Below are 115343 nucleotides of genomic sequence, written 5' to 3' on the forward strand. Positions count from 1 at the left end.
CCCCGCCAAGCAGGATGTCGGAACCCGCACCCCCCAACAGCACATCCGACGCACCAGTCCCGACAACCGTCCGAGCCGCAACCGGCAACGGCAAACCAGAACCATCATCATCATCATCGCCCGAGCCAGCGCCGTCGTCGTCATCGTCGTCGTCGTTGACGACGAGGGTCGGCGTACTGCCGCCGAAGGTGATGGAATGAGTGCCGTTCGAGAGCGTCGTAGTGCCGTTGCCGTTGTCGGTTTCCGCGTAGCCGGCGGGGTCGGCACCTGCCGGAATCTCGATCACGTCCTGGGGACGCAACGCGCCGACGATGGTGTCCTGACCGCCATTGCTGCGGAAGACAATGCGGTGGGCCGACGACAGGCTCGATATGTCGATGACATCGTTACCGTTCGACCCTTCGACGGTGATCGTCGAGTAGTTCAGGCTGGTCGCGTCGAAGTTGCCGATGACCTGGATCGTGTCGCCCTGGCTGGAGCCCTGGTCCGGACCGCCATTGTTGTTGTTGTTCGTTACATTCAACGTGTTGACGCTGATTTCTTCGATGTTGTCGAGTTCAGCAACGACGCTTTCGACACCACCGACCGTGCGGGTGATCACGATCTCCGTCGAAGTCAGGAAGGTCGTATTCAGGTTTGCTGCCAGGTTGGCGTTCTGCCCGGCGGTGACGGCATAGATGCGGAACAGCTCGGCGCCTGCGCTCCCCGACAGGATATAGGTGTCGCTGTCGGCGCCACCGTCGATGATGTCGCGGCCCTGCGTGCTGCCTTGATTGATGATGTCGTTGCCACCACCGGCGAAGATGATGTCGTTGCCACCACCGCCATTCAGCGTGTTTGCCGCGTTGTCACCGACCAGAATGTCGTTGCCGTTGCCGCCGTCGATCGATCCGGCGGTGTCGCGCACCACATCGACGTTTGCCGTATCGGTCCCTGTCCCGCGGTAGGTGAAGCTGCCGCCGTTATTGCCATTTCCGTTGCCCGTATCGGTGATCGTCACGCCGCCAGCGCCGAGGGTTGCCGTGAGGCTGCTTGTCTGCGTGATGGCCGAGATTGCCAGCGGGCTGTCGGGATCGATATCGTTGGCAAGCAGGGCCCAATTCGGGATCGTGAACGGGTTGCCGTTGGTCCAGTTCGTCACGATCCGATCGTTGTTTGCGATCATGGGGTCGTCCACCGCAACGACGTTGATCGTCGCTGTCGCCGCCTGGCTGTCGCGGATGCCATCATTCACTGTCACCTCGATGGTGCGCGCTGTCGTGGCCGGGGTGTCGGACGAGTTGGAGAAGCGGACGGAATCGATCGCGCGCTGGTAGTCGGCGGCACTCGCCTGACCGGTGAGTAGCAGGACGAATTCGCCGCTGATTACCGCCTGCGAGGCTGCGATGGCGGCCGGGCGGCCATTGGCGGTCGTCGCGGTCAGCGTATCTCCGTCGGCCATGTTCTTCAGTACGATGCGAGCCGATGCAATCATCTCGCTTGACGAAATGCCGGAGAGGCTCGAGATGCCGACCGCACCCTGATCTTCCGTGAAGGTGCCGCCCCAACCTGTCGAACCGTCATCGACCGGTGTGGTGTACTCAACGTTGACATTGTCGATCCGCACCGTCTCGTTGCTGTTGTTCACGCCACTGAAGACGAAACGGACGGCCGATGTCGCCGAGAAGGGACCGGTCAGCGCGAAGCTCGGGCCGCCATTGTTGGAAGCGCCCGTGATTGTCTCTAGCGTGGTGAACGTGATGCCATCGCTCGAGAACTGCACCTGCAGGGTCTCGCCGTTGTCCAGGCCGCTTTCTTCGTAATCGAAGCGCAGCGTCGCAGTGCCGGCGCCAACCATGGAAAGATCGACCGTCCGGGTGATCGTGGCTCCGGGTGGTGTCGAGCCCGTTCCGGTATCCTGCCGGAATTCGAGCTGGCCGCCATTGATGCGAATTTCGCCCGTGGTTGTCGCGTTGGCCGTACGGTCACCAGCCTCTGTCCATGGCGTGGTCCAGGCTGCTGATCCGTTGGAGTTGGCGTAATTCGCCGAACCGAACGCGTCACGGTAGTTTGCGCTGTCAAACGCATGCAGGTCGATGGAAGGGCCGCGAAGGTCCAGCACCCGATCGGCAAACTGAATGCGTTCGATGTTGAAGAGGCGGTCGGTCCCCTCGGATTCGAGGTTGCGGCCGGTTGCCGGGTCGATGATGCCGACGGTCGGGTTGACGTGGGCGACGGTTACGCTGCCGTCCGCGTTGTAGGTGACCTCGTAATTCTCGAAGTTGTCGTAATAGACAGCCGTGTCGATATCGCCTTCCTTGCCGCCGTCGAGGATCTCTCGGACGACCTGCAACTGGCTCGGTTTGATCTCGCCGGAGAACAGGCGGTTCTGGATTTGGGCGATCGAGTCGATGCTGAAGGCAGCCCATCCCTGGCCTTCACGCGGCGTGACGAGGATGCGTACGTTCAGCCACTTGTCGCCGTCGATGATGTCGTTGCCGCCCATGCCGCGGATTGTGTCCGAGCCGCCACCGCCAAGGATGATGTCCGAGCCGTCGGACGTATCCATGACCGCGATCTCTCTTGCTCCGGCGGGATTGATCGGAAGGCCATTGGCATCGAGATTGTGCGGATTGTAGAGGTCGAAGCGCGGGAGGTGGGCGACCAGTTCCCGCAGGCCTGCGATCCGGTCGACGTTCTTTTCGAGCAGCGCGTTGGAGAAGCTCTCGATCGGTGCGTCGGCATCGACCTGTGAGGCATTTCCGTTCGGGTCGTACCCGCCGATGACCACGTCGCGGCCGGTGAGGGTGTCGTTGCGGTCCCAGCCGGAAAGTCCTTCGACCAGATCATAGCGGTCGCGCAGGATGTTGTTCTGCTGGTTGACGAAGATGCTGATGTTCATGTTCGCATCAGCGTCGTAGTTGTTGTTCTTGAAMGTCGTCCAGTCGAAGCCGGCCATGCCGTTCGAACGGTTGATGCCGATACCCTGAACCATGATGTCGTCGCCGGATTCGGCGTCGAAGTCGGTATCGTTCTCGCCGGCGATCATCACGTCATGGCCGATGATGCGCGAATTGAAGAACAGTTCCGAGTTATCGCCGGTAAGCGTCGTCATGTTGCCCTGGGCTTCCATCCAGTCGTCGCCCTCGTTGCCGAGGATGGCGCCACCACCGCCGGTGGGCGCGCGGATGAAGTCGTTGCCCTGACCGCCCGAAAGCGTCTTCTGATCCTCGCCGCCGGCCAGCACGTCGTTGCCGTCACCACCGAAGATCAAATCCAGGCCCATGCCGCCATTGATGACGTCGTCGCCGCCTTCGCCCTTGATCACGTCGCTGGCGCCGATGTCGGTTCCGCTATCGGTGATGATATCGTCACCGTCGCCGCCGTGCAGATGGTCGACGCCGAAGCCACCCTCGATGCGGTCGTCGCCGCCTTCGCCCCAAATCGTGTCGTCGCCGGCGCCGCCGATCAGGGTTTCGCCGGCATTCGTACCGCCGAGCACCACGTGTTCCTCGCCGGTGAAGCGCAGATAGTTCGTGCCGCGAATGACGAGGGAGTCGGTGCCCGTGACTGCAGAGATCACGTCCGCCTCACGGGTCGGATCCGCATTGCCGAGCCCGTGGTTCCACTGTTTGGACTGATCCATCGTGATGACGTAGTCGGCCGTTTGGAAGGCCGAGCCGTTGATGTGAAGACCGCTGTCCTCGGTGTCGGTGTTGCGGCGGATGAGATCGGCGAAGCTGTCTGCCTCGAGTTCGTTGAGCAGGTTCTGCCCTTGCGTGCGGCTGAGATAATAGAAGCGATCGCCGTTCTGGAGATTCTGGATCTGCAGCTCGAAGACGAAGGTGAAGGTCGACCCCAGCATGCCACCGAAGGGCATCAGCGCCTCGGCAAGACCACCGATCCAGAAGTCCACCTTGTTGAGACCGGTTTCGCGCGTTGCCCATGTGCCGGTCGAATTCAGATAGTCGAGCCGCGCCTGGCGTTCCGTCGGTGTTTCGCCGGCAGCGCCGAAGACGAGGTCCCAGGCGGCGTCGCGCTTGGCTTCGGCCGTGGTGGCGGCGAGGATCGTTTCATGTGTGCCGTAGGCGGCGATGAAGTTGACGATTGAAAGCGGGTTCTTGATGTGTAGGGCGAAATCGGCCCAGCTCTCATAGGGCTTGAGGTAGCTGTCGTTCGTCTGTTCGTAGATCTGGCGCCGCGCTTCGTTGAGCGAGGGAATGCCGGTTTCGCGGGCACGGGCGATGTTGACCGTGGCCAGGTCGAGCGGCAGGCCGACGAGGTTGTTGCGCAGCGCGCTGGTCATGAACTCGTCGATCTCGTTGCCGACCTGCTGGGTCATGCCGCGGATGATGGCGCCGGAGGCAGCATGGGCATCGACACCCGCATTGTTGAAGGCCATCGGGTTGAGGAAGGCATCGATCAGGCCGATTTCCTCCGGCGTCGCCGTTCCCTGGGCACTGAGCTTCAGCATCTCGACGTTTTCGTTGAGCATCGAGTGGCCGAAGCGATAGACGACCTGGGCGAACTCCTCGAAAATCGCGCCGTCGATCTCAACGGAATGCGAGAACACGAAGGCATCAATCTGCGGGGCGACGGCGCGAACGAACTCTTCGAAGACAAGGTGCTGATAGACCATCTCCGTCGAGAAGCGTGCCGCCTGGAAGAGACGCTCGCCGTCCCATACGAGGCCAGCAGAACTGGTCGGGAACGTGGTCACGTCGACCAGCAGCCACTCGTTGAGCAGCGCGAGGTCCCCTTCGGCGAGCACCGTCGCCTTGATGGCGCTGACCTGACGGTTGTGTTCGCTGTGGAAGACGGAATGGGTCGCCGTCAGCGCGATGTTCTCGTTGCCGCGGCCGTCGCCGACGACGAAGTGGGCATCGAGCAGTTCGTCGTCATAGGTGACGTTGACGCCGAAGGCGTTCGGAAGGATCGGGTTGCCGGCAACGTCGTCTGCATCCGGGAGCACGGCGACCGGCGCCGTCGCCGGGTTTCGGTCGTGATCCACCGGTCCGCTCGGTACGGCGCTGTGAGCGATGTCATTGAGGAAGGCGCGGCCCGCGCTGAGGGCAGTCACGGCATCGATCGGGTCCGCAATGTTACCCTCGACAGGTCCCGTGGCGGTCATCATCAGCGGCAGGCCGTTGGGTCCGCGCACGAATTCGCCGTAGAGGTCCGTCACCAGGAGCGGCACGCTATGCACGTTCATGTCGCTCAGTTCGATGCCGAGCAGATCCCTTGCCTGGTTCTTGATGTCGGCCCAGGTCGGCGGTCCACCGGTAGCGCCTTGCAGCATTTCGCCGGTTGCCAGGGGCTTGCCTTCCACGAGCACATACTGGCGCAGGAAGACCTGGTGCGACGGATTGGACGTGTAGACCTGGTTGAGATCGATCCACGGCGTGGTTTCGTTGCGGTGATCGCGGATGTCGTCGGGCGTCCCGAGTTGCCCATCCGGGCCGGCCTCATTCGTTGCGCGGGTGAGGATCATGAAGTTGGTCGGGCTTCCCACGACGTAGAGCGGATCGTCCGGCTGCAGGGGGATGATGACGTTGCCGCTGCCTCCCTTCGAGGTCAGGTCCAGGCCGTGGTCGAAGAACTGACCGAAAATGGTCATGAACCCGTTGAACGAGGCCGTGTCGCCAAGGTCGGCGGCGATGTTCTTGATGAAGACGTTGTCGCCATCCATCGTCACACCGTGAGAGGAAAGCTCGTCGATGACGGCGGCATCGGCGGCCTCTGCTATCGCTTGAGCGGCTTCGGTTGCGCCGTCCCCAGTGAGGATTGCTTCGCGTGCCGCAACGGCTTCATTCAGGTTGGTCGTCGCTTCCGCCAGATCGCTTGCCGCAGCGCTCAACGTCGCGTCGACGCTCGCAAGCACAGCAGTGGCGCTTGCGGCAGCGCTTTGGGCGCCTTCCACAGCGCTTGTCAATGTTTGCTGTTCGGCAATGGCGTCCTGCAAGGCGGCGACAGCAGTCGCGTGCTCAGCCTGTGCGACCGTCAGCGCCGCCGAAGCATCCTCCAGGTTCTCGACCGACAGAGCGTAGGCGATCTGCGCGTCTTCTCGGGCATCAACAGCGGCGAGGTAGAGCGCGCTGTTCTGGGGCGTCGGAGCGTTCTGGAACGCCGTAAGGGCAGCGCTCTCTGCCTGCTGGGCCAATGCGAGATTGGCAAAGGCGATGTTGCGTGCATCCGTTGCGTCGGACACTGTCGACGCTGCAGCCTGGCTGGCTGCAAGTGCTGTGGCAGCCGCCGCCTGGGCACTTGCGACCGCAGGGGCATGTGCATCGCGCGCGGCGATCGCCGAGGCCAAGGCGGCATTGGCGCTTGCGAGTGCCTGCGTTGCTCCCGACTGTGAGGCCACGGCCGCATCATACGTCGCCTGTGCTGTCGCTTGCGCCGCCTGCGCATTGGCGACGACGACATCGGCGGCGGCCGCCGCCGCATCGGCATTCGCCTCCGCATTTGCCACGGCGGCATGCGCCGCGCGTGCCGCCGCCTGAAGGTCCATCACGGTGCGAACGATGCCGAGTGCTTCCGCGCCCTTGATATCAAGGGAAGCAAGCGCTGCAGCGATTGCCGCGGGGTTGTTCAAAGACTGGTCGGCAACGATGTTGGAGATCAACCGAGGCTGGCTGTCATAAACCGAACCAGTCGGATCGGCATAGCTGGTCTGCTGCCCGTTGCGGGGGTTGATCTCGGCCGGCGCATAGTTCGGTGTCAGCAGCCGCACCATCGTTTGATCCGATGAGCCGAGATGCGTCATGTTCGGCTGGAAGTTGTTGAACGAGCCGTCGACCGTGCGAAGGCCGTATGGAAGAAGCGGGTTGGAAACAAGCTCTGCAAGGGCAGCGCGCGGATCGGCGCCGCCGTCGATGGCTGCCGTGTGAGCCTCCGCGATCTTGATTTGCTTCAGGATGAAGTCGAGATCGTTCCGGTTGAGCTTTACCATTTTTCCCTCCATCGGCGCCATCGCGAAGCCGCGGCCGCCCGTTTCAAACAAAGTTCCACCGCCCGGCGGCGAGGCTGTCCCCTCGGCGCGCCGGTTGCTGTTTTCCGGATTGCCCGGTTCGTGAGCCACGGGYATTTCTGCTGATATTTGTATGGTGGACGCAGAAGCCCCGGAAAGAAACGGCGCAAGGTCGGACGAGATTGCCGACGAAGGGCGGAGCGCATTTCCGACTAGCGGAAGCGGCATTTGTGGCATTGGACCAATAGATAATCTGGACCTAGGTCCAGTTCTTCTTTGGACCCTGGATATTCACTGGGGAAGGTCTTTCAATTTGGCAGAATAATGCCATCATCTCCGCGGCGGCTCGGTTGGGACATTGCGTTTCCGCCACCAGCAATCCGAAAGGAAACCGCGCAGCGTGACTGAGCATTCACGGGGCATTTCGCAGGAGATCGCCGTGCCGGCGAAGCCGGCGGTCATGGTCCGTCGCCGCTTGCTGCCGCCGATGCGGGAATGGTTTGGTCGGCAGACCCTTTCCGTGCAGTTCCTGCTCGCAAGCAGCGTGTTGATCCTGCTGGTCGCCGGGGTCTCCGGCTACCTCATTTCTCGCGAGGTTTCCCAGAATGCAGCGGGCGATCGTGCCGCGGCGACGGCGCTCTTCATGCAAAGCATACTCGAGCCGGTCGGTAACGAGTTGGCCCAGGCGGGCGAGATTTCGCCGGATCGCCGGGCGCGCCTGGACCAGCTCTTTGCCGAGCCGCAATTCAAGGGCCGCTTTCCCTATTTCGAGTTGTGGTTGCCGGATGCGACGGTCGCCTATTCCACCTCCAAGGAGCTGATCGGCCGCCGGTTCAATCCGCCGCCGGGACTCGTTCAGGCGCTGCGCGGCGACGTCGCAGCCGATTACACGGATCTGACGGCAAGCGAGCACACGCTGCGAAGCCTCAATGCCCGCTATCTCGAAATCTATAGCCCCGTACGCCGGGCCGACACGGGGGAAGTCGTTGCCGTCGCGGAAATACACGAGGATACGGACATCCTGCATTGGGAGATCTTCAAGGTGCGCCTGATCGGCTGGACGGTGGTCGCGGGCGCCTCCACCCTGATCATGCTCGGCCTGTTCGGGATAGTGCATCGCGGCAGTGCGACGATCGAGCAGCAGCGACTGCGGCTGCAGCAGCGCGCCGAGGAAGCCGAGCGGGTCTCCGAGGAAATCCGTGTGCTGCGCGATCGCGCAAGGATTGCCTCTTTGCGCATGACGGATTTCAACGAGCGGCTTACGCGCGGAATTGGCGCCGATCTGCACGATGGTCCGGCGCAGTTGATCGGCTTTGCCGTCCTGCAGATGGAGCCGGTACGCCTGGCACGGTCCAAGGCCGAGCGCGACGAGGCCCTGGATGTGATCGGAGGGACGCTTGAAGAGACCTTGAAGGAAATCCGCCTGATCGCGCGGTCGTTGCTCTTGCCGGATATCGAACGCCTGGACCTTGATCAGGTTATCGCTCGGGCCACAAGACTTCATGAAGTGCGGACAGGAACCCAAGTCGGTGTCGAGGCTAGTGGCAGCAAGTTGACGTTGCCGCCGGTTATCAAGACCTGCGTCTACCGCTTCGTGCAGGAGGGACTGAACAACGCCTACCGCCACGCTGGCGGGCAGGGGCAGGCGGTCCGCTGTCGCGTCGACGGTGCGACCCTGGTGCTCAGCGTTTCCGATAGCGGCCGCCAGTCGGGCGACGGCCATTCTGCCGAAAAGTCGGGTGGCGGGGGCCTGGGTATCCACGGGCTGCAGCAGAGGGTCGAAAGCCTCGGCGGCACATTAAATTTCATCCAGCGGCAGAGCGGTGCGGAACTTAAGATGACGCTGGATCTCGGAGGAGGAATACTCGATGGGTGAACCCACGTCGGTTATCGTCGTCGATGATCACGCGCTCTTTCGAATGGGCGTATTGCAGGCACTCGGGTTGCAGAAACACTTTGCCGTGGTCGGCGAGGGCGCCTCGAAGGACGAAGCGCTCCGGCTCGTCGAAAAACTGCTGCCAGACGTGGCGCTGCTCGACATTTCCATGCCCGGCAACGGGATCGATGCAGCGCGCGAAATCTCCGCGCGATGGCCCGAGACGAAGGTCGTGATGCTGACGGTTTCGGAGGAGGACGATGATGTGCTGGAGGCGCTCGACGCTGGAGCGGCGGGCTATGTGCTGAAAGGCGCCCCTGCGCCCGACTTGATTGCGGCGATCGCGACCGTTGCCGAAGGGCAGGCTTATCTTTCGCCTGCGCTTGGCATGCGCCTCTTCGGCGTCATTCGCAATCGCACCGAAGGACACAGGGTGGAACGGCTGATCGACAAGCTGACGCCAAAGGAGGCAATTGTCTTCCGCTTGCTGGGGCGCGGTTGCACCAATCGGACGATTGCCGAGGAAATGGACGTGCAGGTCAAAACGGTGAAATTCCATGTCGGCCGCCTGCTCACGAAACTCGGTGCAAAGAACCGCGTCGAGGCGGCCCTCTTGGCACAGCGTCACTTGAAGCCTTCGCCAAACCGCAAGGCCTGAGGTAGGCAATGGCCGGCCAATGGGCGCGATCTCCCGGGGCAATTGGACGGCCGGACGGCCTTCCTGCCGCTTGGTCTTAGCAATGCTGGACGCAGGTGGCCTTAGGATTGTCCGCCCACCCTCGATGGGGAGGGAAACTTCTATCGGAGGGGCGAGGCGGCGCTCGCTGGCGTAGAACGGCGCAGCCGGTATCGAGCGTCGGCCCGCCGATCCATGCGAGGGTAGGGCGCTTTAGTTGATCCGTCCGCGATCGACCGTACCGTCCGGCAGAACGTCGAGGCGTTGGGCCGCCAGCACAACTTCCAGCCGGTTCCTCACGTCGAGTTTCTGCATCAGCAACGTCATGTAGTGCTTGACGGTCTTTTCGCTGATATCAAGACATCTGGCGATTTCGCGATTGGTGCTGCCGCGCATCAGATGGCGGACGATCTGCTCTTCGCGCAAGCTCAGACGCTGTTGCGCCTGCTTGCGTCGGCGCAGTTCTGCGGTCTTCATCGCCATGATGACTTTGGTGGCAAAGCCCGCGGTGATGAATGTGTCGCCATCGTAGACCGTGCGTATCGCCTGATGCAGATCACTGGCGGAACTGCCTTTGAGCACGTAGCCTGCGACGCCTTGGTTCAGCACCTGGATGGCCGTTTCGATGCTCGAATTCGCTGTGAAGACGATGATCCGTGTCCCCTGATATTTCTGTGCAATCACCTCTATGGCGGCAACTGTGTCGCCCGGCATACTCAGGTCGAGCACGAGGACATGGGGCGAATGTTCTTCGACGATCTTTAAAGCGTCGACCGCATTCTCGCCCTTGGCGACGATATTGAGGTCACTTTTCCCGGAGTATAAGCTGACCAGCCCTTCAAGTAATATTGGGTGGTCGTCGACAAATGCGACTGAAATACACATAATTTTTGCTCTCCGACGGCAATTTGTAAATTACCAACCCTACGATGCAGAGAGACGACTTCCATGCGATCGATATATTGGTCGTGCATGCTGTATGGAATTCTGAAATATAAATTCGTACTCAAAGTATTGATATCGAATACATTCAACGTACAGGCGCAAGCGAAGTCGAGTTTCTTCTTGAGGGTGCCCTCCGGCGCGCCCGATACGCCGACAATTCGATGGGAGCGCCGCTTATCGGTGCCCCCTAAATTATAGTAGTGCAATAGAGGTCTGTTTTAAAGTGCACGCTTAAGAAACGGTTAATTTGCGGGTTCCATCTGGAGATGCCGCTGCCGCCTCCTGTTAGACCGTGAACCACCAAAAATATGGACGTACCTGCCATCTATGGCACTCCGCGTGCTATCTGACGCGGAAGAGGTCGCTGCCGTGTTTGCATTTGCTGCTTGCTCAAGAGGCGGGTACTCGCGCGCAAACGGGAGCGCCACGGGTCGGGCGCGCACCCCGCAAACACCTGATCGGCCTCCATCCGAGGCTACCAGTGTCACGGGCCGTTTTAAACTCGGTGCGCACCTGTGGGTGGGGAGAGGAGCGCAGGTTCAGTCCTTGAAGCCGATCGCTTTCTTGACACCCGACTTGAATAGCTTTTCGGCCCGAGAAATCGGGAGCCGCTCAATAAATATCTCGGAGTAGTCGTAGTGCGTCGCTCCGAAACGCTCCTTGAAATGTGAAAGGGATGCCGAATTGCCGCTCTCGCCCAGGTGATAGTAACGACAGCCTGTCCGACACGCGTCTTCTATCGAGAGTTTTTGGAGCAGATCGTTGGCGCGAGACGTTCCCAATGCAACTCGGTCGATTGCGCCCCGGGCGTCATTCACGTTTTTTCCCATCAAAACGAGGGATGCCGCGACCGGTTGCCCATTCACCCATGCTGCCCAGACCTTGGAGTTCGCACCGAGCGCCTCCTGGATTTGATAGAGCTTTTTGATGGGATCTCGCCTGCCAAAGCGGAACTTCGCTAGCCAGAGCGGTTCGTTTTGCTGTTCAGCCCACCGCTTGACGGACCTCTCAAGCAAGTTGTGAAGGAGGGGGATTAGTTCGCCGTTGCTGCTGCTTTTTACGATGACGGCCTCTCGCTCGGCTTTGCGAATACTGACCCTTGTCGCTTTGGTGAAGAGCTTGCCATAGACGTGGTCGAACCCTTCCTTCAGATCGATCACATGGGCACGGCGCGGTTTCATCATCAGACCCAGGCCGTGCGCCGCTTCGGACCACCGTTTACCCTGCAAAGGGTTCGGCCTGACCCGAATGCTGAGGAAACGCAATGCCATGAGGTCCTTCAGTACCTCCCTGAGGTGGCGGATGGCTGTGTTGTCGCAGCACACCGCCCCTCCCATTCCGCAACCATCGGGGTAAGAACCTGCAACAAGGTCCACCGGACCTATGGCCGTCGTGGTTACGAGCGGAACTATAACCTGGCAACCGTCTTCGAATACGTAGTAGCGGCTGATATCTTTGAACTTGCCCTCAGCGCAAATCGCATTGTTCCACTCCGGCGATTGATAGGGCATCGCCTCGTGGTCACGCGTCATCAATTGCTTCCAGGCGTCACGCGGCGCAGGGCTGGTGACCCGGTAGCAAATAGTTGACGTAATCCGATCATCAGGAGTGTATTGCATGGCCCTACACAAGAAAATTGGACTCTTAAGATCGAGAAATTCAAATAATTCAAATATCTGATGCGAGGTCTGACGTAGAGGAACGGCCAGCGAATAAACTAACAGCCCGGAAGTCTTTGCGGTTGGGTAAACTTAGGCATTATATATATTACGCATGTTTTAATTTATGAAAAGCCCCCCCCTGCCCATAATCTCGCCGGCGTTGTGTCTTCTCACGGGTGGCGAACGCCTACGGACATCAGTGGCTTGACTGCACCACCGCGAGAATAAAGGATTGACCTGACGTGTAACGAGTTTCGGTCACCTGGCGGCCAGCAGCGGCGCCGCCCGTTTCCATTGGCTCGTGTGTGTGCTCTTGCTTTGCATTGTGTTTGGACAACTCTAGCCGGGACGAAATGTCATGAGTGGAAACGGCTTCGAAACGATCTTGGTGACCGGCGGAGCCGGGTTCATTGGTGCGCATCTCGTGCGACGATTGTTGGAAACTGGTCGTCAGGTTGTGGTCCTAGACGATCTAAGCTCAGGGAAACCGGATAACGTACCCCCGGCCGCCACCTTCATCAAAGGCTCTGTTCTGGATCGGGAGGCCGTTCGTGAGGCGCTTGCCCTGGTTGATGCCTGTATCCACTTGGCGGCGGTCGCTTCGGTCGAAAGGTGCAACCAGCAACTAACGTCTTCTCATGCAATCAACATAACAGGGTTCTTAAACCTCGTTGAGGCAATTGCGAATTCCGGTACCAAGCAGCCGCTTGTCTATGCCTCTTCGGCCGCCGTCTATGGGGCCAGCCAAAGCCTGCCGCTTTCTGAAGAGGGAAGGTGCGTTCCTCTGTCACCATACGGTGCCGACAAACTCTCATGCGAGTTGCACGCCCGCGCTGCCTATGAAGTCTACGGCATTTCGACGACAGGCCTTCGTTTCTTCAACGTCTTCGGGCCGGGCCAGGATCCGCGGTCGCCCTATTCTGGGGTGATCACCAAGTTTGCGCAAAGGCTGAGCAGAGACGAAAATATCGTGATCTATGGCGACGGCACGCAGACACGCGATTTCGTTTACGTCGCAGATGTGGTTGAAGCGCTTATCCGCTCGGTGGAGCGCCCTCCCGCTGGTGCCCGGGTCTTGAACGTTTGCAGTGGTGTAGAGACGTCGATTAATGATCTCGCACGAATAATGATCGAAGAGACGAAATCTGGTTGCGGTATCGACTACGTCGACGGCCTGCTCGGCGAAGTTAGGCGATCCCAAGGGTGCGTGCGGGCATTTCAAGAAGCGCTCGACTATCGATGCCGAACGGATCTTCGCGTTGGATTGGCACAGTTCCTGGCGCCGGATCGGCGATAGCTTGCCGTGACGTCACGGCGATCGCAGCGCCCACCATTGAACCGAACGCCAGTAGACTGGCCGGCTGTGACCGGGACCTATCCGGCCGGCGGCTAGTGATACCGATTACCAAGGGCACTACCATCGGCCGTCGCGGGCAGGAGCCGAAAAATTTTCGCATTCGCGGATGCCCGCACCAGCTTGAAACGAGACGACATAAGTAAATCTTGCTCGATGCGATCGAAGTCACCCGGCCGCATTTGCCCGTTGGCCTCCAGGGAGGCCTTCTGGCTGCGCGTCAAAATTACATAGGCGTCGCGCCAGCGTGGATTGTCCATCCAGCGCAAAAAGACACTGGACGGGTTGGCGACGACTTCTTTTCGAGTGGCTTCGGATTCCAGTGCGATCGCCAAATAGTAGAAGTTTTCGTAGTTCATGAACTGCGAGGGGTAGCTACGCGAGCCCTCGATGAGGAGTGTATCTTCCGGAGCCGAACGGTAGAGCCATTCAGCCACCGCGACCTCATCCTGCGCGAAGCGGTACTCGCGATCCTTGCCGTTGTTCGCAAACAGGAAGCCGATGGTTGAAAGCAATAAAATAGCGGCAAGTGGTGCAAAGACATAAGCCGGGGCCCCCGCCCGCACTGACGGAAAGAACGCCGTGGCGGCGAAGAAGGCGAGGAAGGGCGATGCGAAGAGATAAACACGGAAAATCGACTCTCCGCCATACGCCACGGCGATAAGCGGCATTGGTGAGAGCAGGAGTGCCGCGGCAGTGAGGTCCCAGTGACCATTCAGCAGCCGGCGCAATCCGCCCAGGAGCGCAAAGACAATGACACCTGCCGACAGCGCGCGCCCGAACAGGACGACCCAAGCGCGATCGGCACTCACGTCAGCCACGTTCGCCAGCTTGCTCGTTGCTTCAGCAAGGGTGCCCATGCTGGCCAATTCGCTCAATATCTGTTCGTAGACGAAAGGGGCCGCGGGCCAGAGAAGCCACAACACTTCAGTGATGATTGCAAAGATCAGATAGGCGGGCGAAAGCCATCCGAGCACGGTTAAAGCTGCCGCGGCAAGGATAATCATGAGAGGCGTCAACTGATGGGTGACCACGATGACCGAAATAAGTGTCATGGCGAGCAGGGCCGAAAGCGCACGGGTTAACCAGCCACCCGTCCAAGACGGCAGGCCGCCGGGCAATGCGGGCGGGCCAAGCACATTCAGAAAACGAGGTCTTCGCGCCGCCCATGTTGTTTCGCTTTTGCGCAGTGGGCCGAGAAACAGACCGATGAGAATGAGGTAGCAAAGAAATGTGACGCCCTGGGGCGAGAAGTAATCCTGGCCGACCCAGTTGGCTGCGACGAATAGCCAGCAGGCTGTCAGTTGAAGGCGGCGGTCGGCCGATAGTCTTTTGACCACTTGCAGGAACGCTCCGACAAGGCCGAGCGTCAGGACAGGTGGGGTAAAACTTACAATTGGTGCGAGATCGACTGATCTCAGGCCGAAGCGGTCGGCAAGCCAAGCTGTTGCCGCGAAAAGCCCGGGCCAATTGTGATAGGCTGCAAGAAATGACGCATTTCGGTCAACGGCGTCATAACGTTGTATGTAATCGATAACGCCCAGATGCTTCCAGGCCCAGGAATAACGCAACGTTCCGTACACGATCGGCGGCGTACCGTGCAGGATAATAACCAGCGTGACCAGATAGAGAATAGGCAACGGGCCGCGCGTTCGTCCCCCGCAAACCAACCAGGCAAAACCGGCTGCAAGCAACGTTAGTGAAAGAAAAAAGCTTCGTGGCAGAACCGATACCAACCCGATGTCGGTCATGCGGTCGGGGTCTATCGCAGGCAGCGACACTGCCCAGAGAAGGAGCGTCGCGGAGAGTATAGCGGTAAGGGCCACATCATATCGCCCGGCAGGCCGCCGCGATACTGCTTCCACTCCTGTGTTGGAGGCAATGTCTTCGACGTTAGCAAGGACGGCCATACTTTTAGCCCTTCCTTGCGGCGACGGAGGCTGGTTCGGAGCTCGCCACACTTGGGCGGCCCCTTTGTCGCCGGAGGCAGCCGATCGCAAGCGCGTGCGGTGCCGCAGTCACTTTTCCGCCATACCAGGCCAAGACGAGGTCGATGTTGACTGCGAGCCACAACGATTTGTCAGCAAAGCAGGCTGATTTGGTGAGATTGGTTGCAATATGATGCCACCAGGCCAGCCCGCACAATGCGCGCAAGACCGCTGGGTCCGAGAGGGCACCGTAGCTCTCCTCCAGTGCGGCATTCAACGGCGCCATTCCAGTCATTTCATCGGACGACAGCAGCGGTGTTTCCAAAACCCGGCGGACGACAAATCCCAGATCCTCGCCGCTGCGCGCTGCGCGTGCCGTCAGCAACAAGAACATGGCATCAAGGCCTGGAGGGGTGTCCTGGGTGGCGGTCTCCCAGTCAATGACTGCGCTCAGGCGAATATCTGCATCACCTGGCCCGCTTGTAAAAAGCAAGTTTCCAGGAGCGAAGTCACCGTGCCCGAGGCCGAGAGACAGGGAGCGGCCGTGCCAGAACTGATATTGCTGTTGTCGGAAAATGGCGAGCGCATCAGCGCGCGCGGGCTCGCCCAGTAAAGGTGAGCGCGACGCGCGTACGGTTTCGGCTCCAAAATCGAGCCAGCGTTCTAGCCAATCGTCGTTGATAATCCGCTTTGCCGCAGTACGCGAGTGCATGACGTGGATGGCGTTTATCGACTGGGCGAGAGCCGGGATGTACTGTTCGGATTTGGCAAAAATCGAACGTCCGTCTTCGCCCGGCAGGGCGCGTTCTGCGAGCTTGGCTCCCGATGAATCAATGGAACTCGCAACGATTGTGGATACCGCGAAATCAAGTTGAGCAAGTGCGGGGTTGGAGGCTAACTCCTGGCTCCTTTTGATGTGTCGAGTGACCGCTCTATGTCCCTCTGGTGAGGTCGACGCCTTGAAGACAAGGAGTTCCGCGGGCGGGCGGGCCGTACGGAACATGCCTGTCCGCACATCGCTCTCCCGGTAGAATTCTTGCACCGTTTGCGGATCCGGCATTTCGAGCCCGGTCGCAGCACAAAAGCTTGCAATCGATGCCTGAAGCGGCGGCGAGGAATGGCGTCGAGGTCGGAGATTGCTCCACAGCCGCGCCAGCGATGACAGCAAGCGCAATGTGAGATCAATCCTGCCGGCTGGCCCGAGCCGGTGCGAAAGGTCAGCCAACAGGCCCGCAGCGGTGATGCTATGGGCAACAAGCCACGCAGTTGCCATCCCGACCGCGCCATGGATGACGACAAGCGGAGTGCCAAGGCCAAGCACAATGGCCAATGTTACCACTTGAGCTAGCGCGACGACCTGCGTTCGACCTGTCGCACGGGCGACGGCAAGCATAAGCGTCACAAGGCTCCAAGGCAGGCATGAGATGGCAAGCAGCCGCAGCAGCGTAGAGTTTGCTGCCGAAACTTCCATGCCAAGCACGGACAGGAGCAGCGGTGCAGCAAGAATGAGCACAAACACAACACCCGCCAACGGTGCAACGGTATAAATTAGTGCATCGACCGCGAGCCGATGCAACTTCGTCTTGTCGAATGCGATCTCTGCCAAGAGGGAGATGCCCATCGAACGACTGATGAGATAGACCCCGTAAACGATCTCCCAGCAAATATAATAGACCGCCAGATTGGCCGAGCCGCCATAGTGCAGGACCACGAGTGGCGCTGTTCCCATCGCCGTCATCGAAGCGAGGGTCCCCAGATAGTCCCAACCAAAATAGCGGGTGAGTGCTCGGCGGTCAGCTCTCTCGGTGTCACCATTGATGCGGTGTTGGGGAAGAAAGCGAAAAAAAATCAGCCAATTGATGCCGGCCAACAGGAGCGGAAGCGGCAATACCCACGCCGCGTAGAGCCCCGCGCCTAAGATGGAGGAACCCGCAAAAAGCGTCAGCAGCAGCAGCTTGGCAACAGCGAACACCGCGTTTTCAAAGGGGACAACTGTCGCACGACGCAAGCCGGCCAGTACACTGTCTTGGAGGGCAAAGAGCGTCCAGGCGACCGTTGCGACCACGAAGGCTGCAGCCGCGATGGGTTGCTCGCTCAGGAAACCCAGCTCCGGGGTGAGGCGGGAGATGAACATAATGGCGAGCGTGGAAAGAAGGGCCGCCGCTGCTGCGGCCAATGTATAGGCCCAAAGCACTAGCCGAACAGCGCCATTCTGCCCGGTGGCAGGCAGGTAGCGGTTCAAAAAATTGCCCATGTTGAGCTGTGAAATGTTCCCAAGCGCCAGCATGGTAGAGATAAGCGCGGCGCCGAGTCCCACTTGCTCGGGGGTATAAAAGCGTGATGCCAGCCCCCAGAAAACGAGTCCAAGTGCCGATGTGAGCCCGGCGCTCGCGACCAGCGCGTAACCGTTTTTCAAAAGCGACGAGTGGGCGAGGGCCGCTATCGCCGGGTACGCACGTGAAATTCGCGACATGAAGTTAGCTGTGTTGTGGTCCTTGCGTTGCAACATCAGCCGTCGTCCCGTTGCCAGATTCGTACGTAGTCGATGAGGTATTGCGAGGGGAACTTCGTAGACTTGGGCGGGGTGCCTGCCCACTCACCCCCAACTGCCAAGTTTAGGAGCAGATACATCTCTTCGCTGGATATCGCTGCGGCGTCGGTTTGGCGCCAAACCTCCTTGCCGTCGAGGTACCAGATGATCTTATCCGGGTCCCAGGTGAGGCTGTAGATGTGCCAACCCGCCGACAAGTCTGCCGTCTCGACATCCTTTCCGACGCTTTTCTTCTCCGAGGCTGCGTCGATGTAATGATAGTGCATCCGCAGCGTGGAGGCAGAATCTCCAAGAACCTCCATGAGGTCAATCTCCGGTCGGGATTCTCGGCTCTCAGGCAGGAGCCATATCGCAGCCCAGAACCCCTTACCCGCTGGGACTTTCGCTTTGACCTCGACGTGCCCATAGCGAAACCGCACGCGCGATGGCCGAGGCAATTCGTCGTAGTCACGCCCTGTGGTGACGATGCCGGAGGTGTAATCGAATGTGCGCCCTTCAATTCCCTTGGCCTTTTGTCGTCGGGCAGTCAGGCGGAGATGGCCGTCGGAAAGCGAGACGTTTTCGGGCCGGTACCATTGCAGTTCGCCATTGCCGAGATTAGTGCAGCCGTCCTTGTTCCACCAATAACAAGTCGTCCACTTGTCCCGGTCAAGCTGGTGGCCGTCGAAATCATCCCCGAACACGAGTCGCCATGAGCCCTTTTCGGCGATCGGAACTGGCTCGTCGGCGCGCGCCGCCGAAAACGGCAGAAAGATGGACAGAAAGATGCCGGCGATGGCGACCGATCGGCTAAGACGCATCACGAAACCCTACCACGCGTTTAACGGTACTTCGGGCGAAGCTATCGATCCTTGCGAGCGGAACGCGCTCATATCGATACTCTGCATAGGGAATGGCGATTGCACCGAAGCGAGACTTAAATTGTGCGAGAGAGGCAGAATTCCCCGTTTCACCCATATGATAATGCGTACTGCCGAGCCGGCAGGCCTCTTCAATGGCCGTGGCCTGAAGCAGATACGTGGCGCGGCTTTCGCCTGCGAGCCCCTCGTCGATCGCGCCGCGCGTATAATGTGCTTGATGATGCATGAGCACCAATATTGCAGCAACGGGGCGGCCCCCAAGCCGGGCGACGTAGAGGCGAAAGCCCTCGCCCAGGTTGGCAGCCATCGTAGCGAATTTCGAGCGAGGATCGCGGCGCAGCCCACGGAAGCGAGCAAGTGCAGCCGGTTCATGCTGTTTGCGTGCCCAGCGCACGAAGGACAGTTCGAGCAGGCCATGGAATTCGTCGATCAATCGATCACTGTTGCCAGCTTCCACCTCCACGCCATATTTTTGCGCACGTCTGATGTTGGTTCCTGCGTTGGACCGGAACCGCGCAGTTACTGCTTCAAAGCCGCCGGTCAGATCGACGACATGCGCCAGGCGAGGAATGGATGCCCAGCCCGGTCGCATTGCCTCTGCCCAAACGTGCGCTTTGAGAGGGTTTGGCCGGACCTTTACTCCGACATAGGGCAATGTCTCCAGATGAGCGAGTACGGAGYGTAACTTGTCAGGCGAGATCTCCTCATCCGATAGCAGCCCGCCAAACCCCCAGGCCGGCGGCGGCGACCAAGCGTAGCGCAAAGAAGCGACACCCCTGGTAAACAGAGGCAGCACGGCATGACTGCCGTCGGCGAAATGGAAGTCCTGCGGGTTACACCGGTAGTTGCCGGCGGCTGCGACTGCCTGTCCCCATCGCGGGGATTGGCTGGGGACTGCCGCCTGGTCGTGTTGATAGAGATTGAGCCACATGGCATCTGAAGCCGGCCCACTGGAATGAATGAGGTGTCCAAAGGCGTTTGGACCGATCGGTTGCGTCAATGCCGTCTCCGAAATCATACTGTCGATCCAGCACTTCCTTCTGGTCCATTATCGATAGCTTTCGCAAGCATAGGACGATTAAGCAGGAAATGAAATGCCCCAGATTGATCTGTCGGGGGGCGTGCAATCTCACAATTTTGTGCTTTACTGGGCGCGAAAAAGTGAAGTGGCAGGCTATGCGTGGAGCCCGCGAATGCCTCACCGATTGCGAAGATACCTATTCGAAACGGTATGCAAACTCAAAAGTATGAGCTTGCGCAGGGCTCGTCTGCTGATCGTTGGGGCCGTATGGATGGCCGCTGTCTTGCCAGCGGCAGCCCAGTCTGTGGTTCTGGACACGGACGGGATATCGTTGCCTCATCTGGGGAGCGTGCTTCAACAGGCTTACCAACTGCCGCTACTGATTGACGCAGAATCCACACCGTCCAAACGCCAAGAGGCGCTGGCAATCGAGAAAGCGCGGTTGCGAGGTGTGATCGCGGATTTCGGCTACTTAGATGGAGATATCGTTGAAGAGCATCAGGCTGGAAAAATAGTTCTTCGGCCGAAGCTTGGTGATCTCTACAGGGTGACATCCGTCGAATTGAAGGGAATCCGGCAGTCGGAACTGGAACGTGAAGTCGTAGATAGACTGGCCGCGATCATCGAAGAGCTCGTCGGGCAGCCCTCGACGACTTTTGTTGCTGAGACATTCACGCGGCGCATTCTCCAAGCTGTCAGTGCGGAGGATTTCGCGCTTGCACAGAGTTACAAAATGGAGTGGGTCCGCAAGGGCACGGGCATGGTGTCCGCCGTCATTGGCGTTGATTTGGGTCCCCGCACTCGTTTCGGGTCCGTCCAATTCAGCGGTGCGCTGCGCATGCAGTCCGAACTCCAGCGCCTCGTTCCTTTTCGGCCGGGCGAGCGATACAGTGCCTCACGCGTCGAAGAATTGCGCCGCAACCTTGAAGCTCTTCAGACGGTGAAGTCAGTAAACATCGCCATCGGAAAAGACCAAGACGGACTGCTCCCGATTGATGTTCGGATCCGTGAAGCGCCTGCAAATCTCGAAGCGCTCCGTCATACAGACCCAATCGACGTTGGAAGTGGCCTCGTCGCGATGGCGGGTCTTCTTTTGGTACAGGTCGGAACGCACGCTGGCATTGTCCGATCTCGCCTGCGCCCATTAATTTGGGTCACGACCGCTTCCTTGTTTGTATTCGCCCTTCTTGCCACCCTGCGGCTCGCAAGCTTTCTCGCTTGAGGGGCGTGCCTTACACAGTCTCTAGCGGTCGCCTTTGGGTGACGGAATAAGGGTTCCAACAATCAGTGGCCCCGTGATCGGTTGGCGTTGACTGGCGGCTTCGGCGAGAACAGCGTCGATTTCTTCCTTGAGCGCGTGACCTTTGGCGACGAGGGCCGCCTCGGTCTGGATTAGTTCAGATTTATCGCCAACCGATGTCGCGATGGCGCGCCGCACCTCTTTCACCTGAGCAGTGAGCGCGTTCCACTCTGTCATCAGTTTCATCCACCGCTGAACGGGGTCCGTTTTGGGAGCCTTTGCGGTATGTTCTTCCGATTGCATCGGCATCGCTTGCCTTTGATTTGCGTCGTAATCTCAACATACTGCTTCAGTCAGTATACTACGCGATTCCCTCTTCCTACGCCATCGATCTTGCAGCTGTGGTTGGTCACAAAGAACCATCACGCATTCGGAGTGATGCGATTTCGATCAGTTGGATGGGAGGCGATCTCCTCGTCGCGAACACGATACATCCATTCCGTCGCGTCCAAACCGCACGATTGAGGTCACGAGAACGTGTGTAGAAAGTCTGGATCTCCACGCTTCTTGCGTGGGGCGTTCGCTCCCATGAATCGCCTGAAATCCTCTGTATCTAAGCTATCCTTGATATTGTCATTTATGTTTCTGTTTGCGGAAACTTGATCGCTTTCAAGAAGAAAGCGAAGGGCACGAATATAAAGTCTCCGGAGAATTTACGGCTCTCACCAGGATTGTTTGCCAGAAATTTTCCGAAATCGGCAAATTCCGCGTGATATACCTTGATATAATTCTGAAACAAAAGGCTCGTTTGAAGTAAATATTCGAATACATCAATAATAATAACGACTTACTTCGAAAGCTGGCCATCTTCAAGAAAAGCATGTGATGGTTTACAAAGTTAGAATATTGTAATAAAGCTGAACGCGTACAAGTAATTCAAGCTTTTCCCTTCCGCGGTCATATACATGACTGGGGATCCATATTTTTTTGCTTTCATTTTTTTGAGTGGAGGAATTTGAAGCGAAATGGGCGAACAATTTCACGAGTCATTAAGAGCAGCCCTCCGCCCGTCCGCTATGGACAAGGCCATTTTAGTGCCGAGGGTTAGTGTTATCGTCCCAACAGTAAATGAGGCGCTGAACCTTCCACACGTATTGCCACGTATTCCCGCCTGGATCGACGAAGTAATTCTTGTCGACGGCAATTCCTCCGACGGAACGGTCGCGATTGCGCGAGAGCTTATGCCCGACATCGTCGTGATCGAGCAAGCGCGCCTTGGAAAAGGTGTTGCGCTTGCCGCTGGTTTCGCGGCGGCCCGTGGAGACATCCTTATTACCCTCGACGCCGATGGCTCGGCGGACCCGGAAGAGATGACTGGTTTCGTGGGCGCGCTGCTTGCCGGAGCCGATTTCGTCAAGGGATCGCGTTTCCTGCAGGGCGGCGACACGCGTGATATGGAATGGTATCGACGCCTCGGGAATTGGGGCTTGTTGCAATTGGTGCGCCTGCGTTTCGGCGGTCGCTACAGTGATCTTTGCTACGGGTATAACGCCTTTTGGCGTGACGTGTTGCCTCATTTGCGTGTCGAGTCCGCTACAGGTTTCGAAATCGAAACGCAGATGAACATCCGCGCACTGCAAGCCGGTCTCGCGATTGCGGAACTCCCAAGCCGCGAATATGCGCGCATCCATGGTGTCAGCAATTTACGCACAATACCCGATGGGTGGCGCGTGCTGAAAACAATCGCTCGGCTGGGCCTCAGCGAGCGCAGCCGTGCTGGCGAAGCCGTCCGAAACCGTACACAGCGGGCAGGTTGAGGCCCGTTATGAATTCGATTGCGGTTGTGATCTGCGCTTATTCCGATGAGCGCCGCCTCCAACTTGGCGACGCTATCACCTCGATACTCGATCAGACACGGCAAGCCGATCGGCTTGTCATCGTCATCGACCACAACGACGACTTGTTGTGTGCGATGCGGACTTCTTACCCTGATATCGAGGTAATCGCCAATGATGGGGCGCGCGGCCTTTCGGGTGCGCGAAACACCGGTGTGCTCGCCGCTTTCCCGAGCGATGTCGTTGCATTTCTTGACGACGACGCCATTGCTGAGGCTGACTGGCTGGAACGGCTTACGGCACATTATGCTGATCCGAAGGTAATCGGTGTCGGCGGCAAGGTATTGCCACTTTGGCAAGTCGGGCGACCACGGTGGTTCCCGGAAGAATTCCTGTGGGTCGTTGGTTGCAGTTATGATGGCTTGCCGACAAGGCTAAGCTTGGTCCGCAACCCGATCGGCTGCAATATGTCGTTTCGGCGGAGCGTTTTCGATGTCGCTGGCGGCTTTCTTGAGGGGCTCGGTCGCAGCGGACAGGATGCCGCCGGATGCGAAGAAACCGAATTGTGTATTCGCGCGTGCCGGCATCTCCCCGACGCTCTGATCCTTTATGATCCCCAAGCGGTTGTTCACCATCACGTCACCGCAGAAAGAACGCGGTGGGACTACTTCCGAAAGCGATGCCAGGCCGAGGGACGCTCGAAAAATGCGGTGGTCGGCACTGAAGGAGCGGGCGCGGAACTTGGCACCGAGCGTGCCTATGTCACCCGGACATTGCCGGCAGGCGTCCTGCGCGGCGTGAGTGATATGGTGACCCGGCTTGATCCCTTTGGACCGGCCAGAGCTTTCGCCATTGCTGCGGGGCTCATGTTTACGACAGCAGCGTATCTCGGGGCAAAATTCTCCAGACGAGTGAACCCGTTCCACCCCATCAAGATCGTCAGCGTAGACCATACAAAACCCGTTCCGGCGATCGATCTCCGGCGGCCGAGTGAAGGGCCATATGGCGGTATCTTCTGTTTGGTTCGCTCCGGGGCAGATCCGCTCAGGATTGTCGAGCTTCAGCATTCTGGCCCCATCATTGAACCCGCTGACCTACTATCGCGTATAGGTACCGTGCGCTCTTTGCCGGCGACCGCGGCCGGTCCTGCCCCCGTGCGCGAAAAAGTGGCTGTTGTGATAGCAACACGCGACCGTGCTGAAAGCTTGGATCGCTGCCTCGCGTCTCTTTTTAATCAAACCCGTGCACCCGACGAGGTGCATGTCGTAGACAACGCACCGGCATCGACGGCAACGGTGGATCTGATTTCGGCGCGGTACCGGGGGCGGGTGCATTATGTGCTTGAGCCGACCCCGGGGCTCGGCCGAGCGCACAATACCGGCCTGCGTTATGTGTCGAGTGACATCGTCCTCTTCACCGATGACGACGTTGTACTCGACCAGCATTGGGTCGAAGCGATGGCCGGGCCGATGGAGGAGGACAAAGCAGTCGGTTGCGTGACCGGCTTGATCCTGCCGGCCGAACTCGAAACCCGGGCGCAAGTCTGGACGGAACGGCACGGTGGTTTCGGCAAGGGCTTTCAGCGCCGCGTCTATGATTTGGAGGCGAACCGGCCAAAAGGCATGCTTTTTCCCTTCACGGCCGGCCAGTTCGGCTCCGGTGCGAACATGGCTTTCCGAGCCAGTGCGTTGCGTCGAGTTGGTGGTTTCGATGCGGCGCTTGGTGCTGGAACGCTGGCGCGGGGTGGCGATGACCTCGCCGCATTCTTCGCGATCATAAGCGGCGGTTTCCAGCTGGTATACCAACCACGGGGCATCGTCTGGCATTACCATCGCCGCGGCGAAGAAGGCATGCGCCGCCAGGCCTTTTGTTACGGCATGGGGCTCGGTGCCTACCTGACGAAGATCATTGTCGACGAACCGCGTCGGGCTTTCCGACTTGCCAAGGCATTTCCGGCGGGCATCCTCCACATGGCGGGGCCAACCTCGCAGAAGACAGCTCGGTTACCCAGTGATTATCCGCTGCGGCTGATTTGGATGGAGCGTCTCGGCATCCTCGCAGGAATTCCGGGCTACTTTAGAAGTCTCGCGAAGCGCAGGCGCGACGACCGGCCGCGCAGCGGCCTCGACGCAAGGCGACCAGCCCAAAAAGAGGTGTGATATGCAATCTATCCCGATTTTGGTCTATCACAGTGTCGGTCGTGATTGTGCCCCGGCATATCGACGCTGGCTGGTGACCGAGCGGGAGTTGGACGCGCATCTACGTGCCTTGTCGCAGCGCGGCTACCGCTCGATTACGGTTGCCGACCTCGCGCTATTGCGAAGCCGCGGACAATTGGTGCCTCCGCGCACCTGCTTGATCACCTTCGACGATGGTCTTCGGGATTTTTCCGAAGCCGCACTGCCTGTTCTGGCCGCCCGCAAATTCGCCGCTACCCTCTACGTTGCGACTGGATTTGTAGGGAAGACCGCTCGATGGCTTTCAGATCTTGGCGAGGGAAATCGTCCGATGCTCGACTGGGGCGCGTTGCGTGATCTGCAACGCGCAGGAGTCGAGATTGGCGCGCATTCTGTGAGCCATCCGGAACTTGACACGCTTTCGAGGGCAAAAGCTACAACGGAGCTTCGAGATAGCAAAAAAGCCCTGGAAGACGGTTTGGGTGCTCCCGTCACCACATTTGCCTACCCCCACGGTTACGCGTCAAGCGAAACGCGCCGGATTGCGCAAGAGGCCGGATACCTTGCGGCTTGCCGCGTTCGCCATGCGCTGAGTAGCCAGACGGAAGATCTCTTTGCGCTGTCTCGGATCGTTGTCACCAGCGAGGTAACACCGGACGCGCTCATGGATCTGATCGAGATGCCGCAACTGCCCGTCGCGCCACCGGTCGATAGGCTCATTGCCACCGGATGGCGCGCAGCAAGACGCATGCGTGCCTTGCACCGGTCGGTGTTTCCACGACGCCAGGTGGCCGGGTCAGAAAGTGGGGGGTGATGCGTTCAGCGGGATGGATCGGCCTTGTCGCGGTTGGCTTCCTTTGGGCGGGGTCGGCGTCTGCCACTACGCCACAAACCTCCGCAAATCGCCCTAATTCGCAAACCGACCTGCCTGACGGAGACCAGGTTTTCCAGCCCAACCTCGGTCGAGCACTCTCACAACTGGCGGATCTCTACCTCGCACGCCGCATCGACGGCGCGACCGTCGACCGGTTGCTCGTGGAGTATGAAGACTTGCTGCGCAACGCCGGGCCCGATGCGATCGTAGCCGTGTCGCAGCCGAAAACCGGAGGTGCGGTTGTCAATGATGTGCCCGACGGCGCCCGCGTCCTCAAGCTCTACTCACGGGCGGCAGCCTATGGGTATCGGGGTGCGCTGATCGGCCTGGGAGATCTCTACAGTCGTGGCGAACTCGTGGCGCATGACCCCACAAAGGCATTCGCCGCGTACACCAAGGCGGCAAATCAAGGGGTCGTCGCTGGGCAGTTGCGGGTCGCGGAGTTGTTGATCCGCGGTGAAGGCACGCAACGCGACGTGGCGGCAGGAGCGGCAAACTTGCGCTCGGTCGGTGGATCCGACAATCCAGGCGTCCTCGAGCAACTGGCTGATCTTTGTCTATCCGGGCGCGTTCCGGAGCAGGGGGAGATCGCCGTTGCCGCGCTTCGTAAGGCCGCAGCTCTTGGCTCGACAAGTGCGCAGGTCAGGCTGGGAGACCTCTATTATTCCGGAACGGTCTTGGCGACTGACTACGCCGCGGCGGTCGTTCATTACCGCCTGGCTGCTGAACAAGGGAATGTGGAAGCGAAGGTCCGGCTTGCAGAAATGCAGGCACGCGGTCAAGGCATGTCACGCAATGTGAAGCAAGCGATCGGTGAACTGCAGGCTCTGGCCGATCTCGGTGCGCCAATCGCCGACCTCTCGCTTGGAAGTTTTTATCTGAAAGGCGATGTCATTCCGGCGGATTGGCACCGCGCGGTGGAATATTACCGTCAGGCCGCCGCCCACGGCAGCGCGACGGCGCTGATGCAGCTTGGCGATCTGTACGCGGATCAAGCGGCGGTGAGTGGTGACTATGGTCCAGCTGTTGCAAGTTACCGCCAGGCTGCGGCGACCGGGAATGTCGGTGCAAGAGTGCGGCTTGCAGAGATGAAGGCGAGAGGGCGCGGCGTGTCGCGGGACCTCGCCGCTGCGACGACAGAGCTGATCTCGCTTGCCAGTACAGGAGAAGCTGCTGCCTCTTTGGCTCTCGGTGACCTCTATGGGGACGGTCGGGCACTCGCGATCGAGCCCGCTAAGGCGCTAATCTACTATCGTCAGGCCGCCGCTCAAGGCAGCGTAACGGCATTGCTAAGGCTCGGCGAATTTCATTCGGAAGGCGAATTGTCACGGCCTGAATATGGGCGGGCGCTCGAATACTATCGTGCAGCAATCGAGAGGGGTAGTGCCAGCGCAAAAGTGCGGTTGGCCGAAATGCAGGCGAAGGGCCGTGGCGTGGCACAGGACGTTGCCTCTGCCAAGGCCGAACTGGAAGGCTTGGCGGCGCAGGGCGAGGGGGAGGCGTCACTTATTCTGGGCGATCTCTACGCGCGAGGGGAGGTCATGCCGGTAGATGCTGCCCAAGCCTGGCTCCATTATCGGCGCGCTGCCGATCAGGGGAGTGTTCCGGCGCTGACACGGCTTGGGGATCTCTACTCCTCGAATGACACGTCCAAGCCTGACTACACGCTCGCGCAGGATTATTACCGCCGTGCCGTTGGCAGGGGCAGCGCAAATGCGCAGGTGCGGCTTGCGGAAATGGAGGCTCACGGACAGGGAACCGTTCAAAACGTAACATTGGCAACCCGCACGTTGATCTCACTCGCTGAACGAGGGGAACCGGCCGCGGCCCTCACCTTGGGGAACCTCTATTACGGCGGAGAGGTCGTGCGGGCTGATCCGGCACGCGCGATCGGCTATTACCAGCAAGCTGCCGCGCTCGGAAGCACAACGGCTTTGGTTCGGCTGGGCGATATTTACGCCGCCCAGGGCGCACTGACGGGCGACTACGGGACTGCAATCGTAAGCTATGAACAGGCGGCCAGGGGCAATGCCGGCGCGAAGGTGCGCCTTTTGGAAATGAAGGCAAGGGGACGCGGTACAGCACAGGACATATCCACCGCGAAGGCCGAATTGGATGCTTTGGCCGCGGCGGGGGAGGCTGGTGCCTCTCTGGCTCTCGGCAATCTCTATAGCGACGGACAGGCGATACCGGCCGAGCCGGCGCAGGCTGTGACTTACTTTCAAAGGGCTGTTGCACAGGGCAGTGTGTCGGCGCTTCTTCGGCTCGGCGAGTTCTATTCCGACGGTGAGCGGTCCGCTGCCGACTACGGGCGCGCGATGGAGTTCTTTCGCAAGGCCGCAGAGACTGGAAACGTCGGCGCAAAGGTGCGGGTCGCTGAAATGAAGGCGCGTGGGCGCGGAGTCCCCCAGGACATCGCCTCCGCTAAGACAGATCTCGAACAACTTGCGGCGGGGGGTGATGCAGATGCGTCATTGGCCCTTGGCGATCTCTACGGCAGAGGCGAGGTCGTTGCCGTCGATCCGCACAAAGCCCTGTACTGGTATCAGCAGGCCGCAGATGTGGGCAGCGTAACCGCCTTGTTGCGGCTTGGTGACTTATACTCCCAAGGGCAGCCAACGATGGTCAACTATGGGCTTGCGCAGGAGTTTTACCGTCAGGCGGTCGGCCGGGGGAGCGTGAACGCCAAGATCCGGCTCGCTGAAATGCAGGCGCGAGGGCAGGGCGTTGCCGGCGATGTTGCGACCGCGACGCGGGAGCTTGCCGAGCTTGCGCAGCGGGGCGAGACTGCGGCCGCTCTCGCGTTGGGTGATCTTTACGGCAGGGGAGAGGCCGTATCTGCGGATCCAACACAAGGTCTGCAATACTATCGGCAGGCGGCCACGCAGGGGAGCATGACGGCGTATCTGCGACTGGGAGACGTCTATTCTGCCGGCAGGACATCGACAACGGACTATGCCGCAGCGCTCGATCACTATCGGCGGGCTGCCAGCCGGGGAAATTCAGTGGCAAAGGTCCGGCTCGCGGAAATGAAGGCGCGAGGACAGGGCGTGGCCCAGGATGTCGCTTCTGCGACAAGTGAGTTGACCGTCCTGGCAGACGGAGGAGAAAAGGCCGCAGCAGTTGCATTGGGCGAGCTTTATAGCAACGGCCAGGTCGTCTCTGCCGATCCGACCCGCGCGGCCGGTTATTATCGCCAGGCCGCGGAGCTTGGCAGCGTCGAGGCAAAAGTCCGGCTCGCGGAGATGAAGGCAAGAGGACAGGGCGTCGCGCAAAATGTGACCGCTGCCACCGCAGAACTTGCGGCACTTGCCAAGGGAGGAGAAGCCAGCGCGTCCCTCACCCTTGGTGATCTCTATGCCGAAGGAAAGATCGTACCGTCCGATCCACCTGTTGCTCTGAATTACTATCGGCAGGCGGTCTCACAGGGGAGCTCAACCGCGCATCTTCGGTTGGGCAATCTCTACTCCGCCGGCGGTCTGTTCGCGACGGACTACGCCGAAGCGTTCGAACAATATCGTCAGGCGGCAGAGCGGGGTAGCAACGAGGCAAAGATCCGGCTTGCAGAAATGACAGCGCGGGGCCAAGGCGCGACCCAGGACGTCGTGTCGGCGACGCGTGCGTTGACGGCGCTTGCCGACAGTGGCGACACGGCCGCAGCGATCTCGCTGGGGGATCTTTACGGTACGGGAGAGGTGGTGCCGTCTGATCCGGTAAGAGCGCTGCATTATTATCGGCAGGCGGCCGACGAAGGCAGCGTTAGCGCGTTGCTGCGACTGGGCGGATACTATTCCGAAAGTGAATCGCCAGTGGCGGATTTTGCCTTGGCGCAAAACTATTATCGCCAGGCTGCCGGGCAGGGGAACGCTGAGGCCGTAGTCCGGCTGGCAGAAATGAAGGCCCGTGGACAGGGCGTGTCTCGAGACGTGACGTCGGCGACACAAGAGTTGGCTGCTCTGGCAGAACAGGGGGAAGCGGCGGCTGCCCTTTCCCTGGGTGAATTCTACCGCAAGGGGGAGGTGGTACAGGCCGACCCGGTGCGCACAGTCGATTATTATCAGCAGGCGGCCGGCCGAGGCAGCCTGACGGCGCTGCTACGGCTCGGCGAGCTCTACTCCATGAGCGAGACGACCATGACCGACTACGCCCGCGCGCGGGACTTTTACCGCCAGGCCGCAGGCCAGGGTAGCGTGGAGGCGAAGGTCCGGCTTGCGGAAATGAAGGCGCGCGGTCTTGGCGTCACTCAAGACCTCGCATCCGCTCAAGCCGAACTCAAGAGCCTTGCTGCGACCGGCCGACAGGAGGCTTCGCTGGCGTTGGGTGATCTCTACAGCGACGGCAAGGTCGTCCCGGCTGATCCTGCCCAGGCATTAGAGTATTTCCGCCAGGCAGCGTCTCAGGGCAGCACGACGGCGAATGTTCGAATGGGGGATCTCTATTTCGCCGGCAAAGGGGTGGCGACAGACTTTGCGACTGCCTTCGACCACTATCGCCGTGCAGCCGAGCGCGGGAATTTGGAGGCAAAGGTAAGGCTCGCGGAAATGCGGGCGCAGGGTAAAGGGATCCCACAGGATATCTCCGCTGCGAAGATTGAGCTCGACAACCTTGCCACCCGCGGTGGGGCAGAGGCGTCGCTCGCCGTCGGCGATCTTTACAGCAAGGGCGAATCCGTGCCGGCGGACCGCGCCCGAGCCGCGGACTATTACCGACAAGCGGCAGCGCAAGGCAACGTCGCGGCGCTGCTGCGGCTCGGCGACTTCTATTCGGAAAGCCAGGCGGCCACGACAGACTTCACGCTCGCACAAAGCTATTATCGTCGCGCTGCAGAACAGGGGAATGTCGCGGCAAAGATACGGCTCGCAGAAATGCAGGCCAGAGGGCAAGGCGGTGAGCAGAACGCGGACGCCGCCAAGTCCGAGTTGGCCGCGCTTGCTGACCGAGGTGAAGCGAGCGCTGCGCTCGCCCTTGGCGATCTCTATGGAAGCGCAGGCGCAATCCCCGTCGATGCGAACCAGGCAATCCGCTACTACGAACAGGCAGCAAAACAGGGGAGTTTGACTGCACTGCTGCGGCTCGGCGATGCCTATCGAGCGCACGAACCAACCAAGGCGTTCGCCGCCTATAGCGCAGCCGCAAAGCAGGGCAGTCTGGACGGGAGCCTGCGGGTTGCGGAGCTGACGATCCGTGGCGAGGGGACAGCGCAGGATGTTTCGCAAGGCGTTGCGAATTTGCGCTTGCTCGCAAAAACTGACAGCCCGAGCGTGCTTGAAGCACTGGCCGACCTCTGCCTGTCCGGTCGCGTGCCAATGCAGCCGGAACTTGGCGTTGCAGCCTTGGAGCGTGCGGCAAATGTCGGTTCTGTCGATGCGCATGTGCGGCTTGGCGATCTATACGCCGCCGGTGACGCGGTGGCACTCAACTATTCGCTTGCGCTCGAGCACTATCGGCAGGCGGCGGGGCAAGGGAGTCTTGAGGCGAAGGTACGGCTTGCGGAGATGAAGGCGCTCGGTCGCGGCATGGCCCCGGACGCCGGGTCTGCTACGGGCGAATTGGCGATGCTCGCCGCGCAAGGTGAAGCAGGCGCCGCTTACTCGCTGGGAGACCTTTATACCAAGGGCCAAACGGTGCCCGTTGATCCTGGGCGCGCGCGACAATACTACCAACAAGCTGCCGGGCAAGGCAGCGTGCGAGCCATGTTGCGGCTTGGCGACGGCTATCGGGCGGAAGATCCGGCCAAGGCGTTCGCGTCCTACGGCGCAGCTGCGGATCAGGGCAACATGGAGGGTCGGCTACGCGTCGCCGAACTGACGATACGGGGCGAAGGAACGGAACGCGACGTCTCCGGCGGGATGGGGGAACTGCGTGCGCTCGGGACCAGTGCAAGTCCGGATATTCTGGTCGCACTCGCCGAGCTGTACCTTTCCGGTCGCATACCCTTGCAGCCGAGCCTCGCTGTGGCGGCGCTCGAAAAGGCAACGCAGTTCGGATCCATTCGAGCGCATTTGCGCCTTGGCGATCTTTATGTCGAGGGGCAGGACGTGAAAGCGGACTACGGCATTGCGCTCGAGCATTATCGTCAGGCGACGGAACAGGGCGATGTCGACGCCAAGATACGTCTCGCCGAGATGCAGGCACGAGGCCAAGGCATGAACAAGGACGTCGCTTCGGCAGTCCATGCGTTGACAGCACTGGCAGCAGACGGGTCGGCGTCAGCCTTGCTTTCGCTCGGTGATCTTTACGGCGGGGGGCAAGTAACCGCGCTCGATCCGAAGTTGGCCCTGACATACTATCAGGACGCCGCGTCGAAGGGCAGCGTCTCAGCAATGCTCAGGCTCGGTGACGCTTATAACAGCGGTCGTCTCGCTGCGCGCAACGTAAAGGAAGCTGAGAGATACTACAAAATGGCTTTCGAAACGGGGAACCCGGGTGCCGCCTTAGCACTGGGTCGCTTCAATGCGTCGACGAAGACCGGAAAGGCCGCTGCGGCAGGCGTCGTTCTGTTGCGACGTTCCGTTGACGAGAACGTGGTCGGTGCATCATCAGCCGTCGCCGAGGCTCTCTTCTACGGGCAGGGCGCGGCTCGCAGCAGCAAGGAGGCCGTTTCGGTCCTGCAGAAGGCTGCGAAAGAGGGTGATCGGATTGCAGCGATCGATTTGATCGAGGCATATCGCGACGGAAAGCGCGACGGTCGGACGCAACTTGTACGCAAGGATAGCGCCAAAGCGAAGTCGACCTTGGCCGCTTCGGTAGACCTGCTTTCCGGTCCGGAGATGAGCATTCAGACCTTCCTTTTGGACGCCTCGACAGCAAAAGCAGGGGCGTTCGAGGCCCTCAGCAACAGGTTCACAGCCCTCACCCAACCGGAACGGCAGCGGGTTGTGCGTGACTTGTCGAGGACGAACCCTCAGCTTTTTGCCTATGTGATCGAGGTACGGCTGCGCCAAAGCGGCGTGCGTGTCGGGCCACTTGACGGGCGGTTGAACGGGGCGGCCCAAGCGGCATTGGTGCGGCAATGCCGCACACTCCTCCCAGCGCGCCAATGCAATCAAGGTGTCTCGACGCCGCGGGTCGTCGAGACACTTGCTCAGATGTTCTGAAGCAACTTTGCAGGTACGGTTTGCGGGCCCTTCCGCAACGTCTCGGCCGCAACTGACACAGGCATAGTGTGGCTTATGGCGGCTGACGCCGCCCTAAGGACCCTGCAGCAGAAGATTTTCTTTAAGGAGGATCTCGATGCGGATCCTCTCTTGCGAAGCCAGGAGCTCGCGGTGGTCGGCACGGGCGCGCATGATGCGCAGCGCGCTTCGCACCGCATGGCCGGGATCCTGGGCGATCAGGGCGTCGATGCGTTCGTCCATCAGCGCCCGCTCGCTGAAGGGCGTGCGTTCGTGGGCAACGACGGTGAGTTGACGCGAACCCTGCGCATTTCCGACCGCCGTCAATGGCGCCCGCGCCTCGGAACTTAGGACGTAGACGGCGAGGGTGTCCGGATTGTGCTCCAGCGTCCGGTGAATGATCAGTTCGGCGCGCTTCTCGTCGGCATAGGTTTCGAGTGAGGGCAGGCATTGGAGATGCGGGAACTGCGCGTTGATGATGCTGTCGAAGCCGAGGCGGCGCTGAATGCTGTCGAGCGCCATCATGGTTTCCGCCACGACCATGATCTTGCCGGACCGGTTGCCGATGAAGCGGCCTGCGATTTTGCCGGCCGTGGCGCCTGCCGCAAAATTGTCGATGCCGACATAGTCGGCGCTTTCCAGCCGTTCCTGGCCGGACAGGAACTGCACGACCCTTACGCCCCGCTCCACGAGCCGCACCAGCGCGTCGCGCACCTGCGGCGATTCCGGTGCCATCACCGCGACGCCATCGACGGCTTCGTGGTCGATGAGGCTCAGATACKTTGCGACGTGGTGCGGATCTGTCATCGGTATCTGCACGGCTTCCACCTCGGTGGAATCGGCGCGTAGCGCATCGCGTGCCTCGGTGACACGCCCGATGAGCTCGCTCAGATATTGGTCACCCGAGACGGGAAGGACGAAGCGAAACCGGTAGGTCTTGTTGCGCGCCAGTGCAACGGCGGCCGGATTCCTGACGAAACCGATGCGCTCAATGGCGTCGTTGACCTTGCGAAAAGCCTTCTTGCTGACATTCGGGCGGTCGTTCAGCACACGGTCGACGGTGGCCAGGCTTACGCCGGCGGCCTCTGCCAGGTCTTTCGCGGTAGGACGCATTCTATCGCTTCTCTTTGCTCTCGATCCTTCAGGGCGATTCCTCCAACAAAAGCAATCGAAAAGCAAGAATTGATGTGCGCACCTCAAAATTTGCTTGCATTGAGGTGCGCACCTCAATATGAATCATGCTGTGGCCACCTGAGGAGTGCGTGAGGCCACGAAGCGGTACGCGGAAGCCGAACCCGTGCGGGAACGTCGCTTCGCAGCTGCTATTCGCCACAGGCGTTTTCAGCTTCCGATGGAGGTCGGAAGGAACGGGGAGGAGGCCCCAGCTATGGAACTTCGTCATTTCAAATCACTGGCCGCATTTGGTGCGTTGCTCGCTGCAAGTGCCGCAAATACCGGCCACGCAAGCGCAGCCGAGCTGACCCTCTGCTGGGCGGCCTGGGATCCGGCAAACGCTCTTGTCGAACTCAGCAAGGACTTCGAGGCCAAGAGCGGCATCAAGATGAAATATGAGTTCGTGCCGTGGCCGAACTTCGCTGACCGCATGCTCAACGAGCTGAACTCCGGCGGCAAACTGTGCGACCTGATGATCGGCGACAGCCAGTGGATCGGCGGCGCCGCGGAAAACGGTCAATACGTCAAGCTCAACGATTTCTTCGACAAGGAAGGGATCAAGATGAGTGACTTCATCCCGGCAACCGTGGTCGGTTATGYCGAATGGCCGAAGAACTCGCCGAACTACTGGGCGCTGCCGGCGTTTGGCGACGTCGTCGGCTGGAGCTACCGCAAGGACTGGTTCGCCCGCCCCGAGCTGCAGGCCGAGTTCAAGGGCAAATATGGCCGCGACCTCGCTGTGCCGAAGACCTTTGCCGAACTCAAGGACATTGCCGAATTCTTCCAGAAGCGGGAGATTGACGGAAAGACGGTCTACGGCGCCGCGATCTATACCGAGCGCGGGTCCGAAGGCATCACCATGGGTGCGATGGACGTGCTCTACAGCTTCGGCTTCGAGTATCAGAACCCGAACAAGCCCTACGAGCTCGAGGGATATGTGAATTCCGCCAAGGCTGTGCAGGGCCTGGAGTTCTATAAGACGCTCTACGACTGCTGCACACCGCCCGGGCATTCCGACGCTTACATGTCCGAGGACATCGACGCCTATAAATCCGGCCAGGTCGCGCTGCACATGAACTTCGCCTTTACCTGGCCTGGCATCAATGCCGACGCCAATGTCGGTGGCGACAAGTCTGGCTATTTCCCGAACCCGGCCGGTCCTGATGGTGTCGCCTTTGCACAGCTCGGCGGCCAGGGTATCTCCGTGGTCGCAGCGTCCGAAAAGCAGGACGATGCGCTCGCCTACATCAAGTGGTTCGCCCAACCGGAAATCCAGCAGAAATGGTGGCAGATGGGCGGCTATTCGGCGCTGCGCAAGGTGGTCGAAGATCCGGGCTTTGCAACGAGCCAGCCCTATGCCCAGACCTTCCTGGACTCCATGGCGATCGTGAAGGACTTCTGGGCCGAGCCCTCCTATGCCTCGCTGCTTCAGGCGACGCAGAAGCGCTTCCACGACTATGTGGTTGCCGGCCAGGGCTCTGCCCAGGATGCGCTCGACGGTCTTGCCAAGGATTGGACGCAGATCTTCGACGACGAAGGCAAGTACTGACGCCATCAAGGCCGTGGCTGCGCACCTCCCAGCGCGCCATGGCGCGACACGGAGCCGGGGATTTTCCCCGGTTCTGTCGCCGCCCACTGCATGTTTCCTCCAATCGTTGCCGCTTGAAGGACAAAACATGCAGCAATTGAAAGTGTTGCAGCGACCTTCGTGCGTTCAACGAGAAGCCCGGCGCTGCAGTCAACTGAGGGAATACCAATGCTGAAATCCACAGTGGACCGGGTCGCCGGAGCGACGCCGCATGCCATTGCCAAACGGGTGCGAGGTCTGTCGGATCGCTCGTTGGCCTGGTTGTTCGTGGCTCCTTCGATCGTCCTGCTTCTTGCGGTCAACATCTTCCCGCTGATCTGGACGGTCCGGCTGAGTTTTACGAACTTTCGGGTCAATCGGCCCAATGCCGAAGTCGAATTCGTCGGGCTCAAGAATTACCTGAGCATCCTGTCCGACAAGGACATCTGGTTGACAATGCAGGCGACGGCCCACTTCCTGATCTGGACGATCGTCCTTCAGGTGCTGATCGGCTTTTCTCTCGCCTATCTGATCAACAAGAAGTTCCGTGGCAACGATCTATGGACGACGATCATCGTGCTGCCGATGATGCTGAGCCCGGCGGTCGTCGGCAATTTCTGGACCTTTCTCTATCAACCGCAGATCGGTCTCTTCAACTACGCGGTCGGCTTTCTCACTGGTGCCGATCCGTCGAGCTTTTCGATGATCGGCGACGTATCGCTTGCGCCCTGGGCAATCGTCATCGTCGATACCTGGATGTGGACGCCCTTCGTGATGTTGATCTGCCTTGCGGGGCTGCGCTCCATTCCGAGCAGCATTTATGAGGCGGCCGAATGCGATCGCGCCAGCAAATGGCGGCAATTCTGGACGATCACCATTCCGCTGGTGCTGCCGTTCCTGATGCTCGCCGTGCTTTTCCGCGGCATCGAGAATTTCAAGATGTTCGACCTGGTGGTGCAGTTGACCGGTGGGGGGCCGGGATCGATCACCGAGCTCACCTCGATCAACCTGAAACGCGAGGCCTTCGAGAAGTGGCGCACCGGCTACGCCTCTGCCTATGCCGTCATCCTCTTCGTCACCGTCTTCGGCTTGGCGTCGATCTACGTCAAAGCCCTGAACAAGGTCAAACAACGATGAGCTATTCCGTAACCGAGCCGTCGCGACGGCAAAAATGGTGCGCCGGGATCCTGGTCGTTGGCTACGCCCTGATCACGATCCTGCCGCTTGTCTGGATCATCGCGACGAGCTTCAAGTCACCGTCCGACGCGATCGCCTATCCGCCGAAGACCTTCTTTACGCCGACGGTGGAGGGCTATGTCAACGTCTTCACGACGCGCACGCGGCTCACCGAGGAGCAATTGAAGGCGGTCGGCGAGCCGCAGACCTGGTATGACAAGCTGGTTCGCAAGGATGGCCTGGTCATCTCCGGTCCGTCTCGGTTTGCCGAGCGGTTCACCAACTCGGTGATCATCGGCTTCGGCTCGACGGTGCTCTGCATCGTGCTCGGCACGGCCGCCGCCTACGCCTTCTCGCGTTTCAAGGTTCCACTGAAGGACGATCTGCTGTTCTTCATCCTCTCGACGCGCATGATGCCGCCGATCGCCGTTGCCATCCCGATCTTCCTGATGTTCCGGTCCTTGGGCCTGAACGATACCCATGCGGGCATGATCTTGCTCTATACCGCCGTCAACCTGTCGCTGTCGGTCTGGCTGCTCAAGGGCTTCATCGATGAGATCCCGGTCGAATATGAGGAGGCGGCTCTGATCGATGGCTACACCCGCTTCCAGGCGTTCTACAAGGTGGTGTTGCCGCAAGCGGCGACCGGCATCGCCTCCACGGCGATCTTCTGCCTGATCTTTGCCTGGAACGAGTACGCCTTCGCGGTGCTTCTGACCTCGGGCAATGCCCAGACGGCGCCGCCTTTCATCCCGACCATCATCGGGGTCAGCGGCCAGGATTGGCCGGCCGTTGCCGCCGGAGCAACCCTGTTCCTCGTCCCGGTCATGGTCTTCACCATTCTTCTGCGCAAACACCTGCTGCGCGGCATCACCTTCGGAGCCGTACGCAAATGACAAGATTTTTCAACGGATTGCTGCATTTGCGTCGCGGCGCCTGGGAAATGCTGGCGTCGGCGCTGATTGCTGCGGGCGTCTTCATGCTCATGCAGCCCTTCGCGCTCGTCCTCTACTCCTGGTCCTTCGTCATAACCTTGCTGGGCACGGTGATGTTCATCATCGTCAGCCATTTTCCGGAGTAAGCCGATGGCGCAGATCAGAATTCAGAGCGTGCGCAAGGAGTTCGGCGCCTTTACCGCGGTGCGCTCTTCGAGCTTTACCATCGAGGATGGCGAGTTCTTCATGCTGCTCGGCCCATCCGGCTGCGGCAAGACGACGACCTTGCGCATGATGGCGGGCCTGGAACTGCCGACCAGCGGCGAGATCTTCATCGACGGTGAAGAGGTCGGGATGAAACCCGCCAGTAAGCGCGACATCGCCTTCGTCTTCCAGATGTTCGCGCTCTATCCGCATATGAATGTGCGCAAGAACATCTCCTATCCGCTGGTGAGCCAAGGCTTGCGCGGCGAGGAGGTCAGGTCGCGCGTCGCCGAAGTCGCCCGCATTCTCAAGATCGAGAACATTCTCGACAAGCCCGTCGGCGGGCTCTCGGGCGGCGACCGGCAGCGCGTCGCGCTCGGGCGCGCGATCGTGCGGCGTCCGAAGGCCTTCTTCATGGACGAACCGCTGGGCGCGCTCGACGCCGAATTCCGCGAGCACATGGCCGAAGAGTTGCGGGCGCTGCATGATCGCATGGGCGCGACCACCGTCTATGTGACCCACGACCAGCTCGAAGCCATGCAGATGGGCGACAAGATTGTCGTCATGAACCACGGCGTCGTCGAACAGTTCGGCAAGCCGCAGCAGATCTACGACTGGCCCGCGACGAAATTCGTGGCTCAGTTCATCGGCTCGCCGCCGATGAACTTCCTCGACTTCGAAGGGATGATCGGTGTCGGCGGCGGTTCCATCGATCTCGGCGGCATCGAGGTCAAGGTGCCAACGTCACGGGAAGGCCGCGCCGGAAGGTTGACGCTCGGCGTTCGCCCGGAGCACGTGAAGTTCGTCAGCGATGGCGCCTACCGGGGACGGGTGAGTGCGGTCGAATACCTCGGGACCACGCAGATCGTAACGCTCGCAACGAGCCACGGCGAACTGAAGGCGCGCATTCCATCGGGTCACGGGGTTAAGGATGGCGAGCAGGTGGGCCTCGAGTTCGACGCGAGGACGCTTTCGATTTTCGACGCGGAGACCGGCAAGGTGCTGCTATCCGACGGCAATGAAGGAGTGCTCAGACATGGCTGAAGTCGTCCTGGAAAACGTGACGAAGTCGTTTGCCGGCACAGTCGCTCTCGACAATGTCTCATTGACTGTACCCGACGGCTCCTTTGTCGTGCTGCTCGGGCCGACCGGTGCCGGAAAGACGACGGCGCTGAGAATGGTTTCGGGCCTCGACACGCCCGATCGCGGCGAAGTCTACATCGATGGACAGCCGATGCGTGGGCTGGCGCCCGCCGAACGCAACGTTGCCATGGTCTTCCAGCAGTATTCGCTCTATCCACATCTCACCGTTCGTCAGAATCTGGAGTTTCCGCTGAAGTCTCCCTTGCTGAAGACGCCGAGGGACGAGATCGACCGGAAGGTGAGGGAAGTTGCCGAGGTTCTGCAGATCGCGCACAAGCTCGACAACAAGGCGACTGCGCTGTCAGGCGGGGAGATGCAGCGTGTTTCCATCGGCCGTGCCCTCGTTCGTGAGCCGCAGATCTTCCTCATGGACGAGCCGCTGAGTTCGCTCGACGCCAAGCTCAGGGCCGACCTTCGCATCGAGCTCAAGCGCATTCAGGCAAGGTCCGGGGCAACGCTGCTCTATGTCACCCACGATCAGATCGAGGCGATGACGATGGCGACCCATGTCGGCGTGCTGAATGAGGGCAGGCTCGTGCAATTCGGCTCGCCGCGCGAAGTCTATGAGCGGCCTGTCAGCGTCTATGCCGCCACGCGCCTCGGACAACCTCGGATCAACGTGCTTCCGGCCGATATTTTCGCCGGCGCCCCCTCGGGCGCAGCAAGCATAGGTCTCCGGCCGGAGCACATCCGCCAGGGCGAAGGGGAGGAGGCGCTGGTCAAGCGCGTCGAGCATCTCGGCGATCAGACACGTCTGCACCTGACCTTCAGGAAACACGACCTCATCACAGTCACGGACGCCCACACGCCGCTTAAGGGCGGCGAAACGATCAAGATTCAACCTTCGAAGCCGCTCTACTTCGACGCGGCAGGCATGCGTTTGGCTTAAGGAGCTCGAAATGGCGCAATTCATCAACAAGCGGGAAGATGTCGTGACGGAAGCGATCGACGGCGTTCTGGCTCTGTCCGGCGGCGCGCTCACCCGCCTTGACGGCTATCCGCATATCCGGGTCGTGCTGCGCACCGACTGGGATAAGTCCAAGGTCGCGATCGTCTCCGGCGGCGGATCCGGCCATGAGCCTGCCCATGTCGGTTTTGTCGGGCGCGGCATGCTGACGGCCGCCGTCTGCGGCGATGTCTTCGCCTCGCCGAGCGTCGACGCCGTGCTGGCCGGTATCCTTGCCGTGACCGGTCCCGCCGGCTGCCTGCTCGTCGTCAAGAACTATACCGGCGACCGGCTGAACTTTGGCCTTGCTGCCGAGCGCGCCCGCGCCTTCGGCTTGAAGGTGAGCATGGTGATCGTCGGTGACGACATCGCGCTTCCCGACCTGCCTCAGGCCCGCGGTGTTGCCGGTACCCTGTTCGTGCACAAGATCGCCGGTGCACTCGCCGAACGCGGCGCCGACCTCGAAACGGTGACCGCTGCCGCCAAGAAGGTGATTGCCGGCACGCACAGCATCGGCATGTCGCTGGACACCTGCCGCGTTCCGGGCTCGCCAAAGGAAGAACGGATTCCGGAAGGCAAGGCGGAGCTTGGCCTCGGCATTCACGGCGAGGCCGGTGTGGAACAGATCGACTTTTCCGGCGCCCGCGCGTCGGTGGCGACCATGGCGGAGCGACTGGCGGCCGTTATGGGCGAAGGCCAGCATGTCGCCCTGATCAACAATCTCGGCGGCACCTCGGTTCTTGAAATGTCTGTGCTTGCCCACGACCTCATCCACTTGCCGCTCGGAAAAAAGATCACCCATACGATTGGCCCGGCGCCGCTGATGACGTCGCTCGACATGCAAGGCTTCTCGGTCTCGGTCTTTGCGGCTGACCAGGCGGAACTGGAACTTCTGAAGGCGCCGGTGACGATCGCCGCCTGGCCGGGCGTCTCAGAGGTCCGGCCGGTCGCCGTCGCTGCCTTGCCGGATGGGCTGACGCCAATCACGCCGATGGCATCCGAACACCGGGCGACGCGCGCGTTCCTGATCGATTGCTGCAAGGTGCTGATCGCCGCCGAGCAGGATCTCAATGCCCTCGACGCAAAGTCCGGCGATGGCGATACCGGCTCGACGCTCGCCGGTGCCGCCCGGGCGCTGATCAATGCCATCGATCGACTGCCGCTTTCGGATCACACTCAGCTCCTGCGGGCGATCGGCCAGGAGCTCAGCCAGACCATGGGTGGTTCCTCCGGCGTGCTGCTTGCCATTTTCTTCGCAGCCGCCGGCGACGGAGCATCCAGCGGGCTACCGATGCGCGAGGCGCTTCGCACCGGGCTTGCGCGCATGCAGGAGATCGGTGGCGCCAAGATCGGCGACCGCACGATGATCGATGCGCTGTCTCCGGCGCTCGATGCGCTCGAAGACAGCGTGGTCGCGGCAGCAGCGGCGGCGCGATCGGGGGCGAACTTCACCTCGACCTTGACGCGCGCAAAGGCCGGCCGTGCGGCCTACATCAATGCAAAGCAGCTTGAAGGCCATGTCGATCCGGGCGCCGAGGCCGTCGCCCGACTGTTCGAACATCTGGCCGCCTAGGCTGCTATCACCCTGCGAAGGCGCCGCCGAACCTGGTGTTCGGCGGCGAAAACGCTCACGCAGGTCGTCCGTTCGTGACGGCACAGTGCCGGAAGCCTGTCCGGGGACATCTCCTCGGATGCGGAAGACGCGCTCATGCCAAGCCTCGTCGCGCAACCGCACGGCTGACAGTAACAGGGGTATGTGCCGGCCATCCGAATGTCCATCAAAGGCAGCTCGGTTCCCTCGGCGGCAATTTCCGTTTCGACAGCGCGTGAACGGACGAGGGTAACTTCGCGCCACCATAGGCATCCCCGCAAGGCCGGGGGCAGGCTATTGCAAAGATCCGGATATTTTTGCCTGCCTCTTGCCAACACGAAATTTCTCATGGTAACGTTCCCACAGAATTCAATGAGGCCCGGGAGAGGCGTCGTTGAACTTCGGGAGGAAGTCCATGAACAACGCGACCGGTCGAAGGGCGACCATCATAGACGTTGCCAAACGCGCAGGCGTTTCGAAGAGCACCGTCGCGCGTGTTCTGGGCGGTTCCGCCAATATTTCCGAGGAAGCGCGCGATCGCGTGCTGAAGGCCGTCGCCGCAACGGGCTACGAGCCAAATCAGCTTGCTGTCGGCATGCGCTCCGGCCGTAGCGGCCTGCTCGGGATCGTCATTCCTGACATTACCAACCCTTTCTGGGCCGAAGTTGCCCGCGGCGCGCAGGATCGTGCGGCAAAGGACGACATTTCGCTTCTGATCTTCTCGTCCGATTGGGACGCGCACAAGGAGGCGACTCATCTGCGCGCCCTGCGCCGCGCCCGCGTCGACGGCGCGATCATCAATCCCGTCGCGGACAATTTCGACGATCTCGACCGTTTCGGCATGCCCTTCGTTTTCATCGGTTCGAGCGCTGAGCGTTTCCCCGATACCTTGAGCGTCGGTTCCGACATTGCGCAGGCGGTTCGGCTCGGCATGGATATTCTCGCCGAGCGCGGTCACCCGGCGCCGGCCTTGATGCTCGGGCCGAGGTCGCGCCTGGCGCGCGCTCGCTTCCTGCGTTCCGTCCACGAGCACTGCATCGCCCGCGATGTCGATCCCGAAGTCCTGCTCGTCGAAGAGTCCGACTATACGGTCGAGGGCGGGCATAGCGCGATGGCCCGCCTGCTTACGAAACCCTGGAAAGGAAACCGCGCCGTGTTCGTTGCAAACGACCTCATGGCGCTTGGAGCGATGATCGCCGTTCGCGAAGCGGGGCTGCGGTGCCCTGAGGATATCTCGATCCTTGGCTTCGACGGCATTCCGGCCGGGGCCTTTTCGTGGCCGGGTCTGACGACCATCGAGAAACCCGGCCGGCAGATCGGCATTCGCGCGGTCGAATGTCTGATCGACCAGATCGCCGGTGGACGCCAGCGCGAACGGATCTATCTGCCGTGCCGATTGGTGGAGCGCGGCTCTGTTGCCGATGTTTCCGGGGCGGCATCCGTGCGCATGGCGGCAGGGAGGTAAGTAATGGCGGTAAGCAACGAACTTGTGGTGAACGCAACAATTTCACGAAATGGGAACGTTCCCAAAATTCGACGCCAAAGCCTGTCGAAAAGCGTGCGGCAATGGTGGCCCTATTACCTGATGATGGCGCCCGGCCTGATCTTCTTCGTGATCTTTCATTACTTTCCGATCTGGGAAGCCAAGATCGCCTTCGAGCAGCTGCGCATCATCCCGCCGAACATCTGGGTTGGCATCAAGCATTTCCAGACGCTCTTCTCATCGCCGATCTTCTGGCAGGTTCTGGCGAACACTCTGATCATCTCGACGATGAAAATCGTCTTCTTCTTTCCGATCCCGATCATCGTCGCGCTTTTGCTCAACGAGATCCGGGGAGGCGCCTTTCGCAAATTCATTCAGTCGGCGATCTACCTGCCGCACTTCCTGTCCTGGGTCGTCATCGCCGGCGTGTTCATTGCCGTGCTCTCGCCAAGCGACGGCGCGGTCAACGATATCATCGGTTTCTTCGGCCTGCAGCCGGTCTCCTTCATGACCGATACCGGCTCGATCCGCTGGATACTGGTCTTCTCCGAGATCTGGCGCTCGGCCGGCTGGGACAGCCTGCTTTATCTGGCCGCGATCATCGCCATCGACCAGGAACTTTATGACGCGGCCGAGATCGACGGTGCCAACCGCTGGCAGAAGATCCGTTACGTCACCATTCCGGGCATCGTGCCGACCATTGCGACACTCTTCATCCTGAATGCCGGCATGTTCCTGAATGCCGACCTCAATCAGGTGATCAACTTCTCCAACGACGTCGTGCGCAGCAAGATCGATATCATCGACACCTATGTCTATCGCATCGGCCTGCAGACGGGCGAATACTCGCTCGCAACGGCCGCGGGTCTCTTCAAGGCCCTGCTCGGCATGCTGATGATCGTCGCTGCACACCTTCTCTCGAAACGTCTTACTGGCAAGGGGGTATGGTGATGGCCGCCCACAACGTCCGCAGAACGCCGCTCGAGCGGCTCGAATATGCGATCATCGTCTCGACGCTGCTGTTCCTCGTCGTGCTGACGGTCCAGCCGCTCCTCAACCTGCTCGCCATCTCGTTTTCGGATCCGGGCAAGGTAGCTGGGATGAGCGGCCTGACTGTCGTCCCGAATGGCTTCTCGACCGAAGTCTGGAACCTGCTGATCAACAACTCCGCCGTTCAGCGTGGTCTCTTCAACTCGATCTTCATCACGCTGGTCAGCACCTTCCTCGGTGTCGTGCTGACGGCGCTGATGGCCTGGGCGCTTTCGCGTCCCGGTCTGCCCGGCCGGCGCATCATCTTCGTCTTCGTGCTGGTCACGATCGTCTTCGAGCCCGGCATCATCCCCGACTATTTCATCAACAAGCGCCTCGGTCTGCTCGACAGCTACTGGTCGCTGATCCTCTTCAAGGTCGTCAACGCCTGGTACCTGGTCATTCTGGTGCGCTTCTTCGAGGAAGTGCCGAAGGAACTGATCGAAGCCTCTGAACTCGACGGTGCCAATCCCTTCCAGATCTTCTGGTACGTGGCGCTGCCCCTCGCCAAGTCGGCGCTGGCGACCATCGCGCTCTTTTATTTCGTCTTCCACTGGAACGAGTTTTTCCGGGCGATGATCTATCTCAACGACCAGTCGAAGTGGCCGCTGCAGGTCGTTCTCCGCCAGTTCGTGGTCGAAGGCGACAAGCTCGCCATGGTCGGGGTCGTCGACAGCAACAACTATACCGGCGCGAGCCAGATCAACATTCGCGCGCTGAAGGCAGGCATGATCCTGCTGACCATCGCGCCGATCCTCGCGATTTACCCACTCATCCTGAAGTTCTTCACCAAGGGCACCATGAGCGGTGCGCTGAAGGGCTGACGATGCAGAACCGAAACATAAAGGCCAAAGCATATTGGGAGGAACAAACATGCTTGGAAAACTGATCCTTGGCGCAACCACCGCCGTCGCTCTGATGGCGAGCGTCGCGATGCCCGCCTTCGCTGACCCGGTGACGATCCGCGTCGTCTCGAAGGACCTCACGACGAGCAATCCAGACGATGTGAAGCTCATGAAAGCCTATGAGGAGGCGCTGAAAGCCAAGGGCACCGACATCCACATCCAGGTCATCGACCTGCCGTCCTCGGGCTACGCCGACAAGCTGAGCGCCATGCTTCTGTCCGGCGATATCCCGGATCTCATCTATTTCCAGGGCGGTGATGCCAAGATGGCCGAGCAGGGCGTGCTCGAGGACTGGAACAACTGGCTGCCGAAGACGACCTATCTGAAGGATGCGCTCTTCCCGCACAATGTCGAGCGGCTGAAGAACTATCCCTATCTTCTCTATGTCTACCCGCCGCGTATGCCGCAGCCGGTCATCCGCACGGATTGGCTCGAAAAGTCGGGCGTCGCGGCACCCAAGACGACCGACGATTACGTTGCCCTTTTCAAGGCGATCAAGGACGGTGACCTCGACGGCAACGGCAAGGCCGACAGCTACGGCGTCACAACTGCCGACAATACCCAGGAGCTCGACGCCATCTTCAACCAGGCCTTCGGCGTGACCGGAACCTGGTTGAAGAACGATGCTGGCGAATGGATCCATGCCCGAGTCTCGGCAGCGGAAAAGGCGAAGGTCGCCTTCTATGCGTCGCTGCGCGAGCAGGGGCTCTATGATCCGGAGTTCATCACCACCAAATGGGACGTCAAGGAAGACAAGTTCTATTCCGGTCGTGCCGGCGTGATCTTCGGTTCTTCCGCGGAAGTCATCGACATCTATGGCGGCAAGATGCGCCAGGCCCATCCTGACGTGACGCTGAGCCTGCTTTCGCCGCCCAAGGGTCCGGCCGGCCAAGGCCTGATGGCGCTCGACGTCTCCAAGGAAGCGCGTGGTCTCGCGATCGCGACGACCTCCGAACACAAGGAAGAGGTGGTCAAGCTGCTCGATTTCATCGCCAGCCCCGAGGGCCAGGCGATCGAACGGCTCGGCTTCGAAGGTGAGCAGTACACCAAGGACGGCGAGACCATCAAGCCGACCGACAAGCTCGCAACCTGGTACGCCCGCTTCCTCGTTGCCGCCAACTGGCAGCCGCCGGTGCAGTGGCTGAGCGAGGCTGCGCAGCAATCGCTTAAGACGATCTCAGCCGACTTCAAGCCAGACAATGCCTTCGTCTGGCCTGCCGAATACGCCACCGACATCGACGCCACGGAAAACGTCTACCGGGCCTGGGTCTACAAGTTCGTCTCCGGCGAAGCCAAGATGGACCAGTGGGACCAGTTCGTTTCCGAATGGAACGCTGCCGGCGGCGAGAAAATGACCGAATATGCAAGGACGGTTCTCAATGACAAATGATGCTGCAGCGCTCTCCCTCAAGGGACGGGTTCGGGCGCTTCTCTTTGGCGTCGCTTACGGCGACGCCATCGGGGCGCCGGTCGAAAAACTCTCCGCCGCGGAAATTCGCGAGCGCTATGGCCGGGTGGCGTCGCTCGATACCGAGTGGCACCGCATGAAGCAGAGCGAAGCGGCCCGCAACGGACGTGTGCGTGGTGGCGGCATCGTCACCGACGATACGCTGATGACACTCTGCGTCATGTCGATCTATGACGACGTGAAGCGTCATCTCGATGCCTGGGACATGGCGTCGGGCATGGTGCGCGAGATTGCCTGGACGCCACGCTGGGTGCCCGAATTGCAGCGCGAAACGATGCTGATCGAGCGCCTGTTCTACCCGGAGAAGTGGATCTTCCAGCGCCATCAGCTTTCGGGCTGCGACCCGCGCCAGGGCGGCGTCGGCAACATGGTGAACTGTGGTGCTGCGATGTACATCGCGCCGATCGGTGTTGCCAATGCCTGCGATCCGAAGGCTGCCTATGATGAGGCAATCGCCTTTGCCTCCGGCCATCAGCAGAGTTTCGGCCTGGAGGCTGCCGGCGTATTGGCAGCAGCAGTCGCTGCCGCATTCGTACCGGGGACCACGCTCGATACCGTCATCGAAGAAACGCTGGCCGTCGCCAAGGACGGAACGCGCGATGCGATCGCTGCTATCGTCGAGGCGGCGCGCTCATTGAAGGGCGCGGATCATGCGACTGTCGTCGCCGAATTCCATCGGATCATCGCGCGCTATTCGCCCATGGGCGACAACGTGCAGCACACGCCGCAGAAGGCAGGCATCGCCACCGACGCCTACCAGCCGTCGCGCCTCCATTCGATCGAGGAGTTGCCGCTGGCGCTCGGCTTCGCCGTCGTCAACGACGGCGATTTCTACAAGACGATCGTCGACGGCATCAATTCGGGCCGCGACACGGACTCCATCGGCGTCATGGCGGGTGCGATCCTTGGCGCAATGTACGGCGAAAGCATCATAGACCGGGCGATGGCCTCCCAGCTCGACCGCGTCAACAGGCTCGATCTCTTCCGATCGGCCGATGCCTTTGCCGCAACGGTGACCGCAATCCAGGCGGCGGACCGCACACGCGAAACAGCGCGGGCGCAGGCGCGCGCGGGGCTCTTTCCCGCTCCCGAACTCACCCAGGTTTCCAGTCTCTAGAATTCGAAAGTATCCGATGCTCAGCACCACAGAAATCTTCGAGCGTATCTATTCCGGTTTCATCGGCAAGGCGATCGGCGTGCGCTTGGGCGCACCCGTCGAGCCGACGATCTGGAGCTATGAACGCATCCGGGACACCTATGGCGAGGTGACGGAATATCTGCGCGATTTCAAGAATTTCGCAGCGGATGATGACACCAACGGCCCGGTCTATTTCATCCGGGCGCTGCGCGATTACGGCCTCGGCGCGACGGCCGAAGAGGTCGGCAAGACATGGCTGAACTACGCGGCCGAGGAACACGGCATGTACTGGTGGGGCGGCTTCGGCAACTCGACCGAGCATACTGCCTACCAGAACCTTCGCGCCGGCATCCCGGCGCCGCAGTCTGGCTCGATCGCCCAGAACGGCACGACGGTTGCCGAACAGATCGGCGGACAGATCTTCATCGACAGCTGGGGTTGGGTGCATCCGGCCGACCCGAAGAAGGCGGCCGAAGCCTCCGCGCGTGCGGCAAGTGTCGCCCATGACGGCGAGGGCCTGCATGGCGCCCGCTTCTGTGCCGCGGCCATCGCCCAGGCCTTCGTTGCCAGGAGCATCGAGGACGTGATCGAGACGGGTCTTGCGACAATCCCGGCCGACTCGCTCTATGCCAAGGTCTCGCGCGCGGTGCTGCGTTTCTATGACAGCAACCCCAATGACTGGCGCGCTTGCCGCGACATGCTGACGGTGGATTGGGGCTATGACCGCTATCCCGGCGTCTGCCACATCATTCCGAATGCCGGCGTGCTCGTCATGAGCCTGATCTACGGTCAGGGCGATCTGCCGCGCACCGTCGAGATTGCCACCATGGCCGGCTGGGATACGGACTGCAACGCCGGCAATGCCGGTGCGATCGTCGGCACTTTGCAGCAGGTGCGCCCAAGCTGGGACAAGTACCGCAAGCCGATCAACGATTTTGTCGTCGCCTCCGGCGTAACCGGTTCGATCAACGTCGTCGACATTCCCTCCTTTGCGCGCGAACTGACCGTGCTGGCGCTCCGTCTGGAGGGACGCGAAGTTCCAGCACACTGGGTCGAGGATTTCGAGCGACGCGGTGTGCGCTTTGATTTCGATGCTCCGGGCGCTACCCATGGCTTCCGCACCGAGCCGTTCAACCAGATCGCCGTCAAGGCATCGGCGGAGCGCCATACGGACAATGCCAAGGGATCGCTGGAAATCCTGCTCGACCGGCTCGAACGCGGGCATGGCGGACGCATCTTCTGGAAGCCCTTCTATCGCCGCTCCGACTTCGACGACGAGCGCTACCGCCCGATGTTCACCCCGCTTGCCGATGACGGCCAGACAGTGAAGTTCAAACTCTGGCTCGACCCGTGGAACGGCGACGGCAATTTGCGCGTGGCACCCTATGTTCGCCGCGCCATGAGCGGCACCATTCAAGAAACCGGCGCCTGGCACGTGCCTTCGGCGAGCGGCTGGCAGGACTATGAGTTTACCATCCCCGATGGCAATGGCGAGGCGGTCGACGAAGTCGGCATCCTGGTCGAGTACTTCGGTCGCCTGAAGTTCCTCGGCCGGCTGTTCCTTGCGGACTTCTCTGTGTCCGGCAAGGGCCGCGTCGTTATCGATCCGGCGAAAGAAGCGCACGAATGGGGCGGCATTACCCGCTTCACCTGGAACCGCGGTCATTGGAGCCTGCAGCAGGGCCGCATCCATGCCCATACGGCAACCAACGCGGATGCCTGGACGGGCAACGCCTATCTCCGCGACGTCAGCGTCAAGGCCGAGCTTCAGCCGCACTCGGGTGCCTCGCACCTGGTGGTGGCGCGCGCTCAAGGCACGAGCCGCTTCTATGCGGCCGGCTTTGAGAACGGCGAAGCCGTGATCCTGCTCGAAGACCACGGCACGAAGGTCCTCGCGCGCAGCCCTTTCCGTATCGAATACGGTCGGAGCTATGCGGTCGATCTCACGGTTGAGGGCGGCAAGCTGACGCTCTCCATTGACGGCGAGCGGGTGCTTCAGGCGGACGATGCGACGCTGCGCTACGGCATGGCCGGCCTGCGCATGGCGTCTGCCGGGCGTATGTCGATCGGTCGGCTCGAGGTCGCCGAGCGCTAACGGCGCGAGGCGGAAAGAAAGGGAGGAAACATGTCCGAGATAGAGCTCAGAAGCGTCGGCAAGAGCTACGGCAGCGTGGCCGTGCTCAACGACATCTCGCTGGAAATGGGTGATGGCGAATTCGTCGTGCTCGTCGGCCCTTCGGGCTGCGGCAAGTCCACGCTGTTGCGGATGATCGCCGGGCTGGAGGATATTTCAGCCGGCGAGATCACCATCGGTGGCAAGGTCGTCAACGACATGCCGGCGAAAGAGCGTGACATCGCCATGGTCTTCCAGTCCTACGCGCTCTATCCGCACATGAAGGTCGCGGAAAACATGAGCTTCGCGCTGAAGCTCGCCGGCGCGCCGAAGGCGGAGATCCAGAAGCGCGTGACCGACGCGGCAGAAATCCTCGGTCTCGAAAAACTACTGGACCGCCTGCCGCGGGAACTCTCCGGCGGCCAGCGCCAGCGTGTTGCCATGGGTCGCGCCATCGTGCGCGACCCGCGCGCCTTCCTCTTCGACGAGCCGCTTTCGAACCTCGATGCCAAGCTGCGCGTGAAGATGCGTAGCGAAATCAAGAAGCTGCACCAGCGACTGCGCCGGACGATGGTCTACGTCACCCATGACCAGACCGAGGCCATGACCATGGCCGACAAGATCGTCGTAATGAACGGCGGCAAGATCGAGCAGGCCGGCGCCCCGCTGGAACTCTACAACGATCCCGCCAATCTCTTCGTCGCCGGCTTCATCGGCTCGCCGGAGATCAACCTCATCGAGGCGATTGCCGAGGGCGAGAAGGGCCTGACCCGCGGCGGTGTGTCCCTGCCGCTCGGCCGGCAGTTGCAGGCGGGCAAGCGGGTTGTCTGCGGCATCCGCCCGCAGCACATCACGCTCGGTACATCGGGCGTGCCGGGCCGCATCAGCCTCGTCGAGCCAACCGGCGAGGACCAGGAGATCGTCGTCGATATGGGCGGCCAGGATATCTCGGTCGTCGTTCACGGCGGCAAGCTGCTTACGGCTGGCCAGGACGTGACGCTGACGATCGATGCCGACAAGGTTCTGCTCTTCGACAAGGAATCCGGGGAGCGTATCAGATGAGCGGGTTTGCCAAGCGCCAGTTCGACGCCTCTGCCAAGGGGCCGCTTGTTGGTACACGTGTTCTGGATCTCTCACGCCTTGTCGCCGGCAACATGCTGTCGCTGCAGCTCGCCGATGCGGGGGCAGACGTCATCAAAATCGAACCGCCGGCCGGTGATCCGCTTCGGGACTGGAAGGACGACGGCCACTCGCTCTATTGGAAGACCTACAGCCGCAACAAGCGCTCCGTCGTTCTGAACCTGAGGCAAGAGGCGGCGATGACGGCGCTCTGGGCGCTGATCGATACGGCCGATGTCTTCATCGAAAATTTTCGGCCGGGAACGCTGGAGCGCATGGGGCTCTCGCCGGAAGCTCTGCATGCCCGCAACCCCAACCTGATCATCGTGCGCATCTCGGGTTTCGGCCAGACAGGTCCCTATGCGCAGTTCCCCGGCTTCGGCACGATCGTCGAAGGCATGAGCGGATTTGCCTATCGCACCGGGTTCCCCGACCGCGAGCCCGTGCTGCCGCCGCTGGCGCTCGCCGACATGATCGCCGGCGTATACGGCAGTTCGGCCACTGTGACGGCGCTGCTCGCACGCGATCGCGGCTACGCAAAAGGGCAGGTGGTCGACCTTTCGCTGCTGGAGCCCATGTTTTCCGTACTCGGCCCCGAGGCGGCGATCTACCAGACGACCGGCAAGATCAAGGAGCGAGTCGGGAGTGCCTCCAACACGGCCGCCCCGCGCAACGTCTACCGCTGCCGCGACGGCAAATACGTGGCGCTATCAGGCTCGACGCCCCAGGTCGCAAGGCGGATCTTCGAGATCATCGGCCGCGCAGACATGAATCAGGATCCGCGCTTCGCAACCAACTCCGAACGCGTCCGAAACCGGAACCTGGTCGACGAGGCCGTGGGCGGCTGGTTTGCCTGCCATGATCATGACGAGGCGTTGAAGATCATGCGCGATGCCGGTGCGACGGTTGGGCCGATCTACAACATTGCAGATGCTGCGTCCGACCCGCATTTCGCCGAACGCGAGATCATCGTCGATGTGGAGGATGCCGAGTTCGGCAGCTTGCCGATGCACAACATCGTACCGCGGCTTTCCGAGACGCCGGGCGTCTGGCGCAGGCCCGCGCCCACGCTTGGAGAGCACACGGCTGAAGTTCTTGCTGAAGCCGGGCTGGATGCAGGCGCAATCGACCTCGTTCTGGCAGGAGAGGCGGCATGAGACTGCGGTCTCTTCTCTATGTGCCTGCGTCGTCCGAACGCTTCATCGCCAAGGCCCATGAGCGGGGTGCCGACGCGATTGTGCTCGATCTCGAAGATTCCGTCGCCTACAGTGAAAAGCAGGCAGCACGCGCAGGACTTCCGCAGTCCGTACCCCTGGTGGGACGAGGTGGCGCCAAGGTGTTCGTGCGCATCAATGCCGAGCCGGAGCTGCAGAGGGCGGATGCCGAGGCCGCTTGCCGCGCCGGTGCCTTCGGCCTGTTCATTGCCAAGACAAGTTCGCCGGAGCATTTGGGCAAGCTCGCAGAACACCTGGAAGCGACCGAGCGCGAACTCGGGCGTGACCCGCTCGCCTTCGTCGTATTGTTGGAGGATGCCGGCGCGGTGTTGGACGCAAGACCGATTGCCGCCTGCAAGCGCGTGCTGGGCCTCGTGGCCGGCGGCGAGGATATCGCCACCAGCATGGGGGCCGAGCCGCTGCCCGAGGTTCTGCGTCTGCCGAAGTTGCTCGTGCATCTTGCGGCCAAGGCGGAGGGCAAGTTGTCGTTCGGGACACTGACGACCGTCGCAGACTATCAGCAGCGCAACGCCCTTGAAGCCGCCGCCCGCGAAGCGAGCCGCCACGGCTTTGATGGCGCAACCTGCATTCATCCCTCTGCCGTGCCGATGATGAATGCCGCATTCTCGCCGAGTGAAGAAAAGGTCGCCTGGGCGCGTGCCGTGCTCGACGCGGCGGCAGGTGCTGCGGCCGAGGGTAAGGGCGCCTTCCTGGTCGGTGACCGGATGGTGGATGCGCCGATTATCGAACGCGCCCGTCGCATCTTGCAGAAGATCGATTAGTCAGCTGGCGAAGATCRCCCTCTCATTCGGATCGCGACGCGAGAGGCCGGCGTTTCGTACGCCACAAGGTGGTCGCGCATCGCCAGCGTAATGTTGCGGCAACGAAACCCGAATACCCGCGTCCTTGCGAAATTGCCGGTGACGCTCTGCGTCCCGGTTCAGCCGGGATAGTGGGAGCCCTTCATGCAGGATGTCGTGCGCCGAACGACCGTAAGCCACGTCGCGGTCATATCAAAGCGAGTGGGGTCGTGGCCTGTTCTTCTGGCCGTCGCGGTCCTCTTCGTTTCATCGTCGGCGATGGCAGAGGAATGGCCGGAAATTTGTGCCGGCGCGAAGGGCTCCGAACGCAGCGTTGCGATAACCTTCGACGACCTCCCGTTCGTTGGCGCCGGTGAGGCTGGAGCAGGAGACCTCGCGAACACCGCAAGTGAGGCGAACGCCGCAATCCTTGAGGGACTGGAGAAATTCCGGTCGCCGGCGACCGGATTTGTGGTCGAGAAGCGCGTGGATGCCTTGGGCGACAAGGGTCTGGAACTGTTGGCGCTCTGGAACGGTGGGCGACTGGAACTCGGCAATCACACCTTCAGCCACGCCGATAGCAACGACCTCGGCATTGACGACTTCCGGTGCGAGGCGATCAAGGGCGAGGCACCTATTGCGCCGCTCGCACGGAAGGCTGGTCGTTCGCTGCGCTTCTTCAGGTTTCCCTACAATCACGTCGGCGACACGCCGGAGCGGCGCGTCGCCTTTGAGACGCTGCTAAGGGAGCGCGGCTACCAATTGGCTGCCTCGACAATCGATACTTCGGACTACATCTTTGATGCCGCCTATGAACGCGCCTTGGCGGAAGGCAAAGGCGCCGTGAGACGGAAGATCGAGGATGCCTATGTCGATTATAGCCGCGAAGAGATCGCTTATTATGCGGCGCTGAACAAGACGGTTCTCGGATGTGAACCTCCGGCGATCATGCTTCTTCACGTCAACCGTATCAATGCCGCCGTGATTGAGCGGTTGCTCGCGATCTTTGAAGGAGAAGGATACCGCTTCGTCTCTCTGGATGAGGCGCAGATGCATCCTGCCTATGAGAGATCTCCCGATTTCGCCACGAAATATGGTCCCATGTGGGGCTATCGGTGGGCCAGGGAACGCGGCATCAAGGTGGATGGCAGCAAGGAGCAGGAGCCACCGGCCTGGGTGTCAAGCTACACGGAAAGCGGCGAAACACCCTAGCCGGCGGCTGCTCAGGATTACATGGCGTCCTTATTCTTCATGGCGTTCTCCATGTGGGTCTTGCACTTCGTCGTATCCTTTGCCGCCATGGCTTCCTTGGCCATGGCCAGCTCCTTGGTGGCCATCGCCTTCTTGGTTGCGTCGGTAATGGAGCTCACATCCGTTTCCAGTTTTGTCATGCCGGCCTGATCGCAGGCCATGTCCGTCTGGGCCATGGCGGCGCCGGTGAGTGAAGTGGCCATGACGGCCGCAATCAGAAGTCTATTGAACATTGCATCTGTCTCCTGTTTCGGGGGGTATTTCGCGCCCCAAACCAGCGGGCGAAAACTACGTTCCCTTGAAGGCAGCAAATGCCGCCGGCGCCTTGCATTTCAGCGTCTCGGGCGGAACCAAACCGATCTCCCAACGTTACTCGTTTGCAAGGGGAGGCACAGGATGAAACATGCCGATATCCGAACAGTCGACAACTCCCAGGCCAGGCATATCTGGGACGTTTCGGACTATTGCCGGCGCACCGGCATTCACAAGACCGAAGAGCAGCGCCTGATCAAGGTGCTCGGCAGATACGCGACGAGCCATGAGCTTCAGATGAACATCGTGCGCGCTCAGACGCGTATACGCTGATTGCTCGACACAGGCTCACGGCATACCACGGTCGAACCGCCCGTTCGGGCGGCTGCATTCTCTCATCTATTCGTTCGCAAGCCTGACGTCTCAGCTTTTCGTCGGCGGGGCTTAGTCTACGAACTTGACGATCACGCCGGGTTTGACCATCCCCGCCAATTCCTCCGCGTCCCAGTTCGTCAAGCGAACGCATCCGTGCGATCCGGATTTGTCGATCATCGATGGCTCCGGGGTACCATGGATACCGTAGGTTGGCTTCGATAAATCGATCCAGATGCTGCCGACAGGGCCGTTCGGGCCGCCGGGCACGGTCAGGATCTTGCGGTTGTCGCCCTGCCGGAAGTTGATCTTCGGATTGTAGACATAGGGAGGCATGCGAGCGACCCCCTTGATCTTGTGCGTTCCGGAGGGCGAGGGGGTCTCCCGGCTCCCGATCGTGGCCGGATAGGCGGCGATCAGGTTGCCGTCACCGGCGAAGGCCATGAGTTGACCGGAGCGCCGATGGACTTCGATGCGTTTGACCGCGCCCTGACTTGGCGCCCCGGGGATCACGACGGACACCGTGTCGCCAACCGAAAACGTCGAGGCGGCATTGAGCGCCTTGAGGAGATCGATGTCCATGTGAAAGCGCTCGGCGAGCTTCTCCGCGACACTCGTAAATCCGAGCTGGTCCATTTTCGCCTGCTCGGAATAGTCTTCGGGGATCGTGGCGACGAGCCCCTTGGTGTCGGCTTCGGAAACGAGGTAGGGCTGCACCACGGGCGCCTCGTCCATAAGGCGGGTGATGACATCGGGGTCGAGTTTGCCGTCTGCTGGTAGACCCTGCATGGTCTCGAAGGCAGCAACCGCCTTGCGAACGTTCTCACCGTCAAAGCCGTCTATCACGCCCGGTGATGCACCCGCGCGGTCCAGGAGAACTTGAAGCCGAACGATGGCGGGATCGGGTTGGTCCGAAGCGCCCGTCTTCGGCGCCAATGAAGTGGGTGAGATCGATGCAGTGTTGATCGCATCTGGCTGAAGGACTTGGGCCGAGGCGGTACCGGCGGGAAACAGCATCAACAGTACTGCCGGCAGGGTCACGTTTTTCATGACCACTCAATGGCCTGTGCGCCGGATTTGTTCCCGCCTGTCCACACGCCGCGGTCAGCCGGGTCCATATCCCGGTAAGCCGAGGCGATTTCGATTGGTCCAATAACAACTTAACGCGCCGGCCCGATGGTCGGCGCGGAAACACTTCGCCCCGCAAATCGCAAGTCTCACGCTCCCAGCGATGGTATGGAGCTAGTTGAGTACACGCATCGGCGCGCCGCGCCGGGGGAAGGACGTCGCCTCGGAACGCGCTCGCTCCAGTAACATGGCGTTTTCAAACAGGGTGCCCTCGTCGCAGATGCCACCACGAAGCTGATCGTTCAGATAGCGAACCAGCCGTCCTGCACGCAGACTGTTCGGCGGGATGTTCTGCCACAGGCAGACGCGGTCGAATGTTCGCTGGAGCATTTCAAGCTCGGTTGAATTCCATTGGCCGTTGATATCATTGACTGCCCGCTGCATTGAAACCTCCCTGGAGGCCGCGATTTCCGGCCCATCTTCCAGTTGACGCTCTCAGTCTCGCGCGGGACATAGCCGATATTGGCTTCGACCCGCGAACCTTCTTGGGGGAGACAGGCTTCAATCGCCCGACTCCCATGCAGTCATTCCCAGCCGTCGGCTCTGGGGCGACGACCGGCCGGTCAATCTATACCTCTTCATGGAATTAAGCCAGTGACGCTGGGTTGCTCCTCTTAAAGCTCCTGCGTTGAATGTTCTCGTGACGGAGCAGCAAGAAAGCGTGCCTTGGGTCGATGCCTCATCGATGTTGCCGGGGGCTGACGAATACCGCGTATACATTTCCGGCGTCGCGTTGCTGGAATATGGAACCAAGCTTAGACTGACCCGTGACGGAGTTGCCCAATAGAGTTCGGCATAGCGATCGAACATCGAAGCAGGCGCGGCCGCAGTGCCATGTTAACTGAAGGTGCCGGAGATTAGGCGGCACCAGTGTTCTCCGGCAATGCCGTTGAAGAAGCCTTGTCCTTCCCGGCATACCTGGACGATTGCCGGATCACGAGAGTGGAGTACAGCTGAGTAGACGTGGACAAACGCAATCCGGCGTCCGAGCATGGCTTCCATCAGTGCCGGCTGCGTCCGGCCCCTCAGACCCGGAAGGTTGCGCTTGGCGGCGTGATCGACCAGGCAGTCGATAACCGGTCCGGCCTGGCCCGGCAGCGCCAGCACCTGCAGAACCCGCCCGATTTCTCCGGCTCTAGCGTAATAGGCGAAGGCGCCGACGAGTGTGCCGGTGCGCGCCGTGACCAGCGCGTAGACAAGCGTGCCGTGCTCGGGCTTCTGCTCCGCATCGCCGAGAATGTTGTCGAGCTGCCCTTCAGCCCAGTCGGGGCGCAGCGGGAACTGTCCGATGAAGCGATCGACCACGGCGGCAAAGCCGTTGCGATCGGTTTCCTGAGCGGTGAAACCGGCCTGGCTTGCGCCGGCGGCAGACACGGCGGACCAGCGTTGTTCGCCCGGCGCCATCCGCTTGCGGTAGGCGCCGTCAACGGCTCGCGCAATGGGGGCTGCAAGACGCGCCGGCTTGATGCAGTTCGACGCAACACTCAGGCTGAAGGACGCGGGCTGGATGACGCGCACCCAATCGAGACTGTATTGCGGCAGGACGACACCCCGAAGGCGCGTCCACATCTGGGCCGAAACGTCGCTTGCGGTCTCGCTGAAGGAGAGATCCTGCGGGCCGGCGAGAAAGGCCTTGAGGATGCGCGCTCCGGCCAAGGGATCGTTCTCGTGATCCTCGACCATCAGCGAGCCACAGATGGCTGCCCGCAGCCGACGGCCATTCAGGACCATGGGCAGGACGTTGACGCCGACGAAACCGGAGATGGCGCCCTTGTCGTTCACGTGCACGAGCGGGCGTATCTCGGGGTCGCAGCCGGGGGCGTCGAGGTAGAGCTGCTGCATGTAATCGGCAAGTGCCGGCGGTGGTCGGCCCAGGTCGTTACGGAACACCCGCTGGAACATGCCGGCAATCGCGGGAATGTCCGCACGTTCAAGCGAACGGATTTCGCTCATCTTCACTCGCTTCTGACCGCAAAAAGAAAACGTATGAAATATAAGCCGGCTCGCTACCGGCCCCACCGCATATCGGTTTGGGAAAGTAAGCTATTGACCCGAATTAGACGTTGTCGCCCTGCAAACAAGCTTTCTGGAAGCAAAAGCGATAGATATTCTCAGTTGTTGGGACGGTGACACCCTGAGTCAGCGGCATGGCTCCATGGCAGTTGCCTTCGTTGTTATTGCTCCTGCGCGTACAGGTTCACGTGCTCCATCGATGCATTCGCGAGGCCATTTGGTGCCACGGCGTAAATTGGCTCCTAAGTCACCCTACCCGAGGGACCGCAACCGCGGCGCTGGGTGACGTTATAGTTGCATTAGAATATTCTGAGATTTGAGTGCGCGCCAAGTAGGTAAGACCTTTGCCAAGTCCCATAGGACTAAGGTCCGATTTGAGAAATGCGGACCCAGGAAAGAATGCACGGCACAACGGGCTGCGGCAAGCCCTCTGGTCCATGGACCTCCAGAATGGGAGGTCAATCACGACCGAAGACTGAAAGACGTCCACCAAGCGGTCATTCTTTTAGGCAGGCCGCACCGGGATTGCGTGTGTTCCGGGGCGGCCATGTCACTTGAACCACCACCTACCAGGTTTGACGACCATACCAATTATCGACCTCAGTGCGGGCGCGGTCCTTTTCGATCCCATAGAGTTCCTGGATTCGGCCTTCGAGCTGCTCCCGGTTGCCGGCGATCTGGTCAAGATCGTCGTCGGTGAGCCTGCCCCATTGCTCCTTGATCTTGCCTTTGACCTGCTTCCAATTTCCTTCGATACGGTTCCAGTCCATTCAAGGATCCTCCTCAATCTTGAGACACCACCCCAACTCGCAGAGGCCGAATTGGTTCTCTCCAGGTCCTCGCGCTGTCCGAAATCTCCGGAACATTAGGAAAGCATAATGGTTTGGGCGCCAGTGCCGATGAACAAGTTGGAGAGTTCCAATGACCAATATCCTTATCAAAAGTGCCCTGGCCTTGAGCCTTGGTGCCATGGGCATCCCGGCCTTCGCCCAGACAGAACAACCCGCTCAGGGGCAGGCCGCCGAACAGCCAGCCCAAGGTCAGTCGAGCAAATGTCCCGTTGGTACGGAATGCCCAAAGGGCGGCGGGGAACAGAGCCAACAGCCTAAGATGCAGGGGAAGACACAGCAAGGTCAGACAACCGAGCAGCAAAAGACTGATCGAAAGAAAGCCGGCGCCGAGAGCCAAACCCAGGAACAAAGGGGTGCGGCACAGCAGAACGATGCGAGCCAAAGCCAGAAATCGGGCAACGAGCAGCCCGTCAAACAGGGGGAAGCCACGCAGTCTGGTCAAAGCAAGTCCAAGTCGTCTGGCCAAGGACAGAGCGCCAAGTCCACGACCAACGTGACTGTCGAACAAAAGACCGAGATCACTGAGGTCATCAAGAAGGAAAAGGTCCGGCCTATCGATGTCGATTTCGATGTCTCGGTCGGTGTCGTCGTGCCCCGGGCCACCAAGGTCAAGCTGCAACCGCTGCCGGGCCGCATTGTCAGGATTGTCCCGGCTTACGAAGGCTACCTGTTCTTCGTGCTGGCGGATGGCCGGATCGTCATCGTCGACCCGTCATCGCTGGAAGTTGTCGTGATCCTCGCCTGATCATGCAAGAAACGGGCCGACGGGTTGCCAAGCGGCCCGTTGCTATGGCCCGCATTGGCAGCCAGCCATTGTTGGGGGGCAGAGGTTTTTGGGTTCGCTCCTAAGAAATTCGGCCGCCCTACGCCAGTCGATAGAAGATCGCAGTTCGCACTGATGCGCCCGAGCTCCATGAAAGTAGGCGCCGAACTCCCATGCAGCGGAACAATTGGGAGTTTGGGACGTAGTAGCTGGGCCAGGCAATACGAACCCGCAAAGAATGCCCGGCCGGAAGCGAGCAGAACCGATGCCGTCACGCCTATTTGATGAGGACGCTGTCGCCGACGATGTCCTTCGGGCGCGTTTCGCAGCGATGGTGGAATCGTCTTTCGATGCTATCGTCAGCAAGGATCTGGACGGCACGGTCCGCACCTGGAACGTGACGGCGGAGCGGCTCTTCGGCTACTTGGCCGACGAGATGATGGGGCAGTCCATCCTCACGATCATCCCGCCGCATCTTCACGAAGAAGAGATGAGACTGCTCGACCGCCTCAGGCGGGGAGAGCGGATCGAGCCGTTCGAAACGGTGCGTCAACGCAAGGACGGAAGCTACGTTACCGTTTCGCTGACGGTTTCGCCTATTCGAAACGGTGCAGGCAAGATCGTCGGGGCGTCGATGGTTGCACGCGACATCACGTCGACCAAAGAAAAGGAACGCCGCATTCGCCTTCTCCTGCGCGAAGTCAATCACCGGGTCAGAAACCAGTACGCCATCATCCTTGCAATGATCCGGCAGAGCCGCAGCGAAGCTTCCAATGCCGCCACGTTCCAGAAGCGTATTGAGGAGCGCATCTGGGCCCTGGCGGCCTCTCACGATCTGATTGCCTCTGCCGACTGGAAAGGCGCCGATCTTGGAGATCTCGTGGAAACGCAGATGGCGCCGTTTCACCCGGGCGACATTTGCCAGGTCGAAGGGCCCTCTCTGGCGCTGGTGCCGGTCGCAATCGAGAACCTCGGAATGGCGATCCACGAGCTGGCGCTGAATTCGTTGCGCGGTGGCGTGCTGAAAGAGCGAGCCGGCGCGATCTCCGTGCGATGGACCCTTGCCGAACGCGGACCGATCCGCGGCTTCTCGATTACCTGGGAAGAGCGCGTGCTGCCGGGGGGCGAAGGCCCGAGCATTCCGCAATCCGGGTTCGGCGCGGTGGTGCTGAGGCGTAGCGCCGCGCAGGCGCTGAGCTCGACGGTCGACGTCGCCTGCGGCGATGGAATGCTACGGTGGCGGCTGGCAGGACCGGCTGATCGCTTCCTGGAGCCCTACCATGCGGCCGCCGCACCGGCGGCGACCGAGGTGCCATAGCACGCTGGGGTTCTCGCAATCACCCCGCCATGTCTTGCCGGTGCGCTTTCATGTATCTGTCGAGGTCGCTGCGGGCCGGCCCGATGCGCGCGAAGATCTCCCGCGCGTCCAGCGGCGTCAGACCATACATCGCGATAAATTCCGCAAGATCGTAGTGCCCGTGATAGACGGCCTCCGACGGATTGATGATCCGGGCGCGCCCTCGTTTGGCAGGTGCGCGCGGTTTGTTCCCGTAGGAAGCGGGCTGGTGCTGTGCCATCTCGATCTCCTGATGCCGTGTAGTGTTGGTGTTTCCTCCGCAGGCCACGCCGATCCGCGGGGTACTGCGTAAGCGTGCCCAAGTGCTCGAAGCCGCTTTTTGTTCCCTGTCGGAAACGCTGCCAGTGAGCTTGGACTGATATCCATCCCCAGCGAGCGCGGCGCGACCAAGCGATTGCAAGCACGCGGCTGCAGCTCGTTGAGATCAATCGATTTTGCCCATCAAGGCCGTGCCGAGACTGCCCATGGCGAATGAGGCGCCAAAGGCGAAAACCTGCATGACAAGAGCGAGAGGCTCGATTGCGCCGCTGTGGCCCAGGATCTCGGGATTTTGAGTCGCAATCGCCAGAGCGGTGAATGCTCCCAGCAGAAAGCCGGACGACAGATGCCAAATGAGAAACCGCAATAGCGTGGGCATTTCCACCTCCAAGGAAGAGCGGTGGTGCCTTCGGCAACGGGCCTGTTGCGTTCGGCTGCTCAGTGGGAGCCGATCGCTTCGCGGTTCACGCGCTCCTCAAGCATCACCAGGTAGGATTGCAGACGAAGAAGCTTCTGACGCTTGTCGGCAACGAGCGCCTTGATCACCTTCGCGCGGTTCACGCCGGGCGCTGCGCCAACGACTTCACGCGCATCCGCAAGGATGTCGTCGATCTCGTGCTCGAGTTCTCTCGTCATTTGCCGCAACGTTTCCAATTGGCCTTCGAGCGGATGATTGTCCGCAGCAGAATTGGCATGAGGCGGGTTGTATGGATCATCGCGCGCTGGCGTTTCCTTGCGCATCACCGTGCACTCCTTCGGCAGCCGAACCGGCTAGCGCACCATTGGTTCCCGGTATTTTCTTCGCCGGGCCAGCGCGCAGCCGGCATGCTGCATTTGGGCTTCGTTGTTTATCCGGCCATCAGCTTGAGAGCCTCCGGATCGCGGACGCCCGATCGAAACAGTTCGATGATGCGCGCCGCAAGGGTTTCCGCCCGCGTGTCCGCGGGCGAGATGTTCTTCTCCCTCAAAAGTTGATTGAGCACGTTCTGCAGCATCGCCATTTCCTGCGGGCGTATGGCTGCGCTTCTATCTTGCCCGTTGGTGTGCATAGGTTTCTCCTGGAGAAAAGCTTCCTCCAACCCGCACTCCGTGACTTTGTTCCACCCCGGATCACAGTATCGAAGGGCAGAGAGGGCGGTTGCATGGTTCGTCGGCAGTCAGGCGATGCCGCATCCCGGTCGTGAGGGCTATGCCGTGTGCTTCCATTGCGGGCGACGTTGAGCCAGCCACCGGTTGGTCGGAGAAGCGCCAAGGAGGGGATGCTCGAGGAGGACGTCTCGGCTCTATCGAGGCGTCTTTGGCCCGTGTCTTTTCAGAAACCGGGCAAGCTCAGCTTCGTCAGCGCGAAGGCCGTTCGGCGCCTTTGCGTTGCGGCTGCCACGCGGAATTGCTCCGCCCGGTTTGGAAAGGGCGAGAATGGCCGGATGGACATAGCTCTTGCGGCAAACGGCGGGGGTATTGTGGAGGACGTCCGCAGCCGCCTTGCACATTTGCTTGACTGTCGGGCGCAGGCCTTCCTGCAGCGCGTCTCGCGCGACCGCGAAGGCGGCGACGCTTCCTGCCCAGGTTCTGAAGGTCTTGGCGGAAATCGGCGCGCCGGAAACATCGGCAAGGTAGCGATTGAAGCGGCCGGACTCGATCGGCTGGGTCTTGCCGTCAGGCCCCACCGACACGAAGAGCTGGCGTCCGGGAAGCTCGGCAATCTCTTCCAGCATCCGTTGCAGTCGGGGATTGCGCAGCCGCCTGCGGATCCGCTGCCCGCCCTTGCCCTTGAAGTTCAGTTCGATGCGGTCGTCGCGGATGCTGAGATGTCGTTTGAGAAGCGTGGCGGCGCCGTAGCTGCCGTTCTGTTCGACGTAGCTCGAATTGCCGATGCGAAGCGGCGCCTGGTCCAGCAGGGCAGCCAGCGTCGCAAGAATTGTGGTCGGTTCGTCGATCGGCCCGTTCATGTGTCTGCGCACGGTTCGGCGCATCCGTGGCAGCACTTTGGCAAAGGCTTGGAGCTGCTCGAACTTGGCGAGGCTTCGCAGGTTCTGCCACGCCTCGTGATAGCGATATTGCTTTCGCCCGCGCGCATCGTAGCCGGTCGCCTGGAGGTGGCCGTTCTTGTTCATGCAGATCCAGACACGCTCATAGGCTGGCGGCAATCCAAGCGCTTCGATGCGGGCGATGATCCGAGAATCTTTCAAGGTGGCGCCGTTTGGACGGCGATAGCAAAAACCACCTTCTACACGCCACCGGCTGTAGCCCGGCTCCCGGTCTGAAACGTAGACAAGGTCGGGCTCTGCCGGTGACGCGCTCTGGCCTCTTTCCAATCAGATCCGCCCCATCAACAAGAGGACCAACAGTACGACGACCAGAACGCCCACGAGACCGGATGGCCCGTAGCCCCAATTCGAAGAATGGGGCCATGCGGGAATTGCGCCGACCAGCAGCAGGATCAGGATGATCAGCAGTACGGTTGCAAGCATCTTACTGTCCTTCCGCTATTCGCGTTTTTGAGCTGACGATCACTGCAGGATCTCGATGACCTCGCGGGTCTGCGGATTGATCAGCACTCTCCGGTCGTTGAGAACCACGTAGCCGTAAGTAGGTTGATCCGGGATCGTGTGGACCTCGACGGTATCTGGAAGGCGCGTTCCCACGACAATGTCGCCCTGATAGACGACGGAAGGACCGCTCTGTTCAAGGACATACGTTTTGACTTCACCGGGCACGACGACGGTTGTCTGCGCCACAGCGATACCGCCGAAGGACAGGCCCGCGAAAACACTTGCCAGGATGATTTTCTTCATGATCAAGCCTCCTAACTTGTGGGGGCCCAACCGATGATCGCGAGAATGGTTCCGAAATGCCGCATCGAGCGGCTGATCGCGTGGTAGAGACACCGACCTTTGCCACATCCGTGGAGCCATAGCGGCAGCGCGGTGATCATTTATCAGAGGTTCCGGCTTGGCTGCCTATCGGGCGGAAATGTCTCGCTTTTCGGAACTTTGGTCATGGGTTCTATTCGACGGATTGCGCGCAAACCTCTCAGCTTTGTCGGAACTCGCGGTCGTTCCTCAGAGTTTACTTATCGAACAGGAGGAACAATGGTGAAAACGATCGAGACCAATGTCGTCGGCGGTGCCGAACGCGATTTCGAGTGTCAGTTGGCAATGAGCGATCAGTTCCGGATCCTGACGGAGTTTGCCGAGCATGCCGGTTGGTCCTGGGACGAAATAGCCGTGGCCTTGCTCGAATTGACCGATGAGTATGTCGCGGCCATGCGCACGCCCTTGCGACCCGCCATGGCATGCACGAAATTCGCTCCGAAAAGCAATACGCGGCACTGAGTTCGACATACTTGCTTGCACCGGAGCTTTCAGAACGGCACGTGCTAACGGTAATCGCGTCGCGACCGAGCGGCGCCCTTGGATGGAAGGGCTGGCGACCAGCGCATAGTACTTAGGTACGATGACTGATACCTATTTCAAAGCAGCCGACACCCGCGGCGTACTTCCTTTTTCATCCGCAACACCCCAATTTGATCGTATTCCGCAGCCGCCCTTTGTAGTAGTCTCTAATATATTGATTGCTGTAGTGTAAGCGTGTTTTGCGACGATTTTTAGCGGAGAGCCTCCGTCAAGTTAATGCGTCGGTAAGCTCTCCAAGTATTAACCGAAGTAGTTTTCAAGGCCTGGTAGCGCAACCCTGAGGGAATTATCGCCGCGCATGGCTTGAATATTTACGGGTCGGGGAGCAATGTAATTATGATCTTAAAAAAATCGAATGGAAAGCAATTATCTAACGATACCGTGCACTTGTCCGGCGAACATTTCGAAACTGCCGGGGTGCGCCAAGAGGCATCAGCACAGCAGGAACACTTGCTGGTTATCATCGACGGTCGTGCGCTTGACCGGCAATGCTTGGCACAAAGCATTGTCGCCCACAAGGCGGAGATTCGTGTGCTGGCCCTTGGATCAATCGAGGAATGGCGGCAGCGACACAGTCATTGGCCTAAACTGTCTGCGATCCTCTTGAATATCGGCGGCAGAAAGGCATCTGAACCGACCGTCGCCGAAGAAATTCGCAGATTGTCGTCGGAATTCGAGCCGGCGCCGGTTATCGTCCTGGCAGACACGGACGAGCTTGGCCAAATCATGAAGGCGCTTGAATGTGGCGCGAAGGGCTACATCCCTTCCTCCGTCAGCGTTGATGTGTGCATAGAGGCTGTCTACCTTGCCTTGGCCGGCGGCATCTTCGTGCCGGCCAGCAGTGTATTCGCCATGCGTCAGTTGCTGGAGACAAGCAATACGGCCGCGCGGCCGCTTGCCGGCATGTTCACGGCCCGCCAGGCGGAAGTGGTTGAAGCTCTGCGACGTGGAAAGGCCAACAAGATCATCGCGTATGAACTCAACCTGCGTGAAAGCACCGTCAAGGTTCATATCCGCAACATCATGAAGAAGATCAAGGCGACGAACAGAACAGAAGTCGCCTACAAGATAAACGATCTCTTCCCCGGTGATCCTTCGGCAGACGGCTCCAGCCAACGACAGCGCTGAAGAGATGTGTGGTGGGGTGTCAAGCTTCGCAGGAGACCAAAAGCGAAAGTCTATGGTCTCTTGCGTTTAGAGTTGCCGTAAAGCGGTTCCGGAAGCACATCGCTTGCATAAGCAAAGGCTTCCGTCTATTGTAGGCGTATAGGTAATTCTGCGTATGCGCGTAAGGATACGATGGTATCCGACCGGCGCTGAATGCGAAAAACGCACTGGAAATGCAGGCAATACTCACCTGCAGTGCGGCAGCATACTAAAAATTTCCTTTCAATATCATTCTTAGATCAGTCTGGCTCACGCCCTGCCGTGAGCCGTCGGCGGTTGCGAAAATCTGGCGCCTGCAGGCGATCTCATCCCGCAAGCAATACCCGCCCAAAGCATCCTGCTTGATAGAACCGTGCGCTTTTGTCGACCGAGCGTCCCTTGCTTCAAATCTCACTTCTCCTGCTGATCGCGTCGATCTGGTTTCCGGGCGCCACACGGATTGCCGGGACGGACGGTTCGCTGTCGTTCTTGCTGGCGCTGTTTTGCGCAGTCGTCGGCGTGGCATCTTATGGTGAGCTCGGAAAACGTATTCACCGCACCGAAGCGACCTTGGCGACCGCATTGCTCATCACCGCCGCCTTGATCATCATTCTGTCCCTTCTGTCGATGCTGCATGCCGACAATCCGATGCGGGCCATGCGGGCGATCTTTGCGCAGATCTTCGGGTTTGCCACGATCCCGGCGATCGCGGCCATGTCGACCAGGCCGAATGGACAGGTTTTGATCGACCGGCTGGTGACGGCGATGATCGTCATGAGTGTCGCAACGGCCTGCCTCGTTGTCGTTGGCCTCGGCGGGGCTAAGTTTGCGGACCGGGCGGAAGGTTATTTCAAGCATTCAAATCAGTTGGGGATCGCGCTTTCGGCCGGGCTGCCGCTTGTGGCCGCGCGATTGGTCGCGACCCGCAAACATCGAGTGCTGCTTGCCGGCTGCATGATCGCGGTTCTTCTCGGTCTGGTGAAATCAGGCTCCAAGACCAATTTTGTCGTCGGCGTCGCTGGGCTCGGACTGTTCTTTGCCTTGTATGCGATCTACCTCGCGGTCAGAAGGCAGCGGCCATTGACGGTGATTGCCGGCGTGATCGCAGCACCACTGGTGCTGCAGACGGCGCTCATCATTCTGCAATCTCTCAATCCGCGGGCATACCGGCTGTTGATGACCCAGATGTCCGGTGGCGAGGCCCATTCCATGGTATCGCGCGAGCGGCTTTGGACCATCTCGATCAACCTCGGTCTCGCACATCCGTTCACAGGCGTCGGCGCAGGACAGCCGATCGGCGATATCGCGCCCCATAGCCACAACCTGTTCATCGAATATTTTCGCACCCTCGGCGTGCCCGGCGTCGGACTGATCACCGTCATGGTATTGGTCGTTGCGATATTCCTTGTCAGTGCCGTGGTTCCCACTTTGATGGGACACGGCAGAAGCAGGTACGCGACCAACACCAATGTCATGTTGCTCGGGTCGGCGGTCTGTGTCTGGAACTATCTGGTCGCGAACCAGATGAGCGACTCTTTTGGCCCCTCGACCGCGCCATTCTTCTGGATCCCGCTGGCGCTGCTGGTTGCCTATCGCAGCATGCAGCGATCGCTGGCGCCAGAGCCTGAACCGAGCCGCGTGATTTACGCCGGGGCCATGCCGCCCGCGGTGCGGACGTTGGAGATATGAGGGCGACCGCCGTGGATCCGGAAAGCGTCGGTGGGTACCCGCTGCCGTCGGGAATTCGTTTCATCGAGTTCTTCGGCCTTCCCGGTATCGGGAAGACCACGGCGTCCCGCCTCCTGGCGGAACGGTTGCGATGCACCGGTGCCGTCGTCGACGAAAAGAGAGTGACATGGGAAGACAAGGCGCTCGTTGCACGGCAGTTCAGTCGCATGAACCTCGTTCTGCCAAGACTGCGCAACAGTGACTTTCGCTCGATGGCCACGCGCATGGCAAAGTTCGTTGCCGAAGACGGACAGGAGGCGCCTGTCGATATCATGCGCTGGACCTGGTGCCTCTGGTCGGTTGCCGCCTACGTGGCCGAGGAGCGCTCGAAGGGGGCCAATGTCACGGTCCTTGACCAGGGACTGCTGCAGGGGTTCTGGTCGGTTTTGCTGAGGAGCCGTCATAGAGGCACCTCCGAGCATTGGCTGGATGTCATGGCCGCCATCGGGCTCGACGACATTGTCTTTGTCGACTTGCGCGGTGACATCGATCTTGCCCGAAATCGCATTCGAAGCCGGGACGATCGCGCTTCTCGCCTTCAGCGTGAAACGCCGACGGGCGAGGGGGCTCTCTGGAGCAAGGCGGAGCGCGCCTATTGCACGATTGCCGCCGACCTTTGGAGGCTACAGAACGCATCACACACCCTGCCCATGCTCGCGGTCGTGGATATGACCGCCTCGGTATCGCCCGAGGAGGTAGCGGACAAGACGCTGCAAGCCGTGCTTTTGGCCTATGAGCGCAGGCACAATTCCATCGAACCGAGGAACCACTGACCGTGAAAATCAATCGCCGGTCCTTCATGCGCCTTGCTGGCGCCGGTCCCGCCCTTGTGTTGTTGGCCGGGTCAGGGGCCACAAGTGAACGGCGGGCTTTAGTCAATGAAGACGATCTGGAAGGTACGCGGATCGTGCTGAGCGGCGAATACGGCTATGCACAGAAGACCATTCGCGACCTCCCGCCCGAAACCACGGTCGATGCCACACGGGCGCTCTTCACTGTTGCCAACAGCCGAAACACCGCTCCGAATGCAGTCCTCGGCTGCGACATCGGTATGCGGCCGGTCAATCCCTATCCGATCGTTCTTCGCAATTGCCCCAGCGTTCATTTCGTCGGCGGGCGCATCAATGGTGAAGTGCCGCTTCAGTCGGACTGGGCGAACACCTACTGCAACAGTGCCGGCCTGCTCGTCAAAGAGGGAACGACGCGGCCAACAATCGAAGGTGTGCGGGCGCGCCGGTGCTGGGATGGCATCCGTCTCACCGACCAAGCGAACGGCTTCCTCCTCAAAGGCTGCTGGCTCAGCGAGATCCGGGACGATGCGGTGGAGGATGACTACCTGCTCGGGGGCACCATCGAGGATTGCCTGTTCGATGGCTGCTTTTCGGGAATAAGTCTCGACCCTGCTTCGAATGATCGTGACGGGAGCGACCAAGTCGTTGCGATTGACCGCTCCTTGATCCGGATGCAGGCCTTCCTGGCCAAGGGTGACATTACGCACCAATCCCCCGTCAAAGCCTCGGACGTCTCTCCGAAGCTGAAAATCACGGATACGGTTTTCGCCTTCTCGTCCGCGCAGATGCGGGGATTCCGGCGGCTGGAACGCACCTGGCAAAGGATGTTCGAAAGCCACGGCAACACGCTTCTGTGGCTTCCTGATGATCCGATCCCGCCGGAGCTGCCGCTTCCGCCCCAAAGCTTTTCTCTGCTGACCGGCAAGGATGCCCGCGACTACTGGAACAAGGCGCGCGGACAGTGGATCAGCGCCCACCAGGACATTCCCCGCTTTGCCGATGACGAGCTGTGACGGATGCAGTCCGCATGCCCGAGATGCGCCAGATCGAGCGCGAGAAAAGCGCACTTGAGACCTTCAACGCATTGAACCGACCGAAGGTGAAAGCCATGAAAGCAAGACAAGTCGAGCTGCTGTGCACTCTGGGTCCCGCATCCCTCAATGACAGGGTGATCCATTGGTTGGAGCGGACAGGCACTTCGCTGCTGCGCCTCAATCTTTCACACACGAAGGTTGAGGACATCGAGCGGATCATTGGCTACATCAAGCAGCGGACATCTGTGCCGCTTTGCCTGGATACGGAAGGCGCCCAGGTGCGCACCGGCCCATTTGCCGACGGCAAGGTGATGGTGCGAGAAAATCGGTTCCTGACGGCGCATGCCCGGCCGGTTACGGGAAACCAGTCCGCCATCAGTCTCTACCCGGCCTATATCGTCAACAAGCTCGAAGTCGGCGATTTCGTCAGCATCGATTTCAATGCGGTCCTGTCCCAGGTTGTCGAGAAGCGCGACGACGAAGTCGTCCTTCGGGTTTTGAACGGTGGGGAGATCGGGCAGAACAAGGCGGTAACGGTCCAGCGGACGATCGAGATGCCGCCGCTCACCGACAAGGACATCGCCGCGATCGCCATCGGTCGCCGGATGGGAATTCGCCACTTTGCGCTGTCCTTCGCTCACCGCGCCTCTGACGTCGACGTGGTCCGCGCCCATGCCGGCAGCGACGCGACGATCATTTCTAAGATCGAGTGCCTCAGTGGACTGCGCCATCTGGCGGCCATCGCCGAAAAATCTCAAGCCATCCTCATCGACCGCGGCGACCTCTCCCGCGAAGTTCCGATCGAGCAGATCCCGGCAATCCAGAAGATGATCATCAGCCAGGCAAAGGCGCATGGCGCGAAAGCCTATGTCGCAACGAACCTGCTGGAATCGATGACCAGTGCGCCGACACCCACCCGCGCCGAAGTCAACGACATCTACAACACGCTGGCGGATGGAGCCGATGGCCTCGTACTGGCGGCCGAGACCGCGATCGGTCAGTATCCGGTCAATTGCGCGCGGATGGTGGCAAAGGTTGCCCAGCAATTCCTGCGGAACACGAACAATGGCGGCCGTCCCATCCGCGTGCGCCCATCCGCCCTGATGCCGGGTGTCGAGCCGCATGGCGGGCGCCTCGTCTGTCAGGCGCCGGGCCCGGCCGAAATCCCCGACATCAAGCTTTTGCCGACGATCACGGTCCCAGACGAAGAATTGACCGACGTCGAGCAGATTTGCCGCGGCACTTTCTCGCCGCTTCGCGGCTTCATGGACAGGGCTAGCCTGGAGAGCGTTCTGGAAGAAAAGCGTCTGCCCAGCGGGCCGGTCTGGACAATGCCGGTTCTCCTCGCCGTGCCGAAAGAGACGGCCATCCGCTACGCCATGGGCGACCGGGTCCTCCTGACCGCGCAAGGAGGCGCGCCGCATTCGGTACTCGATGTATCCGAAACCTTCGAATTCCAGCCCGAGGTGCTGGCACGCAAATGGTTCGGCACGGAGTCCCGCGAGCATCCCGGTGTTGCACGCGTGCTGGCGCGCGGCGGTCATTTCCTCGCGGGCCATGTCACGCTCGTGCAGCCGTTGCTGTTGCCCTGCAGGCGATATGACCTCACCCCTTCGCAATTGCGGACGGTTTTTGCCCACAAGGGCTGGACGCGGGTCGTCGCATTCCACAGCCGCAATCTCGTCCATCGCGGTCACGAGAGGATTCAGCTGGAGGCCCTGGAACGGACTTATGCCGACGGCTTGCTGGTGAACCCGATCGTCGGGCATACCAAGCGCGGCGATTTTCTGCCGCACGTGATCCTCGACGGCTATCAGGCGATGCTGGACTACGGCATCTACCCGGCCGGAAAGGTGGTGCTGGCGAGCTTCATCACCTATCCGCGATTTGCCGGTCCCCGTGAGGCGGTGTTCACCGCGATATGCCGCAAGAACATGGGTTGCAGCCATATAATTGTCGGGCGCGATCATTCCGGCGTCGGTGACTTCTACGGCGTCAATGCCGGCCGCGAACTCTTCGGCGAGCTCGGCGACATCGGCATCGAGCCGATCTTCTTTGATGCCGTCGGCTACGACACCCAGTCCGAACGCTATGTCGACCTGAGCGCCTGCGGAACGGCCAGCCCGATCAGCGGGACGGAAATCCGACGCGCCCTCAGGGCCGGCGAAGCGTTGCCGAACTGGATGATGCGCTCCGAGGTACAAGACGTCGTTCGGGCCGAGTTGATGATGAAACGTGCACTGTTCCAGGAATAGGGCAAGACAGGGGAGGACAGACCATGCAGGGAAGGACACATCTACAGTCCGAAACGCGCCACCATCGTGTTTCGATACCGGCTGGAACGGTACTGTGGCTGCTTGGCCCCACGTCGGCGGGCAAGACGACGCTTGCGACGCGCGTCGTCGCCGATCTGAGGACGGCAGGGATTCCCGCCATCGTCTTCGATGGTGACGAAGTCCGGGGCTTCTTCGGCACGCAGCTTGGCTTTGGTCCGGAAAGCCGGCTGCAAGTCGTTTCCATTCTCGCGCATCTGGCGAACAAGGCGGCGGAGGCCGGCCTTCATGTGGTCGTCGCCGCACTGACAGCCGGCGAGGATGCGCGTGCCTATGTGCGCAAGAACGTCATAAACCTGACGACCGGTTACGTTGCCTGCTCGATCCAGGGCTGCGCGGAAAGAGACCCGAAGGGGCTTTACGGCAAGGCTATACGCGGCGAGATCGATACCCTCATCGGCTACAACAGCACCTACCGGCCACCGGCAAACCCCGACTTCATCCTTGACACGGAACTCTATTCGCTTGACGAACTCGCAGCCCGTGTCGTTGCCACCTACACCCGGATTGACGGACGTGCGTAACATCCGTAGCCGCACGGGTCGCTGCCCGGTCTCGCCGATTTTCGAGGCTGCGTCATGAGCGATTCCGAAACCGCCCGGTTCTTCCTCTCGCTGGTACTGCTGCTCATTGCAGCGCTGGCCGGCGGTCAGTTGTTCGAACGGTTGAAGATGCCGCGGGTCATCGGCGAGATTGCCGGCGGCATCGTCCTTGGCCCATCGGTGCTCGGCGCGATTTCGCCCGGGGCACATCAGTCGCTGTTTGCTGCCTTCCCGGCGCAGGCCGCCCTCTTGACGGCCTTCTATTGGTTCGGCCTCGTCCTTTTGATGTTCACGGCGGGCTTCAAGGTTCAGGCAGAAGGCGGTGGGGCTGCGGGCCGCATCGTGCTGGCGCTGGTGGTCGGTGCGCTAATGATCCCGTTCGCGCTCGGTTATGCGAGTGCCTCGTTTTTTGCCGGCACCCAGCTTGGCGATCCCTTCGCGTTCAAACTGGTGATGGGGATCGCCGCCGCCGTCACGTCGATCCCGGTCATCTCGCGCTTGTTTCTCGATCTGGGCCTGATGGGGACACCCTTCGCGCGCAACGTTATCGGTGCGGCGACGATACAGGATCTCATCCTCTGGACGATCCTTGCCGTCGCCACCGCTGTCCAGCATGGCGAGGCGGCAAGTGCTGCCGGCATCGGCCGCGTGGTCGCCATCACGCTCGGCTTCGTGCTCGCCTCACTGTTTTTCGCGCCCACAGTCGTCAGGGCGCTCCGGCGATGGATCATCGGCAAATTCAGCGAGGCGCCCTTCACCGGCTACACCATGCTGCTGTGTCTGATCTTCGTCGCCGGGGCGAGCCTTTTGAACGTGAACATCGTTTTCGCAGCGCTCGTTGCCGGTCTCGTCATGGCGCGGTTTCCCTCGCGGCATCTCGCTCCCGTCAAACAGCACATCGCCGATATCGCGATCTGGTTCTTTGTGCCGATCTACTTCGCGCTCGTGGGTCAACGGCTCAATCTCGCACAGGAGTTCGATGCCGGGCTGACAGTTCTGTTCATCGGCATGACGACGTCCATCAAGCTTGTAAGTTGTACTCTGGCCGCAAGAGCTGCCGATTGCGACTGGGCGAGGGCGCTCGATTACGGCATCTCCATGAACACGCGCGGCGGGCCGGGCATCGTGCTCGCCAGCGTGGCGCTCGCGGCTGGCATCATCGACGGCCGCATGTTCACGGCCCTTGTACTTGCCTCGATCCTGACCTCGTTCGCCACAGGCCTGTGGCTGCGTTGGCGGCTCGTGCGCAATCCCAAGGTCTTTGCCGGATTGGCCGGAACGCCGGCCGAGTGAGAGTGCGCGGCCGCCGGCGCCGCGGAGTAGGGAGGGGTACAAGGCGATGGGAGCATATTTGGGAATGCGCGGCGACGGTGCGTCCCCGCGTTTCGTCACTCAGGCACGACTTGTGCGGATCAGGGGACAGAATGTTCTGTTCAGTGCGTCGCAGCACGCGATCTTTACCCTGAACGATACGGCCGCTGACATCTGGCGCCTGTTGGAGCAGGGAAAGCAGGCGGAAGCCGGCGCGCGTGGCAACATCAACGCCCGGGATGTGCATGGACAAGTCGAAGCGGCGATAAAGGATTGGCAGCGCCTGGGCTTGATCCGGCCGCGCATCTCACCGCTCGACAGTTCCGCGCAAGGGCATGTCAGCCAGATGCTGAGCGTTGCCGGGCGCCGTATCCGAATCCTCTATCCGGTCGCTCACGCCTTTCCGACGATGGCTATCTTCAGGCATCTCGAGGCCGGGGAGGGCACTCCCGACATCGTGTTCCAGTTGGTGGAGCAAGGTGACCGGCTCCACTTGTTTCGCAACGGCGACTGGCTGCTGGCGTCGGCTCCGGACGAAATGGCGACAATATTGAAAGGGGAAATGCTGAGCGATATCCTCGGCTCCGGCACCTACGAACTGGCCCTTCACGCGGCCGCGCTCTTGAAAAATGAGCGCCTTGTCCTTCTCTGCGGCGACCCGGGAGCGGGCAAGACGACCTTGACGCTGGCGTTGGCCCATGCCGGATTCGGCTTCGCATCGGATGACGTCACACTGCTGAAAGCCGACGGGCGCTGTGTCGGTCTTCCGTTCGCGCCGGCCGTCAAATCGGGCGCATGGCCCTTACTCGCGGAGCGCTTCCCCGACCTCGATGCAACGCCGATCTTCCGTCGTCCGGACAAACGTCGCGTGCGCTACCCCGTACCAAGGACGGCCAACTCGGCGACCGCAAGACCGTGGCCGGTAGGCTCTGTCGTCCTCCTCCATCGGGATCGCGCCGCGAAGCCGAGCCTGGACAAGATCGACCCGGTGGATGTTCTGCGGGGCCTGCTTGGTGGGGCGTTTGCGCCTGGTGGTGAGTTGGGCGACACCAGTTTCGATGTGCTGGCTGGCGTCATAGGCTCGGTGAAGGCGTACCGTCTGACCTATTGCGACCTGGGTGAGGCGGTCACGCTGATTGAGCGGGCATGCGCATGAAGTCCGCCGCGAACCCACTCGACGCCCTGATCGCGGGGCTGCGCGGTCGCGTCGCTGACCGCCCGGACTGGCCGGCGGTGATGGCGCTGGCGAACCAGACCTTGCTCACGCCTGCCCTGTTTGCATCACTCGAACAGGCCGGTGCCATCGAGCACGTTCCGGATGATGTACGGGAGTACCTCCACTTCATTCGCGACTGCAATCGAGAACGCAACATGCGCCTGCGGTCGCAACTGAACGAAGCCGTCGCCGCCCTGAACGCTATTGGCGTCGCTCCGGTCCTCTTGAAGGGGGCGGTTCCGTTGTTTCTTTCCCAGACCGTCCCGGACCGAATAACCAGCGACATCGACCTGGCTGTTGCAGCGCGCGACGAGCCGTTGGCTCAAGTCTGTCTGGAAGAGCTTGGCTATGTCTGCCTCTCCGACGGTCGCGGCATGGTTCGCGACCAGGACGTGGGGGTGCTGGAGCTGCGACCGTATCGGGCGGATGGCTTTGGACGCCCGAAGCTCGTGCAGCAGGGTGAACTCCTGGTGAAAATCCCTTCTCCACAGTCGCGTGCCCTGCACTGGATCGTGCACGACCTCCTCAAGGAAGGGGATTACTGGCGCGGAAGGATAGACCTCAGGCATATGTATGACCTGGCGCAACTGGCCGAAAGCGAACCCGTCGACTGGGCTGCGCTTCGTGGGGCGCTTCAGGGCAAAAGCGCACGCAATGCCATCGAGACGCAGTTGTTGACCCTGAACCGCTTCTTCGGGACGAGCATTCCGCGTGGCTTTGGCGAGAGCCCGACGATCAGGTTCCAACATTGGAGGCGTGTCTTTGCCTCAAGTCATCCAATCCTCGGTGCGCCCTTGCGCCTGGCCGGCAACCTGTCCTGGGGCGCAAGGCGGTTTTCACGCGTCCACGACCTGGCCCGACGGGATCCAATCCATCTGGCCCGCAGAATAACGACGGTTCTCCTGAACAAAGATCTTCGCTCGAAGATTTAAAGTATTTATACGCCTAAATCGTCAATTGAATTCCAATCTACGAAATGATAATATATTCAAATAGTCAAAGTCCGCGCAAAAAAGGAAGTGTCATGTCGATAGATACTCAAAAAGGCGTAGACAAATCGCCAGAAAGACTTAATACGGAAGCGGAAGCGCGCCGGAGTTTTCTCATGAAGGCGGGGAAATTTGCTGCCGTGACCCCTCCGGCCATTACATTGTTGCTTGGCACCAGCCTGAGTTCGCGCGCCATTGCCAAATCCAGTGGATCTCACCCGAAATACAACCCGAAGCCGGGAAATGGGTGGGGCGACAAGAACCACGTTCACTACGGACCGCCGGGGCAGCTGAAGAAATTCGTGAACCTGGAGCTCGATTTTTGGAAACACAAAAAATGATGCCCAATGAGAGAGGGCGTCCGCTCTAGGACGCAGGCAATTCGTTCGAAGCCGGCAGAAATGCCGGCTTCTTGCTTTTCAAGGTTCGGAAAAAACAAAGCCGGCGCCCTGTCTGTCAGGGCACCGGCTTTTCTTCATCATTGCTTGGGTAAGCAGCAGGCGAGGGCAGTTCATTCAGACAAGCAGGCCCGCGCGGACGAAGTTGTCGTCGTGGAGCTGTTCGGCACGCACGCCGAACAATGTCAGGTGGTCCGTACTGCTGAGGTTGGCGACCACGTTCGCGCCTTGGTTCGCTGCCACCTGGCGGAACTCGCTGGCGCTGTCGATGCCGAACGCCCGCAGATCGAGGAGATCGCCCGTTGCAGCGCCGGCGCGGAAGTTCAGGATCGTGTCGTTACCGTCGCCGACCTGGAAAACGAACAGATTGTTGTTCTTGCCGCCGACCAGCGTATCGTTGCCGCGTCCGCCTGTCAGCGTTGCATTGCTTCCGAGTCCCCAGAGATAGTCGGCGCCCGTGGTGCCGTTCAGCACATAGCCGCCATTGGCGATGGTCGGGACACGGCCCGCCGGCGTTGCGATGAAGAAGGAGTCCGTGAGGGAACTGGTCGTGGTCGTCCCGTTGAAACTGGTGACGGTGTAGAACTCGATCAGCATGCCCTGATCGGTGATCGTCACAAGGCTGGCGCCGACATTGGGGACATCGCGGCCTGCGCCGCCGAGACCGGTTGTCGTGTACGGGAGCTGCAGCCCGTCTCCGTTATCGTCCCGGTTTTCTCGGTAGTAGTTGTGTTCGTGGCCGGCAAAGACTGCATTTACGCCCCAGGGCTCGAAGGGCCAGCGCATTGTGCTCGTGCTACCGCTCGGATTGTAGGCCGTGTGGTGGAAATAGGCGATGTTGAAGCTCGCATTGGATGCATCGAGCGTGGTGTGCATCCATTGGGCCTGAGCCGAGGTCGCATTGCGGCCGTCAGTTTCCTCCTTGTTGCTGTTGAGCGCAAAGAAGTGCACCGGGCCGATCTGGAAGTCGTAATACCGCTCGTTGTCCGGAAGCGTGAAGTAGTTCAGGTAATTGGTGAAATTGTTCTCGTTGTATTCGTGGTTGCCAAGCACGGGGAAGAATCGATTGATGGCACTTCCAGTCCCATAGGCGCCTTGGTAATTGCCGATGTAGTCGTGGTACTGCTGGCCGATGGCTCCGTCCATTGTCTGGGGTGCATAGACGTTGTCGCCGACGGTGAGGGCAAAATCGACATTCCAGCCATGAATGAGCGCGGCGACGGCCTTCTCGCCATTGAGGCTGGTGTCGCCGAAATCGCCGAACACCGCGAAGCGATAAAGCGTCTGCGGTCCAGCTTGGGCCGCAACACTGACGGTATAGTCGTGTGACGCCGTGCTTCCATCGGATGATGTTGCCGTCACATGAAGGGCGATCGACGGTTCGGTCTGGGCATTGAGGGTGCCCGTAGCCGAGCGGGTGATGACGCCGTTGTTATCGATCGCAAATCGATTGTCGTTGAGACTGTAGGTGATCGTCGAGCCGGCGTCGGGATCTCTCGCCGAAGCGGTGATGCCGACCCGGGTACCCGCGGCCGCGCTCTGGACGATCCGGTTGTTGGCCGTATCGGTGTCGGCCGGATCGTTGAAGGCGACCGGCTCGGGGCTATTGAGAATGCCGAGGGTGTAGGTCTGGGTGGCTGTGCTGCGGTCGGACGAGGTTGCCGTCACTGTCAGCGTGATCGAATTCTGGGTTTCGAAGTCGAGGGTCCCGGTGCCGGAGCGGGTGATGACCCCGTTCGAGCCGATGGAGAAGCGTGGGTCGTCGATGCTGTAGGTGACGGTGGAGCCGGCGTCAGGATCCGTGGCCGAAGCGGTTATGCCGATGGCTGTTCCGGCGGCAGCCAGCTCGGCGATCTGGTTAGCGGCGGGATCGGCATCCGGCGGTGTGTTGAAGGCGACCGGTGCACTCGCCGGCGGCACGTAGTACTCGATATGCAGAAGCGGAGCCGCCGCTGCGTTGCTGTCAAAGGCCCTTGCGGTGCGTGTGCCGGTGCCGGTGACAAGAAGCACCATATCGTTAAGTGCTGCCCAGCCGCCACGATCCACGATTTCCTGGACGATCGCCTTCAGGTCCGGCGTGCGCTGTGCAAGGCCGGCCTCACCGCGTACCGTCCAGTCCGCCGGCGCCCAGGCGACCGATGCGTCCGTTGTCACGCGGGACGAAACATTGAACTGAGCAGTTGTGAAGGCAGCCGCATCGTCCACATCCTGCCCGCGGATCATCAGCGATACTGTCCCCGTGCTCACCTGGTCCACGGTAAACTGGATGTAGGCATTGGTGATGATCGCGCCCTTGGGAATGTCGATGCCGGTGAAGCGCATGCCGACGGTCTGGACCTTGGCGCCATCGACAGTCAGTTCCAGGTCGCTACTCGTGGCAGAGACCGAGCCCGAGGCAGCCTCTTCGACATCGTCGAGGCTAGCGATGACCCGCTTCTCGAAGATCAAGCTGTTGGTGGCGGGTGGACTGGTGATGATCGTGTAGTCGTGGGTGGCGGTGCTGCCATCGGACGAAGTTGCCGTGACGCGCAGCGTGATCGTCGGTTCATTCTGGGCATTGAGCGTGCCGATCGCAGAACGCGTGATGACGCCGTTGCCGTCGATGGCGAAACGCGGATCGTTGACGCCATAGGTCACCGTCGAGCCCGCATCCGGATCGCGCGCCGAAGCGGTAATTCCGACCCTGGTGCCGGCGGCAGCATTTTGAGCAATCCTGTCGGCGGTTGTGTCACTGTCGGCCGGACTGCCGAAGGCGACCGGTTCCTGGCTGTTGAGAATATTGACCGTGAAGATCTGGTTTGCCTTGCTCAGATCCGTGGATGTGGCCGTCACCGTCAGGGTGATCGAGGTCTGTGTTTCGAAATCCAGTGTGCCAACGCCCGATCGCGTGATGACACCGTTTGTGTCAATGGCAAAGCGTACATCGTTGATGCTGTAGGTGACGGTGTCTCCGGGGGTGGGATCGGACGCAGAAGCCGTGATACCGATCGCCGTGCCGGCTGCCGCAAGCTCGGCGATCTGGTTGGCGGCGGGATTGGTGTCCGCCGGCGTATTGAAGACGACCGGCTCGCCGGTGGTCGGTAGGCTGTATTCGATGTGCAGCAGCGGGGCTGCCGTCGGGCTACCATCATAGGCTCGCGCTGTGCGCGTACCGCTGCCGCTGATCAGGAACACCATGCCGTTGAGCGCCGCCCAACCGTCGCGGCTGACGATCTCCTGAATGATCGCGCTGAGATCGGGCGTGCGTTGTGCCGCGCCGGCCGCTCCGCGCGTCGCCCAATCCGCAGGGGTCCAGGCAACGGATGCGTCGGTTGTCGGCCGCGAGGTGACGTTGAACTTTGCGGTGGTGAAAGCCGCCGAGTCGTCCGCGTCCTGGCCGCGAATGAGCAGCGAGATCGTCCCCACGCTCACCTCATCGACGGTGAACTGGATATAGGCATTGGTGATGATGGCGCCCTTGGGGATGTCGATCCCGGCGAAGCGGATCCCGACGGTCTGGCCGACGCCGCCATCAATGGTCAGCTCGAGATCGCTGCTGTTCAAGGACATCGAGCCGGTCGAACGTTCCTCCGCGTCGTCTGCGCTCGAGGCGACCCTCGTCTCGAATGGTGGAGCGACTGTGAGCGCCGCGACTGCGGCATTATTCGGCGCGGCCGCGCTGCTTTCGGCCACGCGCGCCGTTGGTTCCGCTACGGATATGCCGGGCTGCCGGAGCCCGCTGGTCTGCGAGTTGTTGTCGAGCCTGTCAGCATTTGAGGACCTTTGGACGCCGGACGAACCTTGATCGTCATTGGCCGCAACGACGGAAGAGCGATCGGCGCGGGTCAGCGAAGAAGAAGCGCCCCAGCTCCCGTCCAGATCGAAAAGCGATCGCGGCAGCGCCGCTTTCAAATGAATGAATCCGATCGGGACCGCCGCAAGCTCGTCAAAGGTGTAATTGCCGTTGACGTCGAAACCCAGCGCGAAGTCGATCGCGAGCAGTTTGGGGTCGTCCAGGCCGGACGGAATGCGGGACAGTTTGGCCATGTCCAATCTCCTTTCCACGGCTTGCGGACAGCAGGAGCCCACCGCGCGGGCCGGTGCTTCTACGTCCGTCGGGGGTCGGTTTCGGGAGCCGGTCGGTAACAGGATACAACCGACGAAACGGCCCCGTTGGCCGGGGCCATTTCGTCGGCCGAAAACGGCAGACCCAGTCGGTTCACTCAGACAAGAAGTCCTGTGCGGACGAAATTGTCGTCATGAAGCTGTTCTGCGTGGAGGCCCAGCAGCGTCAGATGGTCGGTACTGTTGAGGTTGGCCACCACGTTTGCGCCCTGGTTCGATGCCACCTGAAGGAATTTGGCGGCGCTATCGATACCGTAGTCACGCAAGTCGAGCACGTCGCCGGTGTGGGCTCCGGCGCGGAAGTTCATGATCGTGTCGTTGCCGTCGCCGGTGTGGAACACGAAGAGGTTGTTGTTCTTGCCGCCGACCAGCGTGTCGTTGCCGCGCCCGCCCGTGAGCGTCGCATTGCTTCCGAGACCCCAGAGATAGTCGGCACCACTCGTGCCGTTCAGCGCATAGCTGCCGTTGGTAATGGTCGCAGTGCGGCCCGTTGGCGTCGGGATGAAGTAGCTATCCGTGAGCGAACTGGTCGTGGTCGTCCCGTTGAAACTGGTGACCTTGTAGAATTCCAGCAGCATGCCCTGATCGGTGATCGTCACAAGGCTCGCACCGACATTGGGGACGTCGCGACCTGATCCGCCGAGACCGGTGGTCGTGTAGGGAAGCTGCAGGCCATCTCCGTTATCGTCCCGGTTTTCACGATAGTAGTTGTGCTGGTGGCCGGCAAACACCGCATTTACGCCCCACGGTTCGTATTGCCACTGCATGGTGGTTGTACTGCCGCTAGGATTGTAGGCCGTGTGATGGAAGTAGGCGACGTTGAAGCTCGCATTGGATGCATCGAGCGTGGAGTGCATCCATTGGGCCTGGACCGACGTTCCACTGCGGCCATCGGTTTCCTGCTTGTTGCTGTTGAGTGCGAAGAAGTGCACCGGCCCCACCTGGTAGTCGTAGTACCGCTCGTTGTCCGGCAGCGTGAAGTAATTCAGGTAATTCTGGAAGTTACCGTCGTCATATTCATGATTGCCGAGGACGGGGAAGAAGCGGTTGATGGCGCTGCCGGCCCCATAGGCGCCTTGGTAGTTGCCGATATAGTCGTGATACTGCTGGCCGATGGCTGCATCCATCGTCTGCGGCGCGTAGGTGTTGTCACCGACTGCAAGGATGAAATCGACGTTCCAGCCGTGAACCATCGCCGACACGGCCTTTTCACCATTGAGATTGGAATCGCCGAAATCGCCGAACACCGCGAAGCGATACAAGGTCTGCGGTCCCGTCGGCGCAGTGACGCTGACGGAATAGTCGTGCGTGGCCGTGCTTCCATCGGACGATGTCGCCGTCACATGAAGGGCGATCGACGGCTCGGTCTGAGCATTGAGGGTGCCCGTGGCCGAACGGGTGATGACGCCATTGTTGTCGATGGCGAAGCGATTGTCGTTGAGGCTGTAGGTGATGGTCGAGCCGGCATCCGGATCGCTTGCCGAGGCGGTGATGCCGACTTTGGTGCCGGCTGCAGCATTCTGGACGATCCGGTCGGTGGCTGTATCCGCATCGGCCGGTGTTCTGAAGGCGACCGGCTCGGGGCTATCGAGAATGCCGAGAGTGTAGGTCTGGGTGGCCGTACTCTGGTCAGACGACGTTGCCGTCACCGTCAGCGTGATCGAGGTCTGGGTTTCGAAGTCGAGCGTGCCCGCGCCCGACCGGGTGATGACGCCGTTGCTGTCGATGGCGAAGCGCGTATCGTTGAGACTGTAGCTGACCGTCGAGCCCGCGTCGGGGTCACTCGCGGAAGCGGTGATCCCGACCTTGGTACCGGCTGCCGCAAGTTCGGCAATCTGGTTGGTTGCCGGATCCGCATCGGCAGGCGCTTTGAAGGCGACCGGTTCGGGGCTGTCGAGAATGGCCAGCGAAAACGCCTGAGTGGCGGTGCTGTGGTCGGACGAAGTCGCCGTCACCGTCAACAGGATCGACGCCTGTGTCTCGAAATCGAGCGTTCCCGTGCCAGAGCGCTTGATGACGCCATTGTTATCGATGGTAAAGCGCGAGTCATCGATGCTGTAGCTGACCGTATCGGTCGCATTCGGATCCCGCGCCGATGCGGTAATGCCAACGGCGGTGCCGGCCGCCGCAAGTTCGGCGATCTGGTTGGTCGTCGCATCGGCGTCGGCGGGTGAGTTGAAGGCAACGGGCTGGGGGCTCCCGAGGACGCCGAGGGTGAAAGCCTGGCTTGCCGTACTTCCGTCCGACGACGTGGCCGTCACCGTCAGCGTGACCGATGGTTCGGTCTGGGCATTCAAGGTTCCGGTCCCGGAGCGGGTGATGACGCCATTGCTGTCAATGGCAAAGCGCGTATCGCTAAGGCTGTAGGTGACGGTCGAGCCGGCATCGGGATCGTTCGCCGAGGCGGTGATGCCGACCTTGGTGCCCGCGGCGGCGAGTTCGGCGATCTGGTTCGTCGCAGTATCGGCATCGGCCGGCGTCTTGAAGGCGATCGATTCCGGGCTGTCGAGAATGCCGACGGTAAAGGTCTGCGTGGCGGTGCTTTGATCGGATGAGGTTGCCGTCACCGTCAGCGTGATCGAGGCCTGTGTCTCGAAGTCGAGCGTGCCGGTGCTCGACCGGGTGATGACGCCGTTGCTGTCGATCGCGAAACGTTGATCGTCGATACTGTAGGTGACGGTCGAGCCGGCATCGGGGTCGCTTGCGGAAGCGGTGACACCGATCTTGGTCCCTGCCACCGCAAGTTCGGCAATCTGGTTGGTGGCCGTATCGCTGTCAGCCGGCGTGTTGAAGGCGACGGGACTGCCAGCCGACGGAACGTAGTATTCGATGTGGAGGAGGGCGGCGCCCGTGGAGCTGCCTTCATAGGACTTCGCCGTGCGCGTGCCCGTGCCAGTCAGCATGAAAGCCATGTCGTTGAGTGCCGCCCAGCCGCCGCGGTCGATAATCTCCTGGACGATCGCCTTGAGGTCCGGTGTTCGCTCGGCAAGGCCGGCTTCATTGCGTACCGTCCAGCTTGCTGCATCCCAGGCGACGGATGCGTCCGTGGTCGGGCGTGAGGAGACATTGAACTTGATGGCCGTAAAGGCTGCCGACTCGTCTGCATCTTCGCCGCGGATCAGGAACGACGCGGTTCCGGAGCTCACCTCGTCGGAGGTGAACTGGATATAGGCGTTGGTAATGACCGCACCCCGTGGAACGTCGATCCCCGTGAAGCGCAGGCCGATGGTCTGGCGGGTGGTTCCGTCGTAGCCCATATCCAGATCGTTGATGTTGGCGGAGATGGTGCCGGAACTCTTTTCCTCGATGTCATCGGCAGCGGTGGCGATCCTTGTCTCGAAAGTCGGATCGGCGGCAAGCGCGCTGATGGAGGCGGTGCTCAGCGTGGCCGCACCAGGATCAGCCTTGCTTGATGCCGGGTCCGACATGTTTGCGTTGAAGCCGTGGTGCGCTCGCTCCTGTGTATCGTCCAACGACCTCCCATTGGCTCCGGAAGCGGTCTGCGTGCTGGTCGTATCCGCAGGCAGACCCTGGGACTTGTCGTCGTCAATGGAAGAGCGGTGACCACGATTGCCGCCGAAGGCCTCCTCCCAGCTGGCGCTCAGGTCAGCCAGTGATCGCTGCACCAGCCCTTGAGGGCGCACAGTCCAGATCGAACTTCCGACATCATCATCGAACAGGTAGCCGCCATGGGCGCCAAAACTCAGTCCGAACTCGATCGAGAGCAGTTTTGGATCGTCCAGGCCAGATGGAATGCGGGACAACTTAGACATGTCCAACCTCCTTTCCGCGGCTTGCGGATAATCGGGGCCAGCCGGTGGACGCGGTCGCCCCTACGCTCATCGCGCAACCAGGGTTGCGTGATGTGGTCACTCCAGGTTTTCAGCCGAACGGCTGATTATGCACGTCGGTCTTGATCAGGCGAGCAGCCAGTGGTCCAGCCGGAACTCGTAAAGCTTGCCGTCGTTCTCGTTCGGGTTGGAGTCGTTGTCGATGCCTCTATCGACGATGTAGAGGCTCATCTGGTTGGCATCGTCGCTGCTTGGTGCGAGCGCCAGGCCGGCCACTTTGCGAGCATTGGCCGCCGAGATATCGAGTGTACCAAGTTGCTGCCCGGTCGTTGACATCATCACGACCTGCGTGCGCGACTTGACGACATAGAGCAGGTCGTGAACGGGATCATACTCGACGCAAGGATCGCCGTTGGAGAGCGTGCCGATCGCAAAACTCGTCACCACGTCGTCGCCGCCCGTGGATGCCACTCCATCGAATTTGCCGTTGGCGCCTGGGTTGATCGTGTAGATCTTCGCCGCACCGTCGGCGAGATAGAGCACACCGCGTTTCGTGTCGTAGGCCAATCCCTCAGGGTCGGAACTCCCGAAGGCGGACGTCTTGAACGAAGTCACGATGTCATCGGCCGTGTTGTACAGACCGTCCGAACCCGGGTTGAGTTCGTAGACGCTTTTCGTGCCGGTATCGTCGGAGAAATAGAGGTGCCGATTGGTTGGATTGTAGGCGACACCACTCGGTTCGTCCGAGAAACTGGTGGTGGTCATAGACCTGACCAAGGTGCCGTTCAGGCTCATTTCGAAGAGGTTCTTTCCCTGGAATATCGACATTTCATCGACTTCGCCGTCGGAAATCATCAAGGTGCCGAGATGGGAAATGTAGGTGATGCCCGACGGGTCCGGGCTCGCCGGCGACCACTGCGAGGTCAGTACGGTGTGGACAAGTGTTGCCGACGTCGGTGGGCTGGGGACGCCTGAGGTGACGTTGACGGTGTAGTCATGCAATGCGGTGCTCCCGTCCGATGACGTCGCGGTCACCGTGAGAGTGATCGAAGGCTGGGACTGGGCATTGAGTGTACCGGTGCCTGAGCGGGTAATGACCCCGCCCGTGTCAATGGCGAAACGCGTATCGTTGAGGCTATAGGTCACCGTCGAACCGGCGTCCGGGTCCGCCGCTGACGCCGTGATGCCGACCTTGGTGCCCGCAGCGGCACCCTGGGCGATCTGGTTCGTGGTCGTGTCGGCATCAGCCGGAGTCCCGAAGGCGACCGGCTCCGGGCTGTTGAGAACGTTGACGGTAAAGGTCTGGGTGGCCGTGCTGTGGTCGGACGAGGTTGCGGTCACGGTGAGGGTGATCTGGGTCTGGGTCTCGAAGTCGAGCGTCCCCGAACCCGACCGGGTGATGACCCCGGTCGCCGCGTCGATCGCAAAACGGGTATCGTTTATGCTGTAGCTCACTGTGTCGCCAGCGTCGGGATCGCTGGCCGAAGCCGTAATGCCGATGGCCGCTCCGACGACCGCCAGTTCCGCAATCTGGTTGGCCGCGGGATTGGCATCTATCGGGTTGTTGAAGGCCACAGGCGAGCCTGCTGCCGGCACGTAGTATTCGAGATGCAGCAGCGGTGCCGCCGCAGCGTTGCCGTCGAACGATTTGGCAGTGCGCGTGCCGGTCGTCCCGGTGATCACGAATGCTATGTCATTCAGTGCCGCCCAGCCGTCGCGATCGATAATTTCCTGAATGATCGCCTTGAGGTCAGGTGTACGTTGGCCGGCTCCGGCCTCGCCCCGTATCGTCCAGTCCGCTGGTGTCCAGCCGACCGACGCATCCGTGATCGGTCGTGATGAGACATCGAACTTCGTGGTGGTGAAAGCCGCCGCGTCGTCGGAGTCCTGACCACGGATCAGCAGCGATATTGCTCCGGTGCTCACTTCGTCGGTGGTGAACTGGATATAGGCATTGGTGATAATGGCGCCTTTGGGGATGTCTATGCCGGCGAAGCGGAGCCCGACTGTTTGACGCGTGCTGCCGTCAAAGCCGAGTTCGAGATCGTTGATGTTGCCCGAGATCGACCCTGAGGCCTTTTCCTCGGCGTCGTCGGCGGCGCCAGACACGCGGCTTTCGATCGTCGTCGAAACGGCAAGGCTCTGCACGCTCATCGTCGTGGCCGCTTCTGCGTCGCTGCTGGCCGCAAAGGCAGGCGATGCGCCGGTTGTGTTCTGGCGCGCCAATCCCGTTTCGGTTGGCGCCGTTGCCCCGCCGGTACCACCGTCTTGCTGCCCTGCGTTGCGTTGCGGATCGAGGCCTAAGGGCCAGAGGCCCCAGTTGCCGTTGCCTTCGAACGAGACGGTCGCGCGCAGAACGTTCTGGATGAATGGGGCCAGTGCCGCGTTTGCTGCGGGGATGCCGGTCAGTGCCAGTGATCCGTCATCGGCCAATCCGTCGCCCATAAGGCCGTAGTCGAAATCGACATCTGCCAAGAGCTGTTTGACGCTAGGAAACCGAGCCAAGCTGGTCATGTCGTATCTCCTTTACCGAGGCCGCCTCTTCAGCCAGCCTTTGCAGGTCCGCGATGGTTCGGTGCCCGTCAAAGGACGAGCACCCTTGGTTAAAGCCGAAACCCGCGTCTGAAGGAGGGGCGCCGCTGGGAAGGACGGCGTCGCTCGATCGGATCGCGGGACGGAACTTGAAACACACATGCATCGTCGGTCGGACGAGACCGACGAATGGTCGGGAGGCTACCCCCTATCCCGGGCGACTGCGCCGCAGCCAAGCGGGCGCCAGCCCGGCGACCAGGCGAAGCATCGACTGCCCGTCCCGTCCAAGAAACAGCGACGGCAGCAGCCAGCATGACAACAACGCCGCCACACCGGCGGCAATCGCGACATTGAAAAGGAGGACGAGCGGCGTCACGTGGATCTGGCGCAATTGATCGGCGGCAATCCAGGCACTCGCGCCAACCACGCCTGCAAGTGCGAAAGCTGGTACATGCGCGGCGATGAACTCCGACCACGTGATGCCGGTGACGCGCAGGCTCAGATGCGCCATCAGTATAAAGTTGGTCATGACGGCCAGGACAACGCCGGTTGCCACTCCCGTCACACCCCAGAAACGTCCGAGAAAAGCGCCGATCGCCACTGCCGCCACGAAGATCGCCTGCCGCCATGCCCTTGCGTAAACGACACCGGTCGCCCGCGAAATGGAGTCACTGAGCTTGTAGCTTGTGCGGAACAACATGCCGACGGCCAGGATCTGGAGGGGAGCGACGACGGCGTCCCACCCTTTGCCGAGCAGGACCTGGACGAGCTCAGGCGCTGCGATCGCGACGACGAGGCTTGCCGGCAATACCACCAGAGCGCAGGCCGCAACTGCGCTGCGATAAGCGCGGGCAAGGCGGGCGGGCTCCTGTTGCACGAGCGCCATCGTTGGAAACAGGACACGGTCGAGAATCTGGCCAATGATGACTGCCGGTGTGGTCATCAGCTGCGAGGAGAGTGAATAGATACCCAGCGCCGACGCTCCAAGCCAACGGCCGACGATGAGCTTGTCGACTTGGGTTGCGAGATAATTGCACACTCTGGCAATGGTGAATCCGCCGCCGAAATAGAGCAGTTCGCCGATTGCGCGCCGCTCCAGCAAAGGGCGTTTCGGATGCGGCTGGCCGGCGAGCAACACAATCGTGCGAAGCAGATTTTGCGTCATCAGTGCCCCGACGAGCGCCCAAATCCCAAAGCCTGCCAAGGCAAAGATCGGCCCCGCGACCACGAAGCCGATCGCAAAGCTTACCGCGTCGACGGCGGCCAGCCATTCGAACCGCAGCGCTCGCTGGGCAACGGCCTGTGCCACGAGTGCGACGCCCTGGCAAATGAAGACCACGCTGGTGGCGCGCACGATCGGGGCGAGATCGGCAAGTCGCATGGCATGTGCGATTGCCGGCGCCCCCAGCCAGACCAGTACGGCGATCAGCAGGCTGAGGATCAGCGACAAGGTGAAGCCGACCCGCAGGTGACGGTCGTCGAGCTCGGGCCGCTGCACGATTGCCGGTGCGACACCGAGGTTCTCGAAAATGGTCGCCAGCTTGATGATGACGAGCGCTGCGGCATAAAGCCCGAATTCATTGGGAGAAAGCAGCCGGGCGAGTACGAGGAGCGCGACGGCTTCCGCCACCGCGAGCGCCCCCATGGACAAACCCGTCCAGAACATGCCCACAACACTACGCTTTGCCAGACCCTGTCGGATGTTACTCACGCCTTGCACTCCTCGGGCGAACGAGCTTCACACACTGCTCTTGCGGCGCTCCCTCATTGAAGGGGAGGCGGGATTTCGTAGCCGTATACGCGCATTTCCTCCTCGACCTCCGGGAGGATCGCCCGCAGTTCTTCGCGACCGAAGCGAAGCCATTTCTCCTGGCGGGTGGGGTCGACCATCTCCTTGGCGGCACGAAGGATATCGTCACTGCAGCCGAGCCCGCAGTGTGCGTAAATGCGGCGCAAGGTCGTCTCGGTGTCCTGCATCAGGTCCTCGTAGCGACAAGTGAGCACCCGGCCTTCTCCGAGCTTGGAAAGATCCTCCCGGGCCCGGCGGTTGCACTGCGCCCATTGGCGCGCAATCACTGTCAGCTTGTCGTGTTCCTTCAGATCCTGATCGATCCCCTCGTACTTCGGGCCGTAGACCGGGGCGTACTTCCTCCGCAGTATCTTCTTGACGAACATTTGGCGGATGAGCGTGCCGGCATAGTAGTGAAGCTGTGTCAGCGGAGTGGTCGAAAGCGTTCTCTTCATTCCCTTCAGCGTCTTCGTTCTCTGCCATTTCAGTTCCATGGAACTGATGTAGGAGAACGGATTTCTCGAGATGAAAAGGAAAGTCGCCTCCGGGAAAATCTCGTGCACATAGGACGTGCGAAGGACATTCGACGGGGTGTTCTCCATGATTTGGCGACCGCCGTTCTTCACCTGGAACTCCAGGAAGCGGCCGCGAATGTAGCGGATGACCTTTTCCGTCGCATCACGCTCGGTGAACACGTCGTGCTGCCTACCGGGGTCCGCGTAAAGCCACAGCGTCCGCGGTTCGTACCAGGTCACCACGTCGGGATGCAGGCCGATCAATTTCTGGGTGATCGTCGTTCCTGAGCGATAGTTGCCAATCAGGAATATCGGCGGTCTGAGCTTGGTCGCGATCACAGCAATCCTCCTTCACTGGAGAAACCGGATTTGGCGGCAACGAAGATGCCACCCGCCTTGTGCCTATTGGTCACGGAAGGCGCGCATCATCTGGTCTGACAGGGGTTTCATCAGATAGGACATCATCGTTCGGTCTCCGATCGTGATGAACGCCTCGGCGGGCATGCCGGGAAGGAGCGCCAGGGAACCCGTGTGTTCCGTCCCATCGAGCTTCGGGGTGATCCGCGCGACGTAGTAGCTCTCATTCGTGCGTTGATCGTGCGTCACGTCGGCCGCGACCATCGACACGACCCCTTGGAACTCCGGTGTGATGCGCTGGTTGAAGGCGGTGAACCGCAGCATGGCGCTTTGGCCGACCATGACCTGGTCTATGTCCTGCGGCGCGACCTTTGCCTCGATCGCCAGGGCATCGTGATCCGGAATGATCATCATGATCGGCTCGCCGGCACCTATGACGCCGCCGATGGTGTGAACCGTCGATTGGTGGATGGACCCGCTTGCGGGCGCCCGGATATCGATACGCAACAATTGATCCGCAGCCGTCACCTGGCGTTCCTCGAATTCGGCGATCTTGGCGTCGACGTCGCGCAGTTCGCTGCCGGTCGAGCTTGAAAACTCCTTGTCCAACTGCAGGATCTGGAGCTGCACTTCTGCGATCGCGCCTCGCGCCTGTGCGGTACTGGCGATCAGCTGCGCTCGCTCACCCTCGATCCGTGTCGCGTCGCGTTCATAGGCCGTCAGCTTGGACAACGGCGTGAGCTTTCGTTCGACAAGATCGCGAATGCCCTCGAGTTCTTCGCCGATCAGTTCGATTTCCTTGCTCTTGGCCTTTCCCTGGGCCAGATAGCCCTCGATCTGCTTCTGGAGTTGCTCGATGCGTTCGCGTAACCGCGCCTTGTTGCCGGATCGCTCGAGGCGGCGTATTTCGAATAGGCGCCGCTCGCTCGTGACCAGTGCGGCAACCTCCGCCTCATTCATCCGCGTCGCCAGTGTCGGGGCGATCGTGAACCGGTCGTCGCCGTCACGCTCAGCCTCAAGGCGCGACTTTCGCGCATAGAGTTCGTCTAGGCTTTTGGTCACGAAGGCCAGGTTGGCGCGCGGCACGACATCGCTGAGCTGTACGAGAAGATCGCCGGCTTCGACATGCGCACCGTCGCGCACCAAGATCCTGCTGACAATGCCTCCGGTCGGGTGCTGAACCTTCTTGCCATTGGACGCGACGACCACGACGCCGTGAGCGATGATCGCGCCGGAGATCTCCATGGTCGCGGCAACGCCGCCGACCACGCCGAAAAGCAGGGCGATGACCGTCACTCCGCCTAAAAGGTTGCGGCGAATGGAGCGTCGGTGGGGGTGTGTTGCGTTCATCGGACTATCGACGATTGTCTTGACTGTTTTCAATTCGGCAGTTTGGGCAGGGCGGCGACGCGTTTCAGCACATCGCTGTTGGCCGGTTGCAACGGGGAGAGTTTCGAAAGCACCCGTTCGCGCGGACCCAACGTCTGCATCTGTCCTTCCTTCATTTCCAGCACGAGATCGACGGAGGCAAGGATGTTCGGGCGATGTGTGACGATGACGACAATGCCGCCGCGCGCCTTGATCCGCTTTATGGCTTCGCTAAGGGCACTTTCGCCATCGGCGTCGAGGTTGGAGTTCGGCTCGTCGAGCACGATCAGAAATGGATCGCGATAGAGGGCGCGCGCCAACGCTATCCGCTGACGTTGCCCTGCCGAAAGCGCGGTGCCGCCCTCGCCAATCTGGGTCTCGTAACCATTGGGCAGACTGACGATCAGGTCGTGAACACCCGCCGCGCGGGCGGCGGCGACAACGGCCCCGGCGTMTGCTGCCGGCTCAAAGCGCGCGATGTTGGTCTGAACCGTTCCTGCGAAAAGCTCCACGTCTTGCGGCAGATAGCCGATGTGGCGTCCGAGATGGTCCTGCGGCCATTGATCGAGTGCCGCCCCGTCGAGTTTGATGCGGCCAATCGTCGGCCGCCAGGCGCCGACCAGCGCACGCACGAAGGTTGACTTGCCCGAGCCGCTGGCGCCGATCACGCCAAGCCCGACACCGGCATTCAGTTCGAACTCTATGCCCTGGACGATCAACCGTTGCGTTCCCGGCGCGCTGACGGCGACCCGATCCACGGTGAGGCTGGAACGCGGTGCTGGCAGCGCCATCGGGCCCGTTTCGTCAGGCAACCGTGAAAGCAACTGGTTCAGTCGGCGCCAGCTCTGGCGGGCGGAGATGAAATTGCGCCAATGGGCGATCGCGAGATCCACCGGTGCGAGTGCTCGTCCCGCGAGGATCGAACCAGCGATGATGACACCGGCCGTAGCCTCGCCATGGATCACCAGCCAGGCCCCGATGCCAAGCATTGCCGATTGCAGCATCAGCCGCAACGCCCTGGAAAGGCTGCCGAGACCGCCAACGACATCGCTGACCCGCTGCTGCTGGGCGATGTGTTCGCGGCTCGTTTCCTGCCATTGCTCATGAAGCCGTCGACGCATGCCCATGGCCGCCAGGACCTCCGCATTGCGGCGGCTGGCTTCTGCCAGGTTGTTGCGCCGGAYRCCCGAAGAGGTTGCCTGGCTCGCCGGCCTGCGCGTCAGCATCTCGGTCGTGATCGTCAGCGCCACCAATACGATCGCGCCGCCAATCGCGGTCAGCCCGAGGATCGGATGGAAGCCCCAGATGATCGCGATGTAGAAGGGGAGCCACGGGAGTTCGAAAAGCGCGTTGGGGCCGGGGCTCGCGAGGAAGGTGCGGATGCTGTCGAGATCGCGCTGTGGCTGCAATCCCTCTCCCTGCTGTCCGACGAGGAGAGGTAGACGCGCGATCGCGGAGAAGACCCGACCCGAGACGGCTTCGTCCAGCTCAGCGCCGATCCGGGTCATGATGCGGCCGCGCAGAAGATCGATCACCGCCTGCCCAAGGAAAAGGACGGCTGCGAGGATCGACAACCCGATGAGCGTCGGTACGCTCCTGCTCGGCAGAACGCGGTCGTACACCTGCAGCATGAAGATCGCGCCGTTCAGCATGAGGATGTTGCTGACGCCGCTGAAGATCGCAACACCTGTCAGTGCGCCGCGGCAGGAACGCAAGGCGCTCGAAAGCTCAGTGCCCGGCGAGAGCCTTGGACTGGCCGAAAGGGCGGTTGCCGACGTGTTGGCGGCAGTGGCTGTGCGTCCGCGCAGCCGCGGAACGATGACCAGCAGAAAGCCCAGGACCGCGATTGCCAGCCAAAGTGGCTGGCCATCCAAATCAGCGCCTGTCAGCTTCGTCAGCTCATCCCGGACGGTTGTGGCGCTCGTGCTGATGCTCTCGACCCAGGTCGGCCATGGGGCGACGGTGAACTCGAACCTTCCTGTCTTCCATGCGCTGTTGGCAGGCAGAAACTCGAACGCAAATCGGCCAAGTGCGAGCACGAAGAGGAGGGCGCCGATGACCTGCCATGGGGTGACCGCGCGGCGGGGACGGCGGGATCGGGGCCTCGGCCCACGCAGGAGCAGCCGCTGTTTCTTCGGCGCGGCCTTGCGGCGCGGTGCGGCGCGCATATGACCTCCCACCAGCACGAAAACCGCGCCGGAAAGGAAGGTCAGAATGCCGGTAATACCGTGGCCGCTGAAAACCATACCTAGTGCGTCCTGTCCGGCAAAATAGCCGGAGAGAAACGCCCGGCCATCCGAAACTTGTAAGACTGTTGCACGACTGTCATTGTTTTCGCCGATGGTTGCTGCGATATTTACACGTGACTCCAACTGTAGCGTCTGACGAAGAGCTCAGCATGAGGGGTATCAGGTGTTTGAGTTCGCGACCCTTCTGACGATTGGTTTTCTCGGGGGATGCTTCGGGCGAGTCGCCTGGATCTTCCTGTCATCCATCGTCGTATTGTTGATCACACCCATTTATCTGGTCCTGCAGCGGGGCATCGACGGTGTTTTCGCCGTGGTCTTTCTGACCCTGCTTGCCATCATGACGGTTCAGTTGGGCTCCGTGACCGGCTTGCTCGTGCTGCGGTCGCGACGCAAGCGCGGGTCTTCCCGCGACACGGTCGACGGCATCTCACCGCGTCAAAAGGCTTTCTTTTCCATGTCCGCCGCCGGGTCCGGGCGGGATTCCCCCGACGAATAGAAACCCTTGCTGGCCACGACCGAAACTTCGATGACGTCGCCTGCGTTGACGTCGGTGTCTTCGTCCGCGGCGACTTCCTGGCCGGTCTTCTGTCCACGCCGGAAGATCAGGATTTTTACGGAACCCTGCAGTTCTTCGATCGTCCGATGCTCGCCATATTCAAAGACGAAAAGCAGTTTGTCCGACAGGTATCTTAGCTGGCTTGCAAGCTTCGCCAGCTGGACCTGTGTTTCCTGCGTATCCGAAATCAGCTGGGATGCGTGATCCTGGTGCTTCTTGCGCAGTTCGCTCTCCATGTTGAGCAGATCCTGCTGTAGTCGTGTCTGCTGCATTTCGAACTGGGCGAGATCGAGCCGATAGTTGTTCTGGGCGCGTTCTAGCGCCATGACGTTCGTATTGGTGATCAGACCTTTCTGGCGCAGGACCCGGACGCCCTCCAACTCTTCGAGCTGGCTTTTTACCGTTTGCTGCCGTTCGTCCTTGGCGCCGGCCAGCGTCTCAGCTTCCTTCTTCAAGCGCGCAAGCGAGGCTTCAAGGTACGATATGTCGTCCCGGAACGCGGTCAGCCGAGCCGTCAGCTGCGCCTTTTCGGTTGCGATGATCTCGTCAATCAGGCCCTGCCCAAGCTCGACCGGAGGATCGGTCGGGACAACAAAGCTGTCGACCAGTTTGCTCTCTGCATTGAGCCGGGCAAGGCGTACCTTCAGGCGGTACTCTTCGATCATCAGGTTTGCCCGTTCGCTACGCAGGTCCGCGATCTGCAGCGCCGGCACGGTTTCACCGGTGGTCGTCGGACGGAAGCCGCCGGCGAGCGCCAAGGCGTGCCGGATGGTTATGCCCGGCTGGAACGGGTAGGAGCCAGGATGGGCGACGGCGCCGGAAATGAAGAACGGACGGTACTGCCCGATCTCAACCTTGACATAGGGATCGAGGATCAATTTCCGTTGCTGGTAGGCGTTGCGGATGTTCTGGGAGAGGGCGGCGGTCGTCAGGCCCCGGGCGCGAACGTCGCCAAGAAGCGGAAGCGCTATCGAACCGCGATCGTCGACCACCACCTCCAGAGGGTAGGCCGCCTCGCCGAAGACCAGCACGCGCACGACATCGCCGGTGTCGAGCGCATACCCTTCGGCACGGGCGAGATTGGCGCCGAGCAGGGTAACCACCATCGCGAGAATTCGCAGCAGGAGGCGACCGCACTCAATCTTGCGGACAGGGCCGTGAACGCCCCCGAAGCCTCTATACCGGCGTCCGAACTGAGGTGAGGCATAGCTTGGATCGATATATGGTTTCATCGCCTTCTCCTTCGTCAGCGCTTGGGACGTGACGATACTCACGACACTTCAGAATGCGTTGCTGTGCACCAGGACGCGCAGGGTCCTGAAGAGGATCTTCACATCCAGCCAGAGTGACCAGGTATGGATATATTCAAGGTCGGCAGCGACGCGGCCTTCGATGTCGCATCTCTTTTCGGTCGGACCCCGATAGCCGCGTATCTGGGCAAGGCCCGTCAGGCCCGGCTTCATCGAGTGACGATGCCAGTAGTCCGGCACCACTTCCCAATAGAGCGCCCCCTCCGCCGACGCACCGAGTGCGTGTGGCCGTGGACCGACGAGGCTCATTTGCCCCATGAACACGTTCCAAAGCTGGGGAAGTTCATCAAGGCTGGTATGGCGCAGAAAATGCCCGAGCCGGGTTATACGGGGGTCGTTCCGCTCGGTGAGATGGTTACCGGCGGCGTCCGTCAGGTCGACACGCATGGTTCGGAACTTGATACAGTTGAAGTACCTGTTGTTGGTGCCGATCCGTTTCTGCACAAAGAATGCAGGGCCGGGGGAATCCGCGCGGACGAGCGCCATGAGAACGGCGACCAGAGGCAAGATCACCGGCGCAGCTATCAGCACGAGCATCAGGTCGAAGCCGCGTTTGAGCGCGCGCTTGTGCAAGGTAAGTGGACCCGTGGAGACAACGAGCGTCGGCGTGGAGTCGAGATAACGGAGCGCCAACGGTTTCAGCCCAGCAAGGCTCGGCTCGAGCAATTCGGTCTCGAAGCCGAGTTCCCCAAGCAGCTTTGCCCATTTCTGCTGTTCCTTGGCGGCCTTGAACGACAGGACGATCCGGTCGGCGTCCGCGACGGCCAGCGACAGGTCATTGAGGAAATTCGGATCCATCTCCATCGGGCGCCAGTCGCATGCCCTCACGTTGATGGTCGTCGCGACCTTGCGTTGGCGATTTGAACGAACGCTGTCATCGCCCAGCAGAATGACCTTCATCTCCGTCTGGTCCTCGCGGCGACGCAATCCAGCCGCTACGCCCCAATGCAGAACGGTAAGGCCAGCCGCGGTCAACCCGAGGAAGAACGCCGTTTGTCGCGAAGAGAAATTGCCGATGACATTGAAGGCGAGTGCGGCGAGGAGCGAGAAGGTCGCAGCCGTCGCCAAGGAGGCAAGGCAGCTTCTGACGGACGCCGAACTCGAACGAAGCGTGGGCAGATGGTAAGCCCCCAGGCTCCAGGCCGTGACCAGGTAAGTGGGCAGGACGACATAGGCGAGCTTCGGACCGTGCGCGTGGCCAGTCAGGTCCAGGCTGATCAGGTTTGTTGCGACGGCTGCAACAAGGATCATGCATAGGTCACCGAGCATCGCCATCGAACAGAACAGGCAGCGCAGCACGTATCGGCTCTTGATCTGTTCCATCGGGAACGGAATCGCCTTGTGCCAGGGACGTGAGGAGTCGACCGGTATTTGAGCCACGATATATCTCCCAGGGGAAGCGAAACGGGACGAACCTATTGCCTTTGAAAGAAAACAGCGGGCATCTGCCTTGGCAGGGAGGACAGGGCCCTGATCGGAGCGTGCGGGACTGCGGGCGTCATCATCGCTACTGCAATTGCGACTGATAGGCCCGGGCGCCTGCAAGGCCGTGCTGGGGTAGTGCCGCCAGAACGGATTGATAGACCGTCTCGACGCTGTCGCACATTGCATCGAGCCCCCAGGAAGTGAGGTCGGTGCGTTTAGCACCTTCGGCAAGTCGAGCGCGAAGCGCCTGGTTTTCGAGAAGATCGGCTATGGCGGTCGCCGCGGCGTTTACGTCGTCGGCGGGTGTCACGATGCCGTTGACCCCATGCCTGACGACTTCTTCCAGTCCGGGCAGTTCCGAAACGACACAAGGCCTGCCGCCCGCCAGGTATTGCATGACCACGCGCGGCAGCCCCTCTCGCATCGACGTCAATACGCAGACATCCGCAAGGCTGATCAACCGTTCCGGCTCGGAATGATATCCGATCAGGTGAATGCTTCCGGCAACCGGCGAGCGGGCGATGGTCGCTTCGATATCGCTGCGTGCCGGCCCTTCGCCAGCGAGGATCAACTGCGCGTCAGGAACACGCTCGATCACTTCGGGAAATGCCTCGATGAGTTCGATATGGCGCTTCCTGGGCTCAAGTGCCGCCAGCATCAACACGACCGGCGGCTTGGGCGCGCCGGGGGCAATGCCGAGAAGCCGCGGCGCCTCATTCGGCCAATTGGCCTCGGAGAAGCGCGTCAGGTCGAAACCCGAATGGACGACATAGTGCTGCGCGGGGCTGCCGATATGGTGGGAAACGCAGATATCGCGCATCGATTGGCTGACGTCGATGAAGGCGCGCGTGAACCGGGCGGTCAGACGTTCGGCCGCAAGGAATGTCAGCTTCTGGGCGTTGCCGACATGCACGAAAGGCAGGATGTGCACGCCATGGATGATGCCCTGAACATTCGCCTGCTTGGCAGCTAGCCGGCCGATGATCCCAGCCTTGCTCTGATGGGTATGAACGATGTCGGGGTGCCATTCGGCAAAAAGTCGGCTGAGTTGCCTCAACGCCCCGAAATCGTTGTAAGGGGATATCGGATGGACAAGCATGTCGAGCCCGACGACCCGCATCGTCTTTGACACGGAGGATTGCAGGTCTGCGTCGTATTCGTTGCCGTGAACCAACAGGACCTCATGGCCGTGCTTCACCTGCGCGTTGCAGCAGGCCAACGTATTCTCCTCCGAACCTGCGCGATGCAGGCGAGTCAACACATGAACGATCTTCATTTGTGTGTGTCTCCGCGAGTCTGATGACTGCTGGCCGTCCCCTCAGGCCGAAGCCGGGGCCGGGAGAAGGGGGCGTGTCGGTGCGCGTCCCTTAAGCCGAAGGCGGTCTAAGGCACGAGGCGGGAGGCCGCTGAGCAACGTGGTGCGCTCTGGTCTGCGGGTGCGAGAGCAGGAAGCGTCGCCTCTTAGAGAGACAGCCAGACTTCCTTGAAAAGAACCCTGTTGATGGTCTCGGTATTGGCGCTCGCGTCGATGGCCCTGATATCCTTGTCGAGTGCACGAAGTTCGGCCATCAGCGACATGCGAGCCTCAAAGCCTTCCTTGCTGATCTCTCCCGGTTTTCTGCTTTGCGAGACGGAGAAATCCGATACGAGGTGAAGGGTGAGGTCAGGCTTGCATTCGTCCATCTTGTGGTAGAGCTTCTCTTCAAAGCGGGCGAGGGCTGCCAGGCCGGGAACGGCGGGCAGATTGGACGGGATCATTGGTCCGTCCAGATACCCCTTGCGAAGTGTCTGCGGCCACCGATCACACACGACGATCAGGCCTCGTGTCGCCCATCGATGCGCGCGCTTGACGACCCCGTATCTCTCGATTGCAATCATAACCGCCCAGAACGCAAGTCCGGCTGTGAGCACCTTGCCCATCGTCCCGCCGCGCGGCTCTTTGTGATCACGCTGGATCATCGCCTTGAATTGGTGCCTGCGGGGGGCAAGCAGGTTCTGTAGTCCCTTGCGCAGCTTCCAGCCATCACCCTCTCCGGTGCCGACGTAGAGCTGCGCACAACCGAGCTTCCACCCAAAGATCCGCGTCAATAGATCGGTCTGGGTACTCTTGCCGAGGCCATCTGGTGCGACGAGCGCGACAACGAGCCCGCCTGTTGCGGCGCGTCTTTTTGCCGGAACCCCACCTGGCCACAACCGCCCCAAGATCCGCAATGAAAGATAGGAAGCCTTGCGGGCTACGTGGACTGCCGCATCCGCCAGACCGGTACGGCGCGAGAACCCGCACCGATGACGGATCGAGCGCCGCAGCCGCGCCAGATCCGCGCGACACACTTCTATGCCGTTTTCGCTTCGGCGGATTCTGCAGTCTAAGCTGCCGTTGCGGCCATTATCGTATTTGATGACCCGCTCACCGGATTGAAAGGGTAGCTGTGCAAGATGATCCTCCCAGTCGCCAGGCAAGACCAGCCAGCGTGTCCAGGGCCACCCCCAAAGGCGAAACGCAAAACGACCAATTGACAACCGGATTTCGTCCTCAAGAGACGCGACCGGGACGGTTACTCCGTCGATCGAAAGACGATCCCATTGCGTGATCGCCGCATAGTCGAACGCGAGGTAGCGCTTGCGGAATTCCCAGCCGACGCGGATGCCGACATGAAGATCGATGTGCAGGTAGGCACTGCGCGAAAAATCGGGAACGAACCAGTCTTCTCGGCCGTCGCACACGTTGTCGTAACAGGAGAGGCTCACGCTGCGAAGGCCGTGAAACCGCGCCATGATCGTGCAAAAGGTCGAGTAGTCCTGTTTGTCGAGCAGCATGTCGATATCGTCGCGCCCGGCCAGCGCCTGCGGCAGGCTTCCCGGGTCCTGCACGATGCCGTAGCGGATGTCGGCCTCGTCAAGAGCCGCGAACAGCTCGGCCGCGGTCGCTAGCGGTGGAACTGGCGACGACGGGAGGCATCTCGTCGCGTCGCTCCGCAACGGCGCTGCCGGTTCAAGACCACTCGCCTGCGCAGTCGACGACGCCTTCGTCACGACGGTTTCTTGCCAAGCAGACATGGGTTGCGATTTCATGGGAGCCGCCCGTTCAGTTCACGGTTGATGTTTTGCTCCGCGAGCCCTTCCAAGGGGCAGCGACGTGACTGGCCCATCCTCATTGCTCATGACAAAGGGAGCTCGTCAAAGTCGAGTGCCGGGAGCGGCATCCGTGATATCCGATGATGTGCTGTTGCCAATCGCTCGAGGTAGCGCAAGGCTTGGAGAATTCTTTGCAAGCTGCCGCAGCGAGGGTGAGTCGATTTGGCTCATCATCAGCGCAAGAAATCAAGAATTAAAGCAACAAACTCAACAAAAGCACAAACTAATACAGCATTAATTTAACACTAAGCACTTGTCTCTGTCTATATAAATTGGGACGGCGCGGTTCATAATATCCATCAAGACTCGAACTGCGCCAGAACGCCCGACGTAGTCTAGAACGCCAAGGTGATCGGCGAATGGGCCGCTTTCTACTTTAATTGTTTTTCCTGGCTGAAACATATCCTTGGGATGCAGGAAGCCCGCTTCGTCGGTCGCCATGATCAAGGCTTCGACGATCCCGTATGGCACAGGAATAGGCCGGCGATCACTCATCACGAGCTTTCGCACACCGACCGTCGAGTTGATCGGTGTCCATCTCTGCCGTTGAATGTCCAGCGAGACGAAGAGGTAGCCATCGAAATAGGCCGCGCAAACAGTCTTTACGCTGCGTGCATGCCGTACGGTCCGGCACCTTTTGGGCAGGTAGGTTCGCAAGTTTTGTGACGACAGGTGCTTTTCAGCCAGGGTCTCGCAATGCTGATGTGTCTGCACAACGTACCAACGCTCCGGCTGAGCATCGCGCACATCGTCTCTTGGTCCCGACAATGAATCATCGCGTGAGTTGTCCCGCAACATCTCTCCACCCCAATCTTTAATATTTTTTCAAATTGTTCTAATTTTAGTCAGTATAAATCTGTGTACATCGTATTTGTTCTATTATTGTTGTAATTTATCTTTGTATTAACCATGTTTTTCGTGGCGAATTGGTCTCTCTCCTCGAAAGGAGCGAGAGGGTCTTAATTTCAATTCAGGTAACGACCGTCGTATCCGCTGCCGTCGAGAGACGCGTAACGGCCGTATTTGGGTAGCTTCGGTCCATCGACCATCGTCAGCGCAATGCCGGCTATCTTGGTTCTGTCGCCCAGGTATCGAATGCCCTCGGCCACTGCCTCGCGCGACGTGTCACGCCACTTCACGACGAAGACGACCTTGTCGGAATGGCCGGCAAGAATGGAGGCGTCTGCCACCGGGCCGACCGGCGGCGCATCGATAATCACGGTGTCATAGGTGGCCCGGAACTCGTTAAGGAGCGACCGCATGCGCGCCGATGCGAGAAGGGCGGGAGGGTTCAGTGTTTTTGCGCCGGCTGGCAGAACGTGAATGCCTGAGCGCTCATCCAGGTGGATTGCCTTGGCCGGATCGATCGGGAGCGTCAGAAGATCGACCAGACCGACATTCTCCGTCATGCCAAAGAAGGCGGTGGTGGCCGAAACCCTGAGATCGGCATCGATTACTAGGGCGCGTTCGCCGTCCGCGGCAGCAGAGTAAGCAAGGCTGAGCGCCAGTGTCGTCTTGCCTTCGCCCGGCATGGCCGAGGTAACAAGTGTGATCGATTGCGTATGATCCGTGTCGGGTATGTCGCCCAGACCCAGGCGCAGTCTTCTGACGGCCTCGCTATAGCGCGACAAAGGTCGGTGCTCCAGATATGCCACCGGCTGCACGCGCGACTTCGTCCTCGACCATTCCGTCATCCGCGGCAGGGAGGCGAGCACTGGAACGGCCAATGCTTCTTCCACCTGTCGCCTGGCCATGAAGCCGGATGCAAACAGTTCGCGGACAAGCGCTCCCGCTCCGCCCAGGGCCGCACCGAACACCAGACCCACGGCCGCAAATAGCGGTCTGTTCGGGAAGCTCGGCGCAAGCGGGACGCCGGCGCGGGTAATGACGCGCACACCGCTGCTGAGCAATGTCGATTTTTCTTCGGCGATCTTGGCGCGGGAAAGGAATGTCTGGAACAGTTCCTTGTTCGCGGCAGCGATCCGTTCCAGATCGCGCAACTGCACGCCGACCTGATCTTCGACCGCCGACTGGCCAGATACCGACGCCAGCGCCCGAGACAGCGCAGCTTCGCGAGCTTCAGCGGCTTCGACCTCGTTTCTGAGGTTGCCGACGAGACGTTGAATCTCGGCGGCGATCTGCTGTTCTATGTCGCGGTGCTCGGCCTGGACGGTCATCACCTCAGGATGCTGTTCGCCGTAACGCAACCGCAGATCCGCTTCCTTGCGCGTGATGACACCGGCCTGGGTACGCAGCGCGTTGACGACGTCGGACTGCAGCACATCGGGAAGGGTCTGCGCATCGCCGCCCGAGCCAAGGACTTTCTCGGCCTGCTCGTACTTCGAGCGTTTCGTTGCCAGTTCAGCACGGGCGTTGATGAGGGCAATGTTCAACTCGGACAGCTGCTGTCCTGTCAGGCTTCCGGACTGGGTCGCCAGAAGATTATGCTCTGCGCGAAACTTCTGAACGGCGTTTTCCGAGCGGCTCAGTTCCTCGCGCAGAATTCCGGCGCGTTCGCTCAACCAGGTGGACGCCTTCTTGGCGCCCTCGTAGCGAGACTCGATGCGGTCCTGCACGTATACTTGCGCAAGCGCATTGGCGAGGCGGGCCGCCTGTTCAGGATCATGCGAAGTCACGTTAAGCTCGATGACATCCGCCAGGCCGACGCGCGAGACTTCGAGCGCGCCCTCGAGCCATGTCAGGGCCCCGGCCTCAAGGGCGGGATCTACCGCCAACCCTTCGCTTTCGACCACCTTCTGCAACAGCGAGGCGGACGTCAGCACGGCGATTTCGCTCTCGATGAATGTGGAGTTGTCTCGCAGCTCAGGCCCGGCGTCCTGAGACAGGATATAGTCTTTGGGAGTGTCGAGCAGTATCCTGGAAATGGCCGTATATGACGGTGTGACGACGAGCGAGATCGCGACGAAAATTCCGAGCGTCGCGACGGCGGTGCAAGATATGAACTYCCAACGCCGGCGGAGAAAATCGATGATTTCCCTCACGTCGAGCAGCGCCGGTTCCGGTGTTGCGATCACCCGGTCGGTCGAGCCCTGCATCTTCAAATCCCTTCAAATATCCACAATGATAAGTTCCGCCGGTGCTGCACCAGCGGAGGGGCCTGCAGTAAACGAACGCTTGAGGAGCTAATGGTCTGTCGCACTTACACGCAGCAATCCAGGCATTCGCACGCCGGTTCGCCGTACGTCCAAGTCATCCCGCTCCGCCGTTGACCGATCAAACTGCCGGCCAGCGCAAAACATATCAGGTTCGCTGATGTCCGTGCCATCAGCACTAGTGCGTAGTCATTTGAAGCGAGGGATGAGGCGGCGAATACCTTTGGCCGATTGCATCGCCAAAAGGCGAATGGCGCGTACCGCTAATGAGGTAGGGCCGACGACGAAATACACGAATGAGACTGCTGACGACCAGCGCCTCAAAATGGTAATCGTCGAGCCAGCCCAGACTGCAGCGGCCGAAGGTGCCGCCGTCTTGGCAACTTAGCCATTTTCGATGACACTTTGATGAATGCCTTTCACTCAGCATGCCGGTGAGTTCGATACCGAGTTCCCGGCTGATCGACGTGCAACTTGAACTGTTTCTGCGAACCGTGGGCCGCTATGGATACTCTCATCGAATTCGCTTCGCAGCGCATTGYGGACACGTCCGGGATCGTGATGGTCCTGCTTGCGGCTCTTCCGGCCGTTCTTTTCCTCAGAGGGGGGCGCAATCTGCGATACAGCGCTATCGCGGTGCTTGTCGGCGCTGTCACGCTGCTCCTGTTTGGCATTGAAGGCGTTACCGGAGCGGTCGTCATCGTGATCGCCGATATTCTCGTGGTCTCGGCAGCGACCCTCACCATGTATAAGAGGATTGTACAGGTCGAAGCGAAACTCGATGCGGCGAAGTCGGCTATCCGTGAACTGGAGATCACGGAGGGCCGACGCCAGGTCTTCAGTGCCAAGACGTCGGTAGAGCGTGTTACCTCGAGCGCCGGCCGGTAGTGCTGCCATCAGCCGATCGACATGACCGCGCCGAGAGGGAAGCCCCGATGTTCAGCGGATCATTGCTGAGTGTCTTGACCGGGGCCCTGATCGGGCGCCAGTTCGCGCGGTTCCATAATACGCGTTTTCCCGGTTGGCGGAGCGGGTTCGACCAGTTCGTGGTCACCGGTCCGGGGCGGAATGAGAACGCCGCCACATTTTTCCAGTTTTTATTTTTCCAGTTTTTGCGCTCACGTGTCGGACTGCTCGCCTTGCGGGTCGGCCGGGCCGGTTTGGCAATCAGCAGGTGGTGTCCCATTGACCGGCTGGGAAAACGTCGGTCCAGCTGCCGGAAGGGTGGTCAGGGCGGCGAATGTGGCGGCACCTACCACGGTGGCCGACGATCGCTTTCGGCCAAAGATGCGCGCGTATCTGATCGGTGCAACGGATTTCATACGGGCCAAATCGGCGACGTCGCCTTTCGTTCCAAAGCGACGCTACTGCGGCCAGAGACCCGGAAAGCTTGGCTTCTTCGCCCGGAGGGGGTATCCTGCCATCGGTTTCGCTACTATCGGCGGCGAGCATGCCCGACAAAGCAATTTGATGGATGACTAGGGTAGAAGCGATGGCTTCGGGCAAGAAGACAGACGGTGAGAACGATCACTTGCTGATGGGCGATCCGGCTCCCCACTCTTTCAACGCGGACACGGGGCGGGTCGATGATATCCCGGATCGGCTGTTGATACTCGCCAACAGGCTGCAGAGGGCTCTCGATTCCCGGCGAGCCGCAGCATCGGCCACCGAGCGCGCGCAGCGCCAAGAGAACTAAGGTGGGCAGAAAGATCGAGGACGGAACATGATGCCGGACCTGCAGCATTTGCGGGTGCTGGTGGCGGAGGATGAGTTCTATGTCGCAAATGACATCGCCCTGTGGCTCGAAAGAGCCGGAGCGACCATCATAGGCCCCACCCCAACGGTGCAAGAAGCCTTGAAAAGCCTGTCGACGGCGGACGACATTCAGGTCGCTGTCCTCGACATCAACCTGAACGGAGAGCTGGTTTTTCCCGTAGCGGACGAGCTTGCACGCCGATCGGTCCCCTTGATCTTCTTCAGCGGCTATGACGATTTGAGCGTTCCGGAGCGGTTCAGGTCGGTGGCGCGCCTTAGCAAATGCGCCGGTTCGTCTGACCTGGTGAGTGCGGTTTTCGAGCAATATCTCCTGAACATGTCGACCCTTGCCCCGCTCCGCGGGGGCTTGCCCGATCAACTCGTGACAGATCTCATTCCCGGCCTGCGCCTCAGGGCCAGGGTGCTGATGTCGAGCATCAAGGCCGCAGACTCCCTCGTAGAGCGCACGCTCGAACGCGCGATCGTCCTGGCGGCCACAAGAGAGCGAGCACAGCCGCTCGATGCGTGGCTGCATGAGTTGATGACGACCATCTACAGCGAAAGCCCATTCGGGCCGAACTGATAGCGACCATTCCCCGGTTACCCAAATGACGGGCCGCGTTGGGTGTGAATGGGTGGTTCTCGGACTTCGTCCGGGTTCGGCGTCCGCTTTTCATCCGGCAGATCTTCGGGTTCTGGTTCCTCGATCGGGGGCGGTATCCGGTTCGGCTGTGGAACGGGCGGCTGTTGCTCGCCGGGTCTATGTGGGCTCGGGCTCATTCCTTTTTCCTCGTTTCCCATGAAGAACCAACGGTTTCCCGCATGGTTCCGAGAAGTTTTGGGGATCGTTGCGCCCGGTACGTCCAAGGTGTCGGCAGGTCACCGGTGCAACGGGCTGCCGAGGTGGGACCGGAACAAATCCATCGCCTCAGAGTTTGCAGAACGCAACACTTGAGGAGGGTCATGTCTCATGGATGACAGGGAGGAACTCATTCGCCGGCGCGCCTACGCGATATGGGAAAGCGAGGGGCGGCCCGAAGGGCAGGACCAGCGTCACTGGGAACAGGCACGCCGTGAATTGGCCGAGCGTGAGCATCCCCATCCGACGGGCCAAGCTAATGACGAAACCGGAACCCTCGTTGCGCCGTCGACCGCTCCGCACGGAAGGGCCGGTCGCGGCGCTGATGACGCCTGAGCAAGAGAAGCCTGGACAAGAGAGGAGATTTCACATGCGAATTGCTGACATCATGACAAGGGACGTTCACGTTGCTAGCCCTGACGATATGGTTTCGACGGTGGCGCGTGAAATGGCCGCAAACGACATCGGCTTTCTGCCGGTGCGCCAAAGCGATCGTCTGGTTGGCATGATCACCGACCGCGATATTGTCGTGCGCTGCGTCGCAGACGGTCGCGATGGCAAGACGCGCGTCGGCGATATCATGACTGCCGATGTGAAATACTGCTTTGACGACGAAGACGTGTCCGAAGTCGCCCGCAACATGGGTGATGTGCAGGTGCGCCGCTTGCCGGTCGTTGATCGCAACAAGCGCCTTGTCGGCATCGTATCGCTGGCGGATGCGGCGCGCCGCGATCCTGCGCTTGCCGGCATTGGCCTCAAGGGCGTGACTGCTCCGGGCGGTGCCCACAACCAAAGGCCCTGACGATGCCTAACACCCGCGACAGGCGCTCGCTGTGGCGCTCCCCAGTGCTGCTGTCCCCGCCCGAAGAACGTGCCTGGGCGCGAGAAGTCGCCGTGCACGCCCATGCCGGCCAGCGCGACAAGGCAGGTGAACCCTACGTCCGGCATTGCCAGCGCGTTGCCGATGCCGTTGAGGGTGACAAGGCCAAGACCGTCGCTTTCCTTCACGATGTCCTCGAAAAAGCGCCGGGATGGACAGCTGAAAGGCTGTTGGATTCCGGCTTTTCGCCCGAGGTCGTGGCCGCCGTCGAGTGTCTGACGCGACGACCAGGTGAAACGAAGGACGCATTGACGATCCGCGCCGCTGCCAGTGAGCTTACCCTTAAGGTGAAGCGGGCGGATCTTGGCGACAACCTTGCCCAACTTGAACGCTTGGGCAAAAGCGGCGCCGAGTACCGGCGCAGGCTACACCTGCTTGATGAGGCCGTCAGTGACGCGGACGATGAAGACGCGGCTGCGGGCGTTGGGTCCGGCGAGGACGATCTGAGCGAGGCGCGACTTGACCGCGTTGATGCGGCTCGCCGCGTGGTCCGGGGCCAGAACACCGATCGTGTCGCGAAGCGATCTTTCGTCGTTCTCTTCGGCTTGGCGATTGTCGGCGCCGTTTACCTTATTTTCCTGCAGTGATCCGACCGTGCCGGTTCATTCAACCGGCACACCGTTCATGCGGTAGGCGAGCTCGTCGCGAGCCCGGCTTAGCCTGCTCTTGATGGTTCCAACGGTGCAGTCGCAGATATCGGCCGCCTCTTTGTAGCTCAAGCCATAGCCGGCGACGAGGACAAGAACCTCCCTATGGACGGGGGCCAGCGTTTCCAGCGCCGTACGCAATTCGCAGTTCAACACACACCACTCCTGCGGCGGTGCCATTGGTATCGGCAATTCGGCGCAGTTGATGACGCCTGGCGCTTCACGCCGGCGCAATTTGTACTGGGTACGGAAGGCATTGTGCATGATGGTGAAGAGCCACGACTTCAGATTTGTGCCGGGCGCGAACCCATCGATACCGCGCAGCGCGCGGAAAAGTGTTTCCTGTAGAAGATCATCCGCCTCGAAGTTGGAGGTGACAAACGTGCGTGCAAACGCTCGCAATGCCGGAATGAGATCAACGACCTGAGTTTCCAGCGGCTGCGTTTGCTCTTCCTTCATAAGGGTGGAAGGCATGGGGAAAACTGCCTTTCGGGATAGCCTGGTTGCTCTTTTAACAATGCGCGGTTGGCCTTTATGTTCCGCCCTTCATACTGGCAGCCCCCGACGGCTATTGGCGCCGGGCCCCTCGTTTTGGGCATGTCGTTGGAAGAAGCCAAATCGAAGAAGGAGCTGAGAGAAGCTGCCGGATCGAGGAACTGGAGCCAGAATTCATGGCACACCCGGCAAGCCACTCGCGCCTCTGGCGGTTGGTTCCCGGCGCCAAAGCGGGAGTAGTTCTCGCGGCGGTCTGCTAGAGCAAGAACAATCCGGCCGTTGCAGCCAGCATCACCAGGGCGGTCGCTCCGCCGAGCGTCAACATCCACCAGGGCGCCTTGAGCTGGCCCATGATGCGGCGGTTGGCGGCCATTATCGTCATGATGGCGATGAGGGGACCTGCGAGCATGCCGTTTATGACCGCGCTCCAATAGAGCAATAGGAATGGGTCTACCCCGACGAGGAAGACGATAACGCTGCCAAGCGTTGCCAGTGCGATCGTGCCATAAAAGGCCTTGGCTGTTCGCGGCGCGCGATCCAATCCTTCGGGCCATTGAAACAGCTCGGCCACTGCGTAGGCGGCCGAGCCCGCAAGCACGGGAACTGCCAACATGCCCGTGCCAATGATGCCGGCGGCGAAAAGCGCGAAAGCAACATTTCCGGCGACCGGCCGTAGAGCCTCGGCGGCCTGTGCCGAGGTTTCAATGTGGGTCGTTCCGTTTGCGTGGAGCGTTGCGGCAGTCGCGATCATGATCGACAGGGCGACGACACCGGATAGCGCCATGCCTACGATGGTGTCGATCTCGATGCGAACGAGCTCCGGCCCAGCCGCCTGCGGGGACGTGCCCAGTCTCGGGTGATGTCGCCGCTCGGGTTCTTCGACCTCTTGGCCTGCCTGCCAGAAGAGAAGATAGGGGCTGATCGTCGTTCCGAGCACCGCGACGAGCGCCGTTGCCTGTTCGCCGCCAAAGGTGAATGAGGGAACGAAAATGCCCCGCGCCGCTTCCATCCACGGAACATCGACGGCGAAGGCGACCGCGACATAGGCAAAGAGTGAAAGCGTCAGCCATTTCAGGAATGTCGCATAGCGGCGGTAACGCACGAAAATCTCGAGCAACACGCAGACAATGCCACAGACCACCGCATAGACCAGCTGCGGGCCACCGGCGAGGAGTTGCAGGGCGGCACCCATGGCGGCAAGATCGGCGCCAATGTTGATGACGTTTGCAATCAACAACATCAACGTCGCCACGCGCGCCAATGATGCTGGGTAATGCCGCCTCAGGTTCCGCGCGAGACCCTGGCCCGTTACGGCACCAATCCGGGCACTCAGCCCCTGCACGCCGACCAGGAACGGATAGCAGAACAGAATGGTCCAGCCGAGCGCGAAGCCGAATTGCGCGCCAACCTGGCTGTAGGTGGCGATCCCGCTTGGCTCGTCATCGGCTGCCCCCGATATCAGGCCAGCGCCAAACTTGCGTGAGAAACTGCTGCGGTCCTGTTCGGGCTGGGCCGTTGATGAGCGCCACTCGCGCTCAACACTACCGTCATTCTCCTCCGATAAGTTCGTTTGCTGGACCGGATCCACCATGATCGGCCTTCCGTTGCTGATGCCAGTTCAGCGTCGAACGGCCCTGTCGGGGGATTGTTCCCTGCCGTTCGGCCTGCTTCCGCCACTCGCCCCGCCGAAGAGCGGCCGCTCCGCGCAATTTTGGACTGCGCGGAGGCGTGCGACGAACTGAGCGGAATGTTCTCAGCTATACCGTGGCCTTGAGCTTGCCGCTGATGTAGCGGAACTCCTGGGTCTTGCCGCCATAGCCGTAGGCAGCGGCAGGAACCTCGTGAACGAGGATATAGCTCTCCGAATGCAGCCTGCCGAGAAGTTGCTCGAAGTGACCGTATACCGCTTCCAGATAGGCGGCCATTTCCGGCTTGGTGTTTGTCCCGTCTACGACCTTGATGTCCAGCCAGAAGCTGTTGAGGTCCTGTTCGGCCAGTGATTTGCCGCCGGCGAACCAATGGGCGGGATCGATGTAGGACACGACGATTGCGGTAATCGTCGGGTCCTTGCGCAGGTGCGTGGCCGTCAGTTCGCTGACCGCCGCGGCGATCCGGGAGGAGAGAGCTGCGTCGGCCTTGCCGCTGACGGTGACGTTGATGATCGGCATTGAAGGCTCCTTTTGAGGATTGTGATGCGCTGTTGAGCTCAATCTGCCATCGCTATCAGTGAAGAAAAATCGAATTGTTTGATATTTATCATTCGATTATTGTGAAGTTATGCAAACCTTCGATCCTGACGTGCTCCGAACGTTTCTCGCCTTTGCCGAAGGCGGCTCGCTCGCTCACGCGGCTGCCACGGTCGGCCGCACCGCATCTGCGGTTACCGCGCAGATGCAGCGATTGGAGGCAATGGTGGGAGAGCCGCTTCTGGCTCAATCTGGGAGAGGGCGTGTCCTGACGCCGGCCGGAGAGGAACTGCTCGTTCACGCGCAACGGATTCTCGAAGTCCATCGCGATGCGTGGCTCAGCCTGAAGGGTGCAAAGGCCGATGGACGTCTGGCTCTTGGCTGTACCCAGGACTTCGCCGACAGCAATTTGCCTGATCTCCTGCGTGTCTTTGCCCGAACCCATCCGCGCGTGCGGCTCGATCTTCGGGTTGGTCGTTCGCGGGAACTGACGACCAGTTACGACCAAGGGGCGATCGATGTCCTGATCGTGATGCGCGAGGGTACGCAACCGGACGAGATTGCGGTGCTGACCGAGCAGATGTTGTGGTTGTCCGCGTCCACAGATCCGGTTCCCCCCAGTGGCGAGCTGCCGATCGCGGTACTGGACCCGCCATGCGGGTTTCGCTCGGCGGCCACCCGTGCGCTCGATCAGGCCGGTATCGCCTACCGCATTGCGGCGACCAGTCCGAGCCTTTCCGGATTGCGTGCGGCAGTCCGTAGCGGCATCGCGGTCACGGCGCGGACTGCGCGATTTGTAGGCGAGGGGGTCGCGGTCGCGCCCCAGGCTCTCTCTCTGCCGGTACTGCCGAACGCTACGTTCAGCCTGCGGCTCAAGCCAAAAGCGGAAAAGGCCGCCTCCAGTCTCGCGACGCTTCTCGCCGAAGAATTGCCGAACGAGAGGCTGTGACGCTGTCCGAGATCGGTGGCGGTTACATCTGCACCGTCATGCCGCCATCAACGGTCAGTGTAATGCCGTTGACGAAGCTTGCGGCGGGCGAAGCCAGGAACACCGCTGCCGGCGCGATCTCTTCAGGTCGGCCCCAGCGCTTCAGGGGAATGCGAACGTCGACGAAAGCCTGGAGCGTCGGATCGGCGGCAAGCGCGACATTGGTTTCCGTCGCGAACCAGCCGGGCGCGATCGCGTTGACCGTAAGTGTGTCTGAGCCGAGCTCGACCGCAAGCGAGCGCGTGAGGGCGTCGAGGCCACCTTTCGCCGCGGTATAGGCCGGGTCCCCAGCACGTGCAGCAAAGGCGGCAATGGAAGTGACGAAGATCAGCCTCCCGGAAGCCGAGCGGCGCAGGTAAGGAAGCGCGGCCTTCGCCATCCCATAGGCCGCCGTCAGATCCGTGTTGATCAGCGCCGCGAAGGAGTCAGCATCCATGGAATCGGTGCCACGCCGGTCTCGCTCGCCGACGGCATGGATCAGGATATCGAGCTGCCCGGTACCTGCCGCTGCCGCATCGACAATCACTGCGGGATCCGTCGCCACATCGCCCGGTGCGATTTCCAGCGCGATGCCATCTTCGGCGAGCTGCCGACGCACAGCCTCAAGCGTCTCACGGTTGCGGCCGTTGATCGCCACCGCCGCGCCGGCTGTCGCCAGGGCCCGCGCCATTTCAAGGCCAAGCCCGCGGCCACCGCCTGTGACCAGCGCCGTTTTCCCCGCGAGGTCGAACATGCCCGTTCTCCGATGTCTTTTTGCCATTGCCCGGTTGGTTGCGACCTGAAACTCTCCAGCAGAAGATTTAGCGTCTTCCGCCGCCACCGCCAACAGTCGACGTCGTCTCGCGCTTTCGCATAGCGGGCCGAGGATCTGATCTTGTGGCAGAAGCTATCGTAAATCGCTGCGCAGGTGGCTTTATGTCCTTCAAGCTGACGCAAGGCGCAAGGGGAGGAGTTTACTTCGTTGTGCTACGTCTCCATCGACTTTCAATCCATCTCAATGGCGCTGTGATCGTCCATGATCGCGAGCTTCTAAGTTCGGTCAGCGTTGAAAGAACTTCATGATGAAGCCGCTCAAGATGCGCAACTTCGTGCTGAAGTCTCTCTTTCTCTAGCGCAAAGTCCGCGGCCAATTGGGCGGTCACATCGTCGTGACGTTGGGCCATGCATGAATTTTCATGCCGTAGCCGTTCTTCTGTCGCTCTAAGATGAACTGTTGCCAGCCGCAGTTCACTGCGCTCCGCGTCTGCCTGCAGATACCGGCCATTCAGCTGTTGCCAGATGGCCCTCATTGCGCGTTCCTGGTAGATCAATCGTTCATGTGGATCGGCGATCAACCTAGCGATGGGGGCGTTCTCCAGAGCCCGCTCACCTGTTTGGATCGATTGTCGATGATGTGCACTTAGCTTTAGACACTGAACTGAGAACGCAGTGCCGAAAGTCAGGCTATCCTGCTGAAGGAATTTTCGCCACATATGCAAGTCGGTCCAGAGATCGGCAGGCGCAGGACTCCAACCTACTGGCAACGAGCGATAGGCGGAAAGACGGTAGCCGGCGACCGAAGGGCCAAAGAAGTTCCATGGCTCGGAACACATACGCCGGCGGGTCACTTCGTCGCTCAGGTCATCTACGTGAACGTACATTGAGCCATCGGGCAGAAGTTCCGTTTGCAGCAGGTTGCCGAAATCTGCCCATGCCAGCAGGTTGCCAAGGGTTGCCAAGTAATCCGGGAGCCACAGATCGTCGTCGCCGATCTGTGCCACGAATGGTGCCCTTGCTTCTCGCAACGCTACATCCCGGTGTGCCTCTCCGTGTCGCTCGCCCTTTTCGAACGCGAAGACCCGTATTTGTCGATGTTGTTCGGCGAGTTCGTTTGCGCATGCGACCGTAGCGTCCGGGGCACCGTCGCAAGTTATGAAAAGTTCGAACTCGACGCCTCGCTGCTCCAGCACTGTCTGGACCGCAAAAGGCAACAACTCCGGCGACCGGTTGATCGGGAGCAACACCGTGAAGAAGGGCTGTGTCACTCTACACTCCTGCAAGACGCCGCAGCGTTGCGATGCGCTCGACGAAAAGCAGGCCTTCGGTGGCGGAAGATCTAGGTTTTGCCCCGCCCCGCACATGTTCTACGAAGGCGCGCAGTTCGCGCAGCAGGGGGAACTCTGTGTCGACATGTTCGTGCTCAACGGCAGCGGCGTCGAAGCCCGGCATGCCTTTGCCAATGAAAATGCGGTCGTCATAGGAATCCGCAAGCTGCGCGCTCGCCTTGCTCCCGATGACAACAACGGCACGACGCGAGACCGGGTGGTTGGACGAAATTTCCATGGTAACTTGAGGCACTTTCGATGCGTCTGCGAGGATCGCAATAAGGCTTGAATGGCCTTGTCCGGGTACCGTCGTGATCGCTGAATGAGCCGGCGGAAGGTATCCGAGGATCTCGTAGGAGATACTGAGATCGTGCGGCAAGAGAATCCAAATGGAGTCGACGTCGCGATGGGGATTGTCCCAGCCCAGGCGGAAGGTGCGTATGGCCAAAATGTCGCCAAGGGCGCCGGACTTGGCGCGTGCTGCAAGCGCCTCGACGCCGGGATGGTAGCGCCACTTGTCCATGACGAAGATTCTATTCTCGGCGCGCTTCACGAGCTCTCGGGCCTTCTCAAGGTCGTCAGTCAATGGCTTTTCAACGAAAATTGGGCGTCCACGGGAAAGTAGTTTCGACAAGGTCGCCGCATGCGTCGCTGTTGGCGTGGCGACAACAAAGCCATCGACTTCTGGAAGAAGCGAACAATCTGGACATACGGACGCTGCGCCCTTCGCCAGTGCTTCTGTCTGGCTRCTTGACGAAGGTACTGCCACATGCACGTCCACACCCAGAGCCCGCAGGTCGCGAAAGATATGCTTTCCCCAGCGCCCATAACCGACTAGTCCGATTGCCGTCATCACACGTCACCCCGCGTTTGCAATACACTCCGCTTCACGAATTGCCCTCGCATCTCTTCGTAGCTGCAGGCCAACCGATCTCGTTCCGACAGTTTTGGCGCTACGTTCGGCCAGGGGATGCGGAGCTCTGGTTGGTCGAAGCGACAGCCCAGTTCGTCGGACGGGTCCCAGTAATGAGAGACGGCGTACATGTGGATTGCCGGCTCCGGAAAATAGAAACCGTGACACACGCCCGGTGGAATTGTGACAGCAATTGGCTGTGTCGCGTGGAGGTTCAACGTAGATGAGATCCGATCTTCTTGGCGGTTGGGACGAATGTCGTGCAAACCAAGGATCATGCGGCCGCTTATGACAAGCAGATAGTCGCTATGCGTAACGTGGACATGAACGCCACGCAGAACGTCAATTTCACTTCCAACCACATTCCATTGCACGGGGTCGCATCCTGTCGACCATTCTTCCCGAAACGCCTCGAGAAACACCCCGCGATCGTCTGTGTGCGGGTTCAGTGGGCGGATGAGAACGCCGGGCGGTAATGCGAGAGGAGAAATTGAAGGGGGCATGAACGCGCTCACATTCTTGATTGTGCGCGTTTTCTCGCACACCTTCGCGCGCGCTAACAAGCTGATTGTGGGAGGCTTGCACAGCCGCGACGCTGCGGTCGCGCCTGTCGTCTTGTGGGGAAAGTCGCCGATAGAATTTGGCTAAAACCCGGTCTGGACGATCAAAGGAAATTGACTCGACAAATCAGAAGCTGGCCCGGTCCGCTACGCGGCCGGACCAGCCCGAAGCCTCACTTCATCGTGTAGACGTCGATCGAGAAATATTTGTCGTTGATCTTCTTGTAGGTGCCATCGGCACGGATCTCGTCGAGCGCCTTGTTGAGTTTCTCGCGGAAATCGTTGTCTTCCTGCCGGACGGCGATACCGACACCTTCGCCGACGAACTTCTTGTCGGTGATCGGCTCGCCGATGAGTTCGCAGCAATTCTTGCCATCATCGTTCTTCGTCACCCAGTCGAGCAGCGGCAGCATGTCGCCAACCTGCAGATCAAGCCGGCCGTTGACCATATCGAGGTTGGCCTCGTCCTGGGTGGGATAGAGCTTGATCTCCGCATCGGGGTAGGTGGCGGTGATGTATTCGGCCTGGGTGGTGCCGGATTGCGCCCCGATCACCTTGCCCTTGAGGGCCTCATTGGTGAATTCGGTGATGCCGGAGCCCTTTGGCGCCGCATGCGTCATGGCAGCGAGGTAATAGGGATTGGTGAAGGCGACCTGCTTCTTGCGTTCCTCGGTGATGAACATCGAGGCGATGATCAGGTCATATTTCTTGGCGAGAAGACCGGGAATGATGCCGTCCCAGTCCTGAGCAACCACCTCGCACTCGACCTTCATGCGCTCGCAGAGCGCAAGCCCGATATCCACGTCGAAGCCGCCGATCTTGCCGGCAGGATCGATGAAGTTGAAGGGAGGATAGGCGCCCTCCGTGCCGATCTTGATCTTTTCCGCTGCCTGAGCCGACGAGGTGGTCGCGGCCATGATGGCCAGCATGGCTGCTGCAATCTGTTTCTTCATTCGCGTTCCCCTTGTTTGCATCATTCTTGATGCTTCCGGAGAAGACTATGTTGCGATGGTCTATAAGCGAAATAGATAGGCGCGATATCCGGTATTGTTTTGGTTGATTGTTGCCGCCAGTGGATATCACTTGTAGCGACCGTGGCGCTGGAGGACTTCGATCTTGTAGCCGTCAGGATCGACCAGGAAGAAGAAACGGGCAAGCAGGGCGCCATCGCGATTGAAGGCAACGATCTTGCCAGGGTTGAGGCCCGCATCTGTTACGCGCCGATGCTCGGCGTCGAGATCGTCGACCGAAAACGCCAGATGGCCATAGCCGTCGCCGAGCGCATAGGGCTCGCTCTGATCCTTGTTGATCGTCAGCTCGAGCTCGAATTCGCTCTCTTCATTGCTGAGATAGATCAGCGTGAAGGTCTCGAAATCGAGCCTTTCGGCGACCTTGAGCCCGAGGGCCAGGCGATAGAATTCGACCGACTTCTTCTCGTCGAGAACGCGGATCATCGAATGGATCGCATTGGCCATCTGTGTCTCCTTCGGCATTGGATGCAGGCGGGGTAGCAGAGA

Annotated in this window: 90 protein-coding genes; 47 read left to right on the top strand and 43 right to left on the bottom strand. The window is 60.7% G+C overall.

Annotated elements, in window-relative coordinates; all coding sequences use genetic code 11:
• The coding region (locus tag AB4Z53_RS21010; protein WP_441597567.1) for a peroxidase family protein at window positions 1-6931 on the bottom strand (6931 nt) is incomplete at its 3' end.
• 418 nt (window positions 6932-7349) lie between these two features.
• On the opposite strand from AB4Z53_RS21010, the gene AB4Z53_RS21015 reads away from it, so the two are divergent.
• Window positions 7350-8825, top strand: a complete 1476-nt coding sequence (locus AB4Z53_RS21015; protein WP_441597568.1) for a sensor histidine kinase — start codon at window positions 7350-7352, stop codon at window positions 8823-8825.
• Complete coding sequence (locus tag AB4Z53_RS21020; RefSeq protein WP_441597569.1) at window positions 8818-9483, top strand: response regulator; 666 nt, start codon at window positions 8818-8820, stop codon at window positions 9481-9483. The genes AB4Z53_RS21015 and AB4Z53_RS21020 overlap by 8 nt, the downstream gene beginning before the upstream one ends.
• Window positions 9484-9714: 231 nt before the next feature.
• Here AB4Z53_RS21020 and AB4Z53_RS21025 read toward each other — a convergent pair whose 3' ends face one another.
• Window positions 9715-10386 (bottom strand): response regulator, encoded by a 672-nt coding sequence (locus tag AB4Z53_RS21025; protein WP_441597570.1) that lies wholly within the window; start codon window positions 10384-10386, stop codon window positions 9715-9717.
• A 599-nt stretch (window positions 10387-10985) separates the two neighbouring features.
• Window positions 10986-11978 carry a hypothetical protein gene (locus AB4Z53_RS21030; protein ID WP_441597571.1) on the bottom strand — a complete coding sequence of 331 codons (993 nt, stop codon included), beginning with the start codon at window positions 11976-11978 and terminating at the stop codon, window positions 10986-10988.
• 487 nt (window positions 11979-12465) lie between these two features.
• On the opposite strand from AB4Z53_RS21030, the gene AB4Z53_RS21035 reads away from it, so the two are divergent.
• Window positions 12466-13404, top strand: coding sequence for an NAD-dependent epimerase/dehydratase family protein (locus AB4Z53_RS21035; RefSeq protein ID WP_441597572.1), 939 nt, complete (start codon window positions 12466-12468; stop codon window positions 13402-13404).
• 92 nt (window positions 13405-13496) lie between these two features.
• On the opposite strand, the gene AB4Z53_RS21040 is transcribed toward AB4Z53_RS21035, so the two are convergent.
• From AB4Z53_RS21040 to AB4Z53_RS21055, 4 genes are read right to left on the bottom strand one after another with little or no spacing between them, the layout of a single operon-like run.
• Window positions 13497-15371 carry a hypothetical protein gene (locus tag AB4Z53_RS21040; RefSeq protein WP_441597573.1) on the bottom strand — a complete coding sequence of 625 codons (1875 nt, stop codon included), beginning with the start codon at window positions 15369-15371 and terminating at the stop codon, window positions 13497-13499.
• Window positions 15372-15375: 4 nt separating this feature from the next.
• Window positions 15376-17898 carry a phosphotransferase gene (locus tag AB4Z53_RS21045; protein WP_441597574.1) on the bottom strand — a complete coding sequence of 841 codons (2523 nt, stop codon included), beginning with the start codon at window positions 17896-17898 and terminating at the stop codon, window positions 15376-15378.
• On the bottom strand, window positions 17898-18740 hold the full coding sequence (locus tag AB4Z53_RS21050; protein ID WP_441597575.1) for a glycoside hydrolase family 16 protein: 843 nt from the start codon (window positions 18738-18740) through the stop codon (window positions 17898-17900). Before AB4Z53_RS21050 ends, AB4Z53_RS21045 begins: the two co-directional genes overlap by 1 nt.
• Window positions 18730-19800, bottom strand: a complete 1071-nt coding sequence (locus tag AB4Z53_RS21055) for a GNAT family N-acetyltransferase (protein WP_441597576.1) — start codon at window positions 19798-19800, stop codon at window positions 18730-18732. The genes AB4Z53_RS21050 and AB4Z53_RS21055 overlap by 11 nt, the downstream gene beginning before the upstream one ends.
• A 94-nt stretch (window positions 19801-19894) precedes the next feature.
• On the opposite strand from AB4Z53_RS21055, the gene AB4Z53_RS21060 reads away from it, so the two are divergent.
• Window positions 19895-21043 (top strand): POTRA domain-containing protein, encoded by a 1149-nt coding sequence (locus AB4Z53_RS21060; RefSeq protein WP_441597577.1) that lies wholly within the window; start codon window positions 19895-19897, stop codon window positions 21041-21043.
• Window positions 21044-21064: 21 nt separating this feature from the next.
• On the opposite strand, the gene AB4Z53_RS21065 is transcribed toward AB4Z53_RS21060, so the two are convergent.
• Window positions 21065-21298 (bottom strand): hypothetical protein, encoded by a 234-nt coding sequence (locus tag AB4Z53_RS21065; protein WP_291151004.1) that lies wholly within the window; start codon window positions 21296-21298, stop codon window positions 21065-21067.
• 788 nt (window positions 21299-22086) lie between these two features.
• Here AB4Z53_RS21065 and AB4Z53_RS21070 point away from each other — a divergent pair.
• Genes AB4Z53_RS21070 through AB4Z53_RS21085 form a run of 4 tightly spaced genes read left to right on the top strand, consistent with a single transcriptional unit; the run spans window position 22087 to window position 33044 of the window.
• Window positions 22087-22878 carry a glycosyltransferase family 2 protein gene (locus AB4Z53_RS21070; protein WP_441597578.1) on the top strand — a complete coding sequence of 264 codons (792 nt, stop codon included), beginning with the start codon at window positions 22087-22089 and terminating at the stop codon, window positions 22876-22878.
• 8 nt (window positions 22879-22886) lie between these two features.
• Window positions 22887-25055: a glycosyltransferase gene (locus AB4Z53_RS21075; protein ID WP_441597579.1), complete on the top strand. Its 2169-nt coding sequence runs from the start codon at window positions 22887-22889 to the stop codon at window positions 25053-25055.
• A 1-nt stretch (window position 25056) separates the two neighbouring features.
• On the top strand, window positions 25057-25887 hold the full coding sequence (locus AB4Z53_RS21080; RefSeq protein ID WP_441597580.1) for a polysaccharide deacetylase family protein: 831 nt from the start codon (window positions 25057-25059) through the stop codon (window positions 25885-25887).
• Complete coding sequence (locus AB4Z53_RS21085; RefSeq protein WP_441597581.1) at window positions 25887-33044, top strand: tetratricopeptide repeat protein; 7158 nt, start codon at window positions 25887-25889, stop codon at window positions 33042-33044. The genes AB4Z53_RS21080 and AB4Z53_RS21085 overlap by 1 nt, the downstream gene beginning before the upstream one ends.
• 93 nt (window positions 33045-33137) lie before the next feature.
• Here the strand turns inward: AB4Z53_RS21085 and AB4Z53_RS21090 are convergent, their stop codons facing one another.
• The gene (locus AB4Z53_RS21090) at window positions 33138-34175 is read right to left on the bottom strand and encodes a LacI family DNA-binding transcriptional regulator (protein ID WP_441597582.1); all 1038 of its coding nucleotides are present in this window, start codon (window positions 34173-34175) and stop codon (window positions 33138-33140) included.
• Window positions 34176-34449: 274 nt separating this feature from the next.
• On the opposite strand from AB4Z53_RS21090, the gene AB4Z53_RS21095 reads away from it, so the two are divergent.
• The 17 genes from AB4Z53_RS21095 to AB4Z53_RS21175 all read left to right on the top strand — a co-directional run bounded on the left by AB4Z53_RS21095 (window position 34450) and on the right by AB4Z53_RS21175 (window position 54278).
• Complete coding sequence (locus AB4Z53_RS21095; protein ID WP_441597583.1) at window positions 34450-35784, top strand: ABC transporter substrate-binding protein; 1335 nt, start codon at window positions 34450-34452, stop codon at window positions 35782-35784.
• A 207-nt stretch (window positions 35785-35991) separates the two neighbouring features.
• Window positions 35992-36939 (top strand): carbohydrate ABC transporter permease, encoded by a 948-nt coding sequence (locus AB4Z53_RS21100; RefSeq protein WP_291151019.1) that lies wholly within the window; start codon window positions 35992-35994, stop codon window positions 36937-36939.
• Window positions 36936-37874 carry a carbohydrate ABC transporter permease gene (locus tag AB4Z53_RS21105; protein ID WP_441597584.1) on the top strand — a complete coding sequence of 313 codons (939 nt, stop codon included), beginning with the start codon at window positions 36936-36938 and terminating at the stop codon, window positions 37872-37874. The genes AB4Z53_RS21100 and AB4Z53_RS21105 overlap by 4 nt, the downstream gene beginning before the upstream one ends.
• Window positions 37871-38059, top strand: coding sequence for a hypothetical protein (locus AB4Z53_RS21110; RefSeq protein WP_065372979.1), 189 nt, complete (start codon window positions 37871-37873; stop codon window positions 38057-38059). The genes AB4Z53_RS21105 and AB4Z53_RS21110 overlap by 4 nt, the downstream gene beginning before the upstream one ends.
• A gap of 4 nt (window positions 38060-38063) precedes the next feature.
• Window positions 38064-39161 (top strand): ABC transporter ATP-binding protein, encoded by a 1098-nt coding sequence (locus AB4Z53_RS21115; protein ID WP_441597585.1) that lies wholly within the window; start codon window positions 38064-38066, stop codon window positions 39159-39161.
• Window positions 39154-40149 carry an ABC transporter ATP-binding protein gene (locus tag AB4Z53_RS21120; protein WP_441597586.1) on the top strand — a complete coding sequence of 332 codons (996 nt, stop codon included), beginning with the start codon at window positions 39154-39156 and terminating at the stop codon, window positions 40147-40149. The genes AB4Z53_RS21115 and AB4Z53_RS21120 overlap by 8 nt, the downstream gene beginning before the upstream one ends.
• 10 nt (window positions 40150-40159) lie before the next feature.
• Window positions 40160-41779 carry a dihydroxyacetone kinase subunit DhaK gene (locus AB4Z53_RS21125; RefSeq protein WP_441597587.1) on the top strand — a complete coding sequence of 540 codons (1620 nt, stop codon included), beginning with the start codon at window positions 40160-40162 and terminating at the stop codon, window positions 41777-41779.
• Between the two features lie 433 nt (window positions 41780-42212).
• A complete protein-coding gene (locus tag AB4Z53_RS21130) occupies window positions 42213-43262 on the top strand; it encodes a LacI family DNA-binding transcriptional regulator (protein ID WP_441597588.1) in 1050 nt (349 codons plus the stop codon).
• A gap of 3 nt (window positions 43263-43265) precedes the next feature.
• On the top strand, window positions 43266-44231 hold the full coding sequence (locus AB4Z53_RS21135; RefSeq protein WP_441597589.1) for an ABC transporter permease: 966 nt from the start codon (window positions 43266-43268) through the stop codon (window positions 44229-44231).
• Window positions 44231-45133 carry a carbohydrate ABC transporter permease gene (locus AB4Z53_RS21140; RefSeq protein ID WP_441597590.1) on the top strand — a complete coding sequence of 301 codons (903 nt, stop codon included), beginning with the start codon at window positions 44231-44233 and terminating at the stop codon, window positions 45131-45133. Before AB4Z53_RS21135 ends, AB4Z53_RS21140 begins: the two co-directional genes overlap by 1 nt.
• 49 nt (window positions 45134-45182) lie before the next feature.
• Window positions 45183-46604 carry an extracellular solute-binding protein gene (locus tag AB4Z53_RS21145; protein WP_441597591.1) on the top strand — a complete coding sequence of 474 codons (1422 nt, stop codon included), beginning with the start codon at window positions 45183-45185 and terminating at the stop codon, window positions 46602-46604.
• A complete protein-coding gene (locus AB4Z53_RS21150) occupies window positions 46594-47799 on the top strand; it encodes an ADP-ribosylglycohydrolase family protein (protein ID WP_441597592.1) in 1206 nt (401 codons plus the stop codon). The genes AB4Z53_RS21145 and AB4Z53_RS21150 overlap by 11 nt, the downstream gene beginning before the upstream one ends.
• Window positions 47800-47815: 16 nt before the next feature.
• Entirely contained in the window at window positions 47816-49915 is a 2100-nt protein-coding gene (locus AB4Z53_RS21155) for an ADP-ribosylglycohydrolase family protein (protein ID WP_441597593.1), read from the top strand.
• Window positions 49916-49945: 30 nt separating this feature from the next.
• On the top strand, window positions 49946-50995 hold the full coding sequence (locus AB4Z53_RS21160; protein WP_441597594.1) for an ABC transporter ATP-binding protein: 1050 nt from the start codon (window positions 49946-49948) through the stop codon (window positions 50993-50995).
• Complete coding sequence (locus AB4Z53_RS21165; protein ID WP_441597595.1) at window positions 50992-52209, top strand: CaiB/BaiF CoA transferase family protein; 1218 nt, start codon at window positions 50992-50994, stop codon at window positions 52207-52209. The genes AB4Z53_RS21160 and AB4Z53_RS21165 overlap by 4 nt, the downstream gene beginning before the upstream one ends.
• On the top strand, window positions 52206-53048 hold the full coding sequence (locus AB4Z53_RS21170; protein ID WP_441597596.1) for an HpcH/HpaI aldolase/citrate lyase family protein: 843 nt from the start codon (window positions 52206-52208) through the stop codon (window positions 53046-53048). Before AB4Z53_RS21165 ends, AB4Z53_RS21170 begins: the two co-directional genes overlap by 4 nt.
• Before the next feature lie 183 nt (window positions 53049-53231).
• On the top strand, window positions 53232-54278 hold the full coding sequence (locus AB4Z53_RS21175; protein WP_441597597.1) for a polysaccharide deacetylase family protein: 1047 nt from the start codon (window positions 53232-53234) through the stop codon (window positions 54276-54278).
• A gap of 17 nt (window positions 54279-54295) precedes the next feature.
• On the opposite strand, the gene AB4Z53_RS21180 is transcribed toward AB4Z53_RS21175, so the two are convergent.
• Window positions 54296-54550, bottom strand: a complete 255-nt coding sequence (locus tag AB4Z53_RS21180) for a hypothetical protein (protein WP_441597598.1) — start codon at window positions 54548-54550, stop codon at window positions 54296-54298.
• Between the two features lie 163 nt (window positions 54551-54713).
• Between AB4Z53_RS21180 and AB4Z53_RS21185 the strand changes: the two genes are divergently transcribed.
• Window positions 54714-54902 carry a hypothetical protein gene (locus AB4Z53_RS21185; RefSeq protein ID WP_113538224.1) on the top strand — a complete coding sequence of 63 codons (189 nt, stop codon included), beginning with the start codon at window positions 54714-54716 and terminating at the stop codon, window positions 54900-54902.
• Between the two features lie 111 nt (window positions 54903-55013).
• Here the strand turns inward: AB4Z53_RS21185 and AB4Z53_RS21190 are convergent, their stop codons facing one another.
• From AB4Z53_RS21190 to AB4Z53_RS21205, 4 genes are all read right to left on the bottom strand, one after another.
• Entirely contained in the window at window positions 55014-55997 is a 984-nt protein-coding gene (locus tag AB4Z53_RS21190; RefSeq protein ID WP_441597599.1) for a L,D-transpeptidase family protein, read from the bottom strand.
• Window positions 55998-56183: 186 nt separating this feature from the next.
• Window positions 56184-56453, bottom strand: coding sequence for a hypothetical protein (locus AB4Z53_RS21195; RefSeq protein WP_113538226.1), 270 nt, complete (start codon window positions 56451-56453; stop codon window positions 56184-56186).
• A 453-nt stretch (window positions 56454-56906) separates the two neighbouring features.
• On the bottom strand, window positions 56907-58022 hold the full coding sequence (locus AB4Z53_RS21200) for a hypothetical protein (protein ID WP_441597600.1): 1116 nt from the start codon (window positions 58020-58022) through the stop codon (window positions 56907-56909).
• Between the two features lie 626 nt (window positions 58023-58648).
• Entirely contained in the window at window positions 58649-58852 is a 204-nt protein-coding gene (locus AB4Z53_RS21205) for a CsbD family protein (protein WP_113539582.1), read from the bottom strand.
• A 151-nt stretch (window positions 58853-59003) separates the two neighbouring features.
• Here AB4Z53_RS21205 and AB4Z53_RS21210 point away from each other — a divergent pair, with 151 nt between their 5' ends.
• Together AB4Z53_RS21210 and AB4Z53_RS21215 are read left to right on the top strand one after the other, a co-directional pair.
• Window positions 59004-59678, top strand: coding sequence for a DUF1236 domain-containing protein (locus tag AB4Z53_RS21210; protein ID WP_441597601.1), 675 nt, complete (start codon window positions 59004-59006; stop codon window positions 59676-59678).
• Window positions 59679-59961: 283 nt separating this feature from the next.
• Entirely contained in the window at window positions 59962-61014 is a 1053-nt protein-coding gene (locus AB4Z53_RS21215; RefSeq protein WP_441597602.1) for a PAS domain S-box protein, read from the top strand.
• Window positions 61015-61033: 19 nt separating this feature from the next.
• Here AB4Z53_RS21215 and AB4Z53_RS21220 read toward each other — a convergent pair whose 3' ends face one another.
• The 7 genes from AB4Z53_RS21220 to AB4Z53_RS21250 all read right to left on the bottom strand — a co-directional run bounded on the left by AB4Z53_RS21220 (window position 61034) and on the right by AB4Z53_RS21250 (window position 64106).
• A complete protein-coding gene (locus AB4Z53_RS21220; RefSeq protein WP_441597603.1) occupies window positions 61034-61273 on the bottom strand; it encodes a hypothetical protein in 240 nt (79 codons plus the stop codon).
• 204 nt (window positions 61274-61477) lie between these two features.
• Entirely contained in the window at window positions 61478-61690 is a 213-nt protein-coding gene (locus tag AB4Z53_RS21225; RefSeq protein WP_441597604.1) for a hypothetical protein, read from the bottom strand.
• Window positions 61691-61749: 59 nt separating this feature from the next.
• Window positions 61750-61947, bottom strand: coding sequence for a hypothetical protein (locus AB4Z53_RS21230; protein WP_441597605.1), 198 nt, complete (start codon window positions 61945-61947; stop codon window positions 61750-61752).
• Window positions 61948-62159: 212 nt separating this feature from the next.
• Complete coding sequence (locus AB4Z53_RS21235) at window positions 62160-62306, bottom strand: hypothetical protein (protein ID WP_441597606.1); 147 nt, start codon at window positions 62304-62306, stop codon at window positions 62160-62162.
• 288 nt (window positions 62307-62594) lie between these two features.
• Window positions 62595-63626, bottom strand: a complete 1032-nt coding sequence (locus tag AB4Z53_RS21240) for a DNA topoisomerase IB (protein ID WP_441597607.1) — start codon at window positions 63624-63626, stop codon at window positions 62595-62597.
• Window positions 63627-63782: a DUF3309 family protein gene (locus AB4Z53_RS21245; protein WP_441597608.1), complete on the bottom strand. Its 156-nt coding sequence runs from the start codon at window positions 63780-63782 to the stop codon at window positions 63627-63629.
• A gap of 39 nt (window positions 63783-63821) precedes the next feature.
• Window positions 63822-64106: a DUF1236 domain-containing protein gene (locus tag AB4Z53_RS21250; RefSeq protein ID WP_441597609.1), complete on the bottom strand. Its 285-nt coding sequence runs from the start codon at window positions 64104-64106 to the stop codon at window positions 63822-63824.
• A gap of 297 nt (window positions 64107-64403) precedes the next feature.
• On the opposite strand from AB4Z53_RS21250, the gene AB4Z53_RS21255 reads away from it, so the two are divergent.
• The 11 genes from AB4Z53_RS21255 to AB4Z53_RS21305 all read left to right on the top strand — a co-directional run bounded on the left by AB4Z53_RS21255 (window position 64404) and on the right by AB4Z53_RS21305 (window position 76158).
• Window positions 64404-64646 carry a hypothetical protein gene (locus AB4Z53_RS21255; protein WP_441597610.1) on the top strand — a complete coding sequence of 81 codons (243 nt, stop codon included), beginning with the start codon at window positions 64404-64406 and terminating at the stop codon, window positions 64644-64646.
• A 417-nt stretch (window positions 64647-65063) separates the two neighbouring features.
• On the top strand, window positions 65064-65855 hold the full coding sequence (locus tag AB4Z53_RS21260; RefSeq protein WP_441597611.1) for a LuxR C-terminal-related transcriptional regulator: 792 nt from the start codon (window positions 65064-65066) through the stop codon (window positions 65853-65855).
• 417 nt (window positions 65856-66272) lie between these two features.
• Window positions 66273-67562 carry an O-antigen ligase family protein gene (locus AB4Z53_RS21265; protein WP_441597612.1) on the top strand — a complete coding sequence of 430 codons (1290 nt, stop codon included), beginning with the start codon at window positions 66273-66275 and terminating at the stop codon, window positions 67560-67562.
• Window positions 67559-68374, top strand: coding sequence for a hypothetical protein (locus AB4Z53_RS21270; protein WP_441597613.1), 816 nt, complete (start codon window positions 67559-67561; stop codon window positions 68372-68374). The genes AB4Z53_RS21265 and AB4Z53_RS21270 overlap by 4 nt, the downstream gene beginning before the upstream one ends.
• A gap of 2 nt (window positions 68375-68376) precedes the next feature.
• Window positions 68377-69405 carry a twin-arginine translocation signal domain-containing protein gene (locus AB4Z53_RS21275; protein WP_441597614.1) on the top strand — a complete coding sequence of 343 codons (1029 nt, stop codon included), beginning with the start codon at window positions 68377-68379 and terminating at the stop codon, window positions 69403-69405.
• 14 nt (window positions 69406-69419) lie between these two features.
• On the top strand, window positions 69420-71681 hold the full coding sequence (locus AB4Z53_RS21280; RefSeq protein ID WP_441597615.1) for a pyruvate kinase: 2262 nt from the start codon (window positions 69420-69422) through the stop codon (window positions 71679-71681).
• Window positions 71682-71704: 23 nt separating this feature from the next.
• Complete coding sequence (locus tag AB4Z53_RS21285) at window positions 71705-72283, top strand: adenylyl-sulfate kinase (RefSeq protein WP_441597616.1); 579 nt, start codon at window positions 71705-71707, stop codon at window positions 72281-72283.
• A 54-nt stretch (window positions 72284-72337) separates the two neighbouring features.
• Entirely contained in the window at window positions 72338-73594 is a 1257-nt protein-coding gene (locus AB4Z53_RS21290) for a cation:proton antiporter (RefSeq protein ID WP_441597617.1), read from the top strand.
• 64 nt (window positions 73595-73658) lie between these two features.
• Entirely contained in the window at window positions 73659-74768 is a 1110-nt protein-coding gene (locus tag AB4Z53_RS21295) for a PqqD family peptide modification chaperone (protein WP_441597618.1), read from the top strand.
• Complete coding sequence (locus AB4Z53_RS21300) at window positions 74759-75760, top strand: nucleotidyltransferase family protein (RefSeq protein WP_441597619.1); 1002 nt, start codon at window positions 74759-74761, stop codon at window positions 75758-75760. Before AB4Z53_RS21295 ends, AB4Z53_RS21300 begins: the two co-directional genes overlap by 10 nt.
• A gap of 92 nt (window positions 75761-75852) precedes the next feature.
• On the top strand, window positions 75853-76158 hold the full coding sequence (locus AB4Z53_RS21305; RefSeq protein WP_291165259.1) for a hypothetical protein: 306 nt from the start codon (window positions 75853-75855) through the stop codon (window positions 76156-76158).
• 174 nt (window positions 76159-76332) lie between these two features.
• Here AB4Z53_RS21305 and AB4Z53_RS21310 read toward each other — a convergent pair whose 3' ends face one another.
• From AB4Z53_RS21310 to AB4Z53_RS21340, 7 genes are all read right to left on the bottom strand, one after another.
• Entirely contained in the window at window positions 76333-80241 is a 3909-nt protein-coding gene (locus AB4Z53_RS21310; RefSeq protein WP_441597620.1) for a metallophosphoesterase, read from the bottom strand.
• Window positions 80242-80417: 176 nt separating this feature from the next.
• Window positions 80418-84092, bottom strand: a complete 3675-nt coding sequence (locus AB4Z53_RS21315) for a metallophosphoesterase (protein ID WP_441597621.1) — start codon at window positions 84090-84092, stop codon at window positions 80418-80420.
• 144 nt (window positions 84093-84236) lie between these two features.
• On the bottom strand, window positions 84237-86624 hold the full coding sequence (locus AB4Z53_RS21320) for an RTX toxin (RefSeq protein ID WP_441597622.1): 2388 nt from the start codon (window positions 86622-86624) through the stop codon (window positions 84237-84239).
• A gap of 226 nt (window positions 86625-86850) precedes the next feature.
• On the bottom strand, window positions 86851-88353 hold the full coding sequence (locus AB4Z53_RS21325; RefSeq protein WP_441597623.1) for a lipopolysaccharide biosynthesis protein: 1503 nt from the start codon (window positions 88351-88353) through the stop codon (window positions 86851-86853).
• 53 nt (window positions 88354-88406) lie between these two features.
• On the bottom strand, window positions 88407-89285 hold the full coding sequence (locus tag AB4Z53_RS21330; protein WP_113539601.1) for a sulfotransferase family protein: 879 nt from the start codon (window positions 89283-89285) through the stop codon (window positions 88407-88409).
• A 63-nt stretch (window positions 89286-89348) separates the two neighbouring features.
• Window positions 89349-90653, bottom strand: coding sequence for an HlyD family type I secretion periplasmic adaptor subunit (locus tag AB4Z53_RS21335; protein WP_441597624.1), 1305 nt, complete (start codon window positions 90651-90653; stop codon window positions 89349-89351).
• A gap of 29 nt (window positions 90654-90682) precedes the next feature.
• Window positions 90683-92386 (bottom strand): type I secretion system permease/ATPase, encoded by a 1704-nt coding sequence (locus tag AB4Z53_RS21340; RefSeq protein ID WP_441597689.1) that lies wholly within the window; start codon window positions 92384-92386, stop codon window positions 90683-90685.
• A gap of 697 nt (window positions 92387-93083) precedes the next feature.
• On the opposite strand from AB4Z53_RS21340, the gene AB4Z53_RS21345 reads away from it, so the two are divergent.
• On the top strand, window positions 93084-93416 hold the full coding sequence (locus AB4Z53_RS21345) for a hypothetical protein (protein WP_441597625.1): 333 nt from the start codon (window positions 93084-93086) through the stop codon (window positions 93414-93416).
• On the opposite strand, the gene AB4Z53_RS21350 is transcribed toward AB4Z53_RS21345, so the two are convergent.
• From AB4Z53_RS21350 to AB4Z53_RS21375, 6 genes are all read right to left on the bottom strand, one after another.
• On the bottom strand, window positions 93356-94708 hold the full coding sequence (locus AB4Z53_RS21350) for a polysaccharide biosynthesis/export family protein (RefSeq protein WP_441597626.1): 1353 nt from the start codon (window positions 94706-94708) through the stop codon (window positions 93356-93358). The genes AB4Z53_RS21345 and AB4Z53_RS21350 overlap by 61 nt on opposite strands.
• A gap of 48 nt (window positions 94709-94756) precedes the next feature.
• On the bottom strand, window positions 94757-96166 hold the full coding sequence (locus AB4Z53_RS21355; protein WP_441597627.1) for an exopolysaccharide biosynthesis polyprenyl glycosylphosphotransferase: 1410 nt from the start codon (window positions 96164-96166) through the stop codon (window positions 94757-94759).
• 127 nt (window positions 96167-96293) lie between these two features.
• Window positions 96294-97487 (bottom strand): glycosyltransferase family 4 protein, encoded by a 1194-nt coding sequence (locus AB4Z53_RS21360; RefSeq protein WP_441597628.1) that lies wholly within the window; start codon window positions 97485-97487, stop codon window positions 96294-96296.
• 185 nt (window positions 97488-97672) lie between these two features.
• Window positions 97673-99283 carry a hypothetical protein gene (locus tag AB4Z53_RS21365; RefSeq protein ID WP_441597629.1) on the bottom strand — a complete coding sequence of 537 codons (1611 nt, stop codon included), beginning with the start codon at window positions 99281-99283 and terminating at the stop codon, window positions 97673-97675.
• Between the two features lie 297 nt (window positions 99284-99580).
• Window positions 99581-100144 (bottom strand): transcription termination/antitermination NusG family protein, encoded by a 564-nt coding sequence (nusG, locus tag AB4Z53_RS21370; RefSeq protein ID WP_113539608.1) that lies wholly within the window; start codon window positions 100142-100144, stop codon window positions 99581-99583.
• Window positions 100145-100311: 167 nt separating this feature from the next.
• Window positions 100312-102402: a GumC family protein gene (locus AB4Z53_RS21375; RefSeq protein ID WP_441597630.1), complete on the bottom strand. Its 2091-nt coding sequence runs from the start codon at window positions 102400-102402 to the stop codon at window positions 100312-100314.
• Between the two features lie 561 nt (window positions 102403-102963).
• On the opposite strand from AB4Z53_RS21375, the gene AB4Z53_RS21380 reads away from it, so the two are divergent.
• The 6 genes from AB4Z53_RS21380 (at window position 102964) to AB4Z53_RS21405 (ending at window position 106540) form a co-directional block, all read left to right on the top strand.
• A complete protein-coding gene (locus AB4Z53_RS21380) occupies window positions 102964-103347 on the top strand; it encodes a hypothetical protein (RefSeq protein ID WP_441597631.1) in 384 nt (127 codons plus the stop codon).
• A gap of 604 nt (window positions 103348-103951) precedes the next feature.
• A complete protein-coding gene (locus AB4Z53_RS21385; protein WP_441597632.1) occupies window positions 103952-104155 on the top strand; it encodes a hypothetical protein in 204 nt (67 codons plus the stop codon).
• Window positions 104156-104182: 27 nt separating this feature from the next.
• Window positions 104183-104797 carry a response regulator gene (locus AB4Z53_RS21390; RefSeq protein WP_441597633.1) on the top strand — a complete coding sequence of 205 codons (615 nt, stop codon included), beginning with the start codon at window positions 104183-104185 and terminating at the stop codon, window positions 104795-104797.
• Between the two features lie 387 nt (window positions 104798-105184).
• Window positions 105185-105409: a DUF2934 domain-containing protein gene (locus AB4Z53_RS21395; RefSeq protein ID WP_441597634.1), complete on the top strand. Its 225-nt coding sequence runs from the start codon at window positions 105185-105187 to the stop codon at window positions 105407-105409.
• A 34-nt stretch (window positions 105410-105443) separates the two neighbouring features.
• Window positions 105444-105875 (top strand): CBS domain-containing protein, encoded by a 432-nt coding sequence (locus AB4Z53_RS21400; RefSeq protein WP_441597635.1) that lies wholly within the window; start codon window positions 105444-105446, stop codon window positions 105873-105875.
• A gap of 44 nt (window positions 105876-105919) precedes the next feature.
• Window positions 105920-106540: an HD domain-containing protein gene (locus AB4Z53_RS21405; protein ID WP_441597636.1), complete on the top strand. Its 621-nt coding sequence runs from the start codon at window positions 105920-105922 to the stop codon at window positions 106538-106540.
• A gap of 15 nt (window positions 106541-106555) precedes the next feature.
• On the opposite strand, the gene AB4Z53_RS21410 is transcribed toward AB4Z53_RS21405, so the two are convergent.
• The 3 genes from AB4Z53_RS21410 to AB4Z53_RS21420 all read right to left on the bottom strand — a co-directional run bounded on the left by AB4Z53_RS21410 (window position 106556) and on the right by AB4Z53_RS21420 (window position 109263).
• Window positions 106556-107074 (bottom strand): sigma-70 family RNA polymerase sigma factor, encoded by a 519-nt coding sequence (locus AB4Z53_RS21410; protein WP_441597637.1) that lies wholly within the window; start codon window positions 107072-107074, stop codon window positions 106556-106558.
• A 277-nt stretch (window positions 107075-107351) separates the two neighbouring features.
• Window positions 107352-108686, bottom strand: coding sequence for an NRAMP family divalent metal transporter (locus AB4Z53_RS21415; protein ID WP_441597638.1), 1335 nt, complete (start codon window positions 108684-108686; stop codon window positions 107352-107354).
• 166 nt (window positions 108687-108852) lie between these two features.
• Window positions 108853-109263, bottom strand: a complete 411-nt coding sequence (locus AB4Z53_RS21420) for a tautomerase family protein (protein WP_441597639.1) — start codon at window positions 109261-109263, stop codon at window positions 108853-108855.
• A 109-nt stretch (window positions 109264-109372) separates the two neighbouring features.
• Here AB4Z53_RS21420 and AB4Z53_RS21425 point away from each other — a divergent pair, with 109 nt between their 5' ends.
• Window positions 109373-110230 (top strand): LysR substrate-binding domain-containing protein, encoded by an 858-nt coding sequence (locus AB4Z53_RS21425; protein WP_441597640.1) that lies wholly within the window; start codon window positions 109373-109375, stop codon window positions 110228-110230.
• A gap of 22 nt (window positions 110231-110252) precedes the next feature.
• Here AB4Z53_RS21425 and AB4Z53_RS21430 read toward each other — a convergent pair whose 3' ends face one another.
• From AB4Z53_RS21430 to AB4Z53_RS21455, 6 genes are all read right to left on the bottom strand, one after another.
• Complete coding sequence (locus tag AB4Z53_RS21430) at window positions 110253-111002, bottom strand: SDR family oxidoreductase (RefSeq protein WP_441597641.1); 750 nt, start codon at window positions 111000-111002, stop codon at window positions 110253-110255.
• A 220-nt stretch (window positions 111003-111222) separates the two neighbouring features.
• Complete coding sequence (locus AB4Z53_RS21435; RefSeq protein ID WP_441597642.1) at window positions 111223-112293, bottom strand: glycosyltransferase; 1071 nt, start codon at window positions 112291-112293, stop codon at window positions 111223-111225.
• Window position 112294: 1 nt separating this feature from the next.
• Entirely contained in the window at window positions 112295-113206 is a 912-nt protein-coding gene (locus AB4Z53_RS21440; protein ID WP_441597643.1) for a Gfo/Idh/MocA family protein, read from the bottom strand.
• Window positions 113206-113769, bottom strand: a complete 564-nt coding sequence (locus AB4Z53_RS21445) for a dTDP-4-dehydrorhamnose 3,5-epimerase family protein (protein WP_441597644.1) — start codon at window positions 113767-113769, stop codon at window positions 113206-113208. The genes AB4Z53_RS21440 and AB4Z53_RS21445 overlap by 1 nt, the downstream gene beginning before the upstream one ends.
• Window positions 113770-113999: 230 nt before the next feature.
• Window positions 114000-114779 carry an ABC transporter substrate-binding protein gene (locus tag AB4Z53_RS21450; protein WP_441597645.1) on the bottom strand — a complete coding sequence of 260 codons (780 nt, stop codon included), beginning with the start codon at window positions 114777-114779 and terminating at the stop codon, window positions 114000-114002.
• A 126-nt stretch (window positions 114780-114905) separates the two neighbouring features.
• Window positions 114906-115301 carry a VOC family protein gene (locus AB4Z53_RS21455; RefSeq protein ID WP_441597646.1) on the bottom strand — a complete coding sequence of 132 codons (396 nt, stop codon included), beginning with the start codon at window positions 115299-115301 and terminating at the stop codon, window positions 114906-114908.
• Between the last annotated feature and the right edge of the window lie 42 nt (window positions 115302-115343).

Origin of the sequence: Ensifer sp. 2TAB8 (genome assembly GCF_052115125.1) — a bacterium.
Lineage (GTDB): Bacteria > Pseudomonadota > Alphaproteobacteria > Rhizobiales > Rhizobiaceae > Ensifer.

Bases quoted from the DNA above. Each gene is read 5' to 3' on its own strand.
- AB4Z53_RS21335 (WP_441597624.1), bottom strand. From the start codon at position 90,653: ATGAACGCAACACACCCCCACCGACGCTCCATTCGCCGCAACCTTTTA.
- AB4Z53_RS21080 (WP_441597580.1), top strand. From the start codon at position 25,057: ATGCAATCTATCCCGATTTTGGTCTATCACAGTGTCGGTCGTGATTGT.
- AB4Z53_RS21350 (WP_441597626.1), bottom strand. From the start codon at position 94,708: ATGAAACCATATATCGATCCAAGCTATGCCTCACCTCAGTTCGGACGC.
- AB4Z53_RS21420 (WP_441597639.1), bottom strand. From the start codon at position 109,263: ATGCCGATCATCAACGTCACCGTCAGCGGCAAGGCCGACGCAGCTCTC.
- AB4Z53_RS21315 (WP_441597621.1), bottom strand. From the start codon at position 84,092: ATGTCTAAGTTGTCCCGCATTCCATCTGGCCTGGACGATCCAAAACTG.
- AB4Z53_RS21100 (WP_291151019.1), top strand. From the start codon at position 35,992: ATGCTGAAATCCACAGTGGACCGGGTCGCCGGAGCGACGCCGCATGCC.
- AB4Z53_RS21170 (WP_441597596.1), top strand. From the start codon at position 52,206: ATGAGACTGCGGTCTCTTCTCTATGTGCCTGCGTCGTCCGAACGCTTC.
- AB4Z53_RS21035 (WP_441597572.1), top strand. From the start codon at position 12,466: ATGAGTGGAAACGGCTTCGAAACGATCTTGGTGACCGGCGGAGCCGGG.
- AB4Z53_RS21070 (WP_441597578.1), top strand. From the start codon at position 22,087: ATGGGCGAACAATTTCACGAGTCATTAAGAGCAGCCCTCCGCCCGTCC.
- AB4Z53_RS21400 (WP_441597635.1), top strand. From the start codon at position 105,444: ATGCGAATTGCTGACATCATGACAAGGGACGTTCACGTTGCTAGCCCT.
- AB4Z53_RS21195 (WP_113538226.1), bottom strand. From the start codon at position 56,453: ATGCAGCGGGCAGTCAATGATATCAACGGCCAATGGAATTCAACCGAG.
- AB4Z53_RS21455 (WP_441597646.1), bottom strand. From the start codon at position 115,301: ATGGCCAATGCGATCCATTCGATGATCCGCGTTCTCGACGAGAAGAAG.
- AB4Z53_RS21025 (WP_441597570.1), bottom strand. From the start codon at position 10,386: ATGTGTATTTCAGTCGCATTTGTCGACGACCACCCAATATTACTTGAA.
- AB4Z53_RS21260 (WP_441597611.1), top strand. From the start codon at position 65,064: ATGATCTTAAAAAAATCGAATGGAAAGCAATTATCTAACGATACCGTG.
- AB4Z53_RS21205 (WP_113539582.1), bottom strand. From the start codon at position 58,852: ATGGACTGGAACCGTATCGAAGGAAATTGGAAGCAGGTCAAAGGCAAG.
- AB4Z53_RS21115 (WP_441597585.1), top strand. From the start codon at position 38,064: ATGGCGCAGATCAGAATTCAGAGCGTGCGCAAGGAGTTCGGCGCCTTT.
- AB4Z53_RS21200 (WP_441597600.1), bottom strand. From the start codon at position 58,022: ATGAGCGAAATCCGTTCGCTTGAACGTGCGGACATTCCCGCGATTGCC.
- AB4Z53_RS21110 (WP_065372979.1), top strand. From the start codon at position 37,871: ATGACAAGATTTTTCAACGGATTGCTGCATTTGCGTCGCGGCGCCTGG.
- AB4Z53_RS21230 (WP_441597605.1), bottom strand. From the start codon at position 61,947: ATGACGAGAGAACTCGAGCACGAGATCGACGACATCCTTGCGGATGCG.
- AB4Z53_RS21220 (WP_441597603.1), bottom strand. From the start codon at position 61,273: ATGGCACAGCACCAGCCCGCTTCCTACGGGAACAAACCGCGCGCACCT.
- AB4Z53_RS21430 (WP_441597641.1), bottom strand. From the start codon at position 111,002: ATGTTCGACCTCGCGGGGAAAACGGCGCTGGTCACAGGCGGTGGCCGC.
- AB4Z53_RS21030 (WP_441597571.1), bottom strand. From the start codon at position 11,978: ATGACGCGTGACCACGAGGCGATGCCCTATCAATCGCCGGAGTGGAAC.
- AB4Z53_RS21040 (WP_441597573.1), bottom strand. From the start codon at position 15,371: ATGGCCGTCCTTGCTAACGTCGAAGACATTGCCTCCAACACAGGAGTG.
- AB4Z53_RS21235 (WP_441597606.1), bottom strand. From the start codon at position 62,306: ATGCTGCAGAACGTGCTCAATCAACTTTTGAGGGAGAAGAACATCTCG.
- AB4Z53_RS21385 (WP_441597632.1), top strand. From the start codon at position 103,952: ATGGCTTCGGGCAAGAAGACAGACGGTGAGAACGATCACTTGCTGATG.
- AB4Z53_RS21310 (WP_441597620.1), bottom strand. From the start codon at position 80,241: ATGGCCAAACTGTCCCGCATTCCGTCCGGCCTGGACGACCCCAAACTG.
- AB4Z53_RS21305 (WP_291165259.1), top strand. From the start codon at position 75,853: ATGTCGATAGATACTCAAAAAGGCGTAGACAAATCGCCAGAAAGACTT.
- AB4Z53_RS21320 (WP_441597622.1), bottom strand. From the start codon at position 86,624: ATGACCAGCTTGGCTCGGTTTCCTAGCGTCAAACAGCTCTTGGCAGAT.
- AB4Z53_RS21250 (WP_441597609.1), bottom strand. From the start codon at position 64,106: ATGAAGAAAATCATCCTGGCAAGTGTTTTCGCGGGCCTGTCCTTCGGC.
- AB4Z53_RS21175 (WP_441597597.1), top strand. From the start codon at position 53,232: ATGCAGGATGTCGTGCGCCGAACGACCGTAAGCCACGTCGCGGTCATA.
- AB4Z53_RS21285 (WP_441597616.1), top strand. From the start codon at position 71,705: ATGCAGGGAAGGACACATCTACAGTCCGAAACGCGCCACCATCGTGTT.
- AB4Z53_RS21390 (WP_441597633.1), top strand. From the start codon at position 104,183: ATGATGCCGGACCTGCAGCATTTGCGGGTGCTGGTGGCGGAGGATGAG.
- AB4Z53_RS21160 (WP_441597594.1), top strand. From the start codon at position 49,946: ATGTCCGAGATAGAGCTCAGAAGCGTCGGCAAGAGCTACGGCAGCGTG.
- nusG (WP_113539608.1), bottom strand. From the start codon at position 100,144: ATGTTGCGGGACAACTCACGCGATGATTCATTGTCGGGACCAAGAGAC.
- AB4Z53_RS21085 (WP_441597581.1), top strand. From the start codon at position 25,887: ATGCGTTCAGCGGGATGGATCGGCCTTGTCGCGGTTGGCTTCCTTTGG.
- AB4Z53_RS21050 (WP_441597575.1), bottom strand. From the start codon at position 18,740: ATGCGTCTTAGCCGATCGGTCGCCATCGCCGGCATCTTTCTGTCCATC.
- AB4Z53_RS21150 (WP_441597592.1), top strand. From the start codon at position 46,594: ATGACAAATGATGCTGCAGCGCTCTCCCTCAAGGGACGGGTTCGGGCG.
- AB4Z53_RS21245 (WP_441597608.1), bottom strand. From the start codon at position 63,782: ATGCTTGCAACCGTACTGCTGATCATCCTGATCCTGCTGCTGGTCGGC.
- AB4Z53_RS21185 (WP_113538224.1), top strand. From the start codon at position 54,714: ATGAAACATGCCGATATCCGAACAGTCGACAACTCCCAGGCCAGGCAT.
- AB4Z53_RS21395 (WP_441597634.1), top strand. From the start codon at position 105,185: ATGGATGACAGGGAGGAACTCATTCGCCGGCGCGCCTACGCGATATGG.
- AB4Z53_RS21300 (WP_441597619.1), top strand. From the start codon at position 74,759: ATGCGCATGAAGTCCGCCGCGAACCCACTCGACGCCCTGATCGCGGGG.
- AB4Z53_RS21165 (WP_441597595.1), top strand. From the start codon at position 50,992: ATGAGCGGGTTTGCCAAGCGCCAGTTCGACGCCTCTGCCAAGGGGCCG.
- AB4Z53_RS21445 (WP_441597644.1), bottom strand. From the start codon at position 113,769: ATGCCCCCTTCAATTTCTCCTCTCGCATTACCGCCCGGCGTTCTCATC.
- AB4Z53_RS21410 (WP_441597637.1), bottom strand. From the start codon at position 107,074: ATGCCTTCCACCCTTATGAAGGAAGAGCAAACGCAGCCGCTGGAAACT.
- AB4Z53_RS21225 (WP_441597604.1), bottom strand. From the start codon at position 61,690: ATGCCCACGCTATTGCGGTTTCTCATTTGGCATCTGTCGTCCGGCTTT.
- AB4Z53_RS21105 (WP_441597584.1), top strand. From the start codon at position 36,936: ATGAGCTATTCCGTAACCGAGCCGTCGCGACGGCAAAAATGGTGCGCC.
- AB4Z53_RS21415 (WP_441597638.1), bottom strand. From the start codon at position 108,686: ATGGTGGATCCGGTCCAGCAAACGAACTTATCGGAGGAGAATGACGGT.
- AB4Z53_RS21135 (WP_441597589.1), top strand. From the start codon at position 43,266: ATGGCGGTAAGCAACGAACTTGTGGTGAACGCAACAATTTCACGAAAT.
- AB4Z53_RS21060 (WP_441597577.1), top strand. From the start codon at position 19,895: ATGCCCCAGATTGATCTGTCGGGGGGCGTGCAATCTCACAATTTTGTG.
- AB4Z53_RS21215 (WP_441597602.1), top strand. From the start codon at position 59,962: ATGCCGTCACGCCTATTTGATGAGGACGCTGTCGCCGACGATGTCCTT.
- AB4Z53_RS21360 (WP_441597628.1), bottom strand. From the start codon at position 97,487: ATGAAGATCGTTCATGTGTTGACTCGCCTGCATCGCGCAGGTTCGGAG.
- AB4Z53_RS21075 (WP_441597579.1), top strand. From the start codon at position 22,887: ATGAATTCGATTGCGGTTGTGATCTGCGCTTATTCCGATGAGCGCCGC.
- AB4Z53_RS21065 (WP_291151004.1), bottom strand. From the start codon at position 21,298: ATGACAGAGTGGAACGCGCTCACTGCTCAGGTGAAAGAGGTGCGGCGC.
- AB4Z53_RS21125 (WP_441597587.1), top strand. From the start codon at position 40,160: ATGGCGCAATTCATCAACAAGCGGGAAGATGTCGTGACGGAAGCGATC.
- AB4Z53_RS21120 (WP_441597586.1), top strand. From the start codon at position 39,154: ATGGCTGAAGTCGTCCTGGAAAACGTGACGAAGTCGTTTGCCGGCACA.
- AB4Z53_RS21365 (WP_441597629.1), bottom strand. From the start codon at position 99,283: ATGAAATCGCAACCCATGTCTGCTTGGCAAGAAACCGTCGTGACGAAG.
- AB4Z53_RS21450 (WP_441597645.1), bottom strand. From the start codon at position 114,779: ATGAAGAAACAGATTGCAGCAGCCATGCTGGCCATCATGGCCGCGACC.
- AB4Z53_RS21155 (WP_441597593.1), top strand. From the start codon at position 47,816: ATGCTCAGCACCACAGAAATCTTCGAGCGTATCTATTCCGGTTTCATC.
- AB4Z53_RS21425 (WP_441597640.1), top strand. From the start codon at position 109,373: ATGCAAACCTTCGATCCTGACGTGCTCCGAACGTTTCTCGCCTTTGCC.
- AB4Z53_RS21255 (WP_441597610.1), top strand. From the start codon at position 64,404: ATGGTGAAAACGATCGAGACCAATGTCGTCGGCGGTGCCGAACGCGAT.
- AB4Z53_RS21145 (WP_441597591.1), top strand. From the start codon at position 45,183: ATGCTTGGAAAACTGATCCTTGGCGCAACCACCGCCGTCGCTCTGATG.
- AB4Z53_RS21140 (WP_441597590.1), top strand. From the start codon at position 44,231: ATGGCCGCCCACAACGTCCGCAGAACGCCGCTCGAGCGGCTCGAATAT.
- AB4Z53_RS21295 (WP_441597618.1), top strand. From the start codon at position 73,659: ATGCGCGGCGACGGTGCGTCCCCGCGTTTCGTCACTCAGGCACGACTT.
- AB4Z53_RS21180 (WP_441597598.1), bottom strand. From the start codon at position 54,550: ATGTTCAATAGACTTCTGATTGCGGCCGTCATGGCCACTTCACTCACC.
- AB4Z53_RS21045 (WP_441597574.1), bottom strand. From the start codon at position 17,898: ATGTTGCAACGCAAGGACCACAACACAGCTAACTTCATGTCGCGAATT.
- AB4Z53_RS21210 (WP_441597601.1), top strand. From the start codon at position 59,004: ATGACCAATATCCTTATCAAAAGTGCCCTGGCCTTGAGCCTTGGTGCC.
- AB4Z53_RS21020 (WP_441597569.1), top strand. From the start codon at position 8,818: ATGGGTGAACCCACGTCGGTTATCGTCGTCGATGATCACGCGCTCTTT.
- AB4Z53_RS21270 (WP_441597613.1), top strand. From the start codon at position 67,559: ATGAGGGCGACCGCCGTGGATCCGGAAAGCGTCGGTGGGTACCCGCTG.
- AB4Z53_RS21290 (WP_441597617.1), top strand. From the start codon at position 72,338: ATGAGCGATTCCGAAACCGCCCGGTTCTTCCTCTCGCTGGTACTGCTG.
- AB4Z53_RS21130 (WP_441597588.1), top strand. From the start codon at position 42,213: ATGAACAACGCGACCGGTCGAAGGGCGACCATCATAGACGTTGCCAAA.
- AB4Z53_RS21280 (WP_441597615.1), top strand. From the start codon at position 69,420: ATGCCCGAGATGCGCCAGATCGAGCGCGAGAAAAGCGCACTTGAGACC.